The organism is Pseudoalteromonas sp. SIMBA_162, assembly GCF_046535955.1.
Taxonomy (GTDB): domain Bacteria; phylum Pseudomonadota; class Gammaproteobacteria; order Enterobacterales; family Alteromonadaceae; genus Pseudoalteromonas; species Pseudoalteromonas marina.
Genome location: NZ_JAWJBQ010000006.1, coordinates 1 through 115343 on the forward strand (window position 1 = coordinate 1; position 115343 = coordinate 115343).

Below are 115343 nucleotides of genomic sequence, written 5' to 3' on the forward strand. Positions count from 1 at the left end.
GCAGAGGCTCACCACTTTTAAAATTTGCAGTTAATAGCTAAATTTTACTAGTCGTCCACCTCAGGGCGTGTTGTTATATGGTTTTCTTAGGCCGTATCCGCTTAAAAAACATTGTATACGTGACTGTAAACCAATCGTAATTTACGCTAACTAATTCCCAGCCTTGTTTTCCCAGTTCTGTGCAGCGAGTTTGCAACCTAACAAATTTGGTAGTGCGAAATGTAAAAAGACCACCAACTTTTTCTACTTTATACTCAAATATATCCATATAATTCTATCCTGTGAACCACATAACAACTTTGTATCCGACATGTGTCGCTTTATAAACCGGCATATGTCCAAATATTACAATCAATCCAATGTAGCCAGCTAATAAGCGCATGTAAACAAATAGTTATGTAGCATTTAAATATTCTAAATGTAGAAATACACCAAAATGGTAGAGATCAGTAATATTAGACAGAAAAGTAATGTGCTAATAAACAGTGAGGAAATAAACAGTCACCTTCCTTTGTAACTATTCACTTTTAATTCAGTCGCGTTCACATACTCTGGGGATATATTAACGCATTAAGCAGTAGGATTTGCCGTGACCCCATCACTTGAACGAGAAGAGCTCGACTTTATTTTTAGTTTATATAAATCTGATAAAAACGCTGAGCCAGAGGCAAATAAACCACAGCATACGCAAATAAGCGACCTTTAAAAGTACCGCGCCTTGAGGTGCAAGGCGTATCTCAATACTTGACTTAATTTACACTAGTTAGCTTGTTGTACTTGGCTCATCACTTAAAAACGCTTTGATACAGTTTATTTCTGCCAGCTTTACTGCCTCGCCTATTTCTGGGCCTTTTTTGCCACTTTTAAGCGCCTCTTGCACTATGTGCTTTTTATCCATTTGCTGTAATTTACTATGAATGGCGCGCAACTTAATTGCCTGCGGGTAAGGCTTATTAACCAGTGTTTCTCCGCGACCTTGCGCGTCACACTGGCAGGCTTGAGTAAATGCTAAAAAGCGTTCAGGGTGCACCAAACCATTTAAATTAGTGACAATTAATTTATGAATAGTTTGCGGCCTAAGCTGATCAATCGTATGGCATAAAGTGTGATTATCGCTGGTCAATACGCCAATATCACGAAAACGATTAGGTACTTTTAAACGATTACAAAATGACTCTACCACCGCTACCCCTTCGCGTTCGTGACCGCGTAAATTGCCGCGTATTTTATAGCTAAGGGCTTTACCAAAATCGTGGGTAAGCGCAGCAAAGCGGGTTTCTAAGTTAAAATTTAAGTCGGCTGCACGCCTGAGCACCAACATTGTATGCACAAATACATCGCCTTCAGGGTGATGATTGGCAGGTTGTGGTACGTTTTTCATTTGTTCTATTTCAGGAAAAATGCCCAGCCCATCTAATGCTTGAAAGTAAAGCTCGGGGTGTTTTTCGCTAAGCGCTTTTTCGGTTTCTAACCATACCCGTTCAGGCACTAAATGGTTAAGCTCGCCTTTATTTTTAAGCTCTCGCATTAACGCATAAGTGCTGGGATGAATTTGCCAATCGCTGCCATAACGCGCTAAAAACCGTGCAATACGCAACACTCGCACAGGGTCTTCTACAAAGGCGTGTGTGGTGTGGCGAAGTATTTTGTTTTGTAAATCGTGTTGGCCATTAAAAGGGTCAATAATTTTACCGTTTTCGTCAAGTGCCATAGAGTTTATGGTTAAGTCGCGCCTTGCGAGGTCTTCTTCTAGTGTTACGCTTGGGCTAGCGTCTACCACAAAACCGGTATAACCTTTGCCGCTTTTTCGTTCGGTACGCCCTAGTGCGTATTCTTCTTTTGTTTTTGGGTGCAAATAAACAGGAAAGTCGCTACCTATTGGTAAAAAGCCAAGCGATTCCATGGTACTGGGCGTTTCGCCAATAACCACATAATCGTTATCTTTTGATGCAATGTTTAGCAGTTTATCGCGTACTGCTCCACCGACTAGGTAAACGTTTTTTAAGCTACTTTCCACGTTGTTTCCACACTAATTTACAAACTTCATTTATAGCAATCATATCATTAAAAGCGTTGTGGTTTGCCAAGCATATGCAAGCTCATTACAATAGCGCATCATTTTTTGTTTAAGCTGTTATTCAATGAAAAATCATTCATCAAAAAAAGAGCTCATGCTATTGCCAATTTTACTCGTTGTTATTGTTATGTGTGTGGCGGGGCACTTTTTATTGCAAGCTAACTTTCAAGACAGCAACATGGTTGAGTATATGTTAGCAGCCTTGCCGTTTGCTATGTTTGGCTTAGTTATTGTGGCTTTTAAGCTGGCATCAAACAGTGAAAAAAATGAGCAAAACGAGCAAGAAAAATAGCGGCTTAAGATAGCTTTATTATTCAGTGCTCAGATTACTTAACTTATAAAACATGGTAACCAAACCAATCCGGTTTTATAGGTTGTGAAAGCCCACTTGGGCTAAGTTTTATTGATAATTGGCTGTCGAGTAAATCAATTGCAAAGCAATCGTCTACGTCGTGTAAGTCGTCTTTATGAATATGGCTCAGGCCTGCTAATAAATCATGTTTAGCACGCTGCTTTGCCTCTTCACTGCTGCTTGCTACATATAATGCAAAGTCGTGTTGCTCTGCCATTGAGTCGCTTCTGTAAGCGCCTAAGTTTACAAAATATAGTTGTTTATTTTGTTCAACATCCCCCTCTACCACTTCTACTTTGTAGCCATCAATATTGTTAACAGCCATAAAACTATCCATGTGTACGCTGTTTTTGTCGCCAACCCATTGGCTTTTTAATTTGGTGTAGGTTTGCTCTATGTTTTGCCCAACTACAAAACGAATGTCGTGCATTTCTATGTGGCAGCCTTGAATCCGCCCGCCTAAATACACCATAAATAACTGCATGAGGATTCCTTTAATTTTTTTACGCCAAAGTATCAACGTCAATATTGTGTTTTTTAATGAGTTTATAAAAGTCTGAACGATTACGCTTAGCAAGCTTGGCCCCTTCAGCTACGTTGCCGCCTGCCATTTTTAGCGTATTAATAACGTAATCACGTTCAAACTCTTTTTTAGCGTCGTTTAATGAAAGTGGCTCTACACTTTTTTCGTTGCTATCGAGTGCTGCTAATACTAAATGCGCTGAAATAACCTCACCAGGTGTTAAGGCTACCACTTGTTCAACAACATTTTGTAACTGACGTATATTTCCAGGCCAATCATAACGTACCAATACGTGCATAGCATCATTGGCAAAATGTTTTTCATTTTGGTTCATTCGTTTAGCGATACTTGCGCTAAAGTATTGGGCTAGTAGGCTTATGTCTTCACGGCGTTCACACAGTGGTGGTAATTTTAAATTAACTACATTTAGGCGGTAGTACAAATCTTCTCTAAACTGCTGGTTTTTTATGGCTTCGGGCAAGTTTTTGTGAGTTGCCGATACAATACGCACATCAATTGAGATCTCCTCTTGAAAACCCACTGGGCGAATGGTTTTTTCTTGCAGTACACGCAGTAACTTTACTTGTAAGTTAAGGGGCATATCGCCAATTTCATCTAAAAATAATGTACCGCCCTGCGCTTGCTGAAATAAACCTTGGTGATCTTTTACGGCACCAGTAAACGCTCCTTTTTTATGGCCAAATAATTCAGACTCTAAAAGCTCCCCTGGTACAGCACCACAATTTATAGCCACAAAGGGCCCGTTACTTACTTGGCTATGCTGATGAATAGCCTGCGCTAATAACTCCTTACCCGTTCCACTGGCCCCCGAAATAAGTACATTAACGTGAGTAGGCCCAAGTAACTTAACTTGTTCAAGCAAGTGCAGCATGGCACCACTGCGCGTTACTATATTACTTTTTGATGGGGCTTCATCGGTATTTACACCGTGAATGTCTATTGCATTTGCAAGGCTATCAAATAGCTCGTCTTTATCGACCGGTTTAGTAATGAAGGCAAAAATGCCTTGTTTAGTGGCTTCAACCGCATCGGGAATAGAGCCATGCGCTGTCATCATAATTACCGGTAATGCAGGGTATCTGCTTTGCAGTTGACGATGCAGCGCCATGCCGTCCATTTCATCCATTCGTAAGTCGGTAATGACGGCATCAAACACGTGGCTTTTTAAAATTTGTAGCGCTGCTAAGCCACTTTCACAAGTTGTTACTTGATAGCCTTTTGATTCAATACGAATAGCAAGTAACTTTAATAAACTTGCATCGTCATCAACTAATAACACTTTTGCTTTGTGCGGACTATTTGTGGCCATGGTTACTGCTCCTTAGTGTCTTCGCGAAGTAACAACTGCTGCTCTATATCTGCCAGCGACGACAGGGTTTTCTGCATTTGGTTATTAAGTGCTTGTTGCTCTTTTTGAGCATTTATTTGTAAGGTAATCTGCTGTTTTTGCAGCCATAAATACTGCTTTATATCATCAGGCCAAAAATAGGCTAGGTCGAGTTTGAGTAACTTGGTCATTACTGTATTTGGGTCGGTACTTACTTTTAAGCACATAAATTTAAAAAATGCTTTTAGCTCATTTTCACCTTTAAATGATCGCTTTGTTGGTGGCAATGTAAACCCACCACATTGATTTGCATGAAGCGCTATAACCCGCTCAGCAGAGGGATAAACAGGGGCTAATTTAGGCATTGCCTTGGGGCTAGGAGATACGTTTTTAGTATTTGATGTTTTATTACCACCCTGCGCTTGCGTGCCATTATTAAGCTCACAACCCGATACAATTAGGCTACCTGCAAGCACACATAAAATAGTGAGTATGCGCATTGTTAATTAACTCCTAAATTTTTACTGATTGGTATTTTTATTAAAAAACGGCAACCGTGTGGTTTATTTTTCTCAACACTTAATGTGCCTTGTAGTTGCTCAACCGTTTCTTTTACAATTGTTAGGCCCAAACCACTGCCTTGTAAGGTAATGCTTTGGTCATGTTTACCTTGATAAAACGCACTAAAAATATGGTTTATTTCGTGTTCTTTAATGCCACAGCCATTATCGGCCACTACCAAACACAGGTGATGTTGCTCGCATTTTAAATTTACAGTCACACCTTGGTTATCATCAGAAAATTTTAAGCTATTTGAAATTAACTGAATTAGCATCATTTCTATTAGCTCATTAGGAAGCGCAAGGACAGTGCTTGAAACAGTGTTTTGCCACTGAATACGTTGCTTTCGAGCCGTTAGACGATGCTCAAAATGGCCATTAATTTTTTTAATTAAATGATCAATATTAACCTCGCTTGAGTTGTTTATCGTTGCTCTAATAGCGTTATAACTCAGTAGGCTGTCTATCATCATGCGAAGGCGCACCATAGATTGAGTTATGAGGGAAAGCACTGCTTTTTGTTCGTCATTAATGGGGCCAACAATTTCATCTGTTAGTAAATCGGTTCCTTCAACCATAGAGGCAAGTGGTGTTTTAAGCTCGTGTGTTACGTGGCGTAAAAACGTATCTTTTTGTTGCTCAAGCATATGCAGCTGAGTTTGTACCCACTGTAGTTTTTCTCCAAGTTCCACTAACTCTGATGAGCCTTTTACTGCTATTTTTTGCTGCCAATCCCCTTGCCCTAGCTTATCAATAACCCTAGTTAATCCCTTTAAGCGCCCACTTATACGCCATAAAAAGCCACCACCAACCAATAAAGTAAGTGGAATAAGTGCCACCAGCCAATTTATAAACGACGTTTGCAAGTTAGCTAGCTCGTTTTGATTAAGAGTTATTTGCGCTTCGTTTTTATTTTTAAGCCATATTGTTAGCTCTGTCATTAACTCGCTTAAAGGTACAAATAGCGCTGCATCTTGTTTTTTTTGTTCAACAAGTTGCTGGTTTGCTGTTTGTAAAACATTTAAAAGCTGTGCCCATTTGCTTGTGTAATCTGGGTTTGTATTAATGTGTTTAAGGTCGTTGATGCTTTGTACTGAAGATTGCCATTTATCAACTATGAGGGTGTCGAGCGAATCACTTTTTAATACCCAGTTTTGTCTTGTTGCGCGCTCAAGACTGTTAAGGTCTTGCTTTAAGCTAGCGAACGATTTTGTAAGCTTATAATTATTACTCACAATTTGTTGAGTGGTTGCTAGCTGCTTGTTTAACGCATTTAAAAACACAATGACCACTATAGACAGTGGCAATAACGACAGCAGCATACTTAACGCAAACTGCCCTATTAAATTAGGGCGCCAATTAAGCATTGCATTGTAATGTTTAGTAAACGTTGCAGCCATTGCAGAAAACTCTATCAGTAAATAACTCGCCTATTATTATCAATACCGCCTATACACATGCTGAACCATATTAATATTCACTCGCTATAGTGTTGCTAAATAGCAACATTGCAACCTATTGATTTAGTTAACATCATACAAAATACCTCACACTCTGTTGCTGTACTCATACAAAATTACACACATAAAGTGTAATTTTTACCTCCCCTTTCAAGCAACAAAACGTAAATCATTGAAAATAAACAAAAACAAAACATGGCACCCTTTTTGTTAGTAGGTATGACAAATGAATTTAATAAGGAAATACTCATGAGAGCAAAAGCGTTGGTTTTTTCAACATTACTTGCATTAGGTTTAGTTAATACAGACGCACATGCTATGGACGTTGAGGCTACGTTTGATGCGCTAGATAAGGATAATAACGGCTTGTTAAGCGAAGCCGAGGCCCAAATGGATGCTGTGCTTAAGGAAAACTTTGCACAAATAGACACAGACCAAAGTGGCCAACTGTCGCTAAATGAATTTAGTAAATTTATTCAATAATTCAACTTCAAAAGGAATGAAATTATGAAGCAACTTATTGCCGCGTTTTTATTATTATTTTTAGCTATTAGTGCAACAGTGCTGGCATCTCCTTCGGCTGTGCGATTTGCACACTTAGATACAAACATGGACGGCAGTATCTCGTTTGTTGAAGCTAAGGAGGATAAAGAGCTGCTTAGACAGTTTACCGATTTAGACGAAGACAACGATGAGATGATCTCTAAAGCAGAGTTTGAAAACTTTAAGCCATAACAGATTAAGTTTTGCTTAAGCTTTTAACTTGTAAAGTGTACTAAAGCATTTGCCATAATCCCTGAGGGAGTGTGTAAAAGGATTTAATGTTGGGAGTTAAATTATGGCAAGTGCTTTATCTGATCAAGCTTTATACCTCGTTATTAAATACAACTTAATTACCCTTTTGGAAGGACTACCATGAAGATACGTTGCTTTGTAACCACCACGGCATTGCTGTTAAGTTTTAATGCCTTAGCACTTGATGTAAAACAACGCTTTGATCACCTCGATACAGATAAAAGCGGTTACCTTACCCATAACGAATTAGAGCGCCAGCCACAGTTACTTAGCACGTTTATAATGTGGGATAAAAATCAAGATAAACAAATTTCATTAATTGAATTTAAAAACTACCTTACTAACAATCTTTACTGAGTATTTTAATGAACCCCATACGCTTATTTATTTTATGCACTCTAACCGTATTTAGTGCATCAAGCTTTGCCGCAAGTGACACTATTAACAACCAGTTTAAAAAAATAGACCGAAACAAAGACGGATTTTTAACGCGTTCTGAAGCCTCAATAGACCCCGTCTTGTGGTCTAAGTTTATTCGTTACGACCAAGATAAAGACGGCCGGCTAACACTGAGCGAATACCATTTATATGCCAGTAAGTAGCCCTTACATAAGTAACCTTTCTAACTTTAGGTTTTAGGTAATTAATTTAACAGCTAAGCAACCAGCTTAGCTTTAACTGTCTATTTTACGAGCTTATCGCATCCTGTTGGTATTCTAAAAAAGGGTTTGCTAGTGTTATTGCACTAAAAATAACAAAACAGTGTCCTATGTTACTCAAAAAATTACTTAAACCACTTGTACTTGCCAGCCTTTGTGCGGGCTCTAGCTTTGCTATTGCACAAACCAAAGTTATTTATAATGCTAATGGCTACACCCCGCTTTATAAAGGCAAAATGCAAAAAGGTGAACTTCAGCAATTTAGCACTTTAGTTATAAAAGATGGCAAAGTTGTAAAAGTAGGCGGCGACACACTAAAAGAAAGTTTTCCAGATGCCAAATTAATAAACGCAGAAGGCAACACATTACTGCCCGGCTTAATAGATGCTCACGGCCACGTTATTGGGCTAGGAGATAACTTATCGCAACTTGATGTACGCGGCGCTAAGTCGGTTGATGACGTTACAAATAAACTAAAGCAATTTGCGCAAGGCAAACAAGGTTGGATCATTGGCCGAGGATGGAACCAAGAGCTATGGCCAGATACGCGCTTTCCTACCGCTAAAGATTTAGACAAAGTAGTAAGCGATCGTCCGGTTGTTTTATCTCGTGTTGATAGCCATGCAATTTGGGTTAACTCAAAAGCGCTTGAGCTTGCGGGCATTAACGCCGATACAAAATCGCCAAAAGGCGGTGAAGTAATAAAAGATGAATTTGGTCACCCTACCGGTATTTTTGTTGATAAAGCTGAGTCGTTAATTGTTCAGCACATGCCAGCCCCTTCAAAACAAGATATTAGCAACTCGCTAGATGCCGCAGGAAAGCACTTATTAAGCTTAGGTATTACTTCTACTCATGACGCTGGCATAGATAAAGCCACATGGGAAGTGTACAAAGAGCGCGGCGATCAAGGTAATTTACCTCTGCGTATTGTGGCAATGCTAAGTGGTGCTAGCCCAGATTTACCAGCGATGTTAAAAGCGGGGCCATATCACGATAACTACGATTTTATGGAAATTCGCAGTGTTAAAGTGTATGCCGATGGGGCATTAGGCTCGCGTGGCGCAGCGCTTATTGAAGATTATGCCGACCGTGCTGGCCATCATGGTTTGATGCTTGAAACCCAAGAAAAACTCGAAGCTTTATTTACGCAAAGCTTTAAAAACGGTTTTACCGCCAACACCCATGCCATTGGTGACAAGGCCAATCGTGTGGTTTTAGACGCCTACGAAAATGTATTTAAAAAAACAGGCGGTATTTTACTGCGCAACCGCATAGAACACGCGCAAATAGTAACGCCAGACGATATTCCTCGATTTAAAACACTAAAAATTATCCCATCAATGCAACCTGTTCACGCTACGTCTGACATGCATATGGCAGAGCAGCGCCTAACTGAAAAGCAACTTAGCTTTGCATACGCATGGCAAACATTTTTACAACAAGGTTCAGTGGTTGCTGCGGGTTCTGACTACCCTGTAGAGCTTGCAAACCCGTTTGATGGTTTATATTCAGCAATAACGCGAATGGATCATAACAAACTGCCTGAAAACGGCTGGCGTCCAAGCGAAGTACTAAGCCGCGAAGATGCACTACGTGCGTTTACACTGGGCGGTGCTTATGCTGCGCATCAAGAGTTTAAAATAGGGAGCTTAGAGCAAGGTAAATGGGCCGATTTTATTTTAGTGGATAAAGATTACTTTAAAGTACCCGTTGAAGATATATACAAAACCCAGGTGCTACAAACATGGATTGCCGGTATGAAGCGATTCGATAAAAAAGAGAGTGATGCTAAATAAACAAAAAAGGGTTAACGCAAGTTAACCCTTTTTATTAAAAATCATGTCATTTAGTTTTTTGGCCGCTGTGCCTCTGGCTGAACAGCTTTTGGCTGACGGTATAATTTTATAATGTGATACAAGTTAACCAATGCCAGTAACGCGTTGGTAAAAACAACGGGAACAGCACCAATGGCTACACCGTAAGCCGTAAACACAATACATCCTAACATGTTGTACCAACGAAGCTTTACTACATCGGTCATAGTGAGTGATGCAACCAATAAAGCTGACGCAATATAGCCTAAATATTCCCAACTCAATTGTTCTCTCCTAACCTTTGGGTTAGCATTACACTAATGCTAACTTATTACAGTTGTAAGTATTGCAAAGTAATAGCACTTTGCTTAATTATGAGCGTTATTTAGATTTTGAAAAATAATTGGCTAGTAAGAGGGTAGCTCTCTCATATTAATAATTAAGCGAAGTGACATACGTAAATAAAAAGCTAACTTGCTTAAAAACCTGAAAAAGTTTGCCGGCAAAAAAACCAACAAATTCTTAAATCATTACACGGGAAATGAAGGTAAAATAATACCCATAGCAAAGCTAAAAGTATTAGTAGCAAGTTAGCGTAAATTCTTAATGTGTTAATGCTACCGTCATTAAAACATAATAAATAGGACAAATGTCCGAAGAGCATATTGATGTTTCAATACCATTTTTCTAGTTATCTTGTTGAACAGCTATTAACCTTTGCAGGTAGTAGTTATCAACAATCAAAAAAAGAAGTGCTGATCCATCAAGATCAGCCTTTAAGCAAGCTTGTGCTTGTGCGCAGCGGCACTGTGTCATTTAGTTATGACGTAGGAAACGGACGACGCCTGCTGCTAGGACAATTGGATTGTAATAATACCCTGATAGGTGAAATAGAAGCACTTAACAACAATCCGTGTATTTATACGGTAACGTGTTTTAGTGATGTGACTTACAACCTGATTGAATTAAGACATTGGCGTGCATTATTGCTCGAAAAACCAGAGCTAAGTTTATACACAGCACAAACTATTGCTGCTAAGTTTCAAGAAAATCAAAAAATCAACTTAGATAAGTTATTACTGCCACTTAGCTACAATATAGCTAAAGATTGCCTGCTGAGAGCCGAGAATAGCAACCCTACCCTACTTAGAGCCTACCCAACGGTAAACGCAGAGGCTGAACGTTTTGCAACCACTGAGCGAGCTTACAGGCGTGTTGTAACAGAGTTAGTAGAAAAAGGCCTAGTACAAAGAAGTACTAATGGTTTACAAGCGGTCGATATTCCAATGCTTAGTGAATATGTAGACAGCTTTGCACAACTCTAAGCACACAAAAAAAGGCCAATTAAGGCCTTTTTTATTGCCCTAAAAAAATAACACGTTCTTAAGGCTAAATATGCATTTGATGCACTCGTTGTATTAGTCTTCTAACAAAATATCGTGAATTTTCACTAAGTCAGATTTACCTTCAATAATTTCATCTGGTGTTAAACCCGATAATTCATGCGGGAATACTAACCATTCTTCCGACTCATGAATGTAGTAATCAGGCACGGTATCTACTTTTGAATTTTTTGGTTTGTAGTATGGGCAAGCAATTCGAATATCGCGCGGTAAATTTAAGCGCATTAGTTCTGAAAGCTTTTCTTTTAGTGCAACAATACTGCGCCCTGAGTCAAATACATCATCAACAATAAGCAGAGAATCACCCGCATTAGCGTTTTCTACAATGTAATGTAAGCCGTGTACTTTAATTTCTTTTGATTGCTGGCCAATACCGTAATAAGACGATGTACGCACTGCAATGTGGTCAGTTTCAATACCTTTGTAATCGTAATATTCTTGCACAGCAATACCAATTGGTGCACCACCTCGCCAAATACCTATAATAAAATCAGGACGAAAGCCGTCTTTGTATACTTGTGCCGCTACGCGGAATGAATCTTCAAGTAACTGTTGAGCTGTGATATAGCACTTATCTGACATAGTTAGAAACCCCAGTGGTGGATATTATATTTGAGCGTAGTTTAGAGTAAAACCAACTTAGCCACTCAAACAGGTATTGGCGATGGATTTTACCGTAAATTAAATAAAATTGCTTGCTTGTAGATCAAAAAAGGCACCAAACGGTGCCTAATTTTAATATAAAAAGCCTAACTTAGTTAATATTATGCTTTTTCTAGCAACGTACGAGCAACCGTGCGCATACCTTGTGTTGTTGCGCCTGCAGCCCATTGGCTCGTGCTACCCATGTTAAATGCAGCAGCTAAATCAATGTGTACCCAACCTTTGCCATCGTTTGGCACAAAGCGTGATAAAAAGCCTGCAGCATTTGACGCACCACCATAGCCGCCCCCTTTTTGCGCTCGGCTGTTAGCCGTATCAGCATAAGGTGATGGGCAGTTTTGTTGGTGCCACTTTTCAAGTGGTAATGGCCAAGCTGCTTCCATTTCTTGAGATGCAAAACCTTCAACCTCACGCGCTAGCTCTTTATCTAGTGCAAACAACGCATTGTATTCTTGACCAACAGCAACCAACGCCGCCCCCGTTAATGTTGCAGCGTCAATAATTAAAGGTGCGCCTGTTTCACCCGCAGCCATTAAGCCATCGGCAAGCACTAAACGCCCTTCTGCATCAGTATTTACAATTTCAACGGTTGTGCCATTTTTGTAAGTAAGAATATCGCCTAATTTGTAAGCGTGGCCAGAAATTAAGTTCTCAGCACAACATAAAAATAATTTAATGCGCTTTTCAATGCCACGATTAATAGCAAGTGCTAAACCAGCCGTTACTGTTGCAGCACCGCCCATATCGCACTTCATTCCTAGCATGCCTTCGCTCGATTTAATTGAATAACCGCCCGAATCAAACGTAATACCTTTACCCACAAGGGCTGCACTAACGGGTGCGTTGTCGTCGCCTGTTGGGTTGTAATCAAGCTCTAACAATACCGGAGGGCGAACACTTCCACGACCAACAGCATGAATACCAATCCATTGCTGCTCTAATAACGCATCGCCTTTAATTATTTGATAGCTTACGTGCTCGGGCGCAAGCGATTGAATAAACTCAGCTGCTTTTTCGGCAAGGCTTTCAGGGTATATATCATCTGCGGTGCCATTAACCATTTCACGCGCCCATGTTGCTGAGCTTTTTAAATGCGCAAGTTCTTTAAGATCTGACTGTGCGTTATCAACAAATTCAACACCATTTAACATTTTTGGTGTTACAAAGCCTTGGTAAAAAGCCCATTGGCTCTCTGTGCACCACGTGTCGCCCGCAAGCTCAACATGCTTAACACCTTGATTAGCAATTGTACGCGCTGCTTTTTGAACATTTTTTAATGTTTCTTGCTCAGATAAATGAACGGTTGCGCCACGCTCGTTAAAAGACAACGTTGCGCTTTCGCCCCAATGACTCGGTGCTGCGTGTTCGCTTAGTTGAACAACAAATTTTTCACTCATGTTAGAATATCCTTGCACTTAAATGTGCTGTTGAGTTTACTATAGTGCGCCTAAGTTCCCAACAGCTTGAGATAAATAACCCCTATCACGCTATTTAACCGCATTGGACACAACCATGAAGTACACACCTGCACTGCAATCAGCCACACTATTAAAACGCTACAAGCGCTTTTTAGCTGATTTAAAATTAAACAATGGCGCTGAGTTTACCGCCCATTGTGCTAACACCGGAAAAATGACCGGCTGCGCCGAACCAGGTTTTACTGCTTTTTATTCAACCAGCGATAACGCAAAACGAAAGTATCCACATTCATTAGAGCTGACCAAAAACAATTTAGGGCAATTAATATGTGTTAATACAGCGGTAGCCAATAAAGTAGTAGAAGAAGCGATTAATCATAAAGTGATTGATGAACTAACAGGCTATGAGCAACTTCAAAGTGAAGTTAAATACGGCAGTGAAAATAGCCGAATCGACTTTTTACTCACAACCCCAAACAAACCAAGCTGCTACGTTGAAGTTAAATCGGTCACTTTAATAAGCCAAGATGATCCACACAGCGGCCAAGGTTATTTTCCGGATGCACAAACACTGCGTGGACAAAAACACCTTCGCGAACTTATTGAAGTGGTCGAATTAGGCCATCGCGCCGTACTACTGTTCGCTGTTTTGCATGAGGGTATTAATATTGTTAGCGCGGCGGCGCATATTGATGAAAAATACGCAGCGCTTTTACAACAAGCCATCGATGGCGGTGTTGAAGTTATCGCTTATAAAGCACTTATTTGCGCAAACGAAGTCGTTCTTCATAAAAAAATAGCATTTGTAGCTTAATGTATAACCCAACCATTAAGCTCAGTAATTGTAATTAGAACAAACAACGCGATGAAAAGATTGAAGCAATAAAAATCAATTCCAGAGTTAAACTTGTTTTTTAAAGTTTTGCCCTCATATATAGGCAAGTTTTACAAACCAGTAAGTTAGTTAAATAAGCACCCTCATTTAACGCACTTTTTACTCGCAAAGCATGGTTGAAGCTAATTCGAATAATTAAAAATAAATTTGCCTAGGGTATAAGTTTCTGTTATTTATACCGCCGGCTAATGCTGAGGCATTAAATTAAGGATTTAGGAGAGAGTTATGCCAGACCAAAAGAAACATGGTTTATTGGCTCAAGCCGGTTTAGAACCATACCAAGAAAAACCAGGCGAAGAGTATATGAATGAAGCACAACGTGCTCATTTCAAAACGATTTTAGAAACTTGGCGTAACGATTTACGTAACGAAGTTGATCGTACAAAATCGCATATGCAAGACGAAGCTGCTAACTTTCCTGACCCAGTTGACCGCGCTGCACAAGAAGAAGAGTTTTCTTTAGAACTTCGAACTCGTGACCGCGAACGTAAATTAATTAAAAAAATTGAAAAAACAATTATTTTAATTAAAGAAGATGATTTTGGCTTTTGTGAATCTTGTGGCATCGAAATTGGTATTCGCCGCCTAGAAGCGCGACCAACTGCCGATTTATGCGTAGACTGTAAAACACTTGCAGAAATTAAAGAAAAACAAGCTGGACGCGGCTAATTAACCCTATTAATTAGCATGCCACCTGCAGCCGTTACTGCGCCTATGCGCAACTATCGCGGTCGTTTTGCACCGTCTCCTTCTGGGCCACTTCATTTTGGCTCACTTGTTGCGGCTGTGGGCAGTTACCTTGATGCAAAAGCAAATAAAGGGTCTTGGCTCGTCCGTATCGAGGATATAGACACCACTCGAGTGGTGAAAAATGCCGACACCGATATTCTAAATACCTTACAAGCCTATTGCCTCCACTGGGATGAATCAGTTGTTTATCAAACTAAGCGGCTCGATTTATACCAAGACGTAGTCAGCTCCCTTGAAAATCAACAATGTGTTTATGCTTGCCACTGTAGCCGAAAACAAATAAAAGCATTGGGTGGAATTTACCAAGGCCAGTGTAAAAACCTTGGCCACCCAACCGATACAGGCGCACTACGATTAACACAATGCCATGCAACCACACACTTTAACGATCTGATTCAAGGTGATATTAGTGTTAGTAGCGAGCTGGCACACGAAGATTATATAATAAAGCGCAGTGATGGCTTATTCGCCTACCAATTAGTGGTTGTTGTAGACGATATTGATCAAGGGATAAATAGGATTGTTAGAGGCGCCGATTTAATTGAGCCAACAGCACGGCAAATCAGTTTATTTAAACAACTTAATCACCCTATTCCTGAGTTTGCTCACTTACCTTTAGCCGTTGCCAAGCCCGGTTTTAAACTATCTAAACAAAACTACGCTCCTGCAATTAGTAAAGCAGAACCAAAACCCGCATTGATGAGTGCCTTTGAATTTTTAGGCTTGCCAACTCATGCCAATTTAATGGATTTAACTACTGAGCAACTCATTGAATGGGGCATAAATACCTTTGAGTTAAAACAAGTGCCGCAAGTCGCTGAAATACAAATTTCTCAGTAGCAAACAAGTTAAGCCAAGCAATTTACTAAACTGTGTAAATAAAATCGTTAAAAACAGCTTAATTTCAACACATCAACTTAATTTTTAAACCCTGCTGGTATATGATAGCCGCCTAAATATGTGCTATTTGAGTAAGACGGTGAGTATTGGGGTTTAACACCACTATTTGCGGTTATTTTTGATTGCGATGAAAGGCCAATCAACACCTTCTAGGAGACGGATTATTATTTCCAAGCTTTTTCAATTTTGCCGACAGATAATCGGCCCAAATACGAGTGCTGAAAATGCCTCTGCCCCTGTAAGCAGCGAACCATTAGTAATCACGCGCGGTGAGCATGGTATTTCTCGTAAACAATTTAGCCCAAATGCAATCAAAGTTTTATACCGATTAAAAGACGGTGGCTTTGATGCCTACCTCGTTGGTGGTTGTATTCGCGATATATTGTTAGGTCAACAACCTAAAGACTTTGATGTAGTCACTAACGCAACGCCCGACCAAGTTAAAAAGCTATTTAGAAACTGTAGATTAATTGGTCGCCGTTTTCGTTTAGCGCACATTGTTTTTGGCCGTGAAATTATTGAAGTGGCAACCATGCGCGGTCATCACGAAGCGCCTGAGTCTAAAAACCAAATAAGCCAATCAAGTACTGAAGGGCAATTATTACGCGACAACGTATTTGGTAGCATTGAAGAAGATGCCGAGCGCCGTGATTTTTCAATTAACGCGCTGTATTACTCAATTAACGATTTTAGCATTCATGATTACGCCAATGGTTTAGCCGCTATTAAAGCAAAACAAATAGAGCTTATTGGCGATCCTGAAACACGCTACCGTGAAGATCCCGTGCGTATGTTACGCGCAGTACGATTTGCAACAAAGCTTGATATGAGCATTGCGCCAAATAGCGAAAAGCCGATCAGCGAGCTTGCCAGCTTACTTGATAACATTCCACCGGCGCGTTTGTTTGAAGAAGTGCTTAAACTGTTTTTAAACGGTAAAGCTGAAGCTAACTTTTTAATGCTTCGCCAATACGGGCTTTTCCGTGCATTATTTCCTGCGCTTGATAAAATTTTAGAAGCCAATCCAAATGGCTTAGAACAAGCCTTTGTTCAGCAAATGTTTCAAAATACCGATAAACGCATAAATGCAGATAAAAAAGTAACGCCTGCATTTATTTTTGCCGCGCTATTATGGTTCCCACTTTTAGCAATAACCAAAAAGCTTCAAGCCGAAGAACAACTTAGCGAGTACGATGCCTTTGCACAAGCAATGAATAAAGTACTTAGCGAAAGCGCACAACATATTGCAGTTCCAAAACGCTTTACGTTGGGTGCGCGCGATATTTGGCACATCCAGCACCGTTTAGATAAACGTGCAGGCCAACGTGCGTACAGGTTAACGCAACAACCGCGCTTTAAAGCCGCTTACGACTTTTTATTATTGCGCGTTGATGCGGGTGAAACTGAGCATAAAGAACTTGCACAGTGGTGGACTCAATACCTTAGCCAAGATATTAACGGTCAAAAAGACATGGTTAAAAACTTAGGTCATCAAGGTGGTCCAAAGCCGCGTAAACGCTCTCGTCGCCGCGCACCAAGAAAGCCAGCTGAGTAATAACATGAACCGTGTTTATTTAGGGTTAGGTGCTAACTTAAACTCGCCTAAACAACAGCTTGATAACGCGATTGCGGCACTTAAAAAACTGCCGCATAGCGAGTTTGTAAGCGTGTCTCACTATTACGCAAGTAAACCTATGGGACCGCAAGACCAACCCGACTACATTAACGCAGTTGCATGTATTAATACCCATCTTGAACCAGAACAGCTACTTGATTTAACACAAAAAATTGAACTAGAGCACGGCCGTGTTAGAAAAGCCGAACGTTGGGGTCCTAGAACGCTAGACATAGATACCCTTTTGTTTGGTAATGAAATTATTAATACTGCACGCTTAACTGTGCCCCATTATGGCTTGAACGAACGCGAGTTTGTGGTGTATCCACTGCTTGAACTTGCGCCAGAACTTATTTTACCCAGCGGCATTGCACTAAAAACCATTGCAACTAATTTACCGCTCAACGACTTACAACAATTACCTCTGTAATTAACCAAGGCTTATGCCTGCGAGGAATATTATGTCTAAAATAACCGTTTCTACTTTAAATAAAATGAAAGCAGAAAATAACAAAATCACAGCATTAACTGCTTACGATGCAAGCTTTGCAAAGTTATTTCATGATAATGGCGTTAACGTTATTTTAGTCGGTGATTCATTAGGTATGGTGCTACAAGGCGGTGATGATACGCTTGGCGTAACCAACCAAGATATTGCTTATCATACGCGCTGCGTGCGTGCAGGAAGCCGTGAATTATTTGTTATTGCTGACATGCCATTTATGACATATTCAAGCGTTAACGACACCTGTAAAAATGCCGCAGAACTTATGCGCGCTGGTGCAAACATGGTTAAACTTGAAGGTGGTGAATGGCTTTACGACAGTATTAAAGCGCTTACTCAACAAGGTATTCCTGTGTGTGGGCACTTAGGCCTTACCCCTCAATCTGTGCACGTATTTGGCGGCTTTAAAATCCAAGGCCGCGAAGAAGACAAAGCACAAAAAATGATTGATGATGCAAAAGCACTGGAAGCCGCTGGCGCACAATTATTAGTACTTGAGTGTATCCCGAGTGCATTGGCAAAACGTATTACTGATGCGCTTAGTATTCCAACCATAGGCATTGGTGCTGGTAATGTGACCGACGGTCAAATATTAGTAATGCACGACCTAGTGGGTATTTCGGCAGGTTATATTCCAAAATTTTCAAAAAACTTTTTATTAGAAACTGGCAACATGCCAGCGGCCGTTCAAAAATATTGTACCGATGTAAAAAGTGGCGCTTTTCCAAGTGCTGAACATGAGTTTAAATAATGCAGTCAATTACTGAAATTAAATCATTACGTAGTCAAATTAAAGCATGGCGACAAGCAGGCTTGAGTGTGGCGTTTGTGCCAACAATGGGCAACTTACACCGAGGACACTTTTCACTCGTTGAAAAAGCAAAAACCTTAGCTGATAAAGTGGTTGTTAGTATTTTTGTAAACCCAATGCAATTTGGCGCTAACGAAGATTTAGATAACTACCCACGTACATTATCAGAGGATAAACAAGGCCTAGCAGAGTTAGGCACTGATATTGTATTTACACCAAGTGTAAGCACAATTTATCCAAATGGGCTTGGTGAGCAAAGCTTTGTTGACGTACCAGGCGTGTCGCTTGGTTACTGTGGTGGTTCACGCCCTGGGCACTTTAAAGGCGTTGCAACTGTTGTGACTAAGCTATTTAACCTAGTGCAACCTGACTACGCTTGCTTTGGTGAAAAAGACTTTCAGCAACTGCAAGTGATTAAAACGATGGCTCGCGACCTATCTATGCCTGTTGAAATTATTGGTGTACCCACCATGCGTGAAGTATCAGGGCTTGCTATGAGCTCACGTAATGGCTACCTATCAGCAGAGCAAAAAACAACAGCAACTGCTTTATTTAAAGCGCTAGGCCAGTGTGCCGAGCAGCTTAAGCAAGGTAATAAAGATTTCACTTCGCTTAAAACACATGCTAAGCAAAGCCTTGAGCAAGCAGGCTTAAAGCCAGACTATTTTGAGATAGCTCAACGAGATACCTTAAAAACTGCTACACTCGATGATAACCATTTTGTTATTTTAGCCGCCGCCTTTTTAGGCTCTGTGAGATTAATTGACAACATGCAGGTCGATATTTAATTTATTGAGCTTACTTTAAGGATTAAAAATGCATATATTAATAAAAACAAGCGTGGTTGCGCTCACTTTAGCTGTTTTAGCCGGTTGTCAAAACCATGTGGAAAATGCCGAGATGAACCAATGTGCTCAACAAAACTTTCGCTGCGAAAGCACCTGCGAGCAACAAACAACAGCTGAAGGGCTTAAGCAACAAGTATGTTCTGCTAAATGTGTAGAAACATACAACCAATGTAAAGCACGTGCTGAAAAGTTAGGTGGTATTTAATTCCCTAAAATGTTTAATTTTAAGCAATAAAAAAACCGCTCAATGAGCGGTTTTTTTATTGCTTAGGTTTATTATTTTAAACCTAGCTTTTTAAGCTCTACTTCAACTAGCTTTGCAGAAAGAGGAACATAACCATCTTTTTCTACAATTTGTTGACCGTCTTTTGAAAGAATCATTTTTAAGAATTCAGCTTCCATTGGAGACAAGGCTTTATTTGGGTGCTTGTTAACGTATACGTATAAAAAGCGAGAAAGTGGGTATTTACCTTGCGCAACGTTATCAAGTGTTGCATCTACAAAGTTAGTGCCTTTTTTAGATAATGGTACAGTACGTACACCTGACGTTTTGTAACCAATACCTGAGTAGCCAATTGCGTTCAGTGAAGACGAAATTGATTGTACTACAGATGCAGAACCCGGCTGTTCATTTACGTTATTACGGAAGTCACCTTTACACAGTGCTTTTTTCTTAAAGTAACCGTAAGTACCTGATACAGAGTTACGTCCGTATAATTGAATGTCGCGTGCTGCCCAGCTACCTTCAAGGCCTACATCGCTCCAACGGTTAACTTGCTCTGACGCACCACATTTACGAGTTGATGAGAAAATAGCGTCAACTTGGTCAATACGAAGACCTTCAATTGGGTTATCTTTGTGTACATAAACAGCAAGTGCATCAATAGCTACGCGAACTGCTGTTGGCTTGTAACCGTAACGTTTTTCAAACGCTTCGATTTCTTTTGATTTCATTGCGCGGCTCATTGGACCTAGGTTAGCAGTACCTTCGGTTAATGCTGGAGGCGCTGTAGAAGAACCTGCCGCTTGAATTTGAATGTTTACATTTGGGTAAATACGTTTGTACTCTTCAGCCCAAAACGTCATCATGTTAGCTAAAGTGTCAGAACCTACTGATGAAAAGTTGCCTGATACGCCGCTGATTTTTTGATACTCAGGAATGTCTTGATCTAAAGCCACTGCTTGAGCAGATACGAAAGTTGTAACAGCCACACCCATTGCGGCAACTAAATTTTTAAATTTCATGTGGGTTCTCCGATTTGTTCGTCCCATTTTCTAACTGCTGCCCACTCTAAAGTGAGTACATGACAATGATATGACTCTTAAATGACACTTTTATGACTTTACCAAAACTTGTTGTTTATTTTGTTTTTCAACGATCTTATCTATTGAAAAACAAAAAGAAAAACAAGAACCCTTTCCAACTTCGCTGGTGATATTTAATTTACTATCGTGGCGTGTTAACACATGTTTTGTAATTGCCAAGCCTAAACCAGACCCACCAGTGGTTCTGCTTCGTGCTTTATCCACACGATAAAACCGCTCAGTCAGCCGATTAATATGTTCTGCAGCAATGCCATCACCGTTATCAACAACAGTAAAACAAGCGGTATTATTTTTACGAAGCCAGCTAACCTGTATTTTTCCGCCGGGTTTAGTGTAATGAATAGCGTTAAAAACTAAATTAGAAAACGCACTACGCAGCTCATCTTCAGAGCCTTTTATGTCGAGTGTGTTATCTATATCAAATAGTAATTCGTGGCCTTTGTCTTGATTAATAGACTGGGCTTCTGTTTGAATATAACCAAGTAACTGAGGTACATTAATTGCTTTATCGTTATCTTGTCGGCGTGAACCTTCTATTCGGGAAAGGGATAATAACTGGCTGACCAAACTGTCCATACGTTTGCACTGCTCAAGCATGGTAGATTGTGCTTTATTCCACATTGCAGGAGGCGGTAAGTTGTCGCTGTCCATCATTTCAAGGTAACCTGTAACCACCGTAAGCGGCGTACGCAGCTCATGCGATACATTGGCAACAAAGTCTTTACGCATTTGTTCAAGCTGCTTTAAACGGGTTACGTCGCGCACCACAACCATTAACTGCGTAGTTGCATAGGGCATTACCCTAAACTCAAGCACTTGTTCAATAGCATGGCCATTATCAAGTTCTAGTGCTTCGTCAAAATCACCTTTGTGCATATATTTTGCAAACTTAGGTTCGCGTATTAAGTTATCTAAGCGCTGCCCATGATCGGTAGGCCACTGCAGCCCAAGTACCTTAAGCGCTAGCTGATTGCACCACACAATGCTTAAGTCGGTTTGAAGCACAATAACAGCATCGGGTACTGCTTCGGCCCCATCACGAAAACGCCTAATTAAATCGGCCAATTCATTTCGTTTTTTACGGTTACGGTGTTGCAGGTGGTAAATGCCTTCAAACACTTGCTCCCATGCACCTTCGCCTTCAGGGGGGTTAAAACTGCGCTGATTTAAAAGCCAATCGCTTAAACGGTATAATTGATGATAATGCCAAACAAGAAGTGAAAAAGAGCCTAAAAATAAAAGCAAAAAAGGTGCGCCAACTAGCACACCAATTAATAGTAAGGGTAAAAAATAGATAAACAGACGTTTTATTAACGCCTGCTTATTAACAACTCGATACATACACTCACTTTACCTTAGAGTAGTTATACACGTATAAAACTAAGCTGGTGTTTAAGTAGGTTATAGTTTACTTGAAAAACGGTACCCTGCACCACGCACGGTCTGAACCAAACGATCGTGTCCTAACGGGCCAATTGCTTTGCGTAAACGGCGAATATGAACATCAACAGTACGGTCTTCCACATACACATTGGTTCCCCACACATGATCTAACAATTGTTCACGGCTGTAAACCCGTTCAGGGTGAGTCATGAAAAAGTGAAGGAGCCTAAACTCTGTAGGGCCCATATCAAGCTCATTTCCTTCAGAAGTAACACGATGAGAAATAGGATCTAAACGTAAGCCATGCACTTCAATCGCTTCTTCTAAAGAGGTTGGCGACACTCGACGAATAACCGCTTTAATACGCGCCATTAATTCTTTTGGCGAAAACGGTTTAGTTACGTAGTCGTCAGCGCCTACTTCTAAGCCGCGTACTTTGTCTTCTTCTTCACCGCGAGCTGTAAGCATAATAATAGGTATTTGGCGCGTGTGTTCGTTTTGCTTAAACTTTTTAGCAATTTGAATACCGCTTCCGCCAGGCAACATCCAATCAAGCAATACCATATCAGGGTAAGGCTCAACCATTGCAGCAATAGCAGAATCATAATCTTCAGCTTCAATTGCCTGAAATCCATTTTGCTCTAATACAAAAACAAGCATCTCTCTGATAGGCGCTTCGTCGTCTACGACTAGTACTTTACGTGACATTCCAATTTATCTCTTAAGCTATCGAATAAGTTTTCATTATTATGACTAAGTATTACATTTTTATGAAAGTGTAACGTGTAAATTAAAATCGGGGTAAAAAAAAGCCAAATTAATAATAAAAACCTCACTACTGTCACAAATTTATATATTTTAAAAATCGAATAAAAACATTTTTAGTACTTACAAAAACTAAACTTTAAATATGATCGAATACTCAGATCATTGCTTTACTAAGTCTGCCTTTGTTTGTATTTACTTAGCTTTTAATAGATCTGGATTTTACTAAGCTTCACTTTAAAGATCAGATTTTTACCAAGGCGATCAATGTTGAGATCAATACTCTACCTACTCAAAAAGTTAAGCTGTTGATTGTTTGTACAAATAAAAAAAGATCTGATTATTTTTAATGCTAAATAAAGCTAAAAATTACGTTTACTTAGTAAAGTAATGATCCAATACAATCTGTGTTAGTAAATGAGTGATCCCAATTAATACCGTTGGTAATTGCATGATCTGCTATCGGCAGGCAATAAAAAAGCCAGTAATAATATTACTGGCCTTTACACATTGATCTGTTTAATCGATCGATTATTTAATCTGTGGTGCTAACTCGCCGCTTAAGTATTTAAGGTGCATGTCATCAAGAGAAATTGGTTTAATTTTACCAGCCTGCCCTGTCGTTCCAAACGAGTTGTAACGTGCAACGCAAATCTCTGTCATCGCTTTTGTAGCTTCTGCTAGGTATTTACGTGGATCGAAGTTAGATGGATTAAGCGCCATATGACGACGAATAGCACCGGTAGACGCTAAACGTAAATCGGTATCAATATTTACTTTACGAACACCGTGCTTAATACCTTCAACAATTTGCTCAACTGGTACACCGTAGGTTTCAGGAATTTCGCCACCGTACTGGTTTATGATCTCTAGCCATTCTTGTGGTACCGACGACGATCCATGCATTACTAAATGCGTGTTAGGAATACGTGCGTGAATGGCTTTAATGCGATCAATTGCTAAAATATCATCTGTTGGTGGGCGCGTAAATTTGTAAGCCCCGTGCGATGTACCACATGCAATCGCAAGCGCATCAACATGGGTTTTATTTACAAAGTCAGCTGCTTCTTCAGGATCAGTTAGCATTTGATCAGTTGTTAATTTACCTTCTGCGCCTACACCGTCTTCTTCGCCCGCTTCACCCGTTTCAAGTGAACCTAATACACCTAGCTCGCCCTCAACCGATACACCGCACGCATGTGCCATAGCCACTGTTTCGCGAGTAACTTCAACGTTGTATTCATAACTTGAAGGCGTTTTACCATCGCTCATTAACGAGCCATCCATCATTACTGATGAAAAACCAAGTTGAATTGAACGCTGACAAACACCGGGCGAGGTGCCGTGATCTTGATGCATTACGACAGGGATATGTGGCCATTCTTCAACGGCTGCTAAAATCATATGGCGAATAAATGGTGCACCGGCATAAGCACGAGCGCCTGCTGATCCTTGAACGATTACTGGGCTGTTTGTTTTGTCAGCCGCTTCCATTATTGCGCGCATTTGCTCTTGGTTATTTACGTTAAAAGCGGGTACGCCGTAACCATGCTCAGCTGCATGATCTAAAAGTTGTCGCATACTGATTAAAGCCATTGGGTATTCTCCAATTTATCGATAGCATTTCACTGCCATCTAGTTTGAACGGATATGTTAGTTTGGCGTTTAAATAACACCACGAAACCCACTGCTCTGCAGTTAAGCTTCGTACACATTAATTATTAAATTAGGGTGAGAGGTATTTAATAATTAATGATTAGTGAGGGTTTCCCCTCACTTTACACGGCTAAATAACTTTATTTAGCGCGTGACTCTAGCATTTCTACTGCTGGAAGCTTTTTGCCTTCTAAAAACTCTAAGAACGCACCACCACCGGTAGAAATGTAAGAAACTTTATCGGCTATGCCGTATTTATCAATTGCAGCTAAAGTATCACCGCCACCCGCAATTGAAAATGCGTTTGAATTAGCAATTGCTTGAGCAATAGCACGCGTGCCGTTGCCAAACTGATCAAACTCAAATACACCTACAGGACCATTCCATACTACCGTGCCTGCATTTGCAATAATTTTAGCAAGTTGGCTGGCGGTATCTGGGCCAATATCAAAAATCATATCGTCGCTAGTCACTTCGCTTACATCTTTAAGCGTAGCAACTGCTGACTCTGAAAACTCATTACCTACCACTACATCCGTAGGAACTGGAATTTCACCATCATTTGCCTTCGCTGCTGCACATAAACGATTTGCTTCATCCATTAAATCAGCTTCAAAAAGTGATTTACCTACCGGATTGCCTGCAGCTGCAATAAACGTATTAGCAATACCGCCGCCAGTTACTAGCTGGTCAACAATTTTAGACAGTGAATCTAGTACAGTTAGTTTAGTCGAAACTTTTGAACCACCCACAATAGCCACTAATGGGCGAGCTGGATTATCAAGTGCTTTTCCTAAAGCTTCAAGTTCAGCCGATAGTAATGGGCCTGCACAGGCAACATCAGCAAATAAACCAACACCATGGGTAGACGCTTGTGCGCGGTGAGCTGTACCAAAGGCATCCATTACGTATACATCACATAAAGCTGCAAGTTGTTTTGATAACGCTTCATCGTTTTTCTTCTCGCCTTTATTAAAGCGCACGTTTTCAAATACAACCACTTCATTATCAGCTACATCTACGCCATTTAAGTAGTCTTTTTCAAGACGTACTGTTTGCGCTAGCGCATCGTTTAGGTAATCAGCTACAGGGGCAAGCGAATATTCTTCGTTGTATTCCCCTTCCGTAGGACGGCCAAGGTGTGACATAACCATTACTTTAGCGCCTTTCTCAAGAGCTAATTTAATAGTAGGTAGTGCAGCACGAATACGCGCATCTGACGTCACTTTACCTGCTTTAACTGGTACATTTAAATCTTCACGAATTAATACGCGTTTGCCGTTTAAATCTAAATCTGCCATTTTTATGACCGACATGAATATCTCCTTAGTTAACGATACTGAACCTGAAAAATACGTTTAAATTATTATAGTAATATAAAAAGTTACTGAGTTACTGCAACCATCGCACGCGCGGTATCGAGCATACGATTTGCAAATCCCCACTCATTATCACACCAAACAAGTAACTTTATCAGCCGTTTGTGACTAACTCGTGTCTGTGTGCCATCAATAATACAAGAATGTGGATCGTGATTAAAATCAACTGATACAAGCGGCTCTTCGGTGTAGCTTAAAATACCTTCGAGTCTATCTTTTGCTTGTGCTTTAAGTGCATTATTAACGGCCTTTAAATCTACATCGGCATTAACCGTTACACTTAAATCCATAGCCGTTACATTAATTGTTGGAACGCGAACAGCTATGGCCTCAAAGCGACCTTCAAATTTAGGTAATATGCGGTCTATACCGCGGGCAAGTTTTGTATCTACCGGAATAATAGACTGACTCGCAGCGCGGGTACGGCGTAAATCATGATGGTACGCGTCAATCACTTGTTGATCGTTCATCGATGCATGAATAGTGGTAATAGCACCCGACTCAATACCAAAGGCATCGTCTAATACTTTTATTACTGGCACTACACAGTTTGTGGTACACGAGCCGTTAGATACAATAGTATGCTCGCTTTTAAGCTCATCGTCGTTTATGCCATAAACAATAGTGGCATCTACGTCGTTATCAGCTGGATGCGAAAACAACACCTTTTTGGCGCCCGCTGTAATGTGTAACTGTGCATGCTCACGCGAATGATAAACACCAGTACATTCAAGTACCACATCTACATCAAGGGTTTGCCAAGGTAATTCTACTGGGTTTTCTTCACAAAAAAGTGCAATAGTATCGCCTGCAACACTAATGGTGTCTTCACCAAGTTTTACAGGAAAAGAAAAACGACCGTGGGATGTGTCGTATTTTAATAAATGAGCAATAGCTTCAGGGTCAGCAAGTTCGTTAATGGCAACAATTTTAATCTCGTCGCTCAAACCTGACTCGTACAACGCGCGGACAATATTTCGACCAATACGACCAAAACCATTAATTGCAAGTTTGATTGCCATGAAATATAAAATCCACTCTTTTAGCGTGCAGATAAAGGCTATGTGCCTTTTAGATGTCTGTATTGTAATCGACCTTGCGCCTGATTATAAGAGGGGGCGATTAGAAACTTTAAATTAACGTTGAAAATCCCCACTTAGCCTTAAAGTATACACGTTAAAATTTGCTTATAACCCGCTGCCATTGTGTGTGTTCGTACCAGAGGAAGTTCCTCCACCAAAGCTTTTAGGTATGCTTTTGGGCTTATCCTGTGAGCGATAAAACAACCACAAACCAACCGCAGTAAACAACGGAATTAACCAGACCAATATGACTTGCGCCACTTTTTGAAAAACCTCTAAATCATCGCGCTTTATTAAAAGAACACTAACAATGAGATTCAGTAATACAATGACACCAAACCCAATATAAAAATAATTTAATTCCATTTCTCTAATGCCTCATACCCTAATTGTTATTTTATCTCTAAATCAAACACCACGTTTATAGATGATTTAAATGTAATCGTTTCTTGCAGGTATTTACCTTGCCCGAATGGATTTCTAGTAACTTTAGAGCCGGTCACAACTATTCGCTCAAAACTATCTGCGCCATAACCATAACTTGAACGGTTAGAATTTGAATTAATACTGTAAATTTCTCCAAGTTCTGCCCCAAACGCTTTAGCAAGCTCGCTTGCTTTAACTATAGCGTTTTCTATTGCGCCTTGAGTTGCTTCAGCTTCTAATTGCGCAGCTTTTGAAGACATAAGCTCAATATTCGTCACTTCATTAATTTTTACACTTAGTGCAAAATCGATAAAATCATTCACTTTTTCAATATCTCTTAATGTTACTTTGAGTGTTCTTGTTGCTACATACCCTGCATTAATTGCTGTACCACTTTCAACATTAAATATATCGTCATCATTATGAGTTAACAGGCTTGAAGCGAAAACATCAGTCTCCTTAACACCATACTTGCTTAACCCTTTAAATAACAAATTCACTCGGTCATCCACATCACGTTTAGCGTCAAGTGATTTGTCTTTAAAGCTTATTACTTCGAAAGATATTTGAGCCATATCAGGCTTTGCCAATACCTCTGCAGTACCTTGCACTGCAATATGGCGATTAGCAGGCACGCTTGAATTAGCAAAAGTGGTAAGTGGTGAAAAGAGTAGAAAAATAGTAATAAAAAGTTTCATATTCGTTCCTTGGAGTAATAAGTTAAATAATGAAGATATAACTGTACCTATAGTCATACTAATAACTATAAAAGTAAATGCTCTCTTTGTAATAGCCATAGTTTATCTCGCGCGGCATAAAGCCGCGCCTGCAGCCAACCTACTTCAACTCGCCTACTTTTAGCTCTTTACCACGGCTTATTTGATGGCACTGAGCTAGTAGTAATTCTGCAGTCGCTTGTGCATCGGTCAGTGCATGATGGCAATGATAGCTCGGTAACTCATAACGAGTGCGACAGGCATTTAGGGTTAAATCATCTTGTTTTATTTCAGTTGATTGGTTAAGTAGTCGCTTTTTTTCTATATTAAGGGTGTCGAGTATTAGTTTAGGCCGGGTGGTTATATTGGCATTTTTAAGCGCTATTTTTAAAAACCCCCAATCGAGAGCTGCGTTATGAAATACTAAAATACAATCGTTAAAATGAGCGCTTAAGCTTTTTAAAATAAGGTTTAAGCTAAGCCCAGTATTAATAGCTTCGTTACTAATACCATGAAAAACCGGGCTTTGTTCAAGGCTTTTTACGTCTTTATTAATAAAATGCTGCGACTCGCTCATTTTTATACATTGGTTATCAATTACAACCCATGCAACCGACACTATTTCGTGCTGTTTTGAGTCAAGCCCAGTGAGCTCTAAATCAATCACCAAATAGCGCTGCGAGAATGCATTTTTTGCTAGTAATTGACGGCGCTTTATATACCTCGTAAGTAACATTTTTACCATGAGAGCCTCACAAACTGCCCCGTGCAAATTTAAACGCGGCGCCTTGCTGCGCTTGTTTTACTAAATAAAACGCTTCTTTTAACTGATGGCGCTCTAGTGAATTTAATTTATTAGGGTTAATACAGTTGCTTGGTAACCCCTCTTCATTAATTTGTGTGCTTAAGCGCAGCTGAGTTAAAAACCGCCAACAGTCTTTTAAGTTGTAAATATCGTCTTTGTTGATGAGGTTATACTTTAATAATGCTTCTAGGCGCTCTTGGGTGTTAGCCCGTTTAATTCCCGCTTTTAATGCGTATAAGCGCACTATGTCGTTAATGATCACCACACCGCGTTTTTTCAAATCTATGTATTTGTGGTTGTTGTCATCTTTTTGCGTTTTAAACTTGTTAAATAAACCTATGGGTACGCTGTTATTATTTATGTCGGTAGCCATGGCTGCATAAAATAAATCGTTTCGCGATATGCGCACTAATTGTTCACAAAATGCGGTATATAACGAATTTGAACCTTCTATAAAGCGTAAATCAAAAAATATTTTACAATTAAGCATGGCTTCGGGGGTTGGGCTTTTTATCCATTTAAAAAAGCGTTCCGACCAATCGTTCACGCTCATGCGGCATAAGTCACTACTTGCCATTATGTTACCAGGGCATCGCCTAATGCCGCATTCAACGAGTTGTTCGCAAACAAACTCTCCCATTTTTTTAAAGTAAGTATGCTGCTCTTGAGTTAAATCGTTGGGGAGCAGTAGGCCGTTATCTTGATCTGAATGTAATGTTTGCTCTTCGCGTGCTTGTGAGCCAAAGCATATAAAACTAAAACTGGTTGGGGCTGCGCCGTGATCTTCTTGAAATAGTCTGATCAAGCGCGATGTTAATGCATCGGTTAACCCGCTTAGTAATTTACCAATAAGTGAAATATCGTCAATATTATGAGAGAAGCTCTTTAGTAAATCGGGCACTTCTTTGGCGTAACGTTTTAAGTCGGTCACGTTATGCGCTTTATAAATGCGGCCAATGAGCTGCACAGGATCACTTTTTTGTTGGCGCAGTAAATCAGTACTGGTGAGCATGCCTATCGGGTTATGGCTTTCATCAAGCACTGGCAAGTGGTGGATATTATATTTGAGCATTAAATGCAACGCAGAAAACACGCGGTTATTTTCAAATATAAATTTAGGGTTTGTGGTCATTATGCTGCTAACCGCTTCTTGCGGGTCTACCTCGTCGGCAAGCACCCTATTTCGCAGATCGCGGTCTGTTACCACGCCAACTAAATGGGCGTGTTGAATAACCATAATTGACGACACACCGTGCTCTTTCATTTTTTTAGCGCTTTGTCGAATGCTGGCATCGGGTGAAAGCGTTATGGCTGTGCGGGTCATGAGTTCAGATATTCTGCGCTCTGACCAACTGTCGTTTTTACTTTTATAATGTGATGATAGTAATCTATTGGCGTGAGCTCTTACAAAATATTGCTCAAACGGTTTGTACTCTCGGCGTAAAAAATCAAAGTGTTCTTGGTTGAGCATATACACTATGCCCTCTTTTTGAACCGCCAATTTATTTTGAATTGCTTCGCCGGTTAAAAGCGAAGGAAAACCAAAATAATCACCTTGTGCCAAACGTGTTACTACATCACCTTTAGCATCAACTAAATCGTAAAGACCTGAGCGAATTAAAAAAAGCTTTGGGTGTTCGCTCTGTAGCCACTGCGCCTGGTTTTCTCGCGTTAAATAAATAACATCAAGATGGTTTACAAAGTAGTCGCAAGCACTGTTATCGAGCATGCTGAAAGGCGCTTGAAGGTAAACATATTGGGCTACTTCTTGTTGTTCTACACTCATTGTTACACTCACTAAAAAGTATACACAGCACCAATGTACTCATTATTTATACAAATAAAAAGCCCGACTAAGGTCGGGCTTTTGGTACTTTACATATAAGTTGGCTTAATGCGCGTGCGCTTCTGCCGACCCTTTAGGATTACGAATACCTTCTACCATTTCTTGTATTTCAACAGGTGTTGGTTGAGTGAATTTCAGTACTACGGCAGCAACAACAAAGTTAATTACCATACCGACTAAACCTATACCTTCAGGCGAAATACCTAAGAACCAGTTCTCTGGGCTGTTAAGTTCTGGGCTCACAAATTTAAAGAAGATGATATACGCTGCAGTAAAGCCAATACCGGTGATCATGCCTGCAATAGCGCCTTCTCTGTTCATTGTTTTAGAGAATATTCCCATGATAATTGCAGGGAAGAAACTCGCAGCAGCTAAACCAAAGGCAAATGCGACCACCGACGCTACAAAGCCAGGCGGATTAATACCAAAGTAAGCAGATATAACAATGGCAATCATCGCGGCTAATCGAGCGGCCAGTAGCTCTTGTTTATCACTAATATCGGGTTTCAGAGTACGTTTGAGTAAATCGTGCGAAACAGAAGTCGAAATAACCAGTAGTAAACCCGCTGTTGTCGACAGTGCTGCAGCAATCCCCCCTGCGGCTACAAGTGCAACAACCCATGCAGGTAAATTAGCTATCTCAGGATTAGCCAATACCATAATATCGCGGTCTACTTTTACTTCATTTGCGCTATTTGGATCTTCTATTTTACCTGCTGTGTAGAACATTTTGCCGTCACCATTTTTATCATTAAAAGTGATTAGGCCTGTACGTTCCCAGTTTTTGATCCACGCGGGTGCTTCTGCGTACGCTGTGCCGCTGCCGTCTTTACCATTGATTGTATCGATCATGTTTACACGTGCAAACGAAGCAACTGCCGGTGCGGTAGTATAAACAATAGCAATAAATACTAACGTCCATGCTGCTGAAATACGCGTATCTTTTACACGCGGTACAGTGAAGAAGCGAACAATTACATGTGGTAAACCTGCGGTACCGACCATTAATGCACCTGTAATGGCAAATACATCAATCATGCTTTTAGAGCCTTCGGTGTATTGTGCAAAGCCCAGCTCTGCGCTTAATCCGTCAAGTTTATCAAGTACATACATACCTGAGCCGTCACTTAAAGTGGCACCAAAGCCTGTTTGTGGAAAGAAGTGACCCGTCATCATCATTGAGATAAAAATAGCCGGAACTAAGTATGCAAATACAAGTACACAATACTGCGCTACTTGCGTATAGGTAATGCCTTTCATGCCGCCAAGAACCGCATAGAAAAATACAATCACCATACCAATGTAAACACCTGTTTCAATTTCTACTTCTAAAAAGCGAGAAAACACAACGCCTACGCCGCGCATTTGCCCTGCAATATAAGTAAAACAAATAAATATGGCACATAAAATGGCCACTAAGCGCGCTGTGCGCGAGTAGTAACGGTCGCCAATAAAGTCAGGTACTGTGAACTTGCCGAATTTACGTAAGTAAGGCGCTAAACACATAGCGAGCAATACGTAACCGCCAGTCCACCCCATTAAGTAAACGCCGCCATCATACCCTGCGAACGAAATAATACCCGCCATTGAAATAAACGACGCGGCGCTCATCCAGTCAGCTGCAGTTGCCATACCATTAGCAAGTGGAGGTACGCCGCCGCCCGCTACGTAAAATTCGTTTGTTGAACCCGCACGAGCCCAAATTGCAATGCCGATATAAAGCGCAAAGCTTAAACCAACAATTATAAATGTGAGTGTTTGAACATCCATTGCTTAGCTCCTATTCGTCTACGCCGTATTTTTTATCTAACGTATTCATTTTGAAAACGTACACAAAAATCAAAGCCACAAAGGTGTAAATCGCGCCTTGCTGGGAGAACCAGAAGCCAAGTTTAAACCCAAAAAAACGTACTTCATTCAGTACATCTACCAGTAATATGCCAAAGCCAAATGAGACCACAAACCACACTGCTAGTAATTTAAACAGTAGTGAAATGTTTTCAGCCCAATAAGCTTTTGCTTGTTCTTCGTCTTTAAAAGCCATTTTTATTTTCCCCTTTAAGCACCGCAGTATCGCGATGGGTGGTTTTTTATCTTCGCTAATCAATTTAGCAACGCAGCTCACATATTGAATTGAGACCATAGTCGTAACACCTGATTAACGTTTACGTAAACTGCATTTAACCTATTTAATAGAAAACGTTATTTTTATTTAATATCAGCATGTTACGCTTTTTATACTTGCTATACTTATTGCTGATTTACCACCCAGCTCACAAATGCGACATTAGTCTAATACGGAGGCTCTTTACTTTTTATTGTTATTATTCAGTAAGATATATTTTCACTTTAATTTGCTATTTAAAATCAACCCCCACACCGAAGCTCAGTTCTGGTATTGTGTAATAACCTCTTGGGTTGAGGGTCATTTAAAAATAATAAGGGTTAATAACACCATGACTGCCGTTCTGATTATTGTTGCATTAGGGTATATAGGGGTACTGTTTTGGCTAGCAAACTGGGGCGATAAAACAACGCCTTTGGCAAAGCGCATTAGTCATCATCCTTTTGTGTATTCGTTTGCAATTGGTATTTACTGTACCTCTTGGACCTATTACGGCTCGGTAGGCACCGCAGCCACCAGCAGCTGGAGCTATTTACCTATTTTATTGGGTCCGGCCTTATTGTTTTTTTTCGGGCAGGGTTTTTTACGCAAACTGGTTTTGGTTAGTAAAAAACAAAACATCACTACCATTGCCGACTTTATTTCCGCCCGTTATGGCAAACGCCAAACCACCGCCATTATGGTGACTCTTATTGCGCTGCTAGCCACTATTCCTTACATTGCGTTGCAACTTAAAGCCCTAAGCACTAGCTTTTTGCTATTGCAAAATAGCAATAAAATATCGGGTGATATGCTGGCACTTTCTGCCACACTTATCATGGCATTATTTGCAATATTTTTTGGTACCCGCAAAGTCGATGTCACCGAGTATCGCTCTGGGTTAATGCTAGCTGTAGCATTCGAATCTTTAATCAAGCTTTTTGCATTAATGGCTGTGGCAGGCCTCGCTATTTATACATTATTCAACCTCCCAGAAACCTCATCAGCTCAGTTAACCGAATCTGCTTGGGCACACTGGAGTAACTTTAATTTTTTTAGTTTTAATTTTATTGGTCAATCCCTTATGGCTGCCGCGGCAATTATTTGTTTACCCCGCCAGTTTCATGTAACCGTGGTCGACAACCAAAATAAGCGCCATTTAAATACCGCTCGTTGGGCGTTCCCCTTATATTTATTACTAACCGCAGCAATGATTTTACCTATAGCGACTGCCGCTATTCACCCAAATATTGGTATTGGTTATTCGCCAGACAGTTTTGTACTGGCACTGCCGCTAATTAACGACAACGCCTTTTTAACAACCTTTGTATTTATTGGTGGCCTATCGGCTGCAACTGCCATGATTGTGGTTGCAACACTGACTCTAAGTACCATGATCTCAAACGATGTAGTGCTGCCATTAATACTTCGTCGTAAGTTTAAACGTAACCTAATTACCACCAGCTATAAGGCACAAATTTTATTAGTAAGGCGCTTTACCATTGCCGGCATTTTAATATTGGCTTATTTTTATCAACAATGGTTTGGCCATAGCAGCGCACTGGCTAGTATGGGCTTAGTTGCCTTTTCGTTAGTGACTCAGTTATTGCCCTCTATTGTTGGTGGCTTATATTGGCGAAAAGGTCATGCCTATGGGGTTTATGCTGGTCTTTTAGCTGGTATAACCTGCTGGGTGCTGTTTTTAATGTTACCCATTTTAGATGCAGGTAATACCTTAAATAGCGAGTTACAACAAACACTCATCACTCGTGGAACACTCATCGCACTCTTTGCAAATATTGGTTGTTATATTAGTTTTTCTTTAGGGGCTGAAGAGCGCCTTATTGATAAAATTCAGGCCGCTGCGTTTGTAAATCCAAAAGATCAGGCCATTTTGTCTCGCCGTTTAAATAAAGATGTTAAAGCCACGGTTTACGACTTTAAAATATTGCTGCAAACCTTTTTAGGCATCCAACGCAGTCAACAAGTACTGGCTCATTACGCACTTGCCCACCATTTAAACGACAATAACGCTCACCCAGAGCCCGAATTTATAGCTTATTGCGAACGCGCATTAACTGGTGTTTTAGGCGCGTCATCTGCACAGGCGCTTATTCATACGGTGTCATCGGGCAAGCGCATGGCATTTGAAGAAGTGGTTAACTTTTTTGATGAAACCACACAAGCCCTACAATTTAACCAAAACCTATTATTTACCTCTTTAGAAAACTTAAGCCATGGTATTTCGGTTGTTGATAAAAACTTAAAGCTAGTGGCATGGAACAAGCGCTACAGTGCCATGTTTAACTACCCTGAAGGTTTTTTAGAAGTTGGCCAACCCATAGAGGATATTATTAGATACAACGCTAAACGCGGTGAATGTGGGCCTGGTGAAATAGAACGCCAAATAGAAAAACGCGTGCAACATTTAAAAAATGGTAGCTCTCATCACTTTATACGCCACCGTCGCAATGGCCAAGTGTTTGAGATGATTGGTAATCCGCTACCTGATGGCGGCTTTGTAACGAGCTTTTCTGATATCACAACTCACATAAGCACCCAAAATGCGCTTGAAGAAGTGAACATGGATCTAGAAAACCGTATTGAGGCGCGAACCCAAGAAGTACAAACAATTAATAAAGACTTACAAGCGCAAATAGACAGCCGAGTACAAACGGAGGAAGCACTTACTTTAGCAAAACGAGAGGCCGAACAAGCAAACGACAGTAAAACGCGCTTTTTAGCACTCGCTAGCCACGATATTTTACAACCCCTCAATGCAGCGCGTTTATACCTAGCTGCCATTGATGAAAAACAACTTGATTCCACTAATGCAAATAACTTTAATAAGCTTGGTGACAGCCTAGATTCGACTGTTCACTTAATGTCAGCCCTACTTGAAATAGCTAAACTAGAGCAAGGCGCAATGACCCCCACACCGCGCCACTTTTACATTGAAGATATTTTAGCGCCGCTAAAAAGTGAGTACGCTATTTTATCAAGTGATAAAGGGCTAAAGCTCACCGTACGTTCTGGTGGCCAAGTTGTGCATAGCGATATCACCTACCTGCGCCGAATTATTCAAAATTTAGTGTCTAATGCTGTTAAATATACTGATAAAGGACGCGTGTTAGTGGCATGTAGAAACCGAAAACATAGCCTGCGCATTGAAGTATGGGACACAGGCCCTGGTATTAGCGACGTTGAACAAGCCAAAATATTTAACGATTTTTATCGCGTTGAGTCTGGCGACAACAAAGGCGTAGGGCTGGGCCTTGGCGTGGTGAAGCGTATGGCAGATTTATTAAGTTTAGAGCTTGATGTGCACTCAGAACCCGGTAAAGGCAGCCGCTTTAGTATTGACGTACCCTATGGTGACGCCCAGTTTGTTCAGCAAAAAAGCGCAGCGAGTAACCTGATAGAAAACCGCACCGCAATAAACATTATTGCCGTAGATGACGACCCAGAAAATCTCGCAGCTATGGCAAGCTTACTTAAAAAGTGGCAAGCAAATTATACCCTGTTTGATAATGTCGAAAACGTCATGTCGCATGCTAAAGCGCATAGCGCACCGGATGTTATATTAATGGATTACCAGTTAGGCAATGAGTGCGATGGCATCACTTTAATTAAAACACTCAGAGAAATATGGCAAAGCGACATCCCGGCTATTTTAATTACCGCAGTACGCGACACCGAACTTAAACAGGAAACAAAAGCAGCTAATATTCACTACTTAAGTAAACCTATTAAGCCGGGTAAATTAAAAGCCCTGCTTAATCACAGCACTTAATTTGTAACTTAGTTACTCGCAAATAAAAAGCCCAGTACGTTTACTGGGCTTTGCTTAATAAAGTATCTATATATTTTATAGTGTTTTTGAGCGGCTTCTAAGCTTTTGAAATAACCAACTTAGCCCAACTAACGAAAGCCCTAAACCAATAAACGACAGGGCTTTTAACAGCCCCGTTAAATTAGCCATATCAATTAAAAACACTTTTACAATAACAGCCGCAAGTAATCCTAAGCCTATTTTTTGAATAAGTAACTGGTTTTTAAGGTGTCCGAATATAACCGTACCAGCGCCCAGTATTAGCCAAATAACAGAGTAGCTATACAACTCTTCGTTACTGGCCCCTTTTGATAGATAAATATAAGCCCCTTGCCAGTATTGACGAATAAAACTGTTAATGGCAATTAAGCCAAGTATACCTGCAACACCAAGTACAAACGGCGCTATCTTAGCGTTTATAGGTTTAATAAGTGAGTATAACCAAACCGTTAAGCCGGCTGGTACTAACCAAAGTAAAAACAGCCAGTTAAGTACTGGGAGCTCACCAATATAAATAGAGGTTAATAACGGGTTATCGTCGAGTAGTGTTTTAAGTGACATAAAGCCAGCGCCGCCTGCTAATACACTCCCTGCAATTTGATAAAGCTTAGCTAAGCTCCCCGCAATACGTGCACGATGCAAATAAACGCAGCCCAGCGCAAGCCAATTACAGGTAAGCAAAACTTGCTCATAAAAACTAAGCGCGTCAAATTGTGGGGAGTGCCCCACTAACTGGTAACTGGTTTCGGTTGTAATGAACAGCGCAAAGCAATGAAGCGCGGCCCCTTCTAACCACACTTTTAATTGCGATGTTTTATAGCATTTAGCTGTGGCAAAAAATAATGCGGTACACAGCGGATATACAATAATACTCCAGTGCAAGCCAAATAACGTAAGAGCGTCGTAACTTGGTGTCCAAGGCGCAAGCGTTAACCGTAGTAATAAAGCAGCCACTAGCGCTTTAATAGGCCAATGCGGCATAGGCACATTATAACGCTTTATGAGCACACTAATTAACAGTACTTGAATAGCTAATGCAATGGTTAAACCGCTGTCGCTTAGTAGCATAGTTATAGCTAAAGTAATATTCGCATTTGCGCCTACCCAGTAAGTAAAACGCTGAAACAACGTTGTATTATGCTGCGCACACTTAATTAAAATAGCCGCAACCACACATAATACAAAAGCCCAAAGTGGATAAGCGATGCTTAACGCATTGTTTGGAATTAGTACATACAAGGTACTTATCATTACAAAAACGCTAAATGCCGCAGTAATATGAAACGCTAATCGTTTTACCTGTTTTTTACCAAAATAAAGTCCGTACGCCATAAAGCCAAAACCAAGCAATAACCCTAAGCCGTATTCGCTTTTAAATATAAATAATCCATCATCAAAAAAAGCGGATAAAGAATTCATTTGCTCTGCGCTTATAATCATTAGCGTAGCAATAACGAGTGATAGCCCTTGCCATAAATCCCAGCGACTATTTTTGAGTGCTAAAAATAATAACAATCCAATACTTAATACACCGATAGTTTGCCATTCTAAATTGTAATAGCTTATCGACATGGTAAAAATTAGCGGAACTATAAAGGCAAGGAGTAAAAAGTGATCGGGGAATACTTTTATAAGGCGCTTTAAAGAGTGCGGACGATGTTCAATACTTTTTAATTTAAAACCCAAACGCGGCAAAGCAATCAGACCAACAATACTCAGTAATGCAAAGGTTGCAAGTAACCAAGGTGTATTACTTTTTAGCTGCATTATTATAAAACCAACTAAATACCAACCAATATGCCCTGCCCACATTAAATACCAAAGCCAAGCTCGCTGCACTTTGTGTGCAACCAAGGATGCCGATAAACTAACAAAGCCAACATACATAAATAATGCAAATACGTTGCTACTACCGGTATTAACCCAAATAGGCACGCTGTAAGCACCAATAATGCCTAACACCGCTAGCAGTGGCCCAAGTGTTATTGCCATTATGCTCGCACTTATAGCAATAATAGCTAGCACAATAAAAGCAGTTGTAGGGCTAAGCATTTCATAGCTACTGTAAGCTAAAAGCGTTAATGCAAAACAAGTTATAAACCCGCCACTGGCAAGTGCTGCAGGTATGTAGTTATTAAAGCCTTCAAAAATAATACGTTTATAATGTAAATAGCTTGCAGCTATGATCAAACCTACCCCAAATAAACCACCTAAGCTGAGCCTCATTATGGGTGATAAAAGCCCAGCTTCTAAGCTGTATTTAGCTAAAAATATGCCGCCAAAAGCAAGCGCTATTGCGCCAATCCAGGTCATCCAATTTTGTTCAAACCCGGTGCGTAGTTTTTCAAACACGGAGGCAATAAATAAAGGGATAGCGGGGTTCGCTTTTATTGATTTAACGTTAGGCGTTACAACCGTATTTACTGGCTCATTTTGCGCTGAATTACTTTTTGGTACTGAGCTGGGCTCTACTTCATAAGCAGTAGATTGTGCACTTAAAGGCGCAACGTGTTTTGAGGATGAAAAAATTTTTGTATCAGAATGATCCGCACTTGGGCTTGCCTGCAGCTTGACTACTTTAGCCCTTAAAATCGCGATTTCTTGCTTTAGGCCGTTTACTTGTATTAATGCAATTAATCCACACAAAGCACCGGTTGCAATAATCAGCATGACTATCACTATTAACCCAATAAAATCATCCATGGCACACTCTTATTATTTATTATGTCATGAGTGTACCTAATTATTACTAAGCCGTTAAATTTTGTTCAATAAAAAGCCTAAATACACTCTGTATTTAGGCTTTTAACTCTCATTTTATTATTCAACACTGTCTGTAATTGTGCGCTCTAAAGACATTTTATAACCCGTTTCTGTGGTTTCGTCATGCTCTAAAATTAATATGTAATTTCCCTCTTGAGTAAAATCCATATCACTTTGTTGAATAAGTACAATTTGCTGTCCGTTATCTTCATAAACTGCGTAAACTGTATAAATTTCGTTATCAACTACTTGCTCTTCTTGATCGTAGCGGTCTATGCCATCAACTACATTACTGGTGTCGTCAACCGTTTCTCCATCAAGGGTAAAGTACACATCAATGTCGGTCACCGACTGCCCTGCGTAACTCTCAATAAGGTTAACAACCGATACGGTATGGCTATAACTGCTTGGTGTTAAATGTTCTTCTACACTCATCATTCGTAGGCCATTGTCGATATCGTTATAAAAAATGCCAACCGCGCTTTGTTCACGTTCAAGCGTCATTAAAAAGTTATCGGCTAGTTTGTTACCTTGCTCATCAAACATCGCTACGCTGTAACTGTTTGGCGAAAGCTCTATGTAATCTGTATACGCATCGCTTGATACCGTATTTGTTGGGGTTTCTGTAGTACCACGCGTTACACTGAAGCTAACTGGTGAATAGTCATCAAGGGTATTAATAAAACGTAATTGCCCTAATGCCGATTGGTGTTTAAGTTCAGTAACATAGTTATTGTCGGTTACTACATCAAGCGTAATGCCACTTAGCTCTGTGGCATAACTTGGGCGGATAATCGCTACGTAGCTTGCCTCATCATACAAATAAACCGATGACGACTCGTAAACTACATCACTACTGCCCGCGGGGGTAATAAAAATAGTGTAATATCCTTCATCTACACTTTGTAAGTCTAATTCACTTAAGTACTGCGCAGATGCAAACAATGTCGCGCTTTCAAATACGCCATCGTCTGTTGCAAGATAAATATCGTAGCTGGTGTCTTCACCCGTAATATTAAAAAAGCCAAGATTAAACTCACCCGTATCGCTACTAATAGGCACCGTTAACTCTGTAAAGGTGGGTTCAGCAAAATCACCACTCATGACAACTAATTGCGTTTTATCACCTTTAATTGAAATTTCTTGGTCACTAATAGTAATGTAGCTATCGTTAGCGTCTAAATATCCAAAGCTAACATCAAATGTGCCAGTGCTGTAATTATGGCGGGTGGTGACTTCTGCAAAGTCGGCGCCTGAGCGCTCTGTTTCTTCAACAAACAAGCGCGTATAAGGGCTGTTGTATGAGCCATTATACATTTGAATATAACCTGTAGAGCTTGCGCTATCATCAGAGCCACAGCCAGATAAAACACCAAGTAAAGTAAGAGGTAAAGCAACTTTTAAAAGAGGGTTGGTCATCAAGGGGATTCCTTATTATTAATATCCCCTCTACGACCTTTACATTTTAATTTAATTTCACGCTTTACAAAGTATTACCTAAGCTGACACTTACTTACGAAAACGTAAAAAAGTGTAGCAAATGTGCAAACAATAAGGACCCGCTATTTACGGCTTTGTTGCGATTACGAATCGGTTGCGACCACTATTTTTAGCTTTGTATAAAGCTTGGTCTGCGCGTTTCATTACGCTGTCAAATGATTCGTTTTTAAAACGTTTAGCTACCCCAATACTGGCACTAGTATAAAGCTCGTCGGTAACCTCAATAGTGCGAGCACTCGCTAACACCGACTCAGCAAACGCCTGCATTTGTTCTAAAGTGCAGTTTGGTAGGTAGCCTGCAAACTCCTCACCACCAATACGCGCAAAAATATTGCCGTCTTCAAATAGAGCGTCTATTTTACTAGCAAAAGCTTTAAGCACCTTGTCGCCCTTGTCGTGGCCGAAGGTATCGTTAATAGATTTAAAATGATCAATATCGATAATGATTACTGCATACGATTCGTCTGTCTCGTTTTCAACATATTCGTAAAAACATCGGCGATTGTAAACTTGGGTAAGATCGTCAACTATAAATTCTTGGGCTAGTCTATTGTGCATTTTTTGCATAAATAACATAGTTTTAAATAAGCCATAAGCAGTAATAACAACCCCTACAGAAATACATAAGTCTTTTATGTACAACGTGACCCATTGTGGTTGAACAACAAGCTCGTCAAGCACATCGGCAGTCATTCCAACTATCCATAGCATTAATCCAATGGTGACATACTGGTATGCTTTTTTAGCTAATTTAGAACACTGCACAACCCAAAAAACCGTCATTATGACAATAAGATTTATGAACTCACTAGCAAAACCAGGTATGCTTTTTTTAGCACCTACCAGTGGAAAATAGGTGAAGTTGTAAATAGTGAAAACCACTATAAACACTAGCAGCGCAAACATAAGTAATTTGTTCAACCGCGTTATACGAGTAAAGCGGGTCAACTTAAGGCTGACAGTTTCAACATTCATCATATAAATAGATTACACTTGAGCTAATAAATCATCTTTAAGAATTATAACACAAGCTAGAAATTTAGCCTTAAAGTAAGGTACTAATACCCCACCCCAGTAAAACTAAAATAGTTAAACTAATCATGGCTTTAACTTTATGTTTACTAATTATACGTTCAGCTTGGTTTCCTGCGTAATACACAACAATAGCAAGCCCAAAGTAACGAATTGAACGCGCAATTGCGCTGGCTAATAAAAATAACCCAAGAGAGTACTTGGTAGCGCCCGCAGCAAGCATCGCTATTTGAAATGGGATGGGTACTATTCCTAAAGTAATAACAAACCAAAAACCTTGGTTGTGCATTTTTTGTTTAACACTTTCGAACTGTTCTGGGCTTGAAAAAGCGCTGATCACCCAATCGCCAACAGCATCAAATAAATAATAACCAAGGGCATAGCCAAATAATGCCCCCACAACACAACCCAGCGTTGCCATTAGTGCAATCAGCCACAGCTTTTCTCGCTGTGCCTGCATAAGTGGCACCATTACAGCCTCAAGTGGAATGGGAACAATTGTCGACTCTAAAAACGACGCAATCGTAATGCCGCTGAGCATATGCTTTGACTCTATAAAATTACGTGTTTTTTGTTTTAGCTTTTTTTGTAAAGCCATAAGTCGCTCCTGCTAATTGCCCATTGCCCTGTGTTTACGTACTTATATTGACACAGCTAAGTTAATACAACCTGAAACACGCTTTAAAAAGCAATAAACAATCACTTAGCAATAGCGTTAACAAAATAGCAATATTTATAAGAATATTTTATTATGTGCCAATGCAGTTAAATACCTACCAAAGCAGTTAAAAATTTATGCAAAATGCGCGTTTTATCCCCTTTCGTAAGCAAGATATTATTGAAATGTGTAGCAATGAACTTGGCAGTAATACACAAAAAACCTCGTTTAAACAGTTTTGTGACCTACTTGCTAGCCTTATTCATTATGATTATCACGAAACGCTTGAGTCGCTAAAAAATAACTATGCGCCCTTTGATCCTAATAGCGATACACGCTCTTTAGCGCCTGTATCGAGCGATCAAAAAGCGCAGTGCCAACGCGAATTTGCCAAAGACTTTGCTAAGGTTTTAAATGCCGCTAATTTTGAAGTCATTACCAACGAAGATTTACAAGATGCTTTAAATGAGGAGTCATTATTTAAAGTGCGCCTTGAGGTGGAGTTTGACGACTTTGAAGAAGTGGTTTTTTACCGCCGTGGCGAGTCGCAACTCACTGAAACCATAACCAGCTTTTGGGGCCTACGTAAGAAGCCTCTGCACTTTACCAATTACGACCGCGTTGCGGTGTTTATTCGTTTTAAAGATAAAGCCTACTTTGAGGCTAAAAATAAAACGCCTTTAGGGTTTGAGCCAAGCTCGACCATAGTTAAGCTATTTCAAAATGTACCCAAAGCCGATCTTGAAATGCTATTTCCTAATAGCGAAGTACGCATGCGCCCTATAGATAAAGTGATTATTGGCTCGTCTGCTTTAGTGGGTGGTGCTGTAGTATTAATTACAAAGCTAGGCGCATCAATTTTATTATTGTTTGCCTTGATTGCTTTTTGGGGCGGCTTTTCAGATAAAGCCGTAGAAATGACCCAGCAACACTTTATTACCTTTGCTATTGGCATGGGAGTATTTGGTAGCTTTATTTTTAAAGAATGGAGTAAATTTAAAAACCGTAAAATTAAATTTATGAAAGCGCTAAGCGATAACCTCTACTTTAAAAACCTTGATAATAACGCCGGTGTTTTTCACACTCTTATTGACGCCGCCGAAGAAGAAGACATAAAAGAAGCCCTGCTGGCCTATACATTTTTACTAAAATCAGAAAGTGGCCTGAGCGCACAAATCCTTGATGAGCAAATAGAGGCATGGTTTAAATCAAAGTATAAATGCGAACTCGACTTTGAAATTAGCGATGCGCTTGAAAAGCTCACTCGAATGCGTTTAGTAACCTGCACTAACAATTTGTATAGCGCAATAAATTTAGATCATGCAAAAACTATTTTGGATGAGCGCTGGGATAATCTGTTTCAATATAATTAATCTGCAATGTTTACCTAACAACAAAAAAGCAGCTGTAATTACAGCTGCTTTTTACATTACTTAACAAGATGCAATTAGCTAAGCAGCTTGATGCCTAGTAAATTTTGCATGCACTAATTTATAAAGCGCAGGCAATATTAATAGCGTTAGTAGAGTTGATGAAATAATCCCACCAACCACAACCGTTGCCAGCGGCCTTTGTAGCTCAGCGCCGGTGCCTGTATTTAGAGCCATAGGAATAAACCCTAAACTCGCCACTAAAGCAGTCATAAGTACTGGTCGCAGACGCGAAAGCGCACCGATTTGTATTGCATCTATCAAACTAAGCCCATCGGCTCTTAACTGCTTAATAAACGACAGCATAACCACACCATTTAATACCGCTACACCACTTAGCGCGATAAACCCCACACCTGCAGATATTGATAACGGCATATCACGTAAAAGCAGCGCAAGCACACCACCACTAAGCGCAAGTGGTACGCCGCTAAATATAATTAACGAATCACGAAGTGAATTAAACGCGCTGTAAAGCAGTCCAAATATAAGCAATAAAGTAACTGGCACCACCAGCGATAGCCGCTTACTTGCTGATTCTAACTGTTCAAACGTGCCGCCATATTCAATCCAATAACCACTAGGTAAATTAAGGTCTGAATTTAAAGCTGTTTGCGCATCGCTTACAAAGCTTGCTAAATCGCGCCCCTCTACGTTTGCAGTTACTACAACATTACGCTTACCGCTTTCGCGGTTTATTTGATTAGGCCCTTTATCAATACTAATATTTGCCACCTCGCCAAGCGGTACAAATGCAAGGTCGGGGTTAGCACTTTTTGATACAGCAACAGGTAAACGTGCGAGCTGTGTTATATCGCTAGACCAACGCTCATCTAAACGCACTAATAACGAAAAGCGTTTATCGCCTTCATAAATTAGCCCAGTTTGCACACCACCTATAGCAGCACTTACACTTTGCTGTATATCGGTTACGGTTAAACCTAGCAACGCCATGTGATCGCGAAGCGGCGTTACCGAAAGCGTAGGCAGGCCTTCCATTTGCTCAAGGCGTACATCGGTTGCGCCAGTAATGCTTTGCACCAAGGCTGTGGCTTTTTCGCCGTACTGTTTTAATGTTGATAAGTCATCGCCATAAATACGCACGGCAACATCGGCGCGCACACCGGCTATTAACTCGTTAAAGCGCATTTCTATCGGCTGCGTAAATTCATAGTTATTACCTGGCACTTCATTTACTAAATGGCGAATTTGCTTAACGAGTTCTTCTTTAGATAAAGTAGAGTTTGGCCATTGATCGCGTGGTTTTAACATTAAAAAAGTGTCGGCAACGTTAGGTGGCATCGGATCGTTTGCTACATCTGGAGTACCAATTTTTGAAAATACTTTTTCAACTTCAGGTATGGCTAAAATGGCTTGCTCTAGCTCTTTTTGCATTTTTACCGATTGCTCAATACCGGTACCGGTAATACGCAGTGCATGCATGGCTATATCGCCCTCATCAAGCTGCGGTAAAAACTCAGCGCCCATATTTTTAACTTTAAAGCCAAGTGCAATCACTAAAATACCCGCAATACATACCATCACCCACGGTAACTTAAGCGATAGACCAAGTAGCGGTTTATAGCCTTTTTTAATACCGCGCATAACTGCATTTTCGCTTTCACTCACCTTGCCACGTACGAATACCGCAATAGCGGCAGGTACAAAGGTAACGGCAAAAATAAGTGCGCCAACTAATGCAGCAACCACTGTAAACGCCATTGGCTGAAACATTTTGCCCTCAACACCACTTAATGCAAACAGCGGTAAATACACCAGCATAATAATTAAAATGCCAAATACTGCTGGGCTGAACACTTCTTTAGTGGCGGCGGTTACCACACTTAAACGCTCGTTTAGTGTAAGTAGCCTGCCATGCTTATGTTGCGCAAGGCCAAGTTGCCTTAAGCAGTTTTCAACTACAATTACAGCGCCATCAACAATTAAACCAAAGTCGATTGCGCCTAGGCTCATTAAGTTACCCGACACCCTATTACCTACCATACCGGTAATGGCAAATAACATACTAAGCGGAATAACCATGGCCGTAATTAATGCGCCAGTTACATTACCCAGTAGTAGCAGTAAAATAACAACCACCAGCACCGCGCCTTCAAACAGGTTCGTTTTTACAGTGTCTATGGTTTTATCAACAAGAGTTGTACGGTCATAAACCGCCTCAACCACAACACCTTCAGGCAAGCTTAGCTGTACATCTTTGAGTTTATCTGCCATGGCTTTTGCCACTACGCGGCTGTTTTCACCAATGAGCATCATGGCGGTGCCAAGCACGGTTTCTTTACCGTTATAAGTAGCAGCGCCTGTTCTGAGCTCTTTGCCTAAACGCACGTTGGCCACATCTTTAATCCTTACAGGTGCATCATCGCGCTTAGCAACCACGGTATTGGCTATATCATCAATGGTTTTTAATTGCCCAGGTGAGCGCACTAAATATTGCCCGTCAAAACGCTCTATAAACCCTGCACCTTGGTTACTATTATTTAATTTAAGTGCCGTAATTACATCACTTACTGTGAGCTTATAAGCCAATAGCTTTTCGGGCATGGGCGCTACTTGATATTGGCGCTCATAACCCCCTTGGCTGTTTATTTCGGTTACGCCTTTTACTTTTAATAGCTGCGGGCGAATAACCCAATCTTGCAGGGTGCGTAAATCTTCTGCGTTAAATGGCGTACCATCGTCTTTTAATGCACCGTTATTTGCATGCACAGAGTAAGTAAAAATCTCCCCTAGCCCGCTGGCAATTGGCCCTAAGTTTGGTTCAATATTGGCTGGTAAATCTGATCTAATACTTTGAATGCGCTCTGATATTTGCTGGCGCGCCCAGTAAATATCGGTGCCTTCATTAAAAATAACGGTAACTTGCGAAAGCCCATAACGCGAAATTGAGCGGGTATAATCAAGCTTAGGAATACCCGCCATTGCAGTTTCAATCAAATATGTAATGCGCTGCTCGGCTTCAAGCGGAGTAAAGCCCGGCGCTTTGGTATTTATTTGCACTTGTACATTAGTTATATCGGGTACGGCATCAACGGCTAAATTTTGTGTGTTGTATACGCCAAACCCAGCAAATAAGAGTGTGAGCGCAAGCACCATCATGCGGCGCTTAACCGCAAACGAAACTATCCAGTTAATCATGTTGCCTCCTAGTGAGAGTGACTTGCGCCGCTTTTTAAAATATCGGCTTTAATTACATAACTATTCTCAGTTACGTACTCACTGTTTGGCGAAAGTCCTTCGAGCACTTCTACCCATTCGCTGTTTTTAGCACCGAGTTTTACTGGGCGTACTTCAAACACATTGCCACTTTTAATAAACACGCTAGGTTTGCCATTAAATTCCTGAACAGCAATCGCTTTAACGCGTACAGCCGTATCTATTTTTGCAGTGCTAATATCACTATTAACATGCATACCAGGCCGCCAATGGCCATCAGGGTTTTTAAGCTCGATTCGCGCACGTGCAATGTGCCCGCCACTCATCATTGGGGCTATGTAAAACACCTCACCTTGGGCATTTAAATGATGATGTAAGTCATACACTGTAGCGCTTTGCCCTATGGCGAGCTTTTCAATGTTATCGGGAAAAGCAGACAGCTCAACCCATACGGTTTCAAGGTTTACTATTTGCATTAAAGCGCTACTGGCAAGCTCGCCGCGCTTTAAATATTGCTCGGTAATAACACCTGTAATTGGGCTTTTTATGGTGTAATTTTGTAGGGTTTCGCGGTTAGTTATACTGGCAAGCTTATCGCCTTTTTTAGCGTTTTGACCAATGCTTACAAAAATATCGTTAACTAAGCCGGTATAAGGCGCCATTACTTCAACGGTGCTCTGCGCAGTGGGTGCTATAACACCAAATAGAGTATCGGTTAGTTCAACGCTACCTGCTTTTGCAATGTCAGTTTTAATACCAGCGCGTTCAATTGCTTTCTCGCTTAGCGTTGTGCGCCCTTCTTCTTGCTCATAATGATAATTTATTTCAGCGCCTTTATAGCGAGCCATTACATCAAGCTTAAAAGAATGCGGCTCGTTTACGCTCACGGTACTTACTAAATAGTCATCTTCAGCTTTAAAGCGAATAAGCTGTGGCTCTTCACCTAAACGCTGCAAGTTTATGGTTACCGCTAACTGGTTTATATCAACAGCTTTACCGTTATTAAACCCATATATTCGCAGCTCAGTATTACCGGCAAACTGGGTTAATTTAAGCTCTAAATTAAGCGTGTTATTGGTTAGTAAAAAGCCGCCATGCGGGCCTTTTTGTGTGTGTTCGTCTTTATGGCCTTGTTCGTGGCTGTCACCATGACTTTCTTCGTGGTTGTCATCAGATGCCATAGCCATGCTACTCAAAAATGGGAGTGAAAGTAATTGCGTAATTAATAATGCGATAAGAGTTTTATTCATGATTGATGAGTCTCAATTAAAGGTTGGCCAGTTAAACGCTCAAGGGTAAGGAGCACTTGGTATAGCTCGCTATGCGTTGTGATAAGTGCACGTTTAGAATCAAATAAAGCTTGCTGTGCGTCGAGTAATTGCAATACCGATATTTGCCCTTGTTGATAGCTTTTTAAACTTTGTTTTATGAGCGTTTGCGCTTGTGGAATAACCTGCTGTGTTAAAAGCTGTGCTTGCGCCGCTTTGCCTTGGTAATACGCATAGAGCGTGCGTATTTGCTTACGTAACTGTATACGTAATTGCCCTTGTTGCTCATTAAGTAGCGTAAGCTGATGCTGCGCAGCCTCAATATTCCCGCCATTAGCGTTACTTAATTGCAGCGGCATTGAAAACGAAAAAACCAACGAGCTGGCATCAGTTTGCTGGTTATATCGCACACCACCACCCAAGGTTAAATCGCTTTGACCGCTGGAGCGTTGCAGCGCTAAATTAGCCGTTTTTTGCATATATTGCTGCTGTAGCAGTGCAAACTCAGGCGCTGTATTTACCGCCTCAAGTAACGCCGCCTCACTTTTAATAGCAGCTATTTGTGATAAATCGCCCGCATAGTAATCACTCACTTTCACCTCTTGCCAAAGCTCATTGAGTGCTAAGCGAGAGCGCTCAAATTCACTTTGTAGCATGGCCGTATTTAAATCGACTTGGCTTAATGCATAACGCATGCGGGTTACATCAGCACTTGAGACCGCACCGGCTTTAGCGCGTTTTTCAATTGCGTTGAGTGCCTGCTTAACAGTGTTTTTACGCTCACTGTTTAACGCAATTAACGCCTGAAATTTTAGTACTTGGTAATAACGCTCAGCGGTGGTTGCTAAAAGTGCTAACCGAGTATTTTTATACTCAATTGTTTGCGCTTTTATATTTGCAGTAGCGTAATTAATACGATTTTGGCGTTTATCGCCAAGCTCAATTAACTGGCTTAAAGCCAGCGTGTACTGCGCCCCCGAAAACGCATGAGAGCCATGAGTTCCTAAAAAGTTTTCAGCTTCAAAGCTCAGATCAGGGTTAGGTGAAAGCGCGGCTTGGCTTTTAAGCGCGGTTAATATTTTTTGATGGTACGGGTAGCGTTTAAGCTGTAAGTTTTGCTGCTCAGTATTTTTAAGCGCCTGCTTTAGCGTTAATACGTTTTGAGGCTCGCTTTTTGCCAAAGCGCTCAGTGTTGGTAATGCATACAGTAGCGCCACCAGCATAAGTAGTTTTTTGTTCATATAGCATATCCGTTTTAACAAACAGAGTTGGCTTAATCACTATGCCTATTTTAAAAACAAGCGCAATTAAGCAACCTAAGTATGTACTTAACCAGCCTTGTAGCGCACAGGCGCAGGCAGTTATATACAAAGTGTTTAAAATTTAAAAACTAGCTATAAAAATTGGGTGGCGGAACATCTGGTGGGTAATTTAAACCATTGTAGCAAGCAGGCTGAGTTGCTTGGCTTTGTTCAGGGTTTATAGAGTGATTTAGTGTACTGTAGTAACCACAGTGGCAATGCTGATGGGCATGAATTTCGGTAGGTGGTTGCGCGTCTTCATCGTTTGTATCGGCCACAGACTGAATGTGCGAAGCATGATCGACTTCTTCTTGTAAATGATACGCGGCAGCATCACAGCTAATAAAGCTGTGTACAAGCACAAGAAGTATCACGACTAAAAAGTAGTTTGAGCGCATCCATTACCTAAAACTATAAAATGCAATTTAAGAAACCGCACAATACCTTAAATTTATTCAAATGTAGAGAGCCGCTCACGTTATTTTCTAAATTCACTTGGTGACACACCCACTGATTTTTTAAACCGTTTTGAAAAATTAAATATATTAGGGTACCCCACGTAAGCGGCAATATGGGCAACCGGCCAGCGGGTATTTAGTAGCAAGTTTTTAGCCCGTTTAATGCGTAAATAAATAAGCTGCTGCATTGGGCTTTTACCAAATTGTGCCTGGCATAACCTGTGTAAATGCGGTGCTGAGTAATGTACTTGTTCGCACATGGCGTCTATTGTCCAATCAAACTGAAGGCGCTCTTCTATCTCTAAAAACAAACTAGTTAACCGGTTGTGCCCGCCTATTTTCGGCTCGCTTTGAAGCGTAGTGTTTAAGTAGTGACTTAAAATAGGCATAACGCCTTCGCGCAAAGTAGCGTTACTTTCGCTGTATAAAAGCTCCATTGCAAAGTGCAGCGGCTGTAATTTTTGATCATAAAGTACCAGCGCCTCAACTAAGTTTAAGTGTTTCCAACGATTAGTATTTGCAAGGTTTAACCAAATAACATCCCAATGCGCAGCATCAATTTTAACTTCAAAGCCTTGCTTGGCGGGTAACACAATGAGCGTATTCGCTGTCAATGTATATTGGTTATGTTCTGTAACCAACTTTCCTTGACCTGATAACGTATAAAACAGTGTGTGCTCCAAAGGCGATGAGCGCGCAACACAATATCGCCCAGATAAGTTAGAGCACCCAGCTAGCGTAAGTTCCAAATCTGAGGCTTGTGCTAAAGCCGCTACGTCAATAAACCGCTCTATACAAGTAGGGCCAATATCGAGTACATCTACAATGGTGTTGCGCATAATTTAAAATGATAGTTTTGGATAAATAAAAGAGAGCTTTAAGCATAACCGCAACGCATTATTTTAGCTATATTTAAGCCACTATAATTGCCACACATGCAATAGGACACTAATGAACTCACTACAGCACATAATTAACCGTCGCGATTGGGAAAACCCTATTTCGGTGCAAGTTAATCAAGTAAAAGCACACAGCCCACTTAATGGTTTTAAAAGCGTTGACCATGCCCGTACAAACACGCAATCACAAAAACAAAGTTTAAACGGCCAGTGGGATTTTAAATTATTTGATAAACCCGAAGCGGTTGATGAGTCATTACTAAGTGAGGCACTCGCCAGCGACTGGCAAAGTATTCCAGTGCCTTCTAACTGGCAATTACACGGCTTTGATAAACCTATTTACTGCAACGTTAAATACCCATTTGCCGTAAACCCGCCATTTGTACCAAGCGATAACCCAACAGGTTGCTACCGCACAGAGTTTACTATTACGGCGGAGCAATTAGCTCAGCGTAACCATATTATTTTTGAAGGCGTTAACTCGGCGTTTCACCTTTGGTGTAACGGACAATGGGTGGGCTACTCGCAAGATAGCCGCTTACCCAGCGAATTTGATTTAAGCGAGCTGTTATTGGCTGGCACCAACCGCATTGCGGTTATGGTTATCCGTTGGAGCGATGGCAGTTACCTAGAAGATCAAGACATGTGGTGGCTAAGCGGTATATTCCGCGATGTTAATTTACTTACCAAACCACAAAACCAAATACGCGATGTATTTATAACCCCAGATTTAGACGCCTGCTACCGCGATGCCACTTTGCATATAAAAACCGCAATAGATGCGCCAAATAACTACCAAGTAGCAGTACAGGTTTTTGATGGTGAACAGGCACTGTGTGAGCCACAAATACAAAACACTAACAATAAACGCGTTGATGAAAAAGGCGGCTGGAGCGATGTCGTATTTCAAACAATTGATATACAAAGCCCTAAAAAGTGGACAGCCGAAACCCCGACTCTATATCGCTGTGTTGTAAGCTTATTAGATGAGCAAGGCAACACTGTAGATGCAGAAGCCTACAACATTGGCTTTAGAAAAGTAGAAATGCTTAACGGGCAGCTTTGCTTAAACGGCAAGCCGCTGCTTATTCGCGGTGTTAATCGCCACGAGCATCACCCAGAAAACGGCCACACGGTGAGCACTGCCGACATGATTGAAGATATTAAGCTGATGAAGCAAAATAACTTTAATGCAGTACGTACCGCTCACTACCCTAACCACCCTCGTTTTTACGAGCTGTGTGACGAGTTAGGTTTATACGTAGTAGACGAAGCCAATATAGAAACTCACGGCATGTTCCCAATGGGTAGGCTTGCAAGCGACCCGCAGTGGGCTGGCGCATTTATGTCGCGCTATACGCAAATGGTTGAGCGCGATAAAAACCACGCCTCTATTATTATTTGGTCATTGGGTAACGAATGCGGGCACGGTGCCAACCACGATGCAATGTACGGCTGGTCAAAAAGCTTTGATCCATCGCGCCCAGTGCAATACGAAGGTGGCGGCGCAAATACTACCGCTACCGACATTATTTGCCCTATGTACGCCCGTGTAGATACGCACCTTGCCGATGACGCCGTACCTAAATATTCAATTAAAAAGTGGTTGAGCCTACCGGGCGAAACGCGTCCACTTATTTTATGTGAATACGCTCATGCAATGGGTAACAGCCTAGGTAGCTTTGACGATTACTGGCAAGCATTTAGAGAATACCCGCGTTTGCAAGGCGGCTTTATTTGGGATTGGGTAGACCAAGGTTTATCTAAAACTGACGAGAACGGTAAGCACTACTGGGCTTATGGTGGCGATTTTGGTGATGAACTAAACGACCGCCAATTTTGTATAAACGGCTTACTATTTCCAGACCGTACACCGCACCCAAGCCTGTTTGAAGCTAAATACAGCCAGCAACATTTACAATTTACGCTGCGAGAGCAAACTCAAAACCAATACACCGTTGATGTATTTAGCGATTATGTATTTAGAGTAACCGATAACGAAAAACTGGTTTGGCAGTTAATAGAAAATGGCCAATGTATAGAGCAAGGCGAGCAAATTATTAGTATTGCTCCGCAAAGCACGCAAACGCTAACTGTTAATACAAAAACGGTGTTTAAAGCAGGTGCGCAATATCACCTTAATTTAGATGTAGTACTTATTAACGACTGCAGCTTTGCAAGTGCCGAGCATGTATTAAACACCGAGCAATTTAAGCTTATAAATAGCCAAAGTTTAAGCGCTGATACATTTAAGCCCGCTTTAGTAGCTGCTTCAGCACATGGCACTGTAAATATTAGTGAAACCGATACGAAGATAAGTATTGAAGGCGATACCTTTAAACTTGTGTTTAATAGCCAATCAGGCCTTATTGAGCAATGGCTACACAATCAAACCCAAGTTATTAAAAGCCCATTAGTTGATAATTTTTACCGCGCCCCGCTTGATAACGACATAGGCGTAAGCGAAGTAGATAACCTAGATCCTAATGCATGGGAAGCGCGCTGGCTAAGAGCGGGTATTGGGCAGTGGCAGCGTACATGTCGCTTGTTTGAAGTCGTGCAATCAAACAAAGATATACGTATTACATGTGTATTTAGTTATGAATTTAATGGCGCAGTACAAGCAAAAACAACTTGGCTTTATACACTTAATAATACCGGTGAAATTAGCTTAAATGTTGATGTACAACTAAACGACACTTTGCCACCCATGCCACGTATAGGGTTAAGCACAACACTTAATAAACCAAGCGATACACAAGTAAATTGGCTTGGTTTAGGCCCATTTGAAAACTACCCAGATCGCAAAGCGGCTGCGCGCTTAGGGTATTACAGCGCACAATATAATGAGCTACATACACCGTATATATTCCCAACCGATAATGGCGTACGTAGTGATTGCCAATTACTAAGCATTAATAACTTAAACGTTACTGGTGCGTTTTTATTTGCCGCCAGCGAGTACTCACAAAACATGTTAACGCAAGCAAAGCACACCAATGAGCTAGTAGCTGATGATTGCTTACATGTACATATTGATCATCAACATATGGGGGTTGGCGGCGATGACTCGTGGAGCCCAAGTACACATAAAGAATATTTACTAGAAAAAAAACAGTACAGTTATTCACTTACCTTTTCTGCTAAAGACTAAAAATTTTTAGTACAAAAAAAGCCGCTACCATAAAAAGTTAGCGGCTTTTAGTTTTATATTACTTATTAGTGCTTAAGCAACTGCTTGCTCTAAAATTTCACGGCTTTGTTTGAGTGTAATCGCCTGGTTTTCACCAAGTGCTAGCATGCCATGCGCTTCAAGTTTACCAATAATATTGTCAATAGCGGCGGCTTTGTCATCGCCATGCTCAGTAAGCACAGTGGCTACATCTAAGCTGTGGTAAAACGCCTCAATTGCTTGAATTGTTTGCTCTGCTAAATCATCAGATTGCGCTAAGCCAAATACGTTTTTACCCATTTGCTCTAGCTTCGCTTTCTTAACGTCAAACTGGTTACGTAGTAAAGAAGGCTGAACAATAGCAAGTGAACGTGCATGGTCAACACCGTAAGCGGCTGTAAGCTCGTGCCCAATCATGTGTGTTGCCCAATCTTGTGAAACGCCTGAACCAATTAAGCCATTAAGTGCTTGGTTTGCAGCCCACATTAAGTTTGCACGCCATGCATCGTCTTGGTTTTCAAAGTTATCGCCCAGCGTTTTAAGCGTTCTTAAAAGTGCCTCTGCATAACCTTCTTGTACTAACGCATTTTGTGGGAAAGTTAAGTATTGTTCACAGGTATGTACCCACGCATCAACTAACCCGTTTACAAGTTGGCGCTGCGGTAATGTTTTCATTACATCTGGGTCCATAATCGCAAATTTAGGCAGTACTTCAGGTGATGCAAACGGTAGTTTTTGTTGTGTTGCTTCTTTACTAACAACCGAGTTCTGATTTGATTCAGAGCCCGTTGCAGGTAACGTAAGTACAGCCCCCAGAGGTAGAGCTTTTGTGATTTTGTATTTACCCGTTAATATATCCCAGCCTTCACCGTCGTATAATGCGGCCGCTGCAACATATTTAACGCCATCAATTACAGAGCCGCCGCCTACACCTAATACAAAGTCGATATCTTGTTCTTTACAAATGTTTACGGCTTGATCTAGTACCTCAACAGTTGGATTTGCACCAACGCCCGAAAACTCGACCCAATCAAAACCTTCAAGTGCGGCAACAACTTGGTCGTACACGCCATTTTTTTTAATAGAACCACCGCCGTAAACGACTAATACTTTTTGATCTTTTGCGATCAAATCAGTTAGTGATGCAATTTGCTGTTGGCCGAACTGAATAAGTGTTGGATTTACGTAGCTAAATTTCATTATTTTGCTCCTAGGTGACGGTTAAATACTAAGTAGAGTACTTAGTTACTCACTAAACTAAATTTCAATGAGTGCATATTAGTGGCAAAACAAACATTAAAAAAGCCTAATAAATGCCTAAAGCTTGCCTAATACTGCCAACATTGTTATTTTACGCAAAATTTGTACGACACAAGGTTTTTTAATGCCCACTATAGCCAGTATGTTGCAGCAATACGCCGAACAAAATGATTTGCTCAACTTTGAAGGCGTAACGAAAACGATTATTCCCGGTGTTTATTTTCATCGTGCGAGTAAAAGCTCACCTCGTCAGCCACTCATTTATAACTCTGGTATTATTTTAGTTGGTCAAGGGCATAAAATTATTCATTTTCCTGATCATCAAATAAAATATGGTGCAGGCGACTACCTTGTTTTGGGTGTCCCCGTCCCCCTTGAGTGCGAAGCCTTTACTGATAATGGCCTACCGGTAATGGGCGTAGTAATTGATATAAACCCAGTAACATTGCATAAGTTAGTAAACCAAATGGGCGAATATACACCGTTTACTTCTGGGCAAATGAGCGGTGTACAATCAGCAAAAATAGATGGTGCTATGGAGCAAGTAACTCATCGTTTATTAAGCGCACTTAATAACCCTTTAGAGGCCGAAATTTTTGGGCAAGACATAATAAAAGAGCTGGTATACCGTGTACTTTGTGGCCCTCAGGGTCATACCTTAATTGGCCTTGCTATGCACGATGGGCACTACGCCCGAATAGCTCGAACGCTTTCTACTATGCATAAAAGCTATGCAGATCAAATTACGGTTGAAGGCTTGGCTGAAGAGGTAAATATGAGTGTGTCGTCGTTTCATCGTGCCTTTAAACAAGTGACCTTTGAATCGCCATTGCAATACTTAAAAAAAGTACGCTTAGCAAAAGCAAAAGAACTCATTACAAACAACGGTAGTAAAGCAAATGAGGCCGCATTGAAGGTAGGTTACACCAGCCCCTCGCAGTTTAGCCGTGAGTTTAAGCGCCACTTTAATAAAACGCCAAGCGAGGTCGTACCTCAATTAAATAGCTAAATGAATGGGCTCTGCTAATATAAAATTATGTAGTATTTTTATCTTGCGCCTATGGCTTACAAAAAGTTTAATGCACTTTTCCTACCTAACACTCTTAAAACGCAACTAAAAAGGTATTTGCTGTTAGGTGTTATTTTTGTTTTTTCTAATCTTTTATTTAATAAGTCTGCATTTGCAAATCAACATTGTGAAATTAACCAAATTAGTCCACAAATCACTTCAGTAAACACATTAAATAAACAAACGCCTTTAAGACTAAAAATTCAATCTGGCAGAGTTCAATACTCTGTAAATTGCCAGTTACAGCAAGCTGGTGTTCTTAGCTTTAACCGCTCTACCCTTGAGCGCTTTGAGTGGCGTCAAAACGATGAAATACACAACCCAATTAGATACAACAAACCAGCTTATTTTATCGACTCAGGTGCAACAACCGCCCTATTAACTTTGTATTCTCCAGTCGAGTTTCGCCCGGTATTTAAGTGGCAACCAATGCCTGTATTTATACAAAAAAGCCAACAACAAAACCTAATATTAGGGCTGTTTTACGGCTTGTGTATCACGCTTATATTGTATGTATTAATTATGGGGAGCCGCCTTAACGACGATACATTTAAGCTCTACAGCTTATACATTTTTTGTATTGGTGGCTTTATTCTTATGCAAGAAGGGCAGCTGTATTTATTTTTAACCTCGCAGCACAGTAGCAGTTTATTTAACATATACCTTTTATTTATTGGCCTATGTGTTCTAAGCGCGACATGGTTTATTTGCGCTCTTTTACAAATCAAAACAAGTTGGCCAAAAGTAGATACTGCCTTAAAGTGTTTAGCTGCAGTTGTCATGTTATTTAGCGTTTTACAAATACTCTTTAAAACCCCTCAAGTATGGGCTCTTTTAAGTAAAGCTACAGGCTATGTAACGCTTTGTATTGTAGGGTGTGTCTTTGTGCTTTCCGCTTTGCAAGCACGCAAAGGCATTCGTGAAGCAACACTGGTGTTTATTGCTCTAAGCTTTGTATTTGTCAGTATGATTTTTAGAATATTATTAATAGACGAAAGTCCATTTATGCGTCGCTACGGGTTAATTATAGCTTTTGCTGTAGAGTCATTTTTACTCGCCGTGGCGGTTTCAAGGCGTATTAGTCGGATGAGGATTGCAAAAAAACGCGCCGAAACCGAAGCCGATTATGATCACCTTTGTGGTATTTTAAACCGTAGGGGATGGTGTAAAAAATCGGCAGATTTAATAGAGCATCATATAAAAAGTGGCGGTGTGCTCTGTTTAATTTATATAGATTTAGATGACTTTAAACAAATAAATGACACTCACGGTCACGCCGTTGGAGACCAAGCACTGTGTAAAGTTGCTCACCACTTAAAAGCTATTGTGCGCAGTAACGATGCCATAGGACGTTTAGGAGGTGATGAATTTGTAGTGCTAGCGCACTTTTATACTAAGGCTCAGGTAAGTCCAAAAGTTCATTTTTTTAAAACTGAATTAGCCAAACTCTTTATTGATCATAATACTGAACAATTAGCCATAAAAGCGAGTGTTGGTAGTGCTGTATTTAGTGACCCACCTAAAAACATTGATGACCTTTTAAAAGCTGGCGATGCTGCTATGTACCATGAAAAGCTAAAAAGAAAAGCAACACCGCTTACGTTAGTCGATCTATAAAATCGTCAAATTTTTCACATAAAAAAACCACTAAAAAGTGGCTTTTTATAAAAGTTATACTTTTCTAAATAAAACCTCGGGGTTAACCATGGTTTTCATTTCGAGCACATTGCCATTAGTATCTTCGATAAAAAATGTTTCTTGCTCAAATTCATCGCCAATGAATCGACGATATGGCTTATCTAGGTATTCTAAGCCAGCATCTTCTATACGTTTTTTTAAATTGTTAAATTCATCTTCAGATAAGTGAATGCCAAAATGAGGAACCGCAACCGCCCCCATATCTACATCATGGCGAACAGTAGGTAATCGTTCAACGCTTTGGTGTAATGTAAGTTCGTTACCCCAAAAGTCGATGTCGACCCAAAGACCCTCTTCACTATTACCGGTTTTACAACCGAGTACGTCACAATAAAATGTTTTAGCTACTTCTAAGTCGCCGGCCGGAATTGCCAAATGCAAACAATTAGACATAAATTACCTTTGGTTATTTCTTAATCTTTAATAAGTTTTCTATATTATACATAAATTGTAATTTACATTACACAAAACACTTCTTTTGAGCATATTTAAACCTTACGGTAGCTTTATTTGATTTTTTTAACTATTGACTCGCAATAGTAAGCACTGCTTTTAAACATTCCCGAGTTACTTTAAACTAAGCGCCCTATGCTTAAATTCTTCCTCGTAAAATTCATCGCTTTTTTTATTGGCTGCTTACTGTGCTTTGTATTGCACACTGTATTTAATATACCTGCAGTTATTGCTGCATCCTCAGTAGGGCTTACGGGCTCATTTATTCCTTTTTCTCAGTTATTTAAAAACCACCCGAGCGCTGCTATCTATGCAGGGAGTTTTGCTGGCATGTGCTCGTCGAGTTTAATTAGCAGCTACTGGGAACTGGGGTTTATTTCACTTATAGGCGCATGTTTATATGTACTTACTTTAAATTTATTTTCTGGTTTTGGGGGAAAATTAGGAAGTATTGCATTTGTAAGCGTTACTGTATTTGCTCTAGCTAAAGGTTCTTTTTTATGACAATAGAATACCCTGCCATAGCATTTTGCGGCGCTTTACTAACATTTTTACTTGCCAAACATAAGCCTTTTAGCCCTGTTAGCGCCTCTTCCGGCTTATCTATAATTGCTTACTATTTTTTTTATTATTTTAACTTACAGCCCGAGCTTTATAGTGCCATTTTTTTTGGTGGTACGTTTATTGGTATGAGTGCGCCAAAGCGTTTTGGTGTATATACAATAACCAGTGCAGCAATGATTTTTGCGATCTTATTTGAATATTTAGTTCCTAAAATTAATAATTATGGTGGAGCACTGGGTATTAGTGCTTTTTTATCTGTATGTGCTTGTCATATATTTATTTTATTTGGGGCACCACGTAGTAAAAAGCGATAAATAGTTTAATCCCGAACAAACTTCACAGCTACAAGCGTTCAAAAAACACTCAAACAAACTTGATCCATTATAAAAAAATGCCCGTAACGTTACGAGATTGTTAATTACATCTCACACAGAAGGATCAGGTCATGAACAAATTACTGAAGGTATGCCTCATTACATTTCCCTTGTTGCTAGCACAAGGGTGTAATGACGATGATGACGATAACACCCCTGTACAAGTTGAGCCCGAATCATCTTCAACCATTGTTGACGTAGCAAGAGACGCGGGTAACTTTACCACTTTAGTTGCAGCACTAGAGGCAACAGGTTTAGACGATACTCTTGCCGACACTAGCCAAGAATTTACTGTTTTCGCTCCTACCGATGATGCCTTTGCGCTACTTGGCGAAGACACAATAAACGGATTGCTAGCAGATACAGATACACTTAGTTCAATACTTACTTATCACGTAGTTTCAGGTAGCGTTAACGCTGAAGCAGCAATTGGTCTTGCTGGTACAACGGTTGACACTGTAAACGGCGGCAAAGTCGCTTTATCGTTAAATGGCGATAGCTTGTTAATAAACACAAGCACAGTAACCATGACTGACATTGCAACTGACAACGGCATCATTCATGTAATTGATGCAGTACTTATGCCTATCGCCACTGCTGAAGCAGCACCAACTACCAATATCGTCGAAACAGCACAACAGGCAGGTGGATTCACCACGTTACTTGCTGCATTAGACGCTGCGGGTTTAACAGCAGCATTAAGCGACGAATCAGCACAGTTCACTGTTTTTGCCCCCACCGACGCGGCCTTTGAAGCCGTTGGTAGCAAAATGATCAATACGCTTTTAGCAAACCCAGATGTACTTGGCGACATTTTAAAGCAACATGTTTTGACTGGCGCGGTTGATTCGGTAACTGCTATGTCATTAAATGGTCAATCTGCAGAAACGCTGCTAGGCAACTCTCTTCCAATTACAATTAATGCCGAAACAGACATGTTAATGTTTGGTGGTGCCAATATTGTGGTTAAAGACATTGCTACAACTAATGGGGTAATTCATGTAATCGATTCAGTTATTGTGGCTGATGTAACACTGCCTGAAAGCTTTGGTACAATTGCTGATGTTGCCAGCGATAATGGTAACTTTACAACACTGATTGCCGCACTAGGTGCTACAGGGTTAGACACTTTAGTTGCTGATCCTACCAATACATTTACAGTATTTGCTCCTACCGATGACGCTTTTGCAGCGCTTGGCCAAGACACTATTGATGCACTACTTGCAGACACTGATACACTTCGCGATATTTTACTTTACCATGTAGTTGCTGATGCAAGCGTTTTGTCTGACGCAGCAGTCACCATTGCAAATAGCGAAAATAATAAAGTGGAAATGGCAAATGGCGATATGGCCGCCATATCATACGTAGACAGCGCACTGTTTATCAACGACTCTGCCGTCACTGCGGCAAATGTAACAGCCGATAATGGTGTAATTCATGTACTCAATAAGGTCATTATGCCACCAGCCGAAGTAGGCACACCTACCAAAACAATTGCTACTGTTGCAACAGAAACAGACGCACTTTCAACATTAGTGACAGCCTTACAAGCTGCTGATTTAGTTGATACGTTTAATGATACGACAAAATCGTTCACCGTATTTGCTCCAACAAACGCCGCATTTAGTAAAATCCCAACGGATACCTTAAACGCGCTACTCGCTGATACAGATGCATTAACCGGCGTATTAACGCAGCACGTTTTAGGTGCTCAAGTAGGTAGTACAGATGCGTTTGCAACAAACGGTAAAATGGTCACTACGCTTGCTGAAAACATGATAAGTGTAAACATTGTCGACTTTACTAGTACCACCAATGCTGCAACAGACAGTGTTGCATACGATGCAGACAACGCACGCTTAGTAACAGGCATGGCTGATAGCACTGCGGGTAAAACGCTTTACGTTTTTGACAACGACTTAGGTGAGTCAATGAGCGTATGTGAAGATACATGTGCTACAACGTGGCCACCAGTGCTGGGCACAGCGGACTCTATTGAAAACATACCGGGTTTATCACTTATTGCTCGTGCAGATAGCACTATGCAGGTTGCATATCTAGGTCGTCCATTATACACCTACTCAGGCGATACTGCTCCGGGCGATGAAAATGGTCAAGGTGTAGGCAATGTTTGGTGGCAAGTAAGCTTACCTGCAACTTCATTGCAAGTTGCTGGTAGTAACGTAACAACTACCGACATATACACTAGCAATGGCGTGGTTCATTTGATTGATACAGTCATTACTACTGCACAATAGTTTCTTTCCTTAAACAACAAAGTTAAGAGTGGATAACCACTCTTAACTTTTATAACTCACGTCATTATCATTGTTTTTCTGCGAACTAGTTGGGTAACCAAATAAAATACTTAGCTTAGCTTTAAACCCTTTTGCTGTATAAGTTTGTTTAATTAAATGCCACCATTGATGAAATGTAATTGTGACTGGATTATTGCTATTTAACTGCCCCACAATGCCATACTTACATGGCTTATTAGAGTCTTCTTCAACAAATGTACCAAACAACTTATCCCAGATTATAAGTACGCCTGCAAAATTTTTATCCAAGTATTCTCGGTTTATAGCGTGATGAACACGATGATGCGACGGTGTATTGAATACGCTTTCAAACCACCCAAGTTTTTTAACTATTTGTGTATGCACAAAAAACTGATATGCCAAGTTTAACGCAACAACTGTAAGTACCGTTATAGGATCAAAGCCGATTAAAATCATGGGTAACCAAAATACCCACATACCTGCTAAGGGATACATTAAGCTTTGCCTGAATGCCGTTGTAAAATTCATTTTTGTAGAGCTATGATGCACAACATGTGCAGCCCATAACCAATGAATATTATGCGACGCCCTATGAAACCAATAATACAAAAAGTCTTGAAATATAAAGGCAAACAAAACGGTAAATACCGAGAGCTCTATATCGAACACGCGGTATTCATATAACCAATTAAATAATGGCATCAGTAATATTAAAGAAACCGCATCAGCACCTTGGTGCAATAACGCCAAGGCCGTATTCGCCATGCTGTCTTTTATATCGTAAAAACGCCTGTATTTAATAAATTCAACACTAACAAATACTAAAAAAATGGGACTAAGTGCAAGTAAAATTACTTCAATGGTCATGCTGTGCCGCCTTAAAATAATGCTGTAATTTTTTAAGTGCTTGCGATATATCATGTTTAACAAGTAACTTTATTAAGCTACCCGGCATCCACCATGGTGGCCTAAAGGCGATACAATACCTAAGCGCTGTAGCTGTATTACCTTCATACTCAATGGGAGTTAAATATATGTCTCCTTGATGATTCTCCACCGGCTTATTACCCATTATGCGATAGCAAATATGATTACTGCTGGCATGTATAATTTGTTCATTAAAAGCAACAAGCGGCGTTTTAACTTGCCTTATGGCACCTGCCCCACCTTTCATTTCACCTTTATTATGGGGTTTTAATTGTGAAAATTGAGCATTAAAAAAGCGCTCTAAATAGGCATGTTCCAGCAATACAGCCGCCACCTTCTCAGGCGGAGCAAATAAAGTACATTTTAAATTTATAGAAACCATAAGTGACCAATACTTAAAATAAGGCCTCTAGCATAATAAAATTTAACGTGGCAAACTTGCTCATACGCGATCATTTTTTAGCTTTAGGCGACAAATGCAAACCATTGCCGATCATTACTTTTCTAGTATTCTTGATTATTTACAAAGCCAAGGTTTAAATAATGAAGATGCTCTAAAGGCAATTAATTTTACTGAATTTAGTAATCGTACAAAACAACAACTATCACCACGCATAAGCCTCAAAAGCTATAACGCATTGCTTAATTATGCTCAAAATACACTTAAAGATCCTTTGTTTGGCTTTAGACTAGGTCAGCATATTCGTACGGCTGACTATGGCGTTTTGGGATATTTAGTCGAGTCAAGTAACGGATTAGGCAACGCTATACAAGCGCTTTTAAATTACGACTGCCTAGTCGCTAATATAGGTCAAGCACAATTTGAGCAACGCAAAAGCCAGGCAACTATCCGCTGGTTTCCTCATGCTCAATGTAATGAACAAGTAGTATTAAGAAATATGACAGCTTGGGTGAGTGTTGTACGCCAATTACTCAATAACGAATTATCACCGACACAAGTTAGCTTTCAATATCACTTTACTCAACCGCAGATAAATACGCTAGCAACATGGTTTAATTGCCCAATTTTAACTAATGCAAAACACAACGAAATTTGTTTTCCGAGTAGCTATTTAAACCTGAACTTTAAAACTGATAACGCTGCTATTTATTTAGCACTAAAGCAAGTATCTGATCAGCAATTAAGTCATTTTACTAACCAGCAAAATATAACTGAAAATGTCAGCCAAATTTTAATGGCAAAGCTCGATTTACAAAATTGTACGTTAATACGCACTGCAAATGCCCTAAGTATGACACCACGCACCTTGCAACGGCACTTAAAATTGCACGGTACAACGTTTGCCCTCATGCTTGAAAACGAGCGAAAGCGACGTATTAACGAACTGCCTAATAAACCTAATTTAGCACAGCTAGCATTGCTGCTCGGATTTAAAGATCAAAGCTCTTTTAATCGTGCTTTTAAACGCTGGTATTCGTGCAGCCCACTAGAATACTTTAAAACGAAGATGGGGTAATTTTACTTTGATTTACTTTTATTAAACATTTAAGTTTATATTTCAGGCAATATTATTTAAACTCAACCAATGTTGGCTAAAAAAGACTTTTTTATGTACCTGCGTGTTGTAATTAGCGCCTTTGTATTTATGTTTTGTACTGCGGTAAATGCAATGAGTACAGTAAACTTTATTGCCGAAGATTTGCACCCTTATCACTTTAAAAACGAGAATGGTCAAGCCGATGGCGCGCTTGTTGACATAGCCAAAGCCGTTTTAAAAATCACATCATTAAACGCTAAATTTGAAATAATGCCCATGGCGCGCGCATTTCACGAGCTTGAAAGTAATCCAAACACTATTTTACTTTCTTTATTAAAAACTCCTACGCGCACAAATAACTTTAAATGGTTAGGCAGTGTTTATTTTACCGACGCTTACGTGGTTAGCTTAAAAAGCAATAAAGCACAAGCCACACACTTAAACCACACTAAGTTTTATAAAATAGGCACTATTCGCGGGTACTCAAGTGCTAAGTATTTAAAGCAAATGGGCTTTAAAGAAGACAAAAATTTAGTATTGGTGAGCTACTACCAGCAACTTTGGCAAATGCTTTACAAAAAACGTATCGACTTTGCCTTAATGAATACACTCACATTAGAAAACGAGTTAAAAATGTCGGGCTTAGATCCAAACCTTATCACCAAGCGCATTCACTTAGATAACTTTCCTTCAACGCTTTATTTTGCCAGTAATAAAATGCTTGAAGAAAGTACAGCCAACGCCTTATCGCAAGCACTTGTAATAATTAAGAAAAGCGGTGAGTACGAAGCAATTTTAAACAAATGGAAACTTCCGCTTCCTACCACTGCCAATAAACTGTAATAAATACGCACTAAAATTTTAGTAAAGCTGATAACCTAACTTGGCTATGCGAACAATTAAAACACCGCACGGTATAACGCTTAACTATCAAGATGAAGGCAATAAACACTCTCCTACCGTTATTCTAATAATGGGTTTGGGTGCTCAGATGACCGTATGGCCAGATTCACTATACTATGGTTTGGTTAACAATGGCTTTAGAGTTATCCGTTTTGATAACCGTGATAGCGGACTGTCGACTCATTTGGATCATTACCCCTCCCCTAGTTTAGTGAAATCTTGGCTGAGTAAGCGCCTTCCCATACAAAGCCGAACTCCCTATTTGCTCGATGATATGGCAAACGATGTATTGTCGCTTATGAGCGCCCTTAAAATTAAAAAAGCCCACTTTGTTGGCGCATCCATGGGTGGAATGATTGCCCAGCTAATTGCGGCGCAACATAAAAAAAAGGTACTGAGCTTAACCGCTATTATGTCAAGTTCAAGCTTGCCAAGACTGAGCGCTAAAAGCATTGGCGTATTTATTAAGCTTGCCAAATTAAAACCAAAAACACCAAGCCGTGATGAAGCAATTAATTACAACATTAAACTAAACCAACTAATTGGCAGCCCAGCTTACCCACAAACAGAAGCCGCCCTTCGGCTTCATGCAACACAAATAGTTGAGCGTTCAAACAACCCTAATGGCTACAAACGCCAGCTCATTGCAATGGCTGCCAGTAAAGATAGACAACATTTAATTCGAAAAATTAAAACACCTACATTGGTCATTCATGGTAGTCATGATGTAGTCATTAATGTGGGTGAAGGTAAAAAAACGGCCATGCTAATAAAAAAGGCAAAACTAAAAATAGTGCCTGGTATGGGCCATAATTTTGCACCAGAACTCATGCCAAAAATGACAAAATGGCTCACAAAGCATATTAAAAAGGCACAACGTAAATACATTAAAAAAAGCTCAAAAACCAAATTGGTATAACCAAACCTAAAAGTAAAAAATAAAAAACACAGCAATTGGTAATGTTGATATTTTAAATTGGTATGTTAGATTAACATTAATCAAGGTCGATATTGTCCTTCATTAACATCATCACACAGAGACAACAATGAAAAATCTAACATCTACTTTTAAACTCACAGCACTGGCTGCTATTACTCCCTTGCTGTTTATGGGCTGCGCAAATACAAGCACACCTATTGATAGCAATACACCTGTTCCTGCATCAAAGTTTGATTTATCACAATGGAAAATAAACGTACCTGTTGATTTAAACAACGACGGTAAAATAGACACAATTGATGTTGAAGAAATTCAAACTTACGCGCACCCTGATTTTTTCTATCTTGACGATCAAGGTTACATGGTATTCACCTCGCCAAATAAAGCTTTAACCAGCGCTAACTCTACCAACACCCGCAGTGAGTTAAGGCAAATGATCCGCGGTACTAACACAAAAATAAAAACAAAAAGTTCAAAAAATAATTTTGCATTAGCTGTTCACCCACTCTCTGAGCGCTTTGGCTCTGTAGGTGGAAAAATGGAAGCCACGTTGAAGGTTGATCATGTGGCATTACGCGCAACAGACTCAAGTAAAAAAGCCGCATATTCTGTGGTGGTAGGACAAATTCATGCGGGGAAAGACCAAGCCCTAATAGATACAAAACTGGGTTATGGTTGGGGTAATGAGCCTCTTAAAATTTATTACAAAAAATGGCCCGACCATAAAATGGGCTCCGTTTTTTGGAACTATGAACGTAACTTACCAAAAACAGATTCTAACCGAACTGATATTACATACCCAGTATGGGGAAACACGTGGGAAAACCCTAATGATCCGGGTGTTGAAGGTATAGCGCTTGGTGAAGATTTTAGCTATACCGTAAACGTACATGGTAATGTAATGCACCTTACCTTTAGCGCAAAAGGCAAAGAGGATGTTAACTACTCAATTAACTTAGGAAACAATGTTGATGCCAACGGCAAAGTGGACGACAAAGATCACCCGCATGGTTATGCTGCCGATTGGCATTATTTCAAGGCCGGTGCTTATAACCAATGTAGTACTAAATCGTCTAAAGGTATTTGGTACCCTGGCTGTTTAGGCACAGGCGAGTGGGCACTCGACAAACAAAACGGTGACTACGCACAAGTGAGCTTTAAAAAGTTAATATTAAGCCCATCAACTAAGCCGTAAGTGTTGCTGTAGTTAAATAGTTTTTAAGTGATGTAAACAGTGGTGAAGGTAAGTTATTAATATCGCACCAGCGCCACTGTATACATTTATTTGGCTCGTTTAGCACAGGCTCACCACCTTCGTAATCAGCTTTTACGTACAAAGTAATGTAGTGTTTGTTTTCAGCAATAAAAATATCGTTAGTAAAATCAAGCTTAGTTATTTGACTAACATTCAGCCCTGTTTCCTCAAATACCTCGCGCATTGCACACAGCTCAACGCTTTCGCCAAATTCTAAATGTCCACCCGGCGTTGCCCATGTATTTGCACCATGCGCACCAATGCGCTCACCTAATAAAATAGTGTTTTGTCGCATAATAATAACGGCAACACCCACTCTAACGTCGTTACTCATACAATTAATTCCTTACAAATATGAGGCTATGCTGAGCCGCGCGCCTTAATTTGTCAAACTCACTGCAGCTGCATATTAACCATGTGATTAACTTTTAGCCGACCAAGGTCGAATAGCCTAGGCACATAAAAAAGCCTACCTTTTGTAAGGTCTCTCATACATATTTAGTTTTAGGAGCCTATTATGTCAGGCCTGTATAAACAGCAATACACGAGCTTTAAACAAAACCCAGCCCAGTTTTGGCTAGAACAAAGTAAAAACATTCCCTGGTACAAAACACCAAACCAAGCATATACGCAGGATAAAGACGGCCTTTATCATTGGTTTAGTGATGGACAATTAAATACCAGCTTTCTAGCGCTCGACCAACACGTAATTGCAGGCTTTGGTGACCAAACTGCGCTGATTTACGACTCGCCTGTTACCAATACAAAGCAAACTTATACTTACAATCAACTACAACAAGAAGTCGCTAAATTTGCAGGCGTAATAAAAGCACTTGGTGTACAAAAAGGCGATCGTGTAGTGATTTACATGCCCATGATCCCACAAGCTGTTATTGGTATGTTAGCTTGTGCTCGCCTGGGCGCTATACACTCCGTAGTATTTGGTGGGTTTGCAGCGCATGAACTAGCTGTGCGTATAGACGATGCAAAACCTAAACTCATACTGAGCGCTTCTTGCGGTGTAGAGGTCGATAGCATCATTGAATACAAGCCACTTATTGATGACGCCATAGAGCTTGCCAATCATAAAATAGATCACTGTATTATCTATCAGCGCGACCAAGTTACTGCCAATATGGTCAACGAACGCGATATAGATTGGACACACGCAATGCAAACCGCACAGGCGGCAGATCCAACACCTTTAAATGGCAACGATCCACTTTATATTTTATATACTTCAGGTACAACAGGCGCCCCAAAGGGTGTTGTACGTGAAAATGGCGGGCACGCCGTAGCGATGAACTACAGTATGAAAACTGTTTACGGTATGGAGCCAGGCGAGGTATTTTGGGCCGCCTCAGATATTGGCTGGGTAGTTGGGCACTCTTATATTGTGTATGCACCATTAATGTACCGATGTGCAACCGTATTATATGAGGGCAAACCTGTGCGCACTCCCGACGCCACTGCTTTTTGGCGAGTAGTGGAAGAATATAAAGTAAGCGCCTTATTTAGTGCCCCCACAGCATTTAGAGCAATCAAAAAAGAAGATCCTACTGCTGAAGGCTTTAAAAAATACAATACCTCTAGTTTAAAACGATTATTTTTAGCAGGCGAACGCCTCGATCCGCCCACATACAATTGGCTAAAAGAGAAAACTCAACTTCCGGTACTCGATCATTGGTGGCAAACCGAAACAGGCTGGGCCATTGCGTGTAATCCAGTAGGGATAGAAACATTAACAACCAAACCTGGCAGCTCAACCGTACCTACACCGGGATTTGATGTTCGTATACTCGACATGGACGGTAATGAATGCGCAGCTAACGAACAAGGGGCCGTAGTTATAAAACTACCTTTACCACCCGGATGCTTACCCTCTATTTGGCAAGACACAGCCCGCTTTAAAGCCAGTTATTTAAGTGAATACGAGGGCTACTACCTCTCTGGCGATGGCGGATATATAGATGAAGACGGCTACTTATTCATAATGGGCCGCACTGATGACGTTATAAACGTTGCAGGCCACAGACTTTCTACCGGCGAAATGGAAGAAATTGTAGCGGCTCATCCTGCGGTTGCCGAATGCGCTGTATTTGGTGTTAACGACCCACTAAAAGGCCAGCTCCCAATGGGCATGATTGTACTTAAAAATGACTTTACAGGGTCAAGCGAAGAAGTCGAAAAAGCACTTATTGCCTCAGTGCGCAATCAAATTGGCGCCATAGCGTGTTTAAAAAATATAGTTAGCGTAGAGCGCTTACCTAAAACTCGTTCCGGAAAAATACTACGTAAAAACTTACGCCAACTTATTGATGGCGACGAACTACAAATACCTTCAACCATAGACGACGCGAGTATTTTTGAAGAAATAAACCAACAACTTACTATGCGTTAGTCCAACCAAACAAAGCCACTTTATAATTAATAAAAAGTGGCTTTGTTTATTAGGACATGGGTATACAGAGAGTTAAAAAGGAGTTAACTGAAACAAATAAGAGAATGTAGGTAAACGCTTAGTCACTTTTTAATAACAAACAGTGATTATAAATATAGGCTCAATAAAATTTTACCTCTATAATGATAACTAAATGTAAATTATTTTTTAAAAATCAAGGTCTAAATATGTTTGTTTTAAGTTCAACCTACTCGATATTGAAAAACGAAAATGACCAACTAAAAAAAGAAATTGAGAGTTTACGTAATAAAAATACAACGCTTATCAATGAAAATACTTCTCTAATTGAAGAGTTAAATAACCCAAATAATAATGAAGATCATAGTTTCACTCACTCATTACTTTCCAGCTCTATAAATGGTGTTGCTCAAATCGAAGATATAAGACAAACCGTATTGGGCTCTTACTCTAAAATTGATGAAGAAAACAAAGTAAGCGATAAGATAAACACCCTGCTCGAAAAATCAAATAGCTCGCTAAATCATATTGTCAAAGAAATGGATTTAATGACCAGTAAAATGGGAAGCATGACTGAAAACATTTCAGGCCTAGCTAGCATGGCCGGTAAAATCAGTACGTTTGTTTCAACAATTAGTAAAATATCAGATCAAACAAATTTATTAGCACTTAACGCTGCTATTGAAGCTGCCCGTGCGGGTGAAGCTGGCCGAGGCTTTAGTGTTGTAGCAGATGAAGTAAGGGTGCTAGCAACAAACACGAATAAGTCAGCGCAAGAAGTGGCCGACCTAGTAAAAGAAATTATTAACAAAACAGATGAAACAGTGGTATCAGTAGAAGGTATTAAAGAAAATAGTTCGCACCTAAGTGATAATTTTGATGCACTGAATACCGATTACACTTCAATTATCGATTTTTGTAACAACATGAAAAATACGATTTCTCAGGCTGCTACGTTGTCGTTTATTCAAACCGTTAAACTAGATCATGTTGTATGGAAAGGTGACATTTATGCAGTAGCAAATGGCCAAAGCAACAAGTCAGTTAATGACTTTAGCGACCATACAATGTGCCGATTAGGCCAGTGGTATAGTTCAGAGCAGTCTGCCGAATTTAAACACACCAATGCATTTAAACAATTAGAAAACCCGCATAGTGAAGTACATAAAAATGGTGTTGCGGCTCTGCACTCAATTCAAAATGGCGATAAAGAATCTGCAATTAAGCATATTCATAAAATGGAAGCAGCCAGCGAACGTGTGATGCATTTACTCGATGAGATTTGTTAGCCCCAGCTAAGCACTAATGAACAAGCTATTAAAATGATTTAAATTTTAATAGCTTGGCTTATAAGTTAGTCTTTAATTTTAACCTGCACTCTTTTTTTATCACATGTATAGATTGTTTAAAGCGCCCTGTTTAAAACTGTAATAATAAGTAAGAAACTGTTTAGCTTACGTAAAGCAATGTAAAGGAACGTCCAAACATTAAATAGGTCAGTTAATGTTCAGTTTCAGAGGTTAATATTAAGCTTAGTTATGTAACAACATAAACGAGGCACACTATGAAACTTACATTTTTACTATCGGGTATAATTGCCATTAGCGCGCTTTCAAGCACCGCAATTGCAGCGCCCAACGAGCGAGAAGCTCATAAAAATTATAAGCACGAAAACCCTAAACGCATTGAGTATAAGCGCGATGAACGTCGCCATGAAAAAAAACTACGCATAGAGCATAAAAAAGAAAAGCGCCAAGACCGTAAAAAAGAAAAGAACAAGCAAAAAAAGCAGCAAGAAAAGCGTAAACAACTACGTTTCGACAATCATAAATATAACTACCTAACTAATAGGTATAAGCCGCGTTATTACAAAGAAAATAGATACATAAGGCACTTGCCAAGAAGAAGTACCTCTATTTGGTTTAATGGAATTTCATTTAGCTTTAATGACGGCATTTACTACCGAAAAGCTAAAAAAGGCTATCACGCTGTGATGCCACCTCGCGGACTGCGCATTAAAAAACTTCCTAGACATTATTCGCGTATGAAACATCGCAACACCACATATTATGCTTATCAGAACGTTTTCTATATTGCCGATAACGGCGGCTATAAAGTGGTAGATGCGCCAATAATTCAGCGCAACAAAGCTATTAAAATTGGCAACGTCTTCGACTATAGCTTAGGGCAAGTTTACGATGAACTACCATCGTCAGCTGAGCCAGTTACCATAAACTCTCAGCAATATTTTAAATACAACGATATTTACTTTTTGCCACAAATAAATGGTGACGAGATACAATACCTAGCAATCAGCTTAGGCTGAGCATTATTTAACTACTTAACCTGCCTACAGGTTAAGTAGTACTTTATTAATATTGATTTCAGCAATCCTCCTATAAAATTTCCTTTTGTAATCCCCCGTTCTAAAAACATAAAACGTTTATTTAGTGAACAATTTTAATTTTAGCTCCGTATGTCTGTTTAATATTTGTAAATAAAGCGTTTATGACCTAAACCTAAATAGAGGCTTTATAGAGGAGCTCCACTTATGCCTACAACAAAAACAATTGAAAAAAATACCGAATTTGCTCGCTGTATAGAGTGTAACAAAGTAGATACGTTCGCTGCTTTTCACTGGTTAGCACTTGCGTTTAAAGATATGACCCGAGCCCCGTTACTTACTGTAATTTATGGCCTAGTGTTTAGTATTATTCCTGCAGCTATTATCTACTCTGCATTTTTTGCACAAAGCGTATTTGTAATTTTACCCGCCACTGTTGCGTTTGTTTTAATTGGACCCGCTTTCGCAGCCGGCCTATACGACGTAGCATGGGAACTCGAAAAAGGCCACAAACCCACTTTTAGGCATTCGCTAAAGTCGATGTTTAGAAACCCAGTTGGAGAGTGGGGATTTGCAATATTATTACTCGTAATAATGATTGCGTGGATGCGCATTGCCGCCCTTGTTCATGCTTTATACCCTAACTACGCTAACCCAACATTTGAAGAACTGTCAGCATTTTTAACGCTTGGTACAATTGCAGGTGGCGTTTTACTCGTGTCTGTTTTTTCAGTGTCTGCATTTACACCACAAATTATGATGGAAAGACGCGTAGACATAATGACAGCTATCGTCTCATCTATTAACGCCGTTAAAAATAATTTTGCGCCAATGGTTGTTTGGTCAATATGTATTTTCCTAATGGTTGCGCTTGGTTTTGTAACTGGGGCTGTTGGGTTTATTGTGATTATGCCACTACTTAGCTATGCAAGCTGGCACGCATACATTGCAGTAATCAAAACTAAAAAAGCCAGAAAATACGAATAGTTAACAAACATTAACTTAACTTGTGCCACGATCTGGTGAAACTAGTTTGTGGCACAAATAATACTTTTCCCCTCCTCCCTGCATTTAAGTGCCCCGATTTTTTTAAAAAGTCATAATTAAACATCCTCACTTTAGTAGCTATACTTTTTAGCGCCTGATAAAGTAATTTTTACTGTATTAAACATAATGACTTAAGGCACCTAATGGCAAATCAATTTAACGTTCTGGATTCCCGGTTGCAGTTATGCTGTGGGAATGGCGGGTATACTCGCGAGGGTTTTTGCTATGTACCAGACTCTGATCGCGGTAATCATAGTGTGTGTGCAATTATGACCGAAGAATTTTTACAGTTTTCGAAGTCACAAGGTAATGATCTCATAACGCCCAATCCACTTTACGATTTTAAAGGCTTAAAAGCTGGCGACAAATGGTGTTTATGCGCAATAAGATGGCTTCATGCGCAACAAGCAAACGTTGCGCCGCCAGTAATCTTGCAGGCCACTAATAAAAAATCGCTTGAAGTAATACCGCTTGAATTACTAAAGGCACATGAATACACCCGTTAAAAATATTCTAGTTTAGTTTCAGCAAATCTGTTTGGTCTGCAAATTTTACAAAAAGATGCAGACTTTTCATAACCACCTCATATTAATAAAAAACCAAACAAAAGCAAAAACACAAGCGACTGATTTAAAACAATTTTATTTAGTTTAACTTTCGGCATATTGATTGCTTCATACAATTATCACGTATTTATTACGTAAAGGACTACGTGAAAATATTAAATAGTTAAGTAGGAGAAGTTATGAGCAATACAAATAAGCAAGCTAAATTTACTGCACCAGGTATGAGCAACGAATCAGCTGAAAAAACTATCGCAGCCTTAGATAACCGCATGGTTGCACTTATAGATCTTCAATTAACACTAAAACATATTCATTGGAATGTTGTTGGTCCTAATTTTATAGGTGTGCATGAAATGCTAGACCCTCAGGTTGAAGCTGTGCGCGAAATGACAGATACAATAGCCGAGCGTATTGCCACTTTAGGCGGCATACCAGTAGGGACACCTAAGTCAATTGTTGACCGCCGTACATGGAACGAATATTCATTAGGTAAAGGACTTGTTACCGAGCATTTAGGCGCTTTAGATAAAGTGTACAACGGTATTAATGCCGATCACCGTAAAGCCATCGAAGCGGTATCAGATTTAGACCCAGTATCTGAAGATATGTTAATAAGCCAACTTGCCGATCTTGAGCAATTTCAGTGGTTTGTAAGAGCACACATAGAGTCAGCTACTGGTGAATTAACGCAATAATACCTTTATTACCTAAGTACCTTAGCCCAGCATTTTTGCTGGGCTTTTTGTTTAAATCATAAAACAAAATATCACTAAGGTATTTGAGCCGTGCAAGAACTTGTGGCATAAGAATTAACCTACTAGTATCAGTAAGTAGTTTTCAATATTGGTACAAATTAGTATGATAAGTTTTAATACCCCTAAACAATTTTGGCTTTTTTCTTTAATCTTTTTATCAGCCTGCGGTTCAGGCAGCAGTAATACCAAAGTTCCGCAATCAAATACAAGTGAAAGTCCGACTCCAATTACACAAAACAATATCGAAGATAATTACAACATTATTATTTATGGCAATAGTCACAGCAGTCAGTTAGGGCGGATCATTGAGCATATAATCGAAAACCAATACCCAGATAAGTCAGTTCAAACAACCACAGTGTCGGGACCTTTTTTAGATAATATTGTGAGTATTAGGGCAAACGTAGACAAACTTAAAAACAAAAATCTAAGCCATGCCATTTTTCAAGGCCAAAAATACTCTCAGTCTGGTTTAACAACTTACCCTACTGATGCCGCTGAGCATTTAATTTCATCAGCCAAGGCACAAAATATTACACCTATTTTATTTCCTGAACATCCACAAAGAGGCAACCCTGAAGAAGGCCAGCGTGTATACGACTTACATTTATCAATAAGCGCTAAACAACCTAGCTGCGTAGCTCCTATTGGCCTTGTTTGGAACAGGCTTTTAGTGTTAATGCCAAATGCAAAACTACATATGGATGATGGCAACCATGCCTCTTATGCAGGCAATGTATTAACAGCAATGACTTTTTCAGAAATAATTACTTCACGACCCGCGGATATCATGAAATTTGACCCAACTATTAATTTATCAAAGCAAGAACAAGCTCTATTTGGTCAAGTAGTTACCGAAGTGCTTAATTTATATCCTGCTTGTGGTGTAGGCTAATCTAATTATAAATCTATTTTTGTGTTTTAAATTTTTTACTTTAATTAAAAATAAAATGTCAGGTTATTCTCATTGTTATCGACTAATAACATAACAATCAAAAGGAGAGTAATTATGAATACATTAACAGTAACCCCACTACATAGTTTACCCGCTAATAAAGCTAATCAATGGCTTAAAGACGGTTTTTCACTTTTTAAGCAAGCACCTGTAAAACTTTTTTTATTTTTACTGCTTCCTTTAATTATTGAAGGTATTTTTCAAATACTACCCGCCCCTTATTGCATGCTAGCCTCCAAATGGGCTGCCACTTTTGTAGGCAGTAGCGCTGTTATCGTCATTCATCATCTGGCCACTCATAAAGTATTTTCATTAAAGTCGATTTTTAAAGCTAAAAACTGGCTAAGCATGATTCCGCTTTCAGCAATTTTAGCATCTGCTTTTTTTATTCAGTTATTTGTAGCAAAGCTTTTACTAGGAAATGATGGCATAAATTTACTTTTATTTTCGCAGCCTACTGAAGTTACCCAATGGCAACTAGGTATTATTTTTGCCTCGATTATTCCTGTTACACTGCCTGTCAGTTTTGCAAGCTATTGTGTTTTACTTGGTGAAAAAAACGTACTGCAAGCATTAAAAAGTAACCTAAATGCTTTTTTCTATGCGTTTAAACCAATGTGTTTAATCGCGCTAATTTCTTTCTTAAGTCTATTGTTAGCTCCTTATACTTTTTTATTGAGTGCGATTATTACGGGTCCTATACTCACGTGTATAAGCTATATTGCTTACAGAAGTGTATTCATCAAAAACAAGGAAGCCTAGTGGAAAAAAGGGATCATATTCATGAGATACTACTGCAATACGTACCTTTAATGGCGCGTATTGCTGCAACACATGAAGCAGACCAAGCACTTAGAGAGGACCTACTACAAGATATATCGTTAGCTGTTTGGCATGCAGTAGAAAACTTTAGAGGCGATTCAAGTATGAAGACCTTTATTGCTAGGGTCGCACACAACCGTGCTGTCGATCATGTTTTAAAAGAAACACGTCGCCAAGATCGTCATAATTTAAGCGACCCTTTACTTGACTTGGTTAGTACTGATTCTCACCAACACAGCGATAACACGTATGATTTAATGACAGCGATGAGACGGCTACCATTAAAATTTAGGCAAGTTATTTCTCTTCAATTAGAAGGTTTTAACCAAGCCGAAATAGCACATACGTTAGGTCTAAACGAAGCGAACGTTGCCAAGCGCGCTAGCCGCGCACGTGTGCAACTTCAAAAGCTAATGGAGCAATAATAATTATGGATCCACTATTAGAACAATGGCAAAAAGACTATAAAAATGCGACTCCAAAACTGGATACTGCCGCACTACTGGGCCAAATTACATCGGCAAGAAAAAAACAATCAATTAAAGCATGGTTAGACTTAGTTGCTGGCGCATTTGTTAGCTTATTTTGTATCTATGCATTAGTTTTTGAAGCAACTAGCACTCCTGAGCAAGTGTTATACGCAATTTTAACTCCGTTACCAATTGGGTTTTCAGTATGGGCATTTATTCAGCGCAAAAAGCTAATAAAAACACACACCCTAGATGTTAATGGTTTACTACTTTTAAAAAAGCAGCAGCTCATTAATCAAATAAACTATTGGCGCTTAAACCTTATAGGCTGTTCCATTTTGTGGGCTGCACTTTGCATCACTGCGGCCGTGAGCATTTTAATGTACAACCACACAACAATATGGCTCACACAAGTAGGTATTGGCACTTTGGTACTCATAATAACGTTAACTCGTTATCTATATTTAAAGTACTATCTTAAAGGTAAGCTCAATTATATTGATAATTTAAAGTAGCAAAATGTAGATCATTAAGACTGTTATTAACCAAGTACTAAAAAGTCCGGCTTATATCTATTAATAAGTGCTAAGCAAGCTAGGGCCTTGCTTTAAATACTATATTTTAAACTAGCAATTAATGTGAATACAAAACCTCGTAAATAATGTAAATAACGCCATATTTAATAGCGCTGTATTGTCTGTAATTATTTTTTAGGAACTTTAATTATGTAAATGCAACAATAAACAACTGAAATATTGCACGGCATTCTGACATACAACTTACATGTTTATTTACTTTCAAGCATCAATAGCCAAAGTGTTGCAAATCGAAAAGCAATATTATTATTTTAGTTTTGCTAATATTTTAGCCTTGAAGTATGTGAATTTATGTACCTAATAATTATAAAATAACATTGCCTTTACATTGTTTTTTGTTTATAAATACACACGGAATGGACTCTACAAATATTTATTTAGTTGAACTAAATATTAATAGTCTGTTTCTGAAATATTTTTGTAATTATTTAAACGGACACAAAAACCTTATGCGCACAGCAAAAAGCAATATTAAAACAATTCTAATCTCTGCAATAGTGGCATCTACATTAGCTGGATGTGCAACAACATCATCAAAAGTTGTTGAGACCCCTACCGTGGCAAGTTACAACACAACCTATACAGGTACTAAAAGTAAACTTGTTGTAGGTCAATTTGTTAATCGCTCAAGTTTTCAAAATGGTATTTTTTCGTCAGGCCAAGACCGTTTAGGTAACCAAGCCAAAACAACTTTAATGAGCCACTTACAGCAAACTAACCGCTTTAGTGTGCTTGATCGCGATAATATGGCAGCACTTGCTGACGAAGCTAAATTAACAGGTACAAAACAAGTAATTAGCGGTGCTAAATTTGTGGTTACTGGCGATGTGACTGAATTTGGTCGTAAAGCAATCGGCGACCGTCAGCTTTTTGGCTTACTTGGTAAGGGTAAATCACAAATTGCTTATGCTAAAGTAACACTCAATATTGTTGATGTTACCACCTCAGAAGTGATTTATTCAGTTCAAGGAGCTGGTGAATACAGCTTATCAGAACGTGAAGTTGTTGGGTTTGGTAGCACAGCTTCATACGATGCAACTCTTAATGGAAAAGTTCTCGACTTAGCAATTCGCGAAGTAGTAAATAAACTAGTTACCGGACTTGAATCTGGTCAATGGGGTGATAAATAATGAAAAAATTAATAACCCTAGCATTAGTCTGTGCAGCGCTTACAGGATGTAACTCAACCAAAGAACCTATTTACTACTACGGTGAATATAACACCGCAGTTTATGCTTACTTAAAAGCAGAAGATGTTACCCTTGAAGAACAAATTACTATGCTAGAGCAAGTTATTGCTGACGCAGCAAACAAAAGCAAAGCTATTGCACCAGGGCTTCACGCTCATTTAGGTATGCTTTACTTCGAAACAGGTAATGCTGCATTAGGTACAACTCACTTTGAAACTGAAAAGTCACTATTTCCAGAATCAACTTCATATATCGATTTTCTATTAAAATCTGCGAAAGGTGCCTAATATGTTCAACTTAAGATCTCTTACTGCTGCTGCACTTGTTGCATTACTTGCTGGCTGTGTTTCTCCTCCACCTGCCCATGACTATACTGCATTCAAAGAAGCTGACCCGCATTCAATTATTATCTTACCGCCACTTAATAACACACCTGAAGTCATCGCACCCTATAGCGTAATGACCCAAATGGTTGCTCCAATTGCAGAGTCTGGATTTTATGTTTTTCCAGTGGCTGTAGTTGAGCAAACATTTAAAGGAAACGGCCTTACTGTTGCAAGCGACGTGCACCAAGTTCCTGTAGATAAACTTCATAGTATTTTTGGTGCCGATTCTGCACTTTATATTACCGTTGAAGAGTACGGTACAAGCTATGTTGTAATTTCTAGTGAAACGGCTGTTACTGTTTCTGCATCACTTGTTGATTTACGAACTGGGGTTCAATTATGGCAAGGCAAAGCGCGTGCTTCATCCGCTGAACAACAAAATAACAGCGGTGGCGGATTAGTCGGCATGTTAGTTGTGGCTGCAATAAACCAAATTGCAGAAACCATTACCGACAAAGGGTTCGAGATAGCAGCAATTACATCAAGCCGTTTATTATCATCTGATACATACAATGGCCTGCTATATGGTCCACGCTCTCCTAGCTACGGACAACCTGTACCAAGTGAAAAAAAGAAATAATTAGCGATTAGAAAAATATACACATCAGAGGCCAAGTAATTTCTTACTTGGCCTTTCTTCTTCAAAATACACGCTGAACGCTATCAATATCGCCTTTTAAACAACTCAGAACTTTAACCATTATCAACATAAAAAACTCTTTATTGTAACTTGTAGTTAAAAGTTGTCATTCAGTTCACTTTACTTCTATAGTAACGCTATATAAACATTAGGTATTACTATGCAAAAAGCGCGAATTCCAGCGGATGAACAATCTCGATTAAAAGCATTATATGAGTACGAAATATTAGATACAGAAGCAGAAAAAGTATTTGATGACTTAACTCAACTTGCCTCAGATATATGTGATACCCCTATATCACTTATAAGCTTAGTCGATCCGCAAAGACAATGGTTTAAATCAAAATACGGTATTGAAGCGACTGAAACAGAGCGTGATATTGCGTTTTGTTCGCATGCTATTTTGCAAGACCAAGTATTTGAAATACAAAATGCTTTACTTGATGAGCGCTTTCACGACAACCCTTTAGTAACCAACGATCCAAACATTCGCTTTTATGCAGGTGCCCCCCTTATCACACCGCAAGGCAGTACAATTGGTACTTTATGTGTAATTAGTGATAAACCTAAAAAATTAACTAAAAAACAAATTAGTGCGTTAACTATTTTAAGTAAAGAGGTAATAGCCCAATTAGAGTTAAGGCTAAAAAACAGAGAACTAAGTAAAGCATTAGAACAGCAAAAAACTCATATTCAAGAGCTTGAAAAACTAAAAGCTGAAGCAGATACATCCAATAATTTAAAAGGTAAATTTTTAGCTAATATGTCGCATGAGCTAAGAACACCACTTCATGGTATCTTAAACTTGGCCGAATTTGGCTTATCTGACAGCAGTAATAGTGAAAAAGATATTGCGCTAAAAAGTATTCTAAACTCAGCCAATATTTTATCCAATATAGTGAATGATATTTTAGATTTTTCAAAAATAGAAGCTGGAAAATTAGATATTGAACATATCGACTTTAACCTTAAAGACGTTGTTAATGGTGTAATTGAGCCACTAAAAAAACAAGCCTCTGATAAAGGTATAAAGTTTAATGTATCAATAGATAAAAAAGTGGCTGAAACATTAAAAGGTGACCCACTAAGAATATCGCAAATATTAAATAACCTATGCTCAAATGCAATTAAATTTACTCAAGCTGGGCACGTTGATTTAATAATTAACTTAAAAGGTCACTCTTTAAATACACAGAACATAACATTTAAGGTCATAGATACAGGTATAGGGATAAACAAAGCAGCACAAGCAAACTTATTTAAAGAATTTCATCAAGCTGATTCATCTACCTCTCGTAAATTTGGTGGTACAGGGTTAGGCCTTTCCATTTGTAATAAGTTAAGTCACTTAATGGGTGGGAAAATCAGTTTTACCAGCCAAGAAAATGAAGGCTCTACATTTATTTATCAGCAAAGCTTTGAAGCCTCGATTTTAGATAGTTTGCTAAAGAAAAACAAAGAAGTAACTGATTTACAAGGCTGTGCTATTTTAGTTGCGGAAGATAATAAAATAAATCAAATCGTCGTCAATAAAATGTTAAAAGCGCACAACACTCAAGTGATTTTTGCTGAAAACGGTAAAGAGTGTGTTGATTACTTTGTTAACAACCACGTTGATTTAATCTTTATGGATATTCAAATGCCAGTAATGGATGGAGTTGAAGCAACCAAGGCCATAAGAGCACTGAAAAACGGTAAATCAATACCTATCATTGCCATGACTGCCAACACAATGAAACAAGATATTGAGCATTACCTAAGTATTGGCATGGACGGTTATTTAACTAAGCCATTTAATAAAGATAGCTTGAACAGCTTGCTTAATGTTTACAATCCAAACAACGAAAATCTCAAAGACTTAGCAATAAAAATTAGTGACCCGAGCATTAAAAGAGAACATAAACTTAAACAAACATGCCGTGAACTAAAAAGATTAATACCTGCGGCCAACAGAGTCAGCTTATGGCTGTTTAATGAAGAATACTCTGAGATAAATTGTTTAATGTGCCTTGATGAGAACGATGAAGTCATTCTTGACTCAGTATTAACAGCAAAAGACTACCCAGATTACTTTAACTACATACTAAGCCACCAAATACTTGATGCCCCCGATGCAAGAAATCACGAAGTTACAAAAGGCTTTACCAAAAGCTATTTTGAGCCATACGATATTTACTCACTACTTGACTACATTTATTTTAAAGATAATAAGGCACTAGGCGTGATTTGCTGTGAAAGTATTGGATCGAAAATATCATGGACCCACGCAGATAAAGAAGCCCTGATAAAAATAACAGACTTAACTACGTTATTTTTATCAAAACAAATAGATCTCAATTGAACTTATGACTATTAAACCGTAAACCTTTGTAGAGTAATTTTGCCTATAGATAATAAAAAAGCCGGGCACATTTAATAAGTGCTCGGCTCAAGCCGACACGACAATTTATAGTGAAATAACCACTTTCCCCATACCTTCACCACTAGCAAGGCCATCATGCGTTTTACCTGCATCCTCAAGATTAAATTCAATGTTCTCTAACACAGGCAATAGGCGCCCTTCATCAATAATTGTTGCAGGGTTAGCTAGTATTTCGCCATGCTGCTGGCATTTATGGTACCCCCTTGTTTAGTTTAAACAGCCAGTATATTTACAAGAGATACTCATGATAATACACTCAAATGAACAGCTAGTTTTAAAATTTAATTAATAATAGGGTTTAATAATGAACAATGAACACCTAAAGTTATTCGTTCGAGTCGCCTCTACACACAATATTAGTTCAGCAGGCGCGGAACTTGGCCTTTCGCCGCCGGTAGCTAGCATGCATATTATTAAGCTTGAGGAATCGCTTGGTGTAAAACTAATTCACCGTACAACAAGGCGAGTATCTTTAACTGAAGAAGGCCGAGAGTTTTTACCTCACGCTGAAGAAATATTAAATGCTATAAATAGTGCAAAAGCAGCTGTAGGCGCAGGCTCTTTTACCCCCCAAGGCACGATTCGTGTTGCAGCCCCTTCCTCATTTGGTCGTATGCATATAGTGCCCGCACTTAAAGCTTTTATTGATCAGCACCCTGAGCTTAAAGTCGATTTAAGACAAAGCGATAGTATTGTAGACATGGTAGAAGGTGGTTTTGATATCGCTATCAGAAATGCCGAGCTTAACGATTCAACCCTCGTAGCCAGAAAGTTAGCCCGCGACCATAGAATTATATGCGCCTCACCAGGCTACATAGCAGAACACGGAGAACCAAAAACACCACAGGATCTTCTCAACCATAATTGTATTAAATTAATTGGGATTGACTACTGGAGCTTTAAAACGCCAAATGGCATTGAAAGAGTTAAGGTAAAAGGCAGTATTCGTATTGATAATGGAGAGTCGATAAGGGATGCGTGTATTAATGATGCAGGTATTACGATTTCGTCTATTTGGTGCGCCCACAACACATTAAAAGAAGGCACCCTAGTTCAAATATTAAAAGATTACCCCATGGATTCAAATGCCGCTATTTGGGCTGTATACCCAAGCTCCCGATTGCTTGCACCAAAAGTACGTGCATTTATCGACTTTTTTATAAAGTATTATGGCGAAATCCCATATTGGGAGACGGCGTAAGTACTTGAGTAAAAGGCCACAAGTGTGGCCTTTTAATACAAAACTAAACGCAATGACTAATATATTTCAGCACTTACAAATGTATATACATAATTACTAAACTCTGGCTTAGTTAAATGCCCACCTTCAGACATCGTATCTAAAAGTTTTGCATAACTGTTTGCATCGGTTTCATTACCAGCATAGCCATAAAGTAATACCGTTAACTCTTCTAAAATGACCTCATCAGTGGGTTCAGGGAACACACTACCAAAAGACAAATCTGGAATTTGACCACTTATGCCCGCTTTTATTGTCCAATCAAATCGACTTTCAGCAGAATCATCAACTAAAAAGCTGTAACCCCATATTGTGCGAGCAAACCGATTGTCAACATTACCAAAGTCAAAACTTGAATCATTGTTTTCAGCAAATTGAAGTAAACTAAACCCTAAATCGTCAGTAACGATCGGAAGTGTGGTCAACTGATAATCACCATTAGTATCTACTGCGCTTCGGGCATAGCTTTGAAACTCAACATCAACACCATCTACATTTATAAGGTCTGACATAAAATCAAGTTGCACATAAAAATTATGCTCAGTTACTGTTGGGAATACAAAAAGCGTGTTTGATATTTCAGAACCACTATATTGAACAAACCTATACGCATTATCAGCTTCTATATAACCTCGAGTACTAGCATAATCAGCATCAACATCTAATTGAACAGGAACTTCAACACCGTCATGAATAAAATCTTCATCTGTTAGGGTAATAACTGATGAGTTTACCGGTATATCAATAACGGCAGCTTTTGCATCAACTGAGTAACTAGAAAGCGCCGTTAAATAAAGCTTATTATCATTCGGGCAAACATTTACAGACCCCGAAACTTCGTTACCTTGTGATTGATATATTGTGTAATCAGACGCAATCGTACTTAGCGCTGTTGTATCAACACTATATTCAGTACATCCACAGTCACCTGTGAAGTCATTAAAATAAAAGGTGCCTAAATTAGTTCTATTATCAATATCAAGCTCAGTGATAATTTGCTTATAACCACCGTCTTCTTCATCAAACACATCACCTAATACTGATACATGCTTGGTGCCTGAGGGTAACTCACCTGAAAATTTACCTTCTGCATCGGTTTTAACAGAACCGATAGCACCGCCATCATCATTATGAAAAACAACATCTGCTTGATACGCAGAATCAGCCCCGCATTCGCGAGTTAATGTTTGTAAAGCAATAGTTTGAAGTTGGGCTGTGTCGCCACCGCTTGACGAGCCGCCAGAGCTACTTTCTGATGAAGAGCCACCACATGCGCTAAGCGTTAAAGAAAGTGTAATAGCAAGCGGGGTAAGTATAAATTTATTCATTTTAATTAGTCCGTTAAATTGGTTCACCTACCATTATCTCTACTTAAGCAAAACAATAACAAGGTAACCACCACCAAAACGGTTACAAAATTGCAATGATTTGTAAACAAGCCACAGTTAAGTACCTCACACATAACACCATTTACTAAATTAACTCACTTGTTCAAGTGAATTTATTAAAAACTACACTACGCTTTATGTATTAAATAGTTAATGACTATTTATTTGCTTAACCCTTGTTTAGCCAAAATACCGAGATAAATACACAACAGGACTGACCCTATGAATCGCTTACTTGGCCGACTATCTATCATTCAACTCTCTTTGTTAACATCAATCATATTAATGGTTTTTATTTTTATATTGCTGATACAAAACATAGCGAATAAATGGCAGGAGTCGCAAACACTGCAGCAAGACATTGCATTAATTAGCTTGTTAGATGCACTGGAAAAAGTGGCACATAACCATGCTGTAGAGCGAGGGTTAACTGCAGGATTTTTAGGAAGTGGTTCAGCCGAGGCTAAAAACAAAGTGCTCGCGCAACGCCAAAAAGCAGATAGTTCAATACAGCATTTAAAGTCGGTAAGTGATCAACTCACTAAAAACTCTACAAAGGTCTCTAAAAATTTAAGTATTCTTTTTGATCACAATGCAAAAAAAGCGGCATTACGTACCCAGGTTGATAAACAAGCAGCCCCTGGTGCCTTCGCGTTTTACAGTAAATTAAATCAAATTGCACTCGATGTAGCGGCTAACCTGAGTAGCCAAATAAAGCATCCGGTATTATCTAAAGATCTAAACATTGCTTTTTTGCTCGCGCAATATAAAGAACGTTTGGGCCAAAATAGGGGAAAAATAAATGGCACTTTAGCTAAAAAGCAGTTAACGAGTGTTACACAGCAAAATATTGCCTTATACAATTCAGAAATCGATTTGCTCAACCAATATTTAATAGCTAATTTGCAAGGCCAACAATTACAAAGCTTTAACAGTATTATACAAAGTGCTGACTCACGTGAAATTAATGCAATAACAAACACATTGCTCAACACAGAATCGCCTAACTTTACAGCTTTGCCGGCAGCCTCTGTGTGGTTTCCTATGGCAACACAACAAATAACTCAAATTAAAAAAGTACTAGACAGCCAATGGAGTACTGTTGACAAAGATGGCCTTGAACTAAAAGAAGCGGCCGATACAACGCTTACACTCACTATTATCTACTTTTTGGTTACACTTGTGATCATCGCATACTTAAACTTTCATTTATTAAGTACTCTCAAAAAGGAATTAAGCCAACTAACGTCACTCTTACTTAAAGCCGAAAAAGGCGACCTAACAATAGATATAAGGCTTAAAAGTAAAGATGAACTCGGGGAAATATCAAATGCTATCCACAATACTATTTTCGCTTTTAAAGACCTGCTATTAGGGCTCGACCACTCAATAAATTCAGGCTCCAAACTCAGTGACAATATGAGTAATGCAACAAAAACAGTCCTTGATGATTCAAACAAAACATTGGCTATGGCGAGTAATATAGCCACCGCAATAGAAGAAATGGCCGCAACAAGCCGCGAAATAGCAGGCTCCGCTTCTGAAACACTCAGCTCTAGTGACGAGTTAAACAAACAAGCCAATCTATTGATAGAAGATAACAAACTTAGCCAAAGCTCAATTACTGAGCTTGCAACGGGGATGTCTGACGTAGAAGAAGTGGTAAGTAAAATGGATCAGCAGGTAGCGAGCATATCGTCCATTTTAGATTCAATTAGTAGCATTGCCGAGCAAACTAATTTACTCGCGCTCAATGCCGCTATTGAAGCAGCAAGAGCAGGTGAGCATGGTAGAGGGTTTGCCGTTGTTGCCGACGAAGTAAGAAGCCTTGCCGGAAACAGTAAAGAATCATCAGAAAAAATTTCGTCTTTGCTCGGCGAGTTACAATCTATCAGCGACCAAGTAGTTAGCTCTATTGTAGCAAGTACTAAATTATCAAAAGCCACTTTAGAACGATTTGATCAAGCAAGAGCGGTATCCGAGCAAGTGCATACACAAAGTAAAGTACTCGAAAACTTAGCCATGAACGTGTCATCAGCCGCAGAACAACAGTCGGCAGTTGCGTCAAATATAGCAGTGGATGCTGCAAGCGTATTTGAATACGCCAACCACGAAGTTGAAGCAGCACGTAAGCAAGAAGAAATATTTAATGAAATGCGACTCAACACTGAAACCCTGCAACACACAATGAAAAACTTTAAGTTTCAATAGTTACTAGCAACCTTGTAATACAGCTAGAGGCTAATTGCTTAAGCAAAATAAACCAAAGCAATTAGCCCGCTTTATTAAGTTACTTTACCCGCCAAGTTAAACCGTGGCTCGGCGTATAACTTTGTTGTAACTACATCAACTAACGTATTTACCGCGTTCCACACATCTTCAAACGAGGTGTACAAAGGCGTAAAACCAAACCTTAAAATATTAGGCGCTCTAAAATCAGCAATAACGCCTTTTTCTATTAATGCTTGGCAAATAGCAAATGCGTGATTATGCGAAAAAGCCAATTGGCTTCCGCGTTGGATTGAATCCTCAGTAGAGCTTAAGCGCAAATCAGCCAAGCTAGCATGCGAATGCACTAAAGCAATAAACACATCGGCTAAAGCAATCGACTTAGCCCTCACATCGCTTATTTTTACGCTTTCCCACACATCAAGTGCAGCGTCTAACGCACTCATAGCAATCACACTTGGCGTACCACATAAATACTGATTAATACTTGCTGCACACTCGTATTGAGCATCAAACGCGAATGGCTTTGCATGCCCCATCCAACCACTCAATGGCTGTTTAACGGCACTTTGGTGGCGCTTGGCAACGTATAAAAAGGCAGGTGAGCCAGGGCCACCATTTAAATATTTGTAGCCACAGCCTACTGCAAAATCAACGTTGCATTTATCCAGCTCAACCGGCAATGCACCTGCACTGTGTGCTAAATCCCATATTACTAAAATACCTTTTTGATGGGCAAGCTCAGTAAGTTTTTGCATATTCAAAAGCTTACCAGTTCTAAAGTTAACTTGGGTAAGTAACAATACCGCTATATCGTCAGTTAAGTTTTGTTCAATATATTGCTCTTCAACTAGTTTTAATTGGCATAAGTCAGTACCTAATAAATCGCTTAAACCTTGCACCATGTATAAATCGGTCGGAAAATTATCTTTTGTCGACAACACTTTGCTGCGGCCAGTGTTTAACATAAGCGCGCTGCTTAAAAGCTTAAATAAGTTTATTGAAATCGAATCACAACAAATGACTTGGCCTTTTTCAGCACCAATTATGGGCGCTATTTTTTCGCCAACCTGAGTAGGTAAATCAATCCATTGGTGATCATTCCAGCTCCTAATTAAATGGCTCCCCCACTGCTCGCTCACTACTTGCGCCACTCTGGTTTTAACCGCTTTAGGTAAAGCACCTAGCGAGTTACCATCTAAATAAATAGTGTTTGCGGGTAAATCAAATTCATCACGCTTGCTTGCCAATACATCAGTTTTATCAAGCGCTACAATATCATCAAAATTCATTTATCTATTCCGTTTAAATGTTTAACTAAGGTGCTAAAAGCAGCAGAACCTGGGTGTATCCAATCAAAATGCCCCACCCCTTCGAGTAAATCTACCGGTCGATTAAGCTGTTCTAAATTATACGCAGGAACAATGCTGTCATTAGCACCTTGTAAAATAATGCTTTGTTGATGCAATGGTTGCTCACTTGGGTTGGCCTGAGTGTATTCTTTAGGTTTATCGCTTGGCATACCTTGCATAAAATCTTTAGTGACTGTTTGGCAGCTATTTGTACCTGCTGCATAGGCTTTAATATCGGTAATGGGAGCAAGGCCAATTACGCCTTTTAATTCACTCATTTGTCCACCCGCTAGTAACGCTAAATGACCACCAGCCGAATGCCCAATAACCACTGTATTATTCAATTTAAATTCGCCACTGTTGTAGACACTGGATGCTAAAATGCCGGCTTTAATATCGTCAAAAGTTACAGGCCAGCCACCACCGCTTTTACCACTGCGGCGATATTCCACCGACCACACATTAAATCCTGCTTGTGCTAAGCCTGTGCTTAATGCATAGGTGTGTTTTATATCGTATGCACTTAGCCAACAGCCACCATGTAGCAATACAACTAACGGCTTTGATGTACTTTGCTCAGCTTGCGTGGCGCGCCACAGTAATGCAAATTGTGATTCATCACTCCCGTAAGGTACTTTTTCATTAGCATTTACAAAACTAAGCGACGCTACTTTAGAGTAAGCAACGTTGTTTTCAACATCAGGAAACTCAATGTTATTGGTAGTCGTACACCCGCTTAAAAACCACATACCTAAAAGTAAAACAACCATATTTTTCACAACACAACTTCCTTTTTAAATTTTAAAAACAACGCCTTTATACATATTAAAACTGCTACCATAGCGTTACGTTTAACTTGCGTTATCACGTCACTTAATCATTAATTAATAACACTTTAGTGGCTGCAATTATTATTGTTATACACAAAACAGGCGTAATTAATGACCATTGTTTGCGTATTTACCCCACTTTACAAAAGCAGCGCCAAGTTAACCATGCTAAAAGCAGCGAGTAAAGTTACTGCGTTTAAGCTTATATTTATACCTAAATTATTATTAACTTAGCTTTAAGGTGTTGGCCATTAAAAGCTTATGTATAATGACTCACTCTGGCTATTATTATGCCCTCAAGTGGAACACAACAATGAAAAAACTATCAAAAGTGCAAGAAAAACAACAAGCGCTTGTGCTTAACGTTGCCGATAAAATAGAAGAGCAAGGCCGAGCCGAACTACCCGGTATGCTGCAATGTTGGTTTGACGTGGAGTATCACTTATTCCCAGGCTCGTTACTTATGTGCTTTCAGTTTGAAAACCAGCAAGCCCTTGATGCCGCCGAGCCTGACATATTAAAATGGCAAAAACGATTAAGCGGCGCAATGCTTAAAAAAGGCGTTATTTTAAAAGATATGCGAAAGCACCTAAAATTTACCTTAAACGGCCCAGACGACTAAACTGCATTAACAAAAACCTTTGCCTGTAATTACAAATAAAGCACTCTAGGCTCAAGTGCGTTCAGTGTTAAACTCTTTTACATGTGCTATTAATTCTGGAAAAAACGCTAAAAAAGCGGCATCTAATTGGTTGTAATGGCGCTTTATATCTTCAGCAGCGCCAGTAAATTGGTTGGCAAAACGAATACGAACAGCAATATTATCCAACGCAGCCCCCACACCATTAATGGTTTCGTAATCTTTAAACCAATCGTGTTTAGTTATGCTAGTAACAACCCGCTGCATACGCGGCGGCATGTGCGCTAACCGCTGATTTAAAAGCCCAAAACTGTTACGTTTAAAATCACTCAAGGGCTGATCACTAAACCGTTGCCAATGCATAATTAAAAAGTGGTCAAAAACCACATCAATTGCAACGCCTGCAAATCGCCTGCGCGTTGGTGAAAAGTACTGTTTAGCTTCTTTAACAATTGGGTGCGCGTCGGTAAATTTATCAATTAAATAGTGATTACTAAGCGCATTTTTTACAGGCTCACTCAGCTGTGCCACATGCCTGTGCCCACCAAAATCGCCCAATAAGTTTCCAAAGTGAGAATCAGCCGTTGGCTTTGCAAAATAAAGGTGGGCTAAATAATTCAATATATTCTCGCGTTAGTTACTCTGTTTAAATAGTAACTTAGGGATCTAACATATACTATGCTTCGTATAAGTTATGTCTAATTACAAAGTTGAGCAGCATGGAAAATATATTCCAAACCAGTCGTTTTTTAGTTGTCATCGCGGTTATTACCGCAGCATTATCATCGCTTCTTGTTTATGTTTCGTGTATTAATATTGTTTTTAATATAGTGGTTTCAACCATTCTCGACCTACCAGATTCTGCAAAAGCAGGTAAAGCCCTCATAGTTGAACTACTTAAAATCCTCGATTTACTATTAATCGGTATTACCCTACAAGTAATTGCCATTAGCTTATACCGCTTATTCATATCGCCTGCTAAATCAAAAGAAAGTAAGTTTTTAGCCGCTTTTAATATTAAAGACTTTCATGATTTAAAAATAACCCTCGTACAAGTAACCTCAGTTGTTCTTGTCATACTATTTTTAGAACATGCAGTGGAATTTGGCGGAACAATAGAAACCCTGTACTTAGGAATAGCCATTGCAATTGTTATAGCTGCCTCAACATTTGCATGGCGTTCAATGAAAGACTAGCTATAAATAGTTTTATAAACGTTTTTATACGCCAAATTACAAATCAGTGGATTACAGTGCCACGTGCTTTTACATTCAAATTACGGCTTAAGTTAGGCTGCTTTCTTTTCGGTATATAAATTGCTGTTACGCATGTTCATACTTTAAAAATTAAACATAAATATGGCTATCTATATTTAGCAAAAGGAGAACATTATGAGTAATAAACAACTAATTACGACTATAGGTATAGGTTTGGCAGCAGCTTCTGCCGGTATGTTAACAAGGAAAACTTTACAAAAATCGTGGGAAAAGGTTACCAACGAACCAGCCCCAAAAGACAAGCCAAGCGAAAATACAGATCTTAAAGAAGCAGTAACTTGGGCGGTAGTTTCAGGCATTGGAGCCGGCGCAGCAAGAATGGCAGTGCGTTACTTGCTCGACAAACGTCAATCCAAATAAGATTTAAATTAATACCTCTTGTAATATTAGTGTTTACAAGAGGTTTAACTTCTCCCTCACTCCACCAGCCATAATTACCCTGAACAATAGAGGTATGAACGCTCACTATATTCCTGTAATAGACTGTGTACGATTACCCACATAATTTATATAACCTGAGTTGAGGGTGCCACCATAAAATAATGCTCAAGCAGTAAACAACTCTTCTTCTTTGGTTAAATTATTGGTTCAACGTTTTGTTTTGCTAACTTGTCTGTTTTGACGTTATCTTAATTGGGCAAATATAACTATTAGATAATAATTAAACAAAAGGAATGTACCGATGTTGAATATTACAGCAACAGGTTTATATAGATCTGCACTCTCAATTTTCACCTGCTTATCTTTTTTAAGCGTTTTAATCGTACCAATAGCGACTGCTGCTGAGCAATCTGAACCAACCGCATTAGTTGGCGGAAGGCTGATAGATGGATTTGGTAATCAGCCACTTGCCAACAGTGTCATACTGGTAAAAAACGGGCTCATTGAAAAAGTAGGAACAGTTGACACATTACCTGTACCTACGGAGTACAAAATTGTCTCAACAGAAGGGATGGATGTACTTCCAGGACTCTGGGAAAACCATGCACATTTAATGCTGAATGGTCATGCTAACTACAAGCATTGGCATAAAGAATATACTCCCAAGCTCACGAACGAAATTATGCCTGCAAGCGCAGAACAACTATTATTAGCAGGGATAACTAGTGCCCGCGATTTAGGCGCACCATTAAAAGACTCCATTACAATAAAAAATAAAATAGACAATGGTGAAATCCCTGGACCACGCTTGTTCGTTTCGGGCCCCTTTTTGCAACACGAAGCCTATCCTGGTACCGAGCTTTATAGGTGGGGCGTTAAAAACGTTGAAGATGCCAAAAAAAAGGTCAATAAATTGGCTGATGCTGGTGTTGATATCATCAAACTAATTGATCATGACATAATGAAAATTGAGGTAGCACAAGCTATTGTTGACCAAGCCCATAAACGCAATCTGGTAGTTGTTGCTCACTCACACAAACCTGATGAAATTAGACGAGGCCTAGAAATCGGAGTAGATAATTTTGAGCACACTGGACTTACTACAGCCCCCGAATTTCCCAACGATGTAATTACTTTACTCAGAGAGCGTACTGCCAAAGGCCGAATTGCAGGCGGACCACTTTATTGGACCCCAACAGTAGAAGGACTTTGGAATTATGATTTAACCGTTGCCAACCCCGAGCGTTTAGATAATACATGCTGGCACAGAGGTCTAGAGCAAAGCACTATTGATGATATTCGAGGCTCATTAAAAAATGTAGGCGAACTTGAATATATGCAATTAACACCAATGCGCAAACCTACCTTAAAACGTAAAATCCAACAATTAAAAGAATCTGGTGTAGTTTTATTGATCGGTACAGACAGCGGAATACCAACTAAATTTCACTGCCAGAGCACATGGAACGAACTAGCTGTTTGGGTAAACGAAATGGAAATTTCTGCAATGGATACAATTCGTGCCGCCACTTACTGGCCATCAGTGCTTATGAAGGTAAACGATAAAGTGGGAACAGTAAGCGAAGGGAAATACGCCGACATTATTGCTGTTAAAGGTGACGTATTACGTTATATAAACCTTTTACAGCATGTTGATTTAGTCATGAAAAACGGTAAAGTTTATAAGCAAGACGGTAAAGCGACAGCTGACAAATAGCCCCCCTAAACCTTTTTCTCCACTTTCTTAATGCACGTCGAAAGTGGAGAGCATTTATTTAATATTTTTAGTGCTTTCCCCATAAAAAAGACTCAATGCTAGCTTTATATATCTAATAACCAAAGTGAGTTAATCACAAAAGCAAATATCAGTCGATTCAACGTTAATGGGTTGTCCTAAGCTAGCAATCGTAGGATAGTAAATTACATATAAAACAATAGCCTTATATTAGGAATATTATGATCAAAGTATTATTAGCGACCAGCTTAATTGCCTCTTCATTCGCTACTTTAAGTAATCCTTTAACTGTTGAAGAACAGCGTATCAACAAAGCCCAATTAGCAATGCCCAATGTTTTAAAAGCATTTACCCCACAAATATCAAGTTTTGAGAAGCAATTTAAAGAGCTTAACAACTTTAAAAGTGCAAAAACATTAGTACAAAGCTTTAGCTTTGAACTATGGGAAAACGCCAAACAACGTATAATAAATACCAATAACTACGACGACCGAGCGCTTTACTGGGCACGCCTGCTTTCAAGCAAAGTAATACGCACAACATCGCCTAAATTTTCAATTACGCAGGCTCAACTCAATACGTTACTAACCCTACTAGAGGACGGCAGCAGAGGCCGCACCGACCTTACTTTTTCATCAGGCAGCACTAAAAAAATATTACTTACAGGCTTTGACCCATTTTTACTCGATAGAAACATAAACCAAAGTAACCCCTCAGGTGTTGCAGCGTTATTACTCGACGGCCAAGTTATTAATTACAACGGCATAACCGCAGAAATTAATACCGTTATGGTGCCTGTGCGCTACGAAGATTTTGATCAAGGCATAATAGAATCACTGCTTGCCCCCTACTACGCACTTAATAATGTAGACATGGTTGTAACCGTAAGTATGGGCAGAACACAATTTGATTTAGAGCACTTTCCGGGTAAACGCCGAAGTGTAACCGCGCCCGATAACGCTAATATTGTGTATGGCGGAACGCAAACAAGCCCAGTAATACCAAAACTTAATGGCCGACCACTCCCAGGCAACGAGTTTGTAAAATTTAGCTTGCCTGTAAATTACATGCAACAAGCCAAAGGCCCCTATAAAGTTATCGACAATCGTGAAGTCACCACGCTTGAAAAAACCTATAAAGCGCCTTCGTATGGCGAGCTAAAAAACAGTATTGCGGTTAATGGCGGCGGCGGTGGATACTTGTCTAACGAAATATCGTACCGAAGTATTCGCCTTCGTGATGCGCTTAATTCAAGTATACCTACAGGGCATATTCATACCCCACGTATACAACAATTCGAACCCGAAACAGAAGCTAAAATAGTAAACCAAATAAAGGCAATGCTAGAGCAAAGTTTAGTCGCGCTATAAGTTATCAAAATAAGTTTAAGCGCGTAAAAAAGGGCAATATTATTGCCCTTTATTTTCTCACGCAATCTCCCACGGTTAATCACATGGTAAACGCATTTTCATATTCTATTCGCAGTGGTCTAGACAGAGTAATTGACTCGACGAGCAATAAACTATAAATCTAGACCATTGATGTGTAGTCAAAATTTGGCGCTTTTAGTTTTTAATGGGTGATCTCTTTGATTTTTTAATGCTTATTCTTATTGAGTATATTTATTAATGGCTTGACGTGAAGGCTTATATCCAAAGCATTCTCACGCTTTAAGGAATATGTATTACATACAAAATTAATGGTCTCATAATAACCTTTTCTTGATGCTAAAAAAGTTTGCTCATCAATTGAATTATACGCTAGCTCAAGTATGACTCTACAGACCAACATTTTATCACTATCATCACTTAATTGATTTAATTTATAATCATTTACACTTTTAATGTATTCCCTTAATGCATTGGCAGAAGAAATAAAAGCATATCCAAACTCATTTATCTCTTTTAATGTTTTTTCTTTGTCTAATTTAAGCATGTGACTTAATTTTCTTTCTAAATCATGTGACATAATTTATCTCTCTCTATTATACTTTTTAAGCCATTGCTCGGTGACATACTCAATGATGTTATTCGTATTTCCAACACGGACTAATTCTTTATTCTTATGCTTAGTATAAATCTGAAATATATATTTCAAAAAAGGAGCATTTATGTGAGAAAATGTTGCATTTAATATAGCTCCACGATTATTAATAATGTCACTTACAAAGTCATTATCTAAAGGTAAAAATGAGCCTAAAATATTACTCACACTTTCAATATTATTTGCTGATACAACATCCTTTACGGCATCAAAATCTTTTGCATATATGTGTAATGAGTCAGATATATGTCTTTGTTTACCAACTTCACACCCAACTTCACCTGCAATATATTTCAGTAATACATTAAACACGAAAACATTGTACGGGATACCTAAAAATAAATCATTTGATCTGTTAATGACCATCATATCTAGTTTAGAGTTTCTTATTTTAAAGAAAATACTTGTATTACAAGGAATATCCCTTGAGTTACGGTTAGATATGTCGTCAGGTGAATATAACGTAATAACCGCTCGTCTAGTTGTTGAATCTCTTTTTAGTAAGCTAACTATCTCATTTATTTGATCTATTTCAAAATACTTTCGGGCTCTATAACCATAAGCTCCATTGAGAGTATCCCCATCATCAGAAAATTTATCATATGAACTAATAAAGTACTTTAAAGGGCTAAGTTTATTACTACCCTCAATAATCCAAGCAGCTTCAGCAATGGCAAAAAATGGGTTTAAATAACGTCTTGAAAGAATAGTAATTGGTAATTCATTAGCACAAAACTCAAAACAACAAGGTCCTAAATCATAAACAGCACCAACCCTAGAACTACTCTTTTCTATTTCCCTATCAATATTTTTAACTGCAAACTGTAATGCGGTCAAATAATTCAAGTTAAAGTCTAAATACTCAGAAAAAACTTCCATTTTAATTCCTTTAAAAGCGTGCTTTATTAATTGCCAGTTTTTTTAAAAAACCTTTTTCTAAATCAACATCAAATTGATTTGAAATTTTTAATAAATAAATAAAAACATCTATCAGCTCTAAGTCTAACTCTTCTCTTACTTCAGCTAACAGCATGTCTCCACGTGAGACTTTTTTCAGGATATTGCAAAATTCACCAAGCTCTCCAGTCAAACAAACAGCTAAGTGCTCTAGCTCATGCAGATTTTTTTCATCTATTTTGGTATAAAATGATTTTCCTGAAACGCTATGAGACAAATCAAACTCTTTTTGCATTTCTTTCAAGTCTATTAATTTAAGGTTCATTAGATAACCTTTTAGCCAACTCTAATAAAGACGAAGAAAAATCAGTAGATGTTTTTTCTAAATCTTCACAATGAGATGTCGTTTCACGGCGTTTTTTTAATATATTTCCTTTTGCTATGCAATCATCTAGCATTAATAAAATGTCTTCTTTAATTGAATCCAGTCTATCTGGAGGATCAGCTACGATAATGTCTTTGAGCATTTGAATCGCAGTTAAATCAACTACAGTACTGTTGTTAGACTTTTCTTCTAAAAGATTGAACATATTTTGAGGCTCTAATCTCAAAATTTTACCCATGGTAGGCGAGTTTAATAAATCTATTTTTGGTTTAACCAAAGGCACTATCGAAGTATTGCAATAAGCATAGAAAGAGTGTAAACAAAGGTTAACACTTTTTATTTGATTCACACTTTCTAAAATTTGAACTAATCGTAAACGAATTTCTTCTAAGTTTATACGGAGAAAACGGTGAGTTTCTAATGCTCTCAAGTATACAGATGCATATAGCTCAGAACCAACCCATTTCGTCTGGAATATTAGAAAAGATGGAATTGGTTTGTCCCCTGATAGTGATATATGATCTTGAGATATTAATGAATATAAAGCTCTATTACTTGAAGGCTTACTTTTAAGTTCAGTTATTATATGATCCATGCCCTCTTTTACGTATTCACCATGATTTATATGTAAATCATCAGGGCATTCTACAGCAATCCATTTTTTAGCATCATCAGTAACATCTAAAAGAGAATTGGACTTCAAATTATCAGCACTGATAGAGCAAGTAACCACAAGGTTATGTATACCTTCTGACTCTTCTGCCTTCAAATTTACTTCCTCAGCAAGAGCCTCTAAAGAGTCAACTTCTGTATACTCGATATTATTAATCAATTTGTAAAAGCGCCTCTGTTCTATCTTTAATTAACTGATGAATCTCCTGAATTGACAGTGAAGCATCAACAACAAGTAATTCACCTTCGTAATCTTTAAAGATCGAATCATAATTACTCTTGACTAGCTTTAGCTTTTCAGTGTTTTCATATTCATCTTTAAACGCACGATTTGACATTCGCTTAATAGATTCACTTACTTCATTATCAAAATATACAACCAAATCAGGCTTAGGAAATCTAGAATTAAGACTTTTAACCATATCGTAATCTGTTTTTGAATTACAGTGATAAGCAAGTGAGGAGAAGTAGTATCTAGTACTAATTACTATCGAACCTTTCTCCTTCAAAGGTATAACCCCATCAACTTGATTAAATAAATGGTCATGACGATCAGCTGCAAATAAATAGGCCATCTGCTCATCAAATAAATTACCATTATTAAAAAATGGATTAATTCCTTTTGATAAACTCACTCTTCCTTTAAATGCTTGACGAATAAGATTACCAACTGGACCGTCAGATGGCTCACATGTTGTGTAACATATTTTATTCTCATTTAAAAAATGTTGGTGTAATAAGTTAGATTGCGTGGTAGTTCCTGAACCATCAATCCCTTCAAATACGATAAATAAACCTTTCATGCTAATTTCTCTATGTTATTTTGCTTTAACTAATGTAATTTTATTAGGATCATGATCCGGCGAAAAGTGATAAGAAGTTACAACACTCTCATTATCCTTAATACAAATATGATTGATGCCATTTTGGTACGTATCTGTAAGAAATCCCATCGACCTCACACCAAAAATATTAAAACCACTTTTACCAATTGGTAAGCTCTGATTGCAATGTTGATGTCCATGGACAACCAAATTAACTCCTAGTTTATCAAAGCAATATAATGCAGGATAAGAATTTCTAATTGCAGAGACATCAGCTTTAAATTGCCCAACAAAGTGATGATGAACGGCTATAACTGTGAACTTATCTGGATCTAAATTTTTTTCTTTGAAAAAACTATCATCAATCAACCCATACTGGTGGTCTGTATGGTATGCACTATTAAGTAGAACTACTTGAATATCGTCTACGTCAAGAATGTGGTGATTTTTCTCAGAAAATGAGTTTAATTTATCTTTCCTGAGGGAATAAGCAAACTTATCATAATTTGAAAAAGGATTAATACCTTTGGTTATATCATGATTACCAGGACAAGATAAAATATCCTTCTTATCAACTAATTTAGCTTCAATGAAGTGCTTGAAAAAATCAGTAGCTTCCTTATAGCCCCCAGGATTAGCTTGAAAAGTAATATCCCCTGTTATGAGAATTTTGGGTTTTTCGAATTTAGTCAAGAAGCTTGAGAGGCAGTCTTTTAACTTGTCTAAGTCATAAGGAAATTTCTTTTGACCAAAGTGTAAGTCTGATAAATGGATTATATCGGTCATTAATTCAAGCTTGTTCAATAATAATATAGATAATATTCTACGCGATTAAAACAAAAATAACACTTGTAAATCACTCAATAATATTGTCCCTTATATCATAGATTTTATAGGCTTATAATGATTTTTTAAAAACTTAGGAATTAAAATGAATCAACAAAAAATTATATTTATATCGGGTCCGAGTGCCTCTGGGAAAAGTACTGTTGTCAAAAGTTTTTCAGAAGAAATGTTTTCATATATTGAGAATGTGAAGAATAACCCTTATATATCCCAATTAAACTCTGATAAGGAGTTTAATGCATACCAAAGTCAAATGTGGTTTTTAAAAACAATGCATGAATTTATAGCTTCAGTACCGACTGGGAAAGATATTATAATTGATCAATCCCCTGAAGCAGTTACATACACATACTCAAAATACTTTTTTGATAAAAAACTAATTAGTGAAGATGAGTTTTCAATTTTGGAAAATGAACTTTTAAAAGTTAGAAAACTAATTGAAAGTAAAAATTATCTTTCAATAAACATATTATTGAAAGCATCATCTAAAGACTTATACGATAGAGCAAATGCTCGTGATCAAGAAAATGTAATGCCACTGCAGTGGTTCATAGATATTAACAAATATTTTACCAATTATTATATGACTGATAGTCATATAATTAAATTAGAAACTAGTGATCAAAGTTCATCGAATCTCTTTGAAGAAGTAAAGAAAATTATTGAACAAAAGTAAAAACTTCCCTCATTTGAAAGTTCAGGTCAAGCGCGCAGTTGTGTTTTCTTGATCTTTTTATTCAACATAATTCGCCAGAGTCTGGTCTTGCTTCTTGCTAAGACAAAATACCAACCACACGTTTAATATCAACCTCACGTCTAACACCCTCCCCCGTCATCACGCCTGAAAATAAGCAATCGATGAGTAATGCATTTCATGGATGAAATGAAAGCCATGCTTGCACATGGATGTGCTTTCATGGCGTTTACGTTCACATCAATTGTGTTTTGAAGAAAATAGCGTGATGCTCGGGTGCGCTGAGAGTGTCCAGAGAGGGACCAGCGGCAGCCCCTCTTAGGCTGTCGTCGCCAGCGCGACAAAACCTTGAATAAGGTTTCTAATTTCTAGAAGCGTGAAACGCGAAACGTATTCGCGCTATCGGTGATGATAAACCTCAAACATCTATTCAAATACTTATTCGGGCTGCCGCCCGCGCGTCAGCAAGCTAAACGCCTACAATAAATAACACATACTCTTGGCTTTTGAGCGAGTAAGTATATTTGTGATTCGTTGGGTTTCGTTTCACTCAATCCAGCTTATGCAACTTGTGTTGTAAGGCGAAAGTTAAGTGCTTTCATCACTTTAAAAATAGTTTCCCAACGTGGCTTGGTTTTACCGTTAACTGCTTTATATAAGCTTTCACGGTTTAACCCCGTTGCTTTAGCAATATCACTCACGCCATGTTTTTTTACTAATAAACCGAGTGCTTCAATAAAGGTATTTGGATCATCATCAGCTAAACACTCTTCTAAAAATGTATTAATTTCTTGCTGTGTTTCCATATAGTCAAACGGGTTAAAATCTGATGTTTGTAGCGTCATAGTAATTACTCCAATTCACTTAAAAGAGCTTTTGCTTTGGTAATGTCTTTACCTTGTGTGCCTTTGTGTCCACCATTGAGTAGTAAAATAATCTCATTGCCTTGGATTATGTAATAAACACGATAGCCTTTCCCTACGAAAATTCGCATTTCAGATATGCCACCACCAAAAGCTTGACGATCTTTGAGCTTTTTAAGCCATTTATCGAACTCGTTGGTTTTCTTAATACGATATTTCATAAAACCATTGTAGCCCAAAGGCTACATGCGTGCAATTTTATTTAAGGGATACCGAATTTTAATTTAACAATCAACGCGCCAGCAAGCTGTACGCCTACAATAAATAACACATACTCTTGGCTTTTGAGCGAGTAAGTATATTTGTGATTTGTTGGGTTTCGTTTCACTCTTCCCAACCTACGCGTATATTATTTATGACGAATTACTATGCACAAAAAAGCCGTTGCATTGCTGCAACGGCTTTTATAATTTTGATAAATTTCCAAACTATAATGGAACTTACTACCCATTAAAGTTCAAAAATCAGTCTGCTCTCTTAGTCGCGGTATGTCTCAATTGGAGGACACGCACATACTAAGTTACGGTCGCCGTATACGTCATCTATACGTGTAACAGTTGGCCAGAACTTGTCTTTAGCAACGCTTGGCACTGGGAATGCAGCGTAAAAACGGTCATACGCGCGGTCCCATTCGTTACCAAGTACGTCAGCTTGTGTATGCGGTGCAAACACAAGTGGGTTGTTTTCGATTGACCATTCCCCAGAGATTACTTTGTCGATTTCGCCTTTGATAGATACCATTGCTTCGATAAAGCGGTCTATCTCGCCTTTTGACTCAGACTCAGTTGGCTCAATCATTAGCGTGCCCGCTACTGGGAACGACATAGTAGGTGAATGGAAGCCGTAATCTTGCAGGCGCTTAGCGACGTCCATTTCAGTAATGCCTGACGCTTCTTTTAATGGGCGTAAATCAACAATACATTCGTGAGCAACGCGATTGTTACGGCCACGGTATAAAATTGGGAAGTGCTGACTTAACTCGTGCGTTAAGTAGTTAGCGTTTACAATGGCCATTTCGGTGGCTTGTTTTAAGCCCTCTGAACCCATCATGGCAATGTACGCCCATGAAATAGGTAAAATAGCAGCTGAGCCGTAAGGCGCTGCCGATACCGCACCGTTGTCAATGTTTGTACCTGGTACGTTAATTACGCTGTGGTTTGGCATAAATGGCGCAAGGTGCGATTTAACACCAATTGGGCCTACACCTGGGCCGCCGCCACCGTGTGGAATACAAAACGTTTTGTGCAAGTTTAAGTGCGATACGTCTGAGCCAATAAAGCCCGGGCTTGTTACACCTACTTGCGCGTTCATGTTTGCGCCGTCCATGTAAACTTGGCCGCCGTGCTCATGAATAATGTCACATAGTTCACGAATGGTTTCTTCGTAAACACCGTGGGTAGATGGGTATGTGATCATGGCACACGACAGGTTTTCAGACACGTCTTCAGCTTTCGCTTTTAAGTCTTCCATGTCGATGTTGCCGTTTTTATCACAGTTAACCACCACAATTTTCATGCTCGCCATTTGTGCCGACGCTGGGTTAGTACCATGCGCTGAGCTTGGAATTAAACATACGTTACGGTGTGCATCCCCTCGTGACTCGTGATATTTACGAATGGCAATTAAGCCTGCGTATTCACCTTGTGCACCCGAGTTTGGCTGAAGTGAAACCGCATCGTAACCCGTAATGTTAACTAGCCAGTCGTGTAGCTCGTTAATCATTATTTGATAACCTTCTGCTTGGTCTAGCGGGCAGAATGGGTGAAGGTTTGCAAACTCAGGCCATGTAACTGGGATCATCTCAGCGGTCGCGTTTAGTTTCATGGTGCATGAACCTAACGAGATCATTGAGTGGTTAAGTGCTAAATCTTTGTTTTCAAGGCGCTTAATGTAGCGAAGCATGTCTGTTTCGCTGTGGTAGCTGTTAAAGTTTGGATGCGTTAATACTTCGTCATCACGTACTAAACTCGCTGGAATAGAGTCGCTACCGTTTGCTTCAATATCGGCTGCAATAGCGTCTACGCTTAGGCCGTGACCTTCACCTAGTACAATATCAAATAGCTCGGCTACGTCTTCACGTGTTGTGGTTTCTGAAACCGAAATTGAGTATTCGCCGTCGTGGTTTGTAGCAAAGTTAACGCCTTTGGCAAGAGCACGTGCTATTACGTCGTTTTTGTTGTCGCCAACAATTGTTAACGTATCAAACCACGTGCTGTGCTTAAGGGCGATGCCTTTGGTTTTTAGGCCTGCAGCTAAAATATCAGCAAAGCGGTGTATACGCTGCGCGATCGTTTTTAAGCCTTGTGGGCCGTGGTACACCGCATAAAACGCCGCCATGTTGGCAAGTAGTACCTGCGCTGTACAAATGTTTGAGTTGGCTTTGTCGCGGCGGATGTGTTGTTCGCGCGTTTGCATTGCCATACGTAGTGCGTCGTTACCTAAACGGTCTTTAGATACACCAATAATACGCCCTGGTAATGAACGCTTGTACGTGTCACGTGTTGCAAAAAATGCAGCATGTGGACCGCCGTAACCCATAGGTACACCAAAACGCTGAGCCGAACCAAGTACTACGTCGGCACCTAATTTACCCGGTGCTTTTAATAGTAATAAACTCATAATGTCGGCAGCAACACAGGCAATGGCTTTTTTGCTTTGAACACCAGCAATTAGGTCGGTTACGTCAACTATTTCACCCGATGTAGATGGGTATTGGAATAATGCACCAAAAATGTCGTGGTTAACGGCGTCGGCCGCTTTACCAATAATGATTTCAAAACCAAACTGCTCAGCACGGGTGCTTACTACGTCAATAGTTTGTGTGTGTACGTCGTCGGCAATAAAAAAGGCATTGGCTTTTTTAGCTTTAGATACACGCTTTGCAAGGCCCATCGCCTCGGCTGCAGCGGTTGATTCGTCAAGTAACGACGCGCTTGCTAAATCAAGGCCGGTTAAATCTAGGGTCATAGTCTGGAAGTTTAGTAATGATTCTAAACGCCCTTGTGCAATCTCTGGCTGATACGGCGTGTACGCTGTATACCAACCCGGGTTTTCAAGTACGTTACGTAAAATTACGTGCGGTACATGTGTTGGGTGGTAGCCTTGGCCAATGTACGATTTGAAAACTTTATTTTTGCTTGCTACTGATTTTAAGTAGCTTAGTGTTTCAACTTCAGTACGGCTTTCGCCAATGCTTAGCGGTTGCTCTAGGCGAATGTTAGCCGGTACAGTTTGATCGATCAGCTCTTGTACACTCGATACTTCAAGAGCGCTTAGCATATCGCTTACTTGCGCTGGGCTTGGCCCAATATGGCGGCGAATAAAATCTTGCTTTTGCTCTAACTGTTCAAGAGATTTGGCGTTTGACATGTGTCCAGATTCCTATGATCCTAAATACTAATGGGTAACTAGTATTGATTAAAATATATGATGATTTGGCAACTTACTGGGTATGGGCAATAAGCTGTAAAATCATAAAAGCCCCGATTGTTTACTCAACATGCGGGGCTTTAGACAAAAAGTGATTACTCTTCGTCGATAGTGTGCGAGTAGCCTTCAGCGTCTAATAGGTTGTCTAGCTCAGACACATCAGATGCTTTAAGACGGAATAACCAACCGTCGCCGTACGCGTCGTTGTTTACTGTTTCAGGTGCGTCTTCTAGCTCTTCGTTAATGGCAACAATTTCGCCGCTAATTGGTGCGTAGATGTCTGATGCCGCTTTAACCGACTCTGCTACTGCACAGTCTTCGCCTGCGTCTACTTCGTCGCCTACTTCTGGTAATTCAACAAACACCATATCGCCAAGTAGTTCTTGCGCGTGTTCTGTAATACCAACTGTAAAGGTACCGTCACCTTCGTTGCGAACCCACTCGTGTGAAGAAGCGTATTTTAATTCAGTAGGGATATTGCTCATTATCTTGTTCCTTTGGTTATGATACCAATCAAATTAAATATTTAACCAATCTAGCGGTCTAAATAAAGCGCTAACATCGTTATTAATTTATCAGGTAGAACAACTACATATCAAAATTAATGCCTTGTTATCACTCTATTTATCCGTCGCTGTAAGTGGTTAATAACTCAACATAATTGGTATTATTGGGTGATAACACCAAATTTAAATTATTGATTTACCGTTACGTACAAAGCTAGGCTTCACTACTTTAACGTTAACTAATTTTTTGCGCATTTCTACTTGAGCTGTGTCGCCTGTTGAACGTGGAACACGTGCAAGGGCTACACTAAAACCAAGTGTAGGTGAGAAAGTACCTGAGGTAATAACCCCTTCCCCACCGTCAACAATTACTTTTGAACCGCTACGCAATACGCCTTTTTCTTCAAGTACTAAACCAACAAGCTTGTCGGTGCTTTTTTCAGCGCGTTGTTTAACCAGTACGTCACGGCCAATAAAGTCACGATCTTCTGGTTCCCATGCAATGGTCCATGCCATGTTAGCTGCAAGTGGCGATACGCTTTCGTCCATATCTAGGCCGTAAAGGTTCATACCTGCTTCTAAACGTAGCGTGTCACGTGCACCTAAACCAGCTGGCGCTACACCTGCGTCTAGCAGTTGTTGCCATAAATCGGCTGCTTGGTCGTTTGGTACTACAATTTCGTAACCGTCTTCGCCAGTATAACCCGTTGTAGCAATAAATAAATCACCCACTTGAACACCAAAAAACGGCTTCATGCCTTCAACTGCAGCTTGTTGCTCTGCATTTAAAAGCGTGCCTGTTTTTTCGCGTGCGTTAGGGCCTTGCACTGCAATCATTGCAAACTCTGGACGCTCAGTCACTGTAACGGCAAAATCGCTCGATACATTAGCTAAATGCGCTAAGTCTTTTTCGCGCGTAGCCGAGTTAACCACTAAGCGGTAAAACGTTTCGCTGAAAAAGTAAATAATAAGGTCGTCAATTACGCCGCCTTGCTCGTTAAGCATGCCGGTGTAAAGTGCTTTACCTGGTACGGTTAATTTAGCCACGTCGTTTGCTACAAGCTTACGTAAAAATGCTTTAGCTTGGTCGCCTTCAATATCAACAATGGTCATGTGTGATACGTCAAACATGCCTGCATCGTTACGCACTGCATTATGTTCTTCTATTTGTGAGCCGTAGTTGATTGGCATTTCCCAGCCATGAAAATCAACCATTTTTGCGCCCGCTTCTAGGTGCTTAGCATGGAGTACAGTTTTAGAAGTCATAACATTCCTTCACGTTTTAAATTAACCCTTAATGGGCGTGGCTTAAATTAAAAACAGGCAAACATTATTATGTTTACCTGTTGGTTGTTTTTGTTATGCGGCCTGGTTTTGCATTACTGCAAAACCCTGCGTTTGCATATAGCTTTGCCATTTTTGTAGCTCTGGCGCTTTAGCTATGAGCACAAAATGCTGCTCATCTTTGTTATCAATCGCGGTAATAAATACCTCACCGCTTTGCGCACCGTAGCATAGTTGTGCGTCAGATAATCGCAAACCGGGTGTTAATTTAAAGGCATCAACTAGCGTATCAAAGGCGTTTTCGCCGCTTAAGGTAAAGCTAGTTAGGTCGGTACGAATAACGTAGTCAATATCAAAACGAAGCTGTTGTTCGTTTATAAGTGACTGTAATTGCAGGCTTGCGCTGTGAGGTAATACAAATCGAAAAGCGGTTTCGCTAAAATAATATACGGCGTAACTAAAGTCAGAATAAAAGTCGCCATCTAATGTGCCTTTTAAACCTAAACCGCTGGCCGTTAATTTTGTTAAATCGTGGCCTAAAATACTGCTTAAAAATACAGAAGCTTCGCTGCCGCTAAAATCCATTACAACTATGCTGCTATTTGCTTGCAAAGCGTTTATAACCGCGCTGTTAGCGTTGCTGTGGCGGGCAAACATTATTGGGTTAAAAGTCATAACAAACACCTGTGTATTTTTAATCTTAAAATTATATTGCGCGGGGTCTGTAACAACAAATTGTAATTATTTATCAATTGATAAATAATACTTATATATGTACCCACATAAATTGTAATTTTAAATATGAAAAATATATCAACCGACAGTTTACGTACCTTTGTAATGATTGTAGATGTAGGCGGATTTGCCAAAGCCGGCGACTTTTTGGGGCTTTCGCAACCTGCGGTAAGCTTACAAATAAAGCGTTTAGAAGATGTATTAGGCTATAAATTATTTAAAAAGCAAGGGCAGCGCCAAGTACTAAACCAGTACGGCGAACTATTATTGCCCATGGCAAAACAAATGATGCAATACAACGATGCCATTTTGCAGCAATTTACGTCAGAGAGCATTACCGGAAAAGTACGTTTAGGCATACCTAGCGAATTTGCTGCGCGTATACTCCCTTCTATTATTGGCGACTTTGTGGCGCTGTACCCAGAAGTATCGCTTGAAGTTAAATCGCGATTAAGTAAGCATTTGCTTTCGGCTTCTAGGCAAGACCAATTTGATCTAGTGCTTGCGCTAAACGAGCAACTTACCTCAAGTAAATTTCCTATTTTTATGCAAGATCAATTGGTGTGGGTGGGTGATTTAAACCAAGCAAAAAACCAAGTGGTTACCTTAGTAACCGCGCCAGAAGGATGTATTTATCGCCGCCGCGCTACCGATGCGCTTAAAAATGCCGGCATAAAATACCGTATTGTATATAGCAACGCCGACTTAACGGGGCTTATTGCGGCATTAAAAGAAGGGCTTGGCATTACAGTACTGGCAAAAAGTACCGTACCCAGCGAACTTAATTACCAAGTACACACTAAACACTTACCTGCACTGGGCAACATTGGTATTAGCTTGGTTAAAAGTTCGGGGGAATCAGAAAATGCGGTAGATAAGCTTGCTGAGTTTATTGCCTTGCGTTTAGGCTAATAAATTAAAACACCCACTTTGTACCTAGCCTCATGATTACAAAATAATACAAAAGAAACAAAAAAGTTAACCACGTTGCACAACCCTGTGTTTTTAGCTCTAAAAAAATGAATAGTTTTATACTAAATAATATTGATTCGCATTCGTTAACGTGTTCAAATTACGCCAATTCAGAAAATCAATGTGATTAGGACAAAAATGAACCCTAAGTTTTTAGTATCTACTCTTGCAACTGCGGTTGCTTTGTCTTTTACAGCTACTGCAATGGCTAAAGACACCAGCGATAAAGAACAGCGCTTTGAACAAATTACAGTTATTGGCTCACAGCAAGCTATTAACGACATTCCAGGTTCGGCTACTTTTATCTCTGACGAAGAACTTCAAAAATTTGAGTTTACCGATATTTCGCGTGTTTTAGCGTCTGTTCCGGGTGTTTACGTTCAAGAAGAAGATGGCTATGGCCTTCGCCCTAACATTGGTATGCGCGGTACTGGTACCGGCCGTAACGATAAAATTTCTGTAATGGAAGACGGTGTATTAGTCGCACCTGCGCCTTACTCTGCGCCTTCTGCTTACTACTTCCCTACTATGGGTCGTATGGAAACAATTGAAGTATTAAAAGGTGCTGCCTCAGTTAAGTACGGTCCTCGTACTACAGGTGGCGTTTTAAACTTACTTTCTCGTAGCTTACCAACCGAGCCAAATAGTTCTAAAGGTATGGTAGATGCAGCCCTTGGTAGCGATGGCTACTACAAAGGTCACGCATACTTTGGTAAAGAAAAAAACAACACGTCTGGCTTGGTTGAAGTATTTACTTACGGCGCAGACGGCTTTAAAGAGCTTCCTGTTGGTAGCGATAATACGGGCTTTGAAAAAACTGATTTACTATTAAAGTTTGGTCATACGTTTGGTAAAAATGATGCTCACAATATTGAGCTAAAAGTAAAATACTCTGACGAAACATCAGACGAAACTTACATGGGCTTAACTGACGAAGATTACAAAGCAAACCCTAATCGCCGTTACGCTGCATCGCAAAACGATGAAATGAACACTCGCCACAACGCTTACCAACTAAACTATGCGTACCGTTTTGGTGAAGGCTACGAGTTACTTGCAACCGCTTACCTAAACGATTTTCATCGTAACTGGTATAAAGCAAGCAGTGTAGGAACTAGCACGCTTGAGCAATACAGCGACTTTGAAGCAAATCCAACAAGCGAAGGTATTGAAGGCATTGGTGTTAAAGCTAACAACCGTGATTACCAAGCAAAAGGCATTCAGTCTGAATTACATATTCCTGCAGGCGATCACTACATTACTGTCGGTGTGCGTTACCACGAAGACGAAATGGATCGTTTCCAATGGCAAGACACATACACGCTTAATCAAGACCTAAGCATGACACTTACATCACAAGGTGTACCTGGCTCAGATAGCAACCGTGTAGACAGCGCAAAAGCAAGCACGTTATTTGTTCAAGACGAATGGACACTAGACGCGTTAGTTATTAATGCAGGTCTTCGTTACGAAGACATTACCATTACGCGTGAAGAATGGTCTAAATCAGATCCAACTCGTAGCAATGGCTTAACTAAAGATATTTCTAACGATACTGAAATTTTAGTGCCATCGTTAGGTGCCACTTATACACTTAACGATAACGTTACGTTACTTGCCGGTATTCAAAAAGGTTACGCTCCAGCGGCACCGGGTAATGCTGACCAAGAAGAAGAAGAAAGTGTAAACCTTGAGTTTGGCTCTCGCTTTAATATGGATGGCTTTAACGGTGAAGTGATTGCGTTTTTCTCTGATTACGACAACATGCACGGTAACTGTACTGCTGCTGTGGGTTGTAGCGACGAAAATATTGGCGACCAATACAACTACGGTGAAGTAGAAGTATCGGGCTTTGAATTTAGTGCGGGTCGTACTTTTGCAACAGACGCTGCGCAATTTCCAGTTAAATTAACGTACACATACACTGACTCTGAGTTTAAAAACACGTTTGATTCAGAAATTTGGGGCTCGGTAGAAAAAGGCGACGCAATGCCTTACGTACCTGAAAACCAAGTTGCTTTATCGTTAGGCGCTGAGTTTGCATCGTTTGTTGTTAACAGCCAAATACGTTACGTATCTGATTCTCATGCCGACCTATCTGACTCAGGCTTAAACGCAATTGATAGCCGTGTAGTATGGGATTTAGCTGCTAAATACTTAATCGACGACAAACAAAAAGTATACTTAACGGTTGATAACCTGTTTGATAAAACGTACATAGCTAACCGTGCTAATGGCGGTATTCAGCCAGGTAAGCCTCGTAGTATTCAAATGGGCTACACATACAGCTTTTAAGTAGTTGCTGAGTAAAACGGCTCGTTAACTAAACCGTTTTACTCACACCATACTAAGCAAATAGTAGATACAAAAAAGCCGAGATTAATTAATCTCGGCTTTTTTAATGCTTAGCTTTAAACTAACGCAATTTAATTGTTTGCGTTACGTTGGCGTAATACTTCAAATAAACAAATACCGGTTGCAACCGATACGTTTAAGCTAGACACCGAACCTGCCATTGGAATTTTTACCAATACATCGCAATGCTCACGTGTTAAACGGCGCATCCCCTCACCTTCTGCGCCCATAACTATGGCCATTGGGCCTGTTAAGCTTGCATCAAATACATGCGTGTCGGTTTCGCCAGCAGTGCCAACTACCCATACGCCAGCATCTTTAATTTCACGAAGAGTACGTGCAAGGTTAGTTACTTGAATAAGGGGCACTGTTTCTGCTGCGCCACACGCTACTTTTCGTGCTGTACCGTTAAGCTTTGCCGACTTATCTTTAGGAACAATAATCGCGTGAACACCTGCCGCATCTGCACTACGCAAGCATGCACCTAAGTTATGCGGGTCGGTTATGCCATCAAGTACGAGTAAAAATGGAGTTTCTTCACGCGCAATGATCACATCTAGATCTTTTTCGTTGTACGTTGGCGCCGCTTTTACGTTAGCAATAATCCCCTGATGCTGCTCGTCTTTCGACTTGTTATCAAGTGCTTTACGCTGCATAAATTGTACTGAAATACCAAATTTACGTGCTTCATCAATAATCGGTGTTAAGCGTTTATCATCACGGCCTTTAAGCGCGTAAATTTCTAAAAATCGCTCAGGCTCTTTTGCTAAAATTGCTTCAACAGAGTGAAAGCCAAAAATTAATTCATTACTCACGTATTTTATGCTCCTGGGCTTGTACGTTTACGGGCATTTTTGCCTGGTCTTTTAGGCTTTTTAGCCGATTTCTTTTTCGGTTTTTTCTTTGCGGTGCTTTCGCTGGCTTTAACCGCCGACTTACCAGCAGCTTTGCCTTTACCGGCTGGCTTTTTTTTACCTTTTGGCTTGTCGTCTGACTTTTTACCCGGTACTTTGCCTGCTTTTAATTGTGAGCGTACACTCGCAGGGCCTTTACCTTTAGGTGCACGACGGCGTGAATACCTATCTTGTGCTACATCGCCTTTAAGTACTAAGTTTATACGGCGGTCGTCTAAACTGACTGAGGCAACTTGCACCGTTACTTTATCGCCAAGTCGGTAAACGGTGTGGCTGTGTTCACCAATCAGGCAATGTTTTGCAGCATCATGTGCAAAAAACTCGTCGCCTAAATTAGTAACATGAATTAAACCATCAATTTGTAAATCGTCTAATCGTATAAATAAACCAAAGTTTGTAACCGACGAAATAACCCCGTTAAACTCATCGCCAACGTGGTCTTGCATAAACTCACATTTAAGCCAGTCGGCTACTTCGCGAGTCGCATCGTCTGCACGGCGCTCAGTGGTTGAACATTGCTCGCCTAATTGATCTACTTCATCGTCAGTGTACGCGTATGCGCCTGACGTTTGTTGACCTTGTGCTTTTAGCACCGCTTTAATTGCACGGTGTACAACTAAATCTGGGTAACGACGAATAGGCGATGTAAAGTGCGCATAAGCCGATAACGCTAAACCAAAGTGACCTATGTTATCTGGCTGATAAACCGCTTGTTTCATTGAGCGCAGCAGCATAGTTTGAATAAGCTCGGCCTCTGGGCGCTCGCCTAATTTAGCTAATATTTGCGTAATTTCTTTAGGCGTTGGTTCGTCACCTAATGTGCTCTGAATCCCTAACTCAGTTAAAAACTGTGTAAAGTTACCTAGCTTTTCGCTGTCGGGTTCATCATGCACACGGTAAAGTGCACTGGCCTCGTGCTTTTCGAGTAATTTAGCCGCTGACACGTTGGCTAAAATCATACATTCTTCAATGAGTTTGTGCGCGTCGTTGCGGATAACAGGCACAATAGACTCTATTTTACGGTGTGCATTAAATACAAAGCGCGTTTCGAGTGTTTCAAATTCAATAGCACCACGCTCTTGGCGTGCTGATTTAAGCGCCATGTACATTTGCTGTAAATCAGTTAAATGTGGCACTACGGGTGCGTATTCTTCGCGAAGCTTTTCGTCATTTTGTAAAATGGCGTTTACTTTAGTGTAAGTTAAACGGGCGTGAGAATTCATTACCGCTTCGTAAAACTTATAACCCGACAATTTACCTGCCGCTGATACGGTCATTTCAGCAACCATACAAAGGCGGTCTACTTTAGGGTTAAGTGAACACAACCCGTTAGACAGTACTTTTGGTAGCATTGGGATAACTTGCTCAGGAAAATACACTGAGTTACCACGTGCAATGGCTTCTTTGTTAAGTGGTGTATTCATGCCTACATAATGCGATACATCGGCAATAGCAACCCATAAACGCCAACCGCCTGATTTTTTAGGCTCACAGTACACTGCATCGTCAAAGTCGCGGGCGTCTTCGCCATCTATCGTAACAAGCGGTAAGTCGCGTAAATCTACGCGGCCTTGTTTGTCTGCATCTTCTACAAATTCGCCTAAGTGGGCGACTTGTGCGTCAACCTCTTCTGGCCAAACATGCGGAATGTCGTGATTACGAAGGGCAACTTCAATTTCCATACCTGGTGCTAAATGCTCACCTAGTACATCAACCACTTTACCTACTGCGTTCATATTGCGGCTAGGATTTTGAGTGATTTTAACCTGCACCATTTGGTTGTGGCGGGCACCGTTTTCGTTGCCTGGTAAAATCATAATGTCTTGCGTAATACGCGGATCTTCAGCGACTACAACTGCAACACCATGCTCAACAAAGTAACGCCCTACAATAGGGGCGCGCTCGTTGGTAAGCACTTTAATAATACGGGCATCGCATTTTGAGCCAGAGCCACGTTTTGTACCTTTAGCTAATACAATGTCGCCATGTAACACCATGTTCATTTGATGTTTGGCAATAAACCAATCTTTGCTCTCGCCTTCAACTTCTAAAAAGCCAAAACCGTCTCTGTGGCCTATTACTTTACCTTTGGTTAAACCGGCTTCGTCAATAAGTGCATAGCATTTAAATTTATTAAAATATAACTGACCATCACGCTCCATTGCACGAAGGCGACGTTTAAATGCAATTTGACGCTCTTCATCATTAACGGCTAGTTCTTCACATAATTGTGCGTAGTTAGCTGGTTTTGAACGCTCTTGAAGATGAGTAAGTATAAACTCACGGCTAGGGACGGGGTTTTCGTACTTTTCTTGTTCTCGACTGAGATTTGGATCTTGGTTTGACATTCACTATCTTGTTAGTTGGTTATGAAGGTTATTTTAACCCATATACGTAAAATGAGACAGGTAAAAGCACTTAATATTTAAACAAAGCTCACCTATCGGTTATTTAGCTTTTTAAACTTAGCGTACAGGGCCTTAATATGTCCTTAATTATGCAGCTTAATTGTGTCATTGTGATTAAGCTGCATCAGTGACTAAGCCATTACTTAGTTTTGTGAAGATTTTTGTATAACATTTTACTGACGTTATCGATAAAAGCAGGGTCTTCTTCTTTAATAGTTTGCAAGATGTGTTTGTTCATTTGCGATTTGTTTTGAGCGTAAATCCAGCGATTTTTATTAAACTGCGCTGCAAATTCAAGTACACCGGCTTGCAGTTCGTCACTGTTAGAAAATACAGCTTCTATTACGTTGTTTTCAAACAGTTGTTGTGCACCCACCCGTTCGCCCGTCATTGCTAGCCTATTAAAGAAGGTTTGCGGTATCGCTTTATTAATAATAGGAAACATAGACGGTACAAAAGGCACCAGTACATCAACTTCAGGAAAGCAAAAAAAGCCTTTGTCTGATTTCATAAATCTAAAATCACAGGCACAGGCAAGCACGGCTCCATTACCATAAGTATGACCATTGAGGGCTGCAATAATAGGCATAGGAAACGTAACAATACGTTGTAGCAACTGTGTTATTTGCAACATAAAGTCAGAAATAGCCGCTGGTAAAATGCTTGGGTTTGCCATCCACTCAAGGTCAATACCCAGCGACCAGCTTTTGTCGCTTGCTGAGGTAAGTACCACCGAGTGAATGCTTTTATCAGCCTCTATATGATCAAGGTGTAAATTAAATTCAGCCAAAAACGCTGGATTGTGTCGATTTTCTGCGGTGTTCATTGTTAAAACTGCGACACTATTTTTTACTGTTAAATCTATTAAATTTGCCATTTAACCCTCTTTTTGCGAATTTTAAGCTTACTTTAAGCGTTGTTCGTTACTTTTGTTGTTATGACTAACATAGTAAGGGTTTGTGTTAAATTTATAAACCTTAATCACATGTGTTTATAACCACCCTTTTTGTTTAGCTATACGTGCTGCGTCGATTCGGTTTGTTGCATTAAGTTTGGCAATTGCGTCTGACAGGTAGTTACGCGTTGTGCCTTCACTTATAAATAACTGTGTGGCTATTTCGCTCGTTTTAAGTCCATCGCTTGCAAGCTTTAATGCTTTTCGCTCTTTATCGGTAAGTGGATCGGCATCGTCTAGAGCGTTAATTGCAAGCTCTGGGTCAATCACTTTTTGCCCTTGCATTACCTTTTTGAGTGCGTTGATTAGCTCGTCACTCGGGGCTTCTTTTAATATAAATCCTTTAACACCGGCACTTAACGAGCGCCTAATATACCCAGCGCGTGAAAACGTGGTCATGATCACCATTTTTATAGCCGGAAATTGCATTGCTATTTTTTCACTAAGTTCTATGCCGTTCATTTTAGGCATTTCAATATCGGTTAAAATAATATCTGGCATTGCATCTTCATCAAGCCCATTAATAGCATTTAGGGCATCTAGCCCGTTGCTTGCTTGGCCAATTACGTCAATATTAAAATCTAGGCTAAGTAGTGCACTAACAGCGTCACGCACTAGCGCCTGATCTTCCACTAAAAATATTTTGATCATTGTAAATCCTCAGATGAAATTGGCAGTACTACGTTTAATGTAAATTGTTCACCACAGGTAAAAGCTGCACTACCTTGTATTTGCTCTGCTCGTTCTTTTATACCGTTTAAACCGTTGCCTGCCTCGAGCCTGCCACAGGGTGCATTATCTATTACTTCAATGAGTAATTGCTGGGGTGTTTGCTTAATTGTTATTGCGCTGTTTTTAGTTGAACTATGGCGTAGTAAGTTAGTGACTGACTCTTTAATTATTAAACTAGCAATGCTCTCTACCTTGGCAGGTAGCACAGATAATTCAACGTTAAACGTAATATTAAAATCTTGCTCTAATAACCGTTGTTTTAACTGAGCAACTTGGCTTACCAAATTGAGCTCTTTTAAGTCGCTTACGGCACTGCGTACATCGCTAAGTAGCTGCCTTGCAAGATCTGCTACTTGAGCTATTTCGTTGTTTGCTTGCTCGTAGCGCTCACCTTGGTTTAGCTTATTAGCCAGCTCGGCCTTTAATGCAATAGATGATAGTGAGTGGCCTAAAATATCGTGTAGGTCACGCGCTATACGTTCAC

107 protein-coding genes (1 of these 107 running past the window's edge) are annotated in these 115343 nt (G+C 39.7%); 51 read left to right on the forward strand and 56 right to left on the reverse strand.

The genetic code is table 11. The annotated features are described in order from the left end of the window. Positions 1-763 precede the first annotated feature (763 nt). On the reverse strand, positions 764-2017 hold the full coding sequence (locus R0J88_RS05790) for a multifunctional CCA addition/repair protein (protein WP_410899376.1): 1254 nt from the start codon (positions 2015-2017) through the stop codon (positions 764-766). 124 nt (positions 2018-2141) lie between these two features. Here R0J88_RS05790 and R0J88_RS05795 point away from each other — a divergent pair, with 124 nt between their 5' ends. Next, the gene (locus R0J88_RS05795; RefSeq protein WP_039036470.1) at positions 2142-2369 is read left to right on the forward strand and encodes a hypothetical protein; all 228 of its coding nucleotides are present in this window, start codon (positions 2142-2144) and stop codon (positions 2367-2369) included. Positions 2370-2412: 43 nt separating this feature from the next. On the opposite strand, the gene R0J88_RS05800 is transcribed toward R0J88_RS05795, so the two are convergent. Genes R0J88_RS05800 through R0J88_RS05815 form a run of 4 tightly spaced genes read right to left on the reverse strand, consistent with a single transcriptional unit; the run spans position 2413 to position 6260 of the window. Further along, positions 2413-2913 (reverse strand): DUF1543 domain-containing protein, encoded by a 501-nt coding sequence (locus tag R0J88_RS05800; RefSeq protein WP_410899377.1) that lies wholly within the window; start codon positions 2911-2913, stop codon positions 2413-2415. 19 nt (positions 2914-2932) lie between these two features. After that, the gene (locus R0J88_RS05805) at positions 2933-4282 is read right to left on the reverse strand and encodes a sigma 54-interacting transcriptional regulator (RefSeq protein WP_410899378.1); all 1350 of its coding nucleotides are present in this window, start codon (positions 4280-4282) and stop codon (positions 2933-2935) included. Positions 4283-4284: 2 nt separating this feature from the next. Continuing rightward, the gene (locus tag R0J88_RS05810) at positions 4285-4800 is read right to left on the reverse strand and encodes a hypothetical protein (RefSeq protein WP_305470794.1); all 516 of its coding nucleotides are present in this window, start codon (positions 4798-4800) and stop codon (positions 4285-4287) included. A 2-nt stretch (positions 4801-4802) separates the two neighbouring features. Beyond that, entirely contained in the window at positions 4803-6260 is a 1458-nt protein-coding gene (locus R0J88_RS05815) for an ATP-binding protein (RefSeq protein WP_410899379.1), read from the reverse strand. 309 nt (positions 6261-6569) lie between these two features. Here R0J88_RS05815 and R0J88_RS05820 point away from each other — a divergent pair, with 309 nt between their 5' ends. From R0J88_RS05820 to R0J88_RS05840, 5 genes are all read left to right on the forward strand, one after another. Next, the gene (locus R0J88_RS05820; protein ID WP_305397575.1) at positions 6570-6803 is read left to right on the forward strand and encodes an EF-hand domain-containing protein; all 234 of its coding nucleotides are present in this window, start codon (positions 6570-6572) and stop codon (positions 6801-6803) included. 24 nt (positions 6804-6827) lie between these two features. Then, positions 6828-7055, forward strand: a complete 228-nt coding sequence (locus tag R0J88_RS05825; protein ID WP_006791887.1) for a hypothetical protein — start codon at positions 6828-6830, stop codon at positions 7053-7055. A 180-nt stretch (positions 7056-7235) separates the two neighbouring features. Then, a complete protein-coding gene (locus tag R0J88_RS05830; protein ID WP_271480351.1) occupies positions 7236-7472 on the forward strand; it encodes an EF-hand domain-containing protein in 237 nt (78 codons plus the stop codon). An 8-nt stretch (positions 7473-7480) separates the two neighbouring features. Continuing rightward, positions 7481-7717, forward strand: coding sequence for an EF-hand domain-containing protein (locus tag R0J88_RS05835; RefSeq protein WP_410899380.1), 237 nt, complete (start codon positions 7481-7483; stop codon positions 7715-7717). Positions 7718-7884: 167 nt separating this feature from the next. Beyond that, positions 7885-9573, forward strand: a complete 1689-nt coding sequence (locus R0J88_RS05840; protein ID WP_410899381.1) for an amidohydrolase — start codon at positions 7885-7887, stop codon at positions 9571-9573. A gap of 50 nt (positions 9574-9623) precedes the next feature. On the opposite strand, the gene R0J88_RS05845 is transcribed toward R0J88_RS05840, so the two are convergent. Further along, on the reverse strand, positions 9624-9875 hold the full coding sequence (locus R0J88_RS05845; protein ID WP_410899382.1) for a uroporphyrinogen decarboxylase: 252 nt from the start codon (positions 9873-9875) through the stop codon (positions 9624-9626). A gap of 384 nt (positions 9876-10259) precedes the next feature. Here R0J88_RS05845 and R0J88_RS05850 point away from each other — a divergent pair, with 384 nt between their 5' ends. Then, entirely contained in the window at positions 10260-10916 is a 657-nt protein-coding gene (locus R0J88_RS05850; RefSeq protein ID WP_010555776.1) for a Crp/Fnr family transcriptional regulator, read from the forward strand. Positions 10917-11009: 93 nt separating this feature from the next. On the opposite strand, the gene R0J88_RS05855 is transcribed toward R0J88_RS05850, so the two are convergent. Both R0J88_RS05855 and pepB read right to left on the reverse strand, forming a co-directional pair. After that, on the reverse strand, positions 11010-11576 hold the full coding sequence (locus tag R0J88_RS05855) for a phosphoribosyltransferase (RefSeq protein WP_006791881.1): 567 nt from the start codon (positions 11574-11576) through the stop codon (positions 11010-11012). Between the two features lie 182 nt (positions 11577-11758). Further along, positions 11759-13054, reverse strand: coding sequence for an aminopeptidase PepB (pepB, locus tag R0J88_RS05860; RefSeq protein WP_410899384.1), 1296 nt, complete (start codon positions 13052-13054; stop codon positions 11759-11761). Between the two features lie 115 nt (positions 13055-13169). Here pepB and sfsA point away from each other — a divergent pair, with 115 nt between their 5' ends. From sfsA to R0J88_RS05900, 8 genes are all read left to right on the forward strand, one after another. Continuing rightward, positions 13170-13889: a DNA/RNA nuclease SfsA gene (gene sfsA, locus R0J88_RS05865; RefSeq protein WP_138740512.1), complete on the forward strand. Its 720-nt coding sequence runs from the start codon at positions 13170-13172 to the stop codon at positions 13887-13889. 306 nt (positions 13890-14195) lie between these two features. Beyond that, entirely contained in the window at positions 14196-14639 is a 444-nt protein-coding gene (dksA, locus tag R0J88_RS05870; RefSeq protein WP_006791878.1) for an RNA polymerase-binding protein DksA, read from the forward strand. Positions 14640-14657: 18 nt separating this feature from the next. Further along, positions 14658-15560, forward strand: coding sequence for a tRNA glutamyl-Q(34) synthetase GluQRS (gene gluQRS / locus R0J88_RS05875; protein ID WP_410899385.1), 903 nt, complete (start codon positions 14658-14660; stop codon positions 15558-15560). Positions 15561-15747: 187 nt separating this feature from the next. Beyond that, positions 15748-17175 carry a polynucleotide adenylyltransferase PcnB gene (gene pcnB, locus R0J88_RS05880; RefSeq protein ID WP_410899386.1) on the forward strand — a complete coding sequence of 476 codons (1428 nt, stop codon included), beginning with the start codon at positions 15748-15750 and terminating at the stop codon, positions 17173-17175. Between the two features lie 4 nt (positions 17176-17179). Further along, positions 17180-17665: a 2-amino-4-hydroxy-6-hydroxymethyldihydropteridine diphosphokinase gene (gene folK / locus R0J88_RS05885; protein WP_410899387.1), complete on the forward strand. Its 486-nt coding sequence runs from the start codon at positions 17180-17182 to the stop codon at positions 17663-17665. Positions 17666-17696: 31 nt separating this feature from the next. Beyond that, a complete protein-coding gene (gene panB, locus R0J88_RS05890; protein WP_006791874.1) occupies positions 17697-18491 on the forward strand; it encodes a 3-methyl-2-oxobutanoate hydroxymethyltransferase in 795 nt (264 codons plus the stop codon). Then, positions 18491-19339, forward strand: a complete 849-nt coding sequence (gene panC, locus R0J88_RS05895; RefSeq protein WP_006791873.1) for a pantoate--beta-alanine ligase — start codon at positions 18491-18493, stop codon at positions 19337-19339. The genes panB and panC overlap by 1 nt, the downstream gene beginning before the upstream one ends. A gap of 28 nt (positions 19340-19367) precedes the next feature. Further along, on the forward strand, positions 19368-19604 hold the full coding sequence (locus tag R0J88_RS05900) for a hypothetical protein (RefSeq protein WP_006791872.1): 237 nt from the start codon (positions 19368-19370) through the stop codon (positions 19602-19604). 71 nt (positions 19605-19675) lie between these two features. On the opposite strand, the gene R0J88_RS05905 is transcribed toward R0J88_RS05900, so the two are convergent. From R0J88_RS05905 to R0J88_RS05960, 12 genes are all read right to left on the reverse strand, one after another. Continuing rightward, complete coding sequence (locus R0J88_RS05905; RefSeq protein ID WP_006791871.1) at positions 19676-20644, reverse strand: PstS family phosphate ABC transporter substrate-binding protein; 969 nt, start codon at positions 20642-20644, stop codon at positions 19676-19678. Positions 20645-20734: 90 nt separating this feature from the next. Next, the gene (gene phoR, locus R0J88_RS05910; RefSeq protein WP_410899388.1) at positions 20735-22066 is read right to left on the reverse strand and encodes a phosphate regulon sensor histidine kinase PhoR; all 1332 of its coding nucleotides are present in this window, start codon (positions 22064-22066) and stop codon (positions 20735-20737) included. Positions 22067-22126: 60 nt separating this feature from the next. Further along, on the reverse strand, positions 22127-22816 hold the full coding sequence (phoB, locus tag R0J88_RS05915; protein WP_006791869.1) for a phosphate regulon transcriptional regulator PhoB: 690 nt from the start codon (positions 22814-22816) through the stop codon (positions 22127-22129). 588 nt (positions 22817-23404) lie between these two features. Further along, positions 23405-24469 (reverse strand): class II fructose-bisphosphate aldolase, encoded by a 1065-nt coding sequence (gene fba, locus R0J88_RS05920; RefSeq protein WP_410899389.1) that lies wholly within the window; start codon positions 24467-24469, stop codon positions 23405-23407. A gap of 200 nt (positions 24470-24669) precedes the next feature. Next, entirely contained in the window at positions 24670-25845 is a 1176-nt protein-coding gene (locus R0J88_RS05925; protein ID WP_006791867.1) for a phosphoglycerate kinase, read from the reverse strand. Positions 25846-25913: 68 nt separating this feature from the next. Beyond that, positions 25914-26930, reverse strand: coding sequence for an erythrose-4-phosphate dehydrogenase (epd, locus tag R0J88_RS05930; protein WP_006791866.1), 1017 nt, complete (start codon positions 26928-26930; stop codon positions 25914-25916). Between the two features lie 165 nt (positions 26931-27095). After that, positions 27096-27356, reverse strand: a complete 261-nt coding sequence (locus tag R0J88_RS05935; protein ID WP_410899390.1) for a hypothetical protein — start codon at positions 27354-27356, stop codon at positions 27096-27098. A gap of 26 nt (positions 27357-27382) precedes the next feature. Continuing rightward, the gene (locus R0J88_RS05940; RefSeq protein WP_410899391.1) at positions 27383-28114 is read right to left on the reverse strand and encodes an SIMPL domain-containing protein; all 732 of its coding nucleotides are present in this window, start codon (positions 28112-28114) and stop codon (positions 27383-27385) included. Positions 28115-28253: 139 nt separating this feature from the next. Further along, positions 28254-28877: a 3'-5' exonuclease gene (locus R0J88_RS05945; RefSeq protein ID WP_410899392.1), complete on the reverse strand. Its 624-nt coding sequence runs from the start codon at positions 28875-28877 to the stop codon at positions 28254-28256. A 7-nt stretch (positions 28878-28884) separates the two neighbouring features. Then, positions 28885-30723 carry a DUF294 nucleotidyltransferase-like domain-containing protein gene (locus tag R0J88_RS05950; protein ID WP_010555762.1) on the reverse strand — a complete coding sequence of 613 codons (1839 nt, stop codon included), beginning with the start codon at positions 30721-30723 and terminating at the stop codon, positions 28885-28887. Between the two features lie 105 nt (positions 30724-30828). Further along, entirely contained in the window at positions 30829-32553 is a 1725-nt protein-coding gene (locus R0J88_RS05955; protein ID WP_006791848.1) for a sodium:solute symporter family protein, read from the reverse strand. Between the two features lie 10 nt (positions 32554-32563). Beyond that, positions 32564-32827, reverse strand: coding sequence for a DUF4212 domain-containing protein (locus R0J88_RS05960; RefSeq protein ID WP_004586074.1), 264 nt, complete (start codon positions 32825-32827; stop codon positions 32564-32566). A gap of 412 nt (positions 32828-33239) precedes the next feature. On the opposite strand from R0J88_RS05960, the gene R0J88_RS05965 reads away from it, so the two are divergent. After that, complete coding sequence (locus R0J88_RS05965; protein ID WP_410899393.1) at positions 33240-36680, forward strand: PAS-domain containing protein; 3441 nt, start codon at positions 33240-33242, stop codon at positions 36678-36680. Positions 36681-36755: 75 nt separating this feature from the next. Here the strand turns inward: R0J88_RS05965 and R0J88_RS05970 are convergent, their stop codons facing one another. The 4 genes from R0J88_RS05970 to R0J88_RS05985 form a co-directional block, all read right to left on the reverse strand. After that, a complete protein-coding gene (locus tag R0J88_RS05970; RefSeq protein WP_410899394.1) occupies positions 36756-39422 on the reverse strand; it encodes a DUF2339 domain-containing protein in 2667 nt (888 codons plus the stop codon). Between the two features lie 117 nt (positions 39423-39539). After that, positions 39540-40901 carry a hypothetical protein gene (locus R0J88_RS05975; protein WP_410899395.1) on the reverse strand — a complete coding sequence of 454 codons (1362 nt, stop codon included), beginning with the start codon at positions 40899-40901 and terminating at the stop codon, positions 39540-39542. A gap of 147 nt (positions 40902-41048) precedes the next feature. Further along, positions 41049-41957, reverse strand: coding sequence for a GGDEF domain-containing protein (locus R0J88_RS05980; RefSeq protein WP_033025318.1), 909 nt, complete (start codon positions 41955-41957; stop codon positions 41049-41051). A gap of 70 nt (positions 41958-42027) precedes the next feature. Further along, complete coding sequence (locus R0J88_RS05985; RefSeq protein WP_410899396.1) at positions 42028-42612, reverse strand: YqaA family protein; 585 nt, start codon at positions 42610-42612, stop codon at positions 42028-42030. A 197-nt stretch (positions 42613-42809) separates the two neighbouring features. Between R0J88_RS05985 and R0J88_RS05990 the strand changes: the two genes are divergently transcribed. After that, positions 42810-44045 (forward strand): TMEM143 family protein, encoded by a 1236-nt coding sequence (locus R0J88_RS05990; protein WP_410899398.1) that lies wholly within the window; start codon positions 42810-42812, stop codon positions 44043-44045. Positions 44046-44123: 78 nt separating this feature from the next. On the opposite strand, the gene R0J88_RS05995 is transcribed toward R0J88_RS05990, so the two are convergent. From R0J88_RS05995 to R0J88_RS06015, 5 genes are all read right to left on the reverse strand, one after another. Beyond that, positions 44124-47261, reverse strand: a complete 3138-nt coding sequence (locus R0J88_RS05995; RefSeq protein ID WP_410899399.1) for an efflux RND transporter permease subunit — start codon at positions 47259-47261, stop codon at positions 44124-44126. 8 nt (positions 47262-47269) lie between these two features. Beyond that, complete coding sequence (locus R0J88_RS06000) at positions 47270-48529, reverse strand: efflux RND transporter periplasmic adaptor subunit (RefSeq protein WP_410899400.1); 1260 nt, start codon at positions 48527-48529, stop codon at positions 47270-47272. Further along, positions 48526-49788 carry a TolC family protein gene (locus R0J88_RS06005; protein WP_410899401.1) on the reverse strand — a complete coding sequence of 421 codons (1263 nt, stop codon included), beginning with the start codon at positions 49786-49788 and terminating at the stop codon, positions 48526-48528. The genes R0J88_RS06000 and R0J88_RS06005 overlap by 4 nt, the downstream gene beginning before the upstream one ends. Positions 49789-49937: 149 nt before the next feature. Next, on the reverse strand, positions 49938-50246 hold the full coding sequence (locus tag R0J88_RS06010) for a hypothetical protein (RefSeq protein WP_410899402.1): 309 nt from the start codon (positions 50244-50246) through the stop codon (positions 49938-49940). A gap of 80 nt (positions 50247-50326) precedes the next feature. Continuing rightward, complete coding sequence (locus R0J88_RS06015; protein WP_410899403.1) at positions 50327-51145, reverse strand: helix-turn-helix transcriptional regulator; 819 nt, start codon at positions 51143-51145, stop codon at positions 50327-50329. 112 nt (positions 51146-51257) lie between these two features. Here R0J88_RS06015 and R0J88_RS06020 point away from each other — a divergent pair, with 112 nt between their 5' ends. Further along, entirely contained in the window at positions 51258-54359 is a 3102-nt protein-coding gene (locus R0J88_RS06020) for a beta-galactosidase (RefSeq protein ID WP_410899404.1), read from the forward strand. Between the two features lie 72 nt (positions 54360-54431). Here R0J88_RS06020 and R0J88_RS06025 read toward each other — a convergent pair whose 3' ends face one another. Next, a complete protein-coding gene (locus tag R0J88_RS06025) occupies positions 54432-55577 on the reverse strand; it encodes an iron-containing alcohol dehydrogenase (RefSeq protein WP_410899405.1) in 1146 nt (381 codons plus the stop codon). A 184-nt stretch (positions 55578-55761) separates the two neighbouring features. On the opposite strand from R0J88_RS06025, the gene R0J88_RS06030 reads away from it, so the two are divergent. After that, on the forward strand, positions 55762-56646 hold the full coding sequence (locus R0J88_RS06030; RefSeq protein WP_008128897.1) for an AraC family transcriptional regulator: 885 nt from the start codon (positions 55762-55764) through the stop codon (positions 56644-56646). Between the two features lie 51 nt (positions 56647-56697). After that, on the forward strand, positions 56698-58323 hold the full coding sequence (locus R0J88_RS06035) for a diguanylate cyclase (protein WP_410899406.1): 1626 nt from the start codon (positions 56698-56700) through the stop codon (positions 58321-58323). 54 nt (positions 58324-58377) lie between these two features. Here R0J88_RS06035 and R0J88_RS06040 read toward each other — a convergent pair whose 3' ends face one another. Then, entirely contained in the window at positions 58378-58797 is a 420-nt protein-coding gene (locus R0J88_RS06040; RefSeq protein ID WP_410899407.1) for a VOC family protein, read from the reverse strand. A 195-nt stretch (positions 58798-58992) separates the two neighbouring features. On the opposite strand from R0J88_RS06040, the gene R0J88_RS06045 reads away from it, so the two are divergent. The 3 genes from R0J88_RS06045 to R0J88_RS06055 all read left to right on the forward strand — a co-directional run bounded on the left by R0J88_RS06045 (position 58993) and on the right by R0J88_RS06055 (position 62056). Next, positions 58993-59361: a hypothetical protein gene (locus R0J88_RS06045; RefSeq protein WP_006791831.1), complete on the forward strand. Its 369-nt coding sequence runs from the start codon at positions 58993-58995 to the stop codon at positions 59359-59361. Next, complete coding sequence (locus tag R0J88_RS06050) at positions 59358-59735, forward strand: hypothetical protein (RefSeq protein ID WP_006791830.1); 378 nt, start codon at positions 59358-59360, stop codon at positions 59733-59735. Before R0J88_RS06045 ends, R0J88_RS06050 begins: the two co-directional genes overlap by 4 nt. A gap of 131 nt (positions 59736-59866) precedes the next feature. Further along, positions 59867-62056 carry a fasciclin domain-containing protein gene (locus tag R0J88_RS06055; RefSeq protein ID WP_410899408.1) on the forward strand — a complete coding sequence of 730 codons (2190 nt, stop codon included), beginning with the start codon at positions 59867-59869 and terminating at the stop codon, positions 62054-62056. A gap of 42 nt (positions 62057-62098) precedes the next feature. On the opposite strand, the gene R0J88_RS06060 is transcribed toward R0J88_RS06055, so the two are convergent. Together R0J88_RS06060 and R0J88_RS06065 are read right to left on the reverse strand one after the other, a co-directional pair. After that, complete coding sequence (locus tag R0J88_RS06060) at positions 62099-62944, reverse strand: sterol desaturase family protein (protein ID WP_006791828.1); 846 nt, start codon at positions 62942-62944, stop codon at positions 62099-62101. Next, the gene (locus R0J88_RS06065) at positions 62934-63386 is read right to left on the reverse strand and encodes an SRPBCC family protein (protein ID WP_410899409.1); all 453 of its coding nucleotides are present in this window, start codon (positions 63384-63386) and stop codon (positions 62934-62936) included. Before R0J88_RS06065 ends, R0J88_RS06060 begins: the two co-directional genes overlap by 11 nt. Before the next feature lie 94 nt (positions 63387-63480). Between R0J88_RS06065 and R0J88_RS06070 the strand changes: the two genes are divergently transcribed. The 4 genes from R0J88_RS06070 (at position 63481) to R0J88_RS06085 (ending at position 67541) form a co-directional block, all read left to right on the forward strand. Continuing rightward, a complete protein-coding gene (locus R0J88_RS06070; protein ID WP_410899410.1) occupies positions 63481-64482 on the forward strand; it encodes an AraC family transcriptional regulator ligand-binding domain-containing protein in 1002 nt (333 codons plus the stop codon). Positions 64483-64575: 93 nt separating this feature from the next. Beyond that, positions 64576-65346, forward strand: a complete 771-nt coding sequence (locus R0J88_RS06075; RefSeq protein ID WP_410899411.1) for a substrate-binding periplasmic protein — start codon at positions 64576-64578, stop codon at positions 65344-65346. A 46-nt stretch (positions 65347-65392) separates the two neighbouring features. Beyond that, positions 65393-66325, forward strand: a complete 933-nt coding sequence (locus R0J88_RS06080) for an alpha/beta fold hydrolase (protein ID WP_410899412.1) — start codon at positions 65393-65395, stop codon at positions 66323-66325. A gap of 127 nt (positions 66326-66452) precedes the next feature. Further along, positions 66453-67541, forward strand: coding sequence for a polysaccharide lyase family 7 protein (locus R0J88_RS06085; RefSeq protein WP_410899413.1), 1089 nt, complete (start codon positions 66453-66455; stop codon positions 67539-67541). On the opposite strand, the gene R0J88_RS06090 is transcribed toward R0J88_RS06085, so the two are convergent. Next, a complete protein-coding gene (locus R0J88_RS06090; RefSeq protein WP_410899414.1) occupies positions 67531-67935 on the reverse strand; it encodes a nucleotide triphosphate diphosphatase NUDT15 in 405 nt (134 codons plus the stop codon). The two genes, R0J88_RS06085 and R0J88_RS06090, sit on opposite strands and share 11 nt — an antisense overlap. A gap of 183 nt (positions 67936-68118) precedes the next feature. On the opposite strand from R0J88_RS06090, the gene R0J88_RS06095 reads away from it, so the two are divergent. From R0J88_RS06095 to R0J88_RS06160, 14 genes are all read left to right on the forward strand, one after another. Further along, the gene (locus R0J88_RS06095) at positions 68119-70002 is read left to right on the forward strand and encodes a propionyl-CoA synthetase (RefSeq protein WP_410899415.1); all 1884 of its coding nucleotides are present in this window, start codon (positions 68119-68121) and stop codon (positions 70000-70002) included. Between the two features lie 227 nt (positions 70003-70229). Then, positions 70230-71309 carry a methyl-accepting chemotaxis protein gene (locus R0J88_RS06100; RefSeq protein ID WP_008128866.1) on the forward strand — a complete coding sequence of 360 codons (1080 nt, stop codon included), beginning with the start codon at positions 70230-70232 and terminating at the stop codon, positions 71307-71309. A 275-nt stretch (positions 71310-71584) separates the two neighbouring features. Continuing rightward, positions 71585-72346: a DUF6515 family protein gene (locus tag R0J88_RS06105; protein ID WP_058428403.1), complete on the forward strand. Its 762-nt coding sequence runs from the start codon at positions 71585-71587 to the stop codon at positions 72344-72346. Between the two features lie 225 nt (positions 72347-72571). Further along, entirely contained in the window at positions 72572-73351 is a 780-nt protein-coding gene (locus R0J88_RS06110) for a DUF2189 domain-containing protein (RefSeq protein WP_006791813.1), read from the forward strand. Positions 73352-73554: 203 nt separating this feature from the next. Further along, on the forward strand, positions 73555-73917 hold the full coding sequence (locus R0J88_RS06115; RefSeq protein ID WP_058428401.1) for a DUF2237 family protein: 363 nt from the start codon (positions 73555-73557) through the stop codon (positions 73915-73917). A 239-nt stretch (positions 73918-74156) separates the two neighbouring features. Further along, positions 74157-74672, forward strand: a complete 516-nt coding sequence (gene dps / locus R0J88_RS06120; RefSeq protein WP_006791810.1) for a DNA starvation/stationary phase protection protein Dps — start codon at positions 74157-74159, stop codon at positions 74670-74672. Positions 74673-74835: 163 nt separating this feature from the next. Further along, positions 74836-75627, forward strand: a complete 792-nt coding sequence (locus tag R0J88_RS06125; protein ID WP_410899416.1) for a hypothetical protein — start codon at positions 74836-74838, stop codon at positions 75625-75627. Between the two features lie 114 nt (positions 75628-75741). Further along, complete coding sequence (locus R0J88_RS06130) at positions 75742-76449, forward strand: hypothetical protein (protein WP_410899417.1); 708 nt, start codon at positions 75742-75744, stop codon at positions 76447-76449. Further along, positions 76449-76934: an RNA polymerase sigma factor gene (locus R0J88_RS06135; RefSeq protein WP_410899418.1), complete on the forward strand. Its 486-nt coding sequence runs from the start codon at positions 76449-76451 to the stop codon at positions 76932-76934. Before R0J88_RS06130 ends, R0J88_RS06135 begins: the two co-directional genes overlap by 1 nt. Before the next feature lie 5 nt (positions 76935-76939). Further along, on the forward strand, positions 76940-77494 hold the full coding sequence (locus tag R0J88_RS06140; RefSeq protein ID WP_410899419.1) for a hypothetical protein: 555 nt from the start codon (positions 76940-76942) through the stop codon (positions 77492-77494). Between the two features lie 530 nt (positions 77495-78024). Further along, the gene (locus R0J88_RS06145) at positions 78025-78705 is read left to right on the forward strand and encodes a CsgG/HfaB family protein (RefSeq protein WP_410899420.1); all 681 of its coding nucleotides are present in this window, start codon (positions 78025-78027) and stop codon (positions 78703-78705) included. Beyond that, positions 78705-79052 (forward strand): DUF4810 domain-containing protein, encoded by a 348-nt coding sequence (locus R0J88_RS06150; RefSeq protein ID WP_006791804.1) that lies wholly within the window; start codon positions 78705-78707, stop codon positions 79050-79052. The genes R0J88_RS06145 and R0J88_RS06150 overlap by 1 nt, the downstream gene beginning before the upstream one ends. 1 nt (position 79053) lies before the next feature. Further along, on the forward strand, positions 79054-79731 hold the full coding sequence (locus R0J88_RS06155) for a DUF799 domain-containing protein (protein WP_305397478.1): 678 nt from the start codon (positions 79054-79056) through the stop codon (positions 79729-79731). Positions 79732-79951: 220 nt separating this feature from the next. Next, positions 79952-82132 (forward strand): response regulator, encoded by a 2181-nt coding sequence (locus R0J88_RS06160; RefSeq protein WP_410899421.1) that lies wholly within the window; start codon positions 79952-79954, stop codon positions 82130-82132. Between the two features lie 105 nt (positions 82133-82237). Here the strand turns inward: R0J88_RS06160 and R0J88_RS06165 are convergent, their stop codons facing one another. Next, positions 82238-82384, reverse strand: a complete 147-nt coding sequence (locus R0J88_RS06165) for a zinc-binding dehydrogenase (RefSeq protein WP_410899469.1) — start codon at positions 82382-82384, stop codon at positions 82238-82240. 133 nt (positions 82385-82517) lie between these two features. On the opposite strand from R0J88_RS06165, the gene R0J88_RS06170 reads away from it, so the two are divergent. Further along, complete coding sequence (locus R0J88_RS06170) at positions 82518-83414, forward strand: LysR family transcriptional regulator (RefSeq protein WP_410899422.1); 897 nt, start codon at positions 82518-82520, stop codon at positions 83412-83414. A 56-nt stretch (positions 83415-83470) separates the two neighbouring features. Here R0J88_RS06170 and R0J88_RS06175 read toward each other — a convergent pair whose 3' ends face one another. After that, the gene (locus R0J88_RS06175) at positions 83471-84781 is read right to left on the reverse strand and encodes a hypothetical protein (RefSeq protein WP_410899423.1); all 1311 of its coding nucleotides are present in this window, start codon (positions 84779-84781) and stop codon (positions 83471-83473) included. Positions 84782-85063: 282 nt separating this feature from the next. Here R0J88_RS06175 and R0J88_RS06180 point away from each other — a divergent pair, with 282 nt between their 5' ends. Continuing rightward, positions 85064-87052: a methyl-accepting chemotaxis protein gene (locus R0J88_RS06180; RefSeq protein WP_410899424.1), complete on the forward strand. Its 1989-nt coding sequence runs from the start codon at positions 85064-85066 to the stop codon at positions 87050-87052. Positions 87053-87126: 74 nt separating this feature from the next. Here R0J88_RS06180 and kynU read toward each other — a convergent pair whose 3' ends face one another. Both kynU and R0J88_RS06190 read right to left on the reverse strand, forming a co-directional pair. Beyond that, positions 87127-88362 carry a kynureninase gene (gene kynU / locus R0J88_RS06185; protein ID WP_410899425.1) on the reverse strand — a complete coding sequence of 412 codons (1236 nt, stop codon included), beginning with the start codon at positions 88360-88362 and terminating at the stop codon, positions 87127-87129. Then, a complete protein-coding gene (locus tag R0J88_RS06190; protein ID WP_410899426.1) occupies positions 88359-89201 on the reverse strand; it encodes an alpha/beta hydrolase family protein in 843 nt (280 codons plus the stop codon). The genes kynU and R0J88_RS06190 overlap by 4 nt, the downstream gene beginning before the upstream one ends. Positions 89202-89565: 364 nt before the next feature. On the opposite strand from R0J88_RS06190, the gene R0J88_RS06195 reads away from it, so the two are divergent. Further along, a complete protein-coding gene (locus R0J88_RS06195) occupies positions 89566-89874 on the forward strand; it encodes a hypothetical protein (RefSeq protein WP_008128815.1) in 309 nt (102 codons plus the stop codon). Positions 89875-89925: 51 nt separating this feature from the next. Here R0J88_RS06195 and R0J88_RS06200 read toward each other — a convergent pair whose 3' ends face one another. After that, positions 89926-90513: an ACP phosphodiesterase gene (locus tag R0J88_RS06200; RefSeq protein WP_410899427.1), complete on the reverse strand. Its 588-nt coding sequence runs from the start codon at positions 90511-90513 to the stop codon at positions 89926-89928. Positions 90514-90611: 98 nt separating this feature from the next. On the opposite strand from R0J88_RS06200, the gene R0J88_RS06205 reads away from it, so the two are divergent. From R0J88_RS06205 to R0J88_RS06220, 4 genes are all read left to right on the forward strand, one after another. Then, positions 90612-91088, forward strand: coding sequence for a YqhA family protein (locus R0J88_RS06205; protein WP_006794802.1), 477 nt, complete (start codon positions 90612-90614; stop codon positions 91086-91088). A 195-nt stretch (positions 91089-91283) separates the two neighbouring features. Then, entirely contained in the window at positions 91284-91529 is a 246-nt protein-coding gene (locus R0J88_RS06210) for a DUF4235 domain-containing protein (RefSeq protein ID WP_410899428.1), read from the forward strand. Between the two features lie 322 nt (positions 91530-91851). Continuing rightward, positions 91852-93267, forward strand: coding sequence for an amidohydrolase family protein (locus R0J88_RS06215; protein ID WP_410899429.1), 1416 nt, complete (start codon positions 91852-91854; stop codon positions 93265-93267). A 239-nt stretch (positions 93268-93506) separates the two neighbouring features. Continuing rightward, positions 93507-94655: a hypothetical protein gene (locus R0J88_RS06220; protein WP_410899430.1), complete on the forward strand. Its 1149-nt coding sequence runs from the start codon at positions 93507-93509 to the stop codon at positions 94653-94655. A 226-nt stretch (positions 94656-94881) separates the two neighbouring features. Here the strand turns inward: R0J88_RS06220 and R0J88_RS06225 are convergent, their stop codons facing one another. From R0J88_RS06225 to R0J88_RS06250, 6 genes are read right to left on the reverse strand one after another with little or no spacing between them, the layout of a single operon-like run. Beyond that, entirely contained in the window at positions 94882-95253 is a 372-nt protein-coding gene (locus R0J88_RS06225; RefSeq protein ID WP_410899431.1) for a hypothetical protein, read from the reverse strand. Between the two features lie 3 nt (positions 95254-95256). Beyond that, positions 95257-96207, reverse strand: a complete 951-nt coding sequence (locus R0J88_RS06230; RefSeq protein ID WP_410899432.1) for a thymidylate synthase — start codon at positions 96205-96207, stop codon at positions 95257-95259. A 10-nt stretch (positions 96208-96217) separates the two neighbouring features. Next, complete coding sequence (locus tag R0J88_RS06235) at positions 96218-96550, reverse strand: hypothetical protein (RefSeq protein WP_410899433.1); 333 nt, start codon at positions 96548-96550, stop codon at positions 96218-96220. Further along, positions 96540-97442 carry a hypothetical protein gene (locus R0J88_RS06240; protein WP_410899434.1) on the reverse strand — a complete coding sequence of 301 codons (903 nt, stop codon included), beginning with the start codon at positions 97440-97442 and terminating at the stop codon, positions 96540-96542. Before R0J88_RS06240 ends, R0J88_RS06235 begins: the two co-directional genes overlap by 11 nt. Next, a complete protein-coding gene (tmk, locus tag R0J88_RS06245; protein ID WP_410899435.1) occupies positions 97435-98085 on the reverse strand; it encodes a dTMP kinase in 651 nt (216 codons plus the stop codon). The genes R0J88_RS06240 and tmk overlap by 8 nt, the downstream gene beginning before the upstream one ends. 15 nt (positions 98086-98100) lie before the next feature. Then, positions 98101-98892, reverse strand: coding sequence for a metallophosphoesterase family protein (locus R0J88_RS06250; protein WP_410899436.1), 792 nt, complete (start codon positions 98890-98892; stop codon positions 98101-98103). Between the two features lie 145 nt (positions 98893-99037). Between R0J88_RS06250 and R0J88_RS06255 the strand changes: the two genes are divergently transcribed. Further along, positions 99038-99628: a deoxynucleoside kinase gene (locus R0J88_RS06255; protein ID WP_410899437.1), complete on the forward strand. Its 591-nt coding sequence runs from the start codon at positions 99038-99040 to the stop codon at positions 99626-99628. Between the two features lie 578 nt (positions 99629-100206). Here R0J88_RS06255 and R0J88_RS06260 read toward each other — a convergent pair. From R0J88_RS06260 to R0J88_RS06285, 6 genes are all read right to left on the reverse strand, one after another. Then, positions 100207-100491 (reverse strand): addiction module antidote protein, encoded by a 285-nt coding sequence (locus R0J88_RS06260; protein ID WP_096793685.1) that lies wholly within the window; start codon positions 100489-100491, stop codon positions 100207-100209. A gap of 5 nt (positions 100492-100496) precedes the next feature. Continuing rightward, positions 100497-100730 (reverse strand): type II toxin-antitoxin system RelE/ParE family toxin, encoded by a 234-nt coding sequence (locus R0J88_RS06265; protein WP_410899438.1) that lies wholly within the window; start codon positions 100728-100730, stop codon positions 100497-100499. 316 nt (positions 100731-101046) lie between these two features. After that, positions 101047-103938 carry an aminomethyl-transferring glycine dehydrogenase gene (gene gcvP / locus R0J88_RS06270; RefSeq protein WP_410899439.1) on the reverse strand — a complete coding sequence of 964 codons (2892 nt, stop codon included), beginning with the start codon at positions 103936-103938 and terminating at the stop codon, positions 101047-101049. 155 nt (positions 103939-104093) lie between these two features. Next, positions 104094-104483 (reverse strand): glycine cleavage system protein GcvH, encoded by a 390-nt coding sequence (gene gcvH, locus R0J88_RS06275; RefSeq protein WP_410899440.1) that lies wholly within the window; start codon positions 104481-104483, stop codon positions 104094-104096. Positions 104484-104687: 204 nt separating this feature from the next. After that, positions 104688-105770, reverse strand: a complete 1083-nt coding sequence (gcvT, locus tag R0J88_RS06280) for a glycine cleavage system aminomethyltransferase GcvT (protein WP_006794101.1) — start codon at positions 105768-105770, stop codon at positions 104688-104690. A gap of 93 nt (positions 105771-105863) precedes the next feature. After that, complete coding sequence (locus R0J88_RS06285) at positions 105864-106463, reverse strand: hypothetical protein (protein ID WP_410899441.1); 600 nt, start codon at positions 106461-106463, stop codon at positions 105864-105866. A 126-nt stretch (positions 106464-106589) separates the two neighbouring features. Here R0J88_RS06285 and R0J88_RS06290 point away from each other — a divergent pair, with 126 nt between their 5' ends. Together R0J88_RS06290 and R0J88_RS06295 are read left to right on the forward strand one after the other, a co-directional pair. After that, positions 106590-107435 (forward strand): LysR family transcriptional regulator, encoded by an 846-nt coding sequence (locus R0J88_RS06290; RefSeq protein WP_008127667.1) that lies wholly within the window; start codon positions 106590-106592, stop codon positions 107433-107435. Positions 107436-107633: 198 nt separating this feature from the next. Further along, positions 107634-109790 (forward strand): TonB-dependent receptor family protein, encoded by a 2157-nt coding sequence (locus R0J88_RS06295; RefSeq protein ID WP_410899442.1) that lies wholly within the window; start codon positions 107634-107636, stop codon positions 109788-109790. A 131-nt stretch (positions 109791-109921) separates the two neighbouring features. Here the strand turns inward: R0J88_RS06295 and rlmB are convergent, their stop codons facing one another. From rlmB to R0J88_RS06320, 5 genes are all read right to left on the reverse strand, one after another. Continuing rightward, a complete protein-coding gene (gene rlmB / locus R0J88_RS06300) occupies positions 109922-110665 on the reverse strand; it encodes a 23S rRNA (guanosine(2251)-2'-O)-methyltransferase RlmB (protein WP_006794097.1) in 744 nt (247 codons plus the stop codon). 5 nt (positions 110666-110670) lie between these two features. Then, positions 110671-113112 carry a ribonuclease R gene (rnr, locus tag R0J88_RS06305; protein ID WP_410899443.1) on the reverse strand — a complete coding sequence of 814 codons (2442 nt, stop codon included), beginning with the start codon at positions 113110-113112 and terminating at the stop codon, positions 110671-110673. 199 nt (positions 113113-113311) lie between these two features. After that, complete coding sequence (locus R0J88_RS06310; RefSeq protein ID WP_039036399.1) at positions 113312-114049, reverse strand: enoyl-CoA hydratase/isomerase family protein; 738 nt, start codon at positions 114047-114049, stop codon at positions 113312-113314. Between the two features lie 114 nt (positions 114050-114163). Continuing rightward, entirely contained in the window at positions 114164-114778 is a 615-nt protein-coding gene (locus tag R0J88_RS06315; RefSeq protein WP_010555700.1) for a DNA-binding response regulator, read from the reverse strand. Further along, on the reverse strand, positions 114775-115343 hold the 3' portion of the coding sequence (locus R0J88_RS06320) for a sensor histidine kinase (RefSeq protein ID WP_410899444.1). It continues 535 nt past the right edge of the window; only the last 569 of its 1104 coding nucleotides appear in the window; its start codon lies beyond the right edge, outside the window — the gene reads right to left on this strand; it ends in the stop codon at positions 114775-114777. The genes R0J88_RS06315 and R0J88_RS06320 overlap by 4 nt, the downstream gene beginning before the upstream one ends.

Coding starts and splice junctions, on each gene's coding strand:
- R0J88_RS05795 (WP_039036470.1), top strand. CDS start 2,142: ATGAAAAATCATTCATCAAAAAAAGAGCTCATGCTATTGCCAATTTTA.
- R0J88_RS05800 (WP_410899377.1), bottom strand. CDS start 2,913: ATGCAGTTATTTATGGTGTATTTAGGCGGGCGGATTCAAGGCTGCCAC.
- R0J88_RS05805 (WP_410899378.1), bottom strand. CDS start 4,282: ATGGCCACAAATAGTCCGCACAAAGCAAAAGTGTTATTAGTTGATGAC.
- R0J88_RS05810 (WP_305470794.1), bottom strand. CDS start 4,800: ATGCGCATACTCACTATTTTATGTGTGCTTGCAGGTAGCCTAATTGTA.
- R0J88_RS05815 (WP_410899379.1), bottom strand. CDS start 6,260: ATGGCTGCAACGTTTACTAAACATTACAATGCAATGCTTAATTGGCGC.
- R0J88_RS05820 (WP_305397575.1), top strand. CDS start 6,570: ATGAGAGCAAAAGCGTTGGTTTTTTCAACATTACTTGCATTAGGTTTA.
- R0J88_RS05825 (WP_006791887.1), top strand. CDS start 6,828: ATGAAGCAACTTATTGCCGCGTTTTTATTATTATTTTTAGCTATTAGT.
- R0J88_RS05830 (WP_271480351.1), top strand. CDS start 7,236: ATGAAGATACGTTGCTTTGTAACCACCACGGCATTGCTGTTAAGTTTT.
- R0J88_RS05835 (WP_410899380.1), top strand. CDS start 7,481: ATGAACCCCATACGCTTATTTATTTTATGCACTCTAACCGTATTTAGT.
- R0J88_RS05840 (WP_410899381.1), top strand. CDS start 7,885: ATGTTACTCAAAAAATTACTTAAACCACTTGTACTTGCCAGCCTTTGT.
- R0J88_RS05850 (WP_010555776.1), top strand. CDS start 10,260: ATGTTTCAATACCATTTTTCTAGTTATCTTGTTGAACAGCTATTAACC.
- R0J88_RS05855 (WP_006791881.1), bottom strand. CDS start 11,576: ATGTCAGATAAGTGCTATATCACAGCTCAACAGTTACTTGAAGATTCA.
- pepB (WP_410899384.1), bottom strand. CDS start 13,054: ATGAGTGAAAAATTTGTTGTTCAACTAAGCGAACACGCAGCACCGAGT.
- sfsA (WP_138740512.1), top strand. CDS start 13,170: ATGAAGTACACACCTGCACTGCAATCAGCCACACTATTAAAACGCTAC.
- dksA (WP_006791878.1), top strand. CDS start 14,196: ATGCCAGACCAAAAGAAACATGGTTTATTGGCTCAAGCCGGTTTAGAA.
- gluQRS (WP_410899385.1), top strand. CDS start 14,658: ATGCCACCTGCAGCCGTTACTGCGCCTATGCGCAACTATCGCGGTCGT.
- pcnB (WP_410899386.1), top strand. CDS start 15,748: ATGAAAGGCCAATCAACACCTTCTAGGAGACGGATTATTATTTCCAAG.
- folK (WP_410899387.1), top strand. CDS start 17,180: ATGAACCGTGTTTATTTAGGGTTAGGTGCTAACTTAAACTCGCCTAAA.
- panB (WP_006791874.1), top strand. CDS start 17,697: ATGTCTAAAATAACCGTTTCTACTTTAAATAAAATGAAAGCAGAAAAT.
- panC (WP_006791873.1), top strand. CDS start 18,491: ATGCAGTCAATTACTGAAATTAAATCATTACGTAGTCAAATTAAAGCA.
- R0J88_RS05900 (WP_006791872.1), top strand. CDS start 19,368: ATGCATATATTAATAAAAACAAGCGTGGTTGCGCTCACTTTAGCTGTT.
- R0J88_RS05905 (WP_006791871.1), bottom strand. CDS start 20,644: ATGAAATTTAAAAATTTAGTTGCCGCAATGGGTGTGGCTGTTACAACT.
- phoR (WP_410899388.1), bottom strand. CDS start 22,066: ATGTATCGAGTTGTTAATAAGCAGGCGTTAATAAAACGTCTGTTTATC.
- phoB (WP_006791869.1), bottom strand. CDS start 22,816: ATGTCACGTAAAGTACTAGTCGTAGACGACGAAGCGCCTATCAGAGAG.
- fba (WP_410899389.1), bottom strand. CDS start 24,469: ATGGCTTTAATCAGTATGCGACAACTTTTAGATCATGCAGCTGAGCAT.
- R0J88_RS05925 (WP_006791867.1), bottom strand. CDS start 25,845: ATGTCGGTCATAAAAATGGCAGATTTAGATTTAAACGGCAAACGCGTA.
- epd (WP_006791866.1), bottom strand. CDS start 26,930: ATGGCAATCAAACTTGCAATTAATGGTTTTGGTCGTATTGGTCGAAAT.
- R0J88_RS05935 (WP_410899390.1), bottom strand. CDS start 27,356: ATGGAATTAAATTATTTTTATATTGGGTTTGGTGTCATTGTATTACTG.
- R0J88_RS05940 (WP_410899391.1), bottom strand. CDS start 28,114: ATGAAACTTTTTATTACTATTTTTCTACTCTTTTCACCACTTACCACT.
- R0J88_RS05945 (WP_410899392.1), bottom strand. CDS start 28,877: ATGGTAAAAATGTTACTTACGAGGTATATAAAGCGCCGTCAATTACTA.
- R0J88_RS05950 (WP_010555762.1), bottom strand. CDS start 30,723: ATGAGTGTAGAACAACAAGAAGTAGCCCAATATGTTTACCTTCAAGCG.
- R0J88_RS05955 (WP_006791848.1), bottom strand. CDS start 32,553: ATGGATGTTCAAACACTCACATTTATAATTGTTGGTTTAAGCTTTGCG.
- R0J88_RS05960 (WP_004586074.1), bottom strand. CDS start 32,827: ATGGCTTTTAAAGACGAAGAACAAGCAAAAGCTTATTGGGCTGAAAAC.
- R0J88_RS05965 (WP_410899393.1), top strand. CDS start 33,240: ATGACTGCCGTTCTGATTATTGTTGCATTAGGGTATATAGGGGTACTG.
- R0J88_RS05970 (WP_410899394.1), bottom strand. CDS start 39,422: ATGGATGATTTTATTGGGTTAATAGTGATAGTCATGCTGATTATTGCA.
- R0J88_RS05975 (WP_410899395.1), bottom strand. CDS start 40,901: ATGACCAACCCTCTTTTAAAAGTTGCTTTACCTCTTACTTTACTTGGT.
- R0J88_RS05980 (WP_033025318.1), bottom strand. CDS start 41,957: ATGAATGTTGAAACTGTCAGCCTTAAGTTGACCCGCTTTACTCGTATA.
- R0J88_RS05985 (WP_410899396.1), bottom strand. CDS start 42,612: ATGGCTTTACAAAAAAAGCTAAAACAAAAAACACGTAATTTTATAGAG.
- R0J88_RS05990 (WP_410899398.1), top strand. CDS start 42,810: ATGCAAAATGCGCGTTTTATCCCCTTTCGTAAGCAAGATATTATTGAA.
- R0J88_RS05995 (WP_410899399.1), bottom strand. CDS start 47,261: ATGATTAACTGGATAGTTTCGTTTGCGGTTAAGCGCCGCATGATGGTG.
- R0J88_RS06000 (WP_410899400.1), bottom strand. CDS start 48,529: ATGAATAAAACTCTTATCGCATTATTAATTACGCAATTACTTTCACTC.
- R0J88_RS06005 (WP_410899401.1), bottom strand. CDS start 49,788: ATGAACAAAAAACTACTTATGCTGGTGGCGCTACTGTATGCATTACCA.
- R0J88_RS06010 (WP_410899402.1), bottom strand. CDS start 50,246: ATGCGCTCAAACTACTTTTTAGTCGTGATACTTCTTGTGCTTGTACAC.
- R0J88_RS06015 (WP_410899403.1), bottom strand. CDS start 51,145: ATGCGCAACACCATTGTAGATGTACTCGATATTGGCCCTACTTGTATA.
- R0J88_RS06020 (WP_410899404.1), top strand. CDS start 51,258: ATGAACTCACTACAGCACATAATTAACCGTCGCGATTGGGAAAACCCT.
- R0J88_RS06025 (WP_410899405.1), bottom strand. CDS start 55,577: ATGAAATTTAGCTACGTAAATCCAACACTTATTCAGTTCGGCCAACAG.
- R0J88_RS06030 (WP_008128897.1), top strand. CDS start 55,762: ATGCCCACTATAGCCAGTATGTTGCAGCAATACGCCGAACAAAATGAT.
- R0J88_RS06035 (WP_410899406.1), top strand. CDS start 56,698: ATGGCTTACAAAAAGTTTAATGCACTTTTCCTACCTAACACTCTTAAA.
- R0J88_RS06040 (WP_410899407.1), bottom strand. CDS start 58,797: ATGTCTAATTGTTTGCATTTGGCAATTCCGGCCGGCGACTTAGAAGTA.
- R0J88_RS06045 (WP_006791831.1), top strand. CDS start 58,993: ATGCTTAAATTCTTCCTCGTAAAATTCATCGCTTTTTTTATTGGCTGC.
- R0J88_RS06050 (WP_006791830.1), top strand. CDS start 59,358: ATGACAATAGAATACCCTGCCATAGCATTTTGCGGCGCTTTACTAACA.
- R0J88_RS06055 (WP_410899408.1), top strand. CDS start 59,867: ATGAACAAATTACTGAAGGTATGCCTCATTACATTTCCCTTGTTGCTA.
- R0J88_RS06060 (WP_006791828.1), bottom strand. CDS start 62,944: ATGACCATTGAAGTAATTTTACTTGCACTTAGTCCCATTTTTTTAGTA.
- R0J88_RS06065 (WP_410899409.1), bottom strand. CDS start 63,386: ATGGTTTCTATAAATTTAAAATGTACTTTATTTGCTCCGCCTGAGAAG.
- R0J88_RS06070 (WP_410899410.1), top strand. CDS start 63,481: ATGCAAACCATTGCCGATCATTACTTTTCTAGTATTCTTGATTATTTA.
- R0J88_RS06075 (WP_410899411.1), top strand. CDS start 64,576: ATGTACCTGCGTGTTGTAATTAGCGCCTTTGTATTTATGTTTTGTACT.
- R0J88_RS06080 (WP_410899412.1), top strand. CDS start 65,393: ATGCGAACAATTAAAACACCGCACGGTATAACGCTTAACTATCAAGAT.
- R0J88_RS06085 (WP_410899413.1), top strand. CDS start 66,453: ATGAAAAATCTAACATCTACTTTTAAACTCACAGCACTGGCTGCTATT.
- R0J88_RS06090 (WP_410899414.1), bottom strand. CDS start 67,935: ATGAGTAACGACGTTAGAGTGGGTGTTGCCGTTATTATTATGCGACAA.
- R0J88_RS06095 (WP_410899415.1), top strand. CDS start 68,119: ATGTCAGGCCTGTATAAACAGCAATACACGAGCTTTAAACAAAACCCA.
- R0J88_RS06100 (WP_008128866.1), top strand. CDS start 70,230: ATGTTTGTTTTAAGTTCAACCTACTCGATATTGAAAAACGAAAATGAC.
- R0J88_RS06105 (WP_058428403.1), top strand. CDS start 71,585: ATGAAACTTACATTTTTACTATCGGGTATAATTGCCATTAGCGCGCTT.
- R0J88_RS06110 (WP_006791813.1), top strand. CDS start 72,572: ATGCCTACAACAAAAACAATTGAAAAAAATACCGAATTTGCTCGCTGT.
- R0J88_RS06115 (WP_058428401.1), top strand. CDS start 73,555: ATGGCAAATCAATTTAACGTTCTGGATTCCCGGTTGCAGTTATGCTGT.
- dps (WP_006791810.1), top strand. CDS start 74,157: ATGAGCAATACAAATAAGCAAGCTAAATTTACTGCACCAGGTATGAGC.
- R0J88_RS06125 (WP_410899416.1), top strand. CDS start 74,836: ATGATAAGTTTTAATACCCCTAAACAATTTTGGCTTTTTTCTTTAATC.
- R0J88_RS06130 (WP_410899417.1), top strand. CDS start 75,742: ATGAATACATTAACAGTAACCCCACTACATAGTTTACCCGCTAATAAA.
- R0J88_RS06140 (WP_410899419.1), top strand. CDS start 76,940: ATGGATCCACTATTAGAACAATGGCAAAAAGACTATAAAAATGCGACT.
- R0J88_RS06145 (WP_410899420.1), top strand. CDS start 78,025: ATGCGCACAGCAAAAAGCAATATTAAAACAATTCTAATCTCTGCAATA.
- R0J88_RS06150 (WP_006791804.1), top strand. CDS start 78,705: ATGAAAAAATTAATAACCCTAGCATTAGTCTGTGCAGCGCTTACAGGA.
- R0J88_RS06155 (WP_305397478.1), top strand. CDS start 79,054: ATGTTCAACTTAAGATCTCTTACTGCTGCTGCACTTGTTGCATTACTT.
- R0J88_RS06160 (WP_410899421.1), top strand. CDS start 79,952: ATGCAAAAAGCGCGAATTCCAGCGGATGAACAATCTCGATTAAAAGCA.
- R0J88_RS06170 (WP_410899422.1), top strand. CDS start 82,518: ATGAACAATGAACACCTAAAGTTATTCGTTCGAGTCGCCTCTACACAC.
- R0J88_RS06175 (WP_410899423.1), bottom strand. CDS start 84,781: ATGAATAAATTTATACTTACCCCGCTTGCTATTACACTTTCTTTAACG.
- R0J88_RS06180 (WP_410899424.1), top strand. CDS start 85,064: ATGAATCGCTTACTTGGCCGACTATCTATCATTCAACTCTCTTTGTTA.
- kynU (WP_410899425.1), bottom strand. CDS start 88,362: ATGAATTTTGATGATATTGTAGCGCTTGATAAAACTGATGTATTGGCA.
- R0J88_RS06195 (WP_008128815.1), top strand. CDS start 89,566: ATGAAAAAACTATCAAAAGTGCAAGAAAAACAACAAGCGCTTGTGCTT.
- R0J88_RS06205 (WP_006794802.1), top strand. CDS start 90,612: ATGGAAAATATATTCCAAACCAGTCGTTTTTTAGTTGTCATCGCGGTT.
- R0J88_RS06210 (WP_410899428.1), top strand. CDS start 91,284: ATGAGTAATAAACAACTAATTACGACTATAGGTATAGGTTTGGCAGCA.
- R0J88_RS06215 (WP_410899429.1), top strand. CDS start 91,852: ATGTTGAATATTACAGCAACAGGTTTATATAGATCTGCACTCTCAATT.
- R0J88_RS06220 (WP_410899430.1), top strand. CDS start 93,507: ATGATCAAAGTATTATTAGCGACCAGCTTAATTGCCTCTTCATTCGCT.
- R0J88_RS06225 (WP_410899431.1), bottom strand. CDS start 95,253: ATGTCACATGATTTAGAAAGAAAATTAAGTCACATGCTTAAATTAGAC.
- R0J88_RS06230 (WP_410899432.1), bottom strand. CDS start 96,207: ATGGAAGTTTTTTCTGAGTATTTAGACTTTAACTTGAATTATTTGACC.
- R0J88_RS06235 (WP_410899433.1), bottom strand. CDS start 96,550: ATGAACCTTAAATTAATAGACTTGAAAGAAATGCAAAAAGAGTTTGAT.
- tmk (WP_410899435.1), bottom strand. CDS start 98,085: ATGAAAGGTTTATTTATCGTATTTGAAGGGATTGATGGTTCAGGAACT.
- R0J88_RS06250 (WP_410899436.1), bottom strand. CDS start 98,892: ATGACCGATATAATCCATTTATCAGACTTACACTTTGGTCAAAAGAAA.
- R0J88_RS06255 (WP_410899437.1), top strand. CDS start 99,038: ATGAATCAACAAAAAATTATATTTATATCGGGTCCGAGTGCCTCTGGG.
- R0J88_RS06260 (WP_096793685.1), bottom strand. CDS start 100,491: ATGACGCTACAAACATCAGATTTTAACCCGTTTGACTATATGGAAACA.
- R0J88_RS06265 (WP_410899438.1), bottom strand. CDS start 100,730: ATGAAATATCGTATTAAGAAAACCAACGAGTTCGATAAATGGCTTAAA.
- gcvP (WP_410899439.1), bottom strand. CDS start 103,938: ATGTCAAACGCCAAATCTCTTGAACAGTTAGAGCAAAAGCAAGATTTT.
- gcvH (WP_410899440.1), bottom strand. CDS start 104,483: ATGAGCAATATCCCTACTGAATTAAAATACGCTTCTTCACACGAGTGG.
- gcvT (WP_006794101.1), bottom strand. CDS start 105,770: ATGACTTCTAAAACTGTACTCCATGCTAAGCACCTAGAAGCGGGCGCA.
- R0J88_RS06285 (WP_410899441.1), bottom strand. CDS start 106,463: ATGACTTTTAACCCAATAATGTTTGCCCGCCACAGCAACGCTAACAGC.
- R0J88_RS06290 (WP_008127667.1), top strand. CDS start 106,590: ATGAAAAATATATCAACCGACAGTTTACGTACCTTTGTAATGATTGTA.
- R0J88_RS06295 (WP_410899442.1), top strand. CDS start 107,634: ATGAACCCTAAGTTTTTAGTATCTACTCTTGCAACTGCGGTTGCTTTG.
- rnr (WP_410899443.1), bottom strand. CDS start 113,112: ATGTCAAACCAAGATCCAAATCTCAGTCGAGAACAAGAAAAGTACGAA.
- R0J88_RS06310 (WP_039036399.1), bottom strand. CDS start 114,049: ATGGCAAATTTAATAGATTTAACAGTAAAAAATAGTGTCGCAGTTTTA.
- R0J88_RS06315 (WP_010555700.1), bottom strand. CDS start 114,778: ATGATCAAAATATTTTTAGTGGAAGATCAGGCGCTAGTGCGTGACGCT.